This window comes from Lactobacillus gigeriorum DSM 23908 = CRBIP 24.85, assembly GCF_000296855.1.
In the GTDB taxonomy this organism is placed as follows: Bacteria; Bacillota; Bacilli; order Lactobacillales; family Lactobacillaceae; genus Lactobacillus; species Lactobacillus gigeriorum.
Map to the genome: position 1 here is coordinate 1 of NZ_CAKC01000086.1, position 106,709 is coordinate 106,709.

General features: G+C 38.4%; 102 protein-coding genes and 2 pseudogenes. 19 read left to right on the forward strand and 85 right to left on the reverse strand.

Translation table 11 applies throughout. From position 1 onward, the window contains the following. The 5 genes from BN52_RS07670 to BN52_RS07690 all read right to left on the reverse strand — a co-directional run. On the reverse strand, positions 1–251 hold a 251-nt coding region (locus BN52_RS07670), incomplete at its 3' end, for a PD-(D/E)XK nuclease family transposase (protein ID WP_040473503.1). A gap of 208 nt (positions 252–459) precedes the next feature. Further along, entirely contained in the window at positions 460–1,356 is an 897-nt protein-coding gene (locus tag BN52_RS07675) for a C40 family peptidase (RefSeq protein ID WP_008473901.1), read from the reverse strand. 213 nt (positions 1,357–1,569) lie between these two features. Beyond that, positions 1,570–2,283, reverse strand: a complete 714-nt coding sequence (locus BN52_RS07680; RefSeq protein WP_040473507.1) for a C40 family peptidase — start codon at positions 2,281–2,283, stop codon at positions 1,570–1,572. A gap of 252 nt (positions 2,284–2,535) precedes the next feature. Next, positions 2,536–3,021, reverse strand: a complete 486-nt coding sequence (locus BN52_RS07685) for a C40 family peptidase (protein ID WP_008473903.1) — start codon at positions 3,019–3,021, stop codon at positions 2,536–2,538. A 169-nt stretch (positions 3,022–3,190) separates the two neighbouring features. Next, positions 3,191–3,730 (reverse strand): guanylate kinase, encoded by a 540-nt coding sequence (locus BN52_RS07690; RefSeq protein WP_008473905.1) that lies wholly within the window; start codon positions 3,728–3,730, stop codon positions 3,191–3,193. Between the two features lie 91 nt (positions 3,731–3,821). On the opposite strand from BN52_RS07690, the gene BN52_RS07695 reads away from it, so the two are divergent. Both BN52_RS07695 and BN52_RS07700 read left to right on the forward strand, forming a co-directional pair. Continuing rightward, positions 3,822–4,115, forward strand: coding sequence for a DUF2187 domain-containing protein (locus BN52_RS07695; RefSeq protein ID WP_008473906.1), 294 nt, complete (start codon positions 3,822–3,824; stop codon positions 4,113–4,115). A gap of 80 nt (positions 4,116–4,195) precedes the next feature. Further along, positions 4,196–5,707 carry an O-antigen ligase family protein gene (locus BN52_RS07700; protein WP_008473907.1) on the forward strand — a complete coding sequence of 504 codons (1,512 nt, stop codon included), beginning with the start codon at positions 4,196–4,198 and terminating at the stop codon, positions 5,705–5,707. 39 nt (positions 5,708–5,746) lie between these two features. Here the strand turns inward: BN52_RS07700 and BN52_RS07705 are convergent, their stop codons facing one another. Continuing rightward, a complete protein-coding gene (locus BN52_RS07705; protein WP_008473908.1) occupies positions 5,747–6,400 on the reverse strand; it encodes an LVIS_2131 family protein in 654 nt (217 codons plus the stop codon). 50 nt (positions 6,401–6,450) lie between these two features. Next, on the reverse strand, positions 6,451–6,942 hold the full coding sequence (locus tag BN52_RS07710; RefSeq protein ID WP_008473909.1) for a hypothetical protein: 492 nt from the start codon (positions 6,940–6,942) through the stop codon (positions 6,451–6,453). Positions 6,943–7,274: 332 nt separating this feature from the next. Between BN52_RS07710 and BN52_RS07715 the strand changes: the two genes are divergently transcribed. Further along, on the forward strand, positions 7,275–8,885 hold the full coding sequence (locus BN52_RS07715) for a multicopper oxidase family protein (protein WP_008473910.1): 1,611 nt from the start codon (positions 7,275–7,277) through the stop codon (positions 8,883–8,885). A gap of 197 nt (positions 8,886–9,082) precedes the next feature. Here the strand turns inward: BN52_RS07715 and BN52_RS07720 are convergent, their stop codons facing one another. The 6 genes from BN52_RS07720 to BN52_RS07745 form a co-directional block, all read right to left on the reverse strand. Further along, a complete protein-coding gene (locus tag BN52_RS07720; RefSeq protein ID WP_040473504.1) occupies positions 9,083–9,559 on the reverse strand; it encodes a threonine/serine exporter family protein in 477 nt (158 codons plus the stop codon). A gap of 2 nt (positions 9,560–9,561) precedes the next feature. Next, a complete protein-coding gene (locus BN52_RS07725; protein WP_008473912.1) occupies positions 9,562–10,335 on the reverse strand; it encodes a threonine/serine exporter family protein in 774 nt (257 codons plus the stop codon). 17 nt (positions 10,336–10,352) lie between these two features. Further along, complete coding sequence (locus BN52_RS07730; RefSeq protein WP_008473913.1) at positions 10,353–11,891, reverse strand: ABC-F family ATP-binding cassette domain-containing protein; 1,539 nt, start codon at positions 11,889–11,891, stop codon at positions 10,353–10,355. 17 nt (positions 11,892–11,908) lie between these two features. Continuing rightward, positions 11,909–12,277, reverse strand: coding sequence for a hypothetical protein (locus BN52_RS07735; protein WP_008473915.1), 369 nt, complete (start codon positions 12,275–12,277; stop codon positions 11,909–11,911). 114 nt (positions 12,278–12,391) lie between these two features. Continuing rightward, positions 12,392–13,612, reverse strand: coding sequence for an NAD(P)/FAD-dependent oxidoreductase (locus BN52_RS07740; RefSeq protein ID WP_008473918.1), 1,221 nt, complete (start codon positions 13,610–13,612; stop codon positions 12,392–12,394). Positions 13,613–13,634: 22 nt separating this feature from the next. Then, a complete protein-coding gene (locus BN52_RS07745) occupies positions 13,635–14,534 on the reverse strand; it encodes a prenyltransferase (protein ID WP_008473919.1) in 900 nt (299 codons plus the stop codon). 50 nt (positions 14,535–14,584) lie between these two features. On the opposite strand from BN52_RS07745, the gene BN52_RS07750 reads away from it, so the two are divergent. Next, positions 14,585–15,574 carry a polyprenyl synthetase family protein gene (locus BN52_RS07750; RefSeq protein WP_008473920.1) on the forward strand — a complete coding sequence of 330 codons (990 nt, stop codon included), beginning with the start codon at positions 14,585–14,587 and terminating at the stop codon, positions 15,572–15,574. A gap of 13 nt (positions 15,575–15,587) precedes the next feature. Here BN52_RS07750 and cydC read toward each other — a convergent pair whose 3' ends face one another. The 6 genes from cydC to BN52_RS07780 form a co-directional block, all read right to left on the reverse strand. Then, positions 15,588–17,333: a thiol reductant ABC exporter subunit CydC gene (gene cydC, locus BN52_RS07755; protein ID WP_008473922.1), complete on the reverse strand. Its 1,746-nt coding sequence runs from the start codon at positions 17,331–17,333 to the stop codon at positions 15,588–15,590. Continuing rightward, positions 17,311–19,044, reverse strand: coding sequence for a thiol reductant ABC exporter subunit CydD (cydD, locus tag BN52_RS07760; protein ID WP_008473924.1), 1,734 nt, complete (start codon positions 19,042–19,044; stop codon positions 17,311–17,313). The genes cydC and cydD overlap by 23 nt, the downstream gene beginning before the upstream one ends. Continuing rightward, complete coding sequence (gene cydB, locus BN52_RS07765) at positions 19,044–20,060, reverse strand: cytochrome d ubiquinol oxidase subunit II (RefSeq protein ID WP_008473925.1); 1,017 nt, start codon at positions 20,058–20,060, stop codon at positions 19,044–19,046. Before cydB ends, cydD begins: the two co-directional genes overlap by 1 nt. A 1-nt stretch (position 20,061) precedes the next feature. After that, positions 20,062–21,495 carry a cytochrome ubiquinol oxidase subunit I gene (locus tag BN52_RS07770; protein WP_008473926.1) on the reverse strand — a complete coding sequence of 478 codons (1,434 nt, stop codon included), beginning with the start codon at positions 21,493–21,495 and terminating at the stop codon, positions 20,062–20,064. 182 nt (positions 21,496–21,677) lie between these two features. Continuing rightward, positions 21,678–22,352 (reverse strand): DUF554 domain-containing protein, encoded by a 675-nt coding sequence (locus BN52_RS07775; protein WP_008473927.1) that lies wholly within the window; start codon positions 22,350–22,352, stop codon positions 21,678–21,680. Between the two features lie 62 nt (positions 22,353–22,414). Continuing rightward, entirely contained in the window at positions 22,415–23,617 is a 1,203-nt protein-coding gene (locus tag BN52_RS07780) for an LCP family protein (RefSeq protein WP_008473928.1), read from the reverse strand. Positions 23,618–23,780: 163 nt separating this feature from the next. Between BN52_RS07780 and pepF the strand changes: the two genes are divergently transcribed. Beyond that, entirely contained in the window at positions 23,781–25,580 is a 1,800-nt protein-coding gene (gene pepF / locus BN52_RS07785; protein ID WP_008473929.1) for an oligoendopeptidase F, read from the forward strand. A gap of 137 nt (positions 25,581–25,717) precedes the next feature. Here the strand turns inward: pepF and BN52_RS07790 are convergent, their stop codons facing one another. From BN52_RS07790 to BN52_RS07825, 8 genes are all read right to left on the reverse strand, one after another. Further along, the gene (locus tag BN52_RS07790; RefSeq protein WP_008473930.1) at positions 25,718–26,950 is read right to left on the reverse strand and encodes a lactate oxidase; all 1,233 of its coding nucleotides are present in this window, start codon (positions 26,948–26,950) and stop codon (positions 25,718–25,720) included. A gap of 235 nt (positions 26,951–27,185) precedes the next feature. Further along, positions 27,186–27,983, reverse strand: coding sequence for a metal ABC transporter permease (locus BN52_RS07795; protein ID WP_008473931.1), 798 nt, complete (start codon positions 27,981–27,983; stop codon positions 27,186–27,188). Beyond that, positions 27,984–28,631: a metal ABC transporter ATP-binding protein gene (locus tag BN52_RS07800; RefSeq protein ID WP_008473933.1), complete on the reverse strand. Its 648-nt coding sequence runs from the start codon at positions 28,629–28,631 to the stop codon at positions 27,984–27,986. A gap of 22 nt (positions 28,632–28,653) precedes the next feature. Then, on the reverse strand, positions 28,654–29,529 hold the full coding sequence (locus BN52_RS07805) for a metal ABC transporter solute-binding protein, Zn/Mn family (protein ID WP_008473934.1): 876 nt from the start codon (positions 29,527–29,529) through the stop codon (positions 28,654–28,656). A 162-nt stretch (positions 29,530–29,691) separates the two neighbouring features. Further along, positions 29,692–31,650 carry a PTS fructose transporter subunit IIABC gene (locus BN52_RS07810; RefSeq protein WP_008473935.1) on the reverse strand — a complete coding sequence of 653 codons (1,959 nt, stop codon included), beginning with the start codon at positions 31,648–31,650 and terminating at the stop codon, positions 29,692–29,694. A gap of 18 nt (positions 31,651–31,668) precedes the next feature. Then, a complete protein-coding gene (gene pfkB, locus BN52_RS07815; protein ID WP_008473936.1) occupies positions 31,669–32,583 on the reverse strand; it encodes a 1-phosphofructokinase in 915 nt (304 codons plus the stop codon). Beyond that, positions 32,580–33,338: a DeoR/GlpR family DNA-binding transcription regulator gene (locus BN52_RS07820; protein ID WP_008473937.1), complete on the reverse strand. Its 759-nt coding sequence runs from the start codon at positions 33,336–33,338 to the stop codon at positions 32,580–32,582. The genes pfkB and BN52_RS07820 overlap by 4 nt, the downstream gene beginning before the upstream one ends. 137 nt (positions 33,339–33,475) lie before the next feature. Continuing rightward, positions 33,476–35,461, reverse strand: coding sequence for a sucrose-specific PTS transporter subunit IIBC (locus BN52_RS07825; RefSeq protein WP_008473938.1), 1,986 nt, complete (start codon positions 35,459–35,461; stop codon positions 33,476–33,478). A 232-nt stretch (positions 35,462–35,693) separates the two neighbouring features. Here BN52_RS07825 and BN52_RS07830 point away from each other — a divergent pair, with 232 nt between their 5' ends. Next, positions 35,694–37,124, forward strand: coding sequence for a sucrose-6-phosphate hydrolase (locus tag BN52_RS07830; protein WP_008473939.1), 1,431 nt, complete (start codon positions 35,694–35,696; stop codon positions 37,122–37,124). Positions 37,125–37,134: 10 nt separating this feature from the next. After that, on the forward strand, positions 37,135–38,118 hold the full coding sequence (locus BN52_RS07835; RefSeq protein ID WP_008473940.1) for a LacI family DNA-binding transcriptional regulator: 984 nt from the start codon (positions 37,135–37,137) through the stop codon (positions 38,116–38,118). Between the two features lie 52 nt (positions 38,119–38,170). Here the strand turns inward: BN52_RS07835 and BN52_RS07840 are convergent, their stop codons facing one another. The 17 genes from BN52_RS07840 to rsmG form a co-directional block, all read right to left on the reverse strand. Continuing rightward, entirely contained in the window at positions 38,171–38,467 is a 297-nt protein-coding gene (locus tag BN52_RS07840) for a hypothetical protein (RefSeq protein ID WP_008473941.1), read from the reverse strand. Positions 38,468–38,503: 36 nt separating this feature from the next. After that, complete coding sequence (locus BN52_RS07845; RefSeq protein WP_008473942.1) at positions 38,504–38,698, reverse strand: hypothetical protein; 195 nt, start codon at positions 38,696–38,698, stop codon at positions 38,504–38,506. A gap of 191 nt (positions 38,699–38,889) precedes the next feature. Further along, positions 38,890–39,411: a DUF3278 domain-containing protein gene (locus BN52_RS07850; RefSeq protein ID WP_008473943.1), complete on the reverse strand. Its 522-nt coding sequence runs from the start codon at positions 39,409–39,411 to the stop codon at positions 38,890–38,892. Then, positions 39,398–39,610 carry a helix-turn-helix transcriptional regulator gene (locus BN52_RS07855; protein WP_008473945.1) on the reverse strand — a complete coding sequence of 71 codons (213 nt, stop codon included), beginning with the start codon at positions 39,608–39,610 and terminating at the stop codon, positions 39,398–39,400. Before BN52_RS07855 ends, BN52_RS07850 begins: the two co-directional genes overlap by 14 nt. Positions 39,611–39,977: 367 nt before the next feature. Then, positions 39,978–40,727: an aspartate/glutamate racemase family protein gene (locus BN52_RS07860; protein WP_008473946.1), complete on the reverse strand. Its 750-nt coding sequence runs from the start codon at positions 40,725–40,727 to the stop codon at positions 39,978–39,980. A gap of 13 nt (positions 40,728–40,740) precedes the next feature. Beyond that, positions 40,741–42,312, reverse strand: a complete 1,572-nt coding sequence (locus BN52_RS07865; RefSeq protein ID WP_008473947.1) for a UDP-N-acetylmuramoyl-L-alanyl-D-glutamate--2,6-diaminopimelate ligase — start codon at positions 42,310–42,312, stop codon at positions 40,741–40,743. A 52-nt stretch (positions 42,313–42,364) separates the two neighbouring features. Further along, a complete protein-coding gene (locus BN52_RS07870) occupies positions 42,365–43,516 on the reverse strand; it encodes a sensor histidine kinase (RefSeq protein ID WP_008473948.1) in 1,152 nt (383 codons plus the stop codon). Position 43,517: 1 nt separating this feature from the next. Further along, complete coding sequence (gene croR, locus BN52_RS07875; RefSeq protein WP_008473949.1) at positions 43,518–44,204, reverse strand: response regulator transcription factor CroR; 687 nt, start codon at positions 44,202–44,204, stop codon at positions 43,518–43,520. 183 nt (positions 44,205–44,387) lie between these two features. Further along, entirely contained in the window at positions 44,388–46,250 is a 1,863-nt protein-coding gene (locus BN52_RS07880; RefSeq protein ID WP_008473950.1) for an ABC transporter ATP-binding protein, read from the reverse strand. A gap of 1 nt (position 46,251) precedes the next feature. After that, positions 46,252–47,985, reverse strand: coding sequence for an ABC transporter ATP-binding protein (locus BN52_RS07885; RefSeq protein ID WP_008473951.1), 1,734 nt, complete (start codon positions 47,983–47,985; stop codon positions 46,252–46,254). A 107-nt stretch (positions 47,986–48,092) separates the two neighbouring features. After that, positions 48,093–48,875 (reverse strand): DUF1129 family protein, encoded by a 783-nt coding sequence (locus tag BN52_RS07890; protein ID WP_008473952.1) that lies wholly within the window; start codon positions 48,873–48,875, stop codon positions 48,093–48,095. Between the two features lie 8 nt (positions 48,876–48,883). Continuing rightward, on the reverse strand, positions 48,884–49,984 hold the full coding sequence (ychF, locus tag BN52_RS07895; RefSeq protein ID WP_008473953.1) for a redox-regulated ATPase YchF: 1,101 nt from the start codon (positions 49,982–49,984) through the stop codon (positions 48,884–48,886). A 1-nt stretch (position 49,985) separates the two neighbouring features. Then, complete coding sequence (locus tag BN52_RS07900) at positions 49,986–50,273, reverse strand: DUF951 domain-containing protein (protein ID WP_008473954.1); 288 nt, start codon at positions 50,271–50,273, stop codon at positions 49,986–49,988. Then, the gene (locus tag BN52_RS07905) at positions 50,266–51,150 is read right to left on the reverse strand and encodes a ParB/RepB/Spo0J family partition protein (protein ID WP_008473955.1); all 885 of its coding nucleotides are present in this window, start codon (positions 51,148–51,150) and stop codon (positions 50,266–50,268) included. Before BN52_RS07905 ends, BN52_RS07900 begins: the two co-directional genes overlap by 8 nt. Next, positions 51,128–51,907, reverse strand: a complete 780-nt coding sequence (locus BN52_RS07910; protein WP_008473956.1) for a ParA family protein — start codon at positions 51,905–51,907, stop codon at positions 51,128–51,130. Before BN52_RS07910 ends, BN52_RS07905 begins: the two co-directional genes overlap by 23 nt. A 12-nt stretch (positions 51,908–51,919) precedes the next feature. Further along, positions 51,920–52,759: a nucleoid occlusion protein gene (noc, locus tag BN52_RS07915; RefSeq protein WP_008473957.1), complete on the reverse strand. Its 840-nt coding sequence runs from the start codon at positions 52,757–52,759 to the stop codon at positions 51,920–51,922. A gap of 15 nt (positions 52,760–52,774) precedes the next feature. Next, positions 52,775–53,497, reverse strand: coding sequence for a 16S rRNA (guanine(527)-N(7))-methyltransferase RsmG (gene rsmG, locus BN52_RS07920; protein WP_008473958.1), 723 nt, complete (start codon positions 53,495–53,497; stop codon positions 52,775–52,777). Between the two features lie 158 nt (positions 53,498–53,655). Between rsmG and BN52_RS07925 the strand changes: the two genes are divergently transcribed. Next, positions 53,656–54,192 (forward strand): CvpA family protein, encoded by a 537-nt coding sequence (locus BN52_RS07925; RefSeq protein WP_008473959.1) that lies wholly within the window; start codon positions 53,656–53,658, stop codon positions 54,190–54,192. Between the two features lie 66 nt (positions 54,193–54,258). On the opposite strand, the gene BN52_RS07930 is transcribed toward BN52_RS07925, so the two are convergent. The 6 genes and pseudogenes from BN52_RS07930 to BN52_RS07955 form a co-directional block, all read right to left on the reverse strand. Continuing rightward, the gene (locus BN52_RS07930) at positions 54,259–55,191 is read right to left on the reverse strand and encodes an FAD:protein FMN transferase (RefSeq protein ID WP_040473510.1); all 933 of its coding nucleotides are present in this window, start codon (positions 55,189–55,191) and stop codon (positions 54,259–54,261) included. Positions 55,192–55,208: 17 nt separating this feature from the next. Then, the gene (locus BN52_RS07935; RefSeq protein WP_008473961.1) at positions 55,209–56,003 is read right to left on the reverse strand and encodes a tyrosine-protein phosphatase; all 795 of its coding nucleotides are present in this window, start codon (positions 56,001–56,003) and stop codon (positions 55,209–55,211) included. Between the two features lie 91 nt (positions 56,004–56,094). Further along, a pseudogene (locus BN52_RS07940) lies at positions 56,095–56,644 on the reverse strand (NADPH-dependent FMN reductase). Positions 56,645–56,654: 10 nt separating this feature from the next. Next, the gene (locus BN52_RS07945; protein WP_008473966.1) at positions 56,655–57,194 is read right to left on the reverse strand and encodes an NADPH-dependent FMN reductase; all 540 of its coding nucleotides are present in this window, start codon (positions 57,192–57,194) and stop codon (positions 56,655–56,657) included. 78 nt (positions 57,195–57,272) lie between these two features. Beyond that, a complete protein-coding gene (locus BN52_RS07950) occupies positions 57,273–57,869 on the reverse strand; it encodes a TetR/AcrR family transcriptional regulator (protein ID WP_008473968.1) in 597 nt (198 codons plus the stop codon). Positions 57,870–58,002: 133 nt separating this feature from the next. Beyond that, positions 58,003–58,203, reverse strand: a complete 201-nt coding sequence (locus tag BN52_RS07955; protein ID WP_008473969.1) for a hypothetical protein — start codon at positions 58,201–58,203, stop codon at positions 58,003–58,005. 138 nt (positions 58,204–58,341) lie between these two features. On the opposite strand from BN52_RS07955, the gene BN52_RS07960 reads away from it, so the two are divergent. Further along, on the forward strand, positions 58,342–59,748 hold the full coding sequence (locus BN52_RS07960; protein ID WP_008473970.1) for a C69 family dipeptidase: 1,407 nt from the start codon (positions 58,342–58,344) through the stop codon (positions 59,746–59,748). 68 nt (positions 59,749–59,816) lie between these two features. On the opposite strand, the gene BN52_RS07965 is transcribed toward BN52_RS07960, so the two are convergent. Continuing rightward, complete coding sequence (locus BN52_RS07965; RefSeq protein ID WP_008473971.1) at positions 59,817–60,506, reverse strand: hypothetical protein; 690 nt, start codon at positions 60,504–60,506, stop codon at positions 59,817–59,819. 243 nt (positions 60,507–60,749) lie between these two features. On the opposite strand from BN52_RS07965, the gene BN52_RS07970 reads away from it, so the two are divergent. Beyond that, the gene (locus BN52_RS07970; RefSeq protein WP_008473972.1) at positions 60,750–61,061 is read left to right on the forward strand and encodes a hypothetical protein; all 312 of its coding nucleotides are present in this window, start codon (positions 60,750–60,752) and stop codon (positions 61,059–61,061) included. Between the two features lie 62 nt (positions 61,062–61,123). On the opposite strand, the gene BN52_RS07975 is transcribed toward BN52_RS07970, so the two are convergent. The 4 genes from BN52_RS07975 to BN52_RS07990 form a co-directional block, all read right to left on the reverse strand. After that, a complete protein-coding gene (locus BN52_RS07975; protein WP_008473973.1) occupies positions 61,124–61,798 on the reverse strand; it encodes an ABC transporter ATP-binding protein in 675 nt (224 codons plus the stop codon). 1 nt (position 61,799) lies between these two features. Then, positions 61,800–62,861: an ABC transporter permease gene (locus BN52_RS07980; protein WP_008473974.1), complete on the reverse strand. Its 1,062-nt coding sequence runs from the start codon at positions 62,859–62,861 to the stop codon at positions 61,800–61,802. Between the two features lie 2 nt (positions 62,862–62,863). Further along, on the reverse strand, positions 62,864–63,388 hold the full coding sequence (locus BN52_RS07985; RefSeq protein WP_008473975.1) for a TetR/AcrR family transcriptional regulator: 525 nt from the start codon (positions 63,386–63,388) through the stop codon (positions 62,864–62,866). Between the two features lie 91 nt (positions 63,389–63,479). Further along, positions 63,480–64,082 carry a histidine phosphatase family protein gene (locus BN52_RS07990; protein ID WP_008473976.1) on the reverse strand — a complete coding sequence of 201 codons (603 nt, stop codon included), beginning with the start codon at positions 64,080–64,082 and terminating at the stop codon, positions 63,480–63,482. Positions 64,083–64,244: 162 nt separating this feature from the next. Here BN52_RS07990 and BN52_RS07995 point away from each other — a divergent pair, with 162 nt between their 5' ends. Then, positions 64,245–64,988 (forward strand): alpha/beta hydrolase, encoded by a 744-nt coding sequence (locus tag BN52_RS07995; protein ID WP_008473977.1) that lies wholly within the window; start codon positions 64,245–64,247, stop codon positions 64,986–64,988. A 33-nt stretch (positions 64,989–65,021) separates the two neighbouring features. Here the strand turns inward: BN52_RS07995 and yaaA are convergent, their stop codons facing one another. Further along, complete coding sequence (gene yaaA, locus BN52_RS08000; protein ID WP_008473978.1) at positions 65,022–65,783, reverse strand: peroxide stress protein YaaA; 762 nt, start codon at positions 65,781–65,783, stop codon at positions 65,022–65,024. Between the two features lie 59 nt (positions 65,784–65,842). Between yaaA and BN52_RS08005 the strand changes: the two genes are divergently transcribed. After that, the gene (locus tag BN52_RS08005; protein WP_008473979.1) at positions 65,843–66,490 is read left to right on the forward strand and encodes a hypothetical protein; all 648 of its coding nucleotides are present in this window, start codon (positions 65,843–65,845) and stop codon (positions 66,488–66,490) included. A 19-nt stretch (positions 66,491–66,509) separates the two neighbouring features. Here BN52_RS08005 and BN52_RS08010 read toward each other — a convergent pair whose 3' ends face one another. Further along, the gene (locus BN52_RS08010; protein ID WP_008473980.1) at positions 66,510–67,301 is read right to left on the reverse strand and encodes a DUF4931 domain-containing protein; all 792 of its coding nucleotides are present in this window, start codon (positions 67,299–67,301) and stop codon (positions 66,510–66,512) included. Positions 67,302–67,475: 174 nt separating this feature from the next. Here BN52_RS08010 and BN52_RS08015 point away from each other — a divergent pair, with 174 nt between their 5' ends. After that, positions 67,476–68,687, forward strand: coding sequence for a L,D-transpeptidase family protein (locus BN52_RS08015; RefSeq protein WP_008473981.1), 1,212 nt, complete (start codon positions 67,476–67,478; stop codon positions 68,685–68,687). A gap of 38 nt (positions 68,688–68,725) precedes the next feature. On the opposite strand, the gene BN52_RS08020 is transcribed toward BN52_RS08015, so the two are convergent. Beyond that, entirely contained in the window at positions 68,726–70,219 is a 1,494-nt protein-coding gene (locus BN52_RS08020) for a peptide MFS transporter (protein WP_008473982.1), read from the reverse strand. A gap of 163 nt (positions 70,220–70,382) precedes the next feature. Beyond that, a complete protein-coding gene (locus tag BN52_RS08025) occupies positions 70,383–73,253 on the reverse strand; it encodes a non-ribosomal peptide synthetase (RefSeq protein ID WP_008473983.1) in 2,871 nt (956 codons plus the stop codon). A 191-nt stretch (positions 73,254–73,444) separates the two neighbouring features. On the opposite strand from BN52_RS08025, the pseudogene BN52_RS10605 reads away from it, so the two are divergent. Then, positions 73,445–74,676: pseudogene (locus BN52_RS10605) on the forward strand (MFS transporter). A gap of 162 nt (positions 74,677–74,838) precedes the next feature. On the opposite strand, the gene BN52_RS10505 reads toward BN52_RS10605, so the two are convergent. Together BN52_RS10505 and BN52_RS08040 are read right to left on the reverse strand one after the other, a co-directional pair. Then, a complete protein-coding gene (locus tag BN52_RS10505) occupies positions 74,839–75,456 on the reverse strand; it encodes a hypothetical protein (RefSeq protein WP_008473986.1) in 618 nt (205 codons plus the stop codon). Between the two features lie 405 nt (positions 75,457–75,861). Further along, positions 75,862–78,387 carry a M1 family metallopeptidase gene (locus BN52_RS08040; RefSeq protein WP_008473987.1) on the reverse strand — a complete coding sequence of 842 codons (2,526 nt, stop codon included), beginning with the start codon at positions 78,385–78,387 and terminating at the stop codon, positions 75,862–75,864. A 179-nt stretch (positions 78,388–78,566) separates the two neighbouring features. Between BN52_RS08040 and BN52_RS08045 the strand changes: the two genes are divergently transcribed. Continuing rightward, on the forward strand, positions 78,567–78,938 hold the full coding sequence (locus BN52_RS08045) for an aggregation-promoting factor C-terminal-like domain-containing protein (RefSeq protein ID WP_040473512.1): 372 nt from the start codon (positions 78,567–78,569) through the stop codon (positions 78,936–78,938). A gap of 64 nt (positions 78,939–79,002) precedes the next feature. Here BN52_RS08045 and BN52_RS08050 read toward each other — a convergent pair whose 3' ends face one another. Continuing rightward, on the reverse strand, positions 79,003–79,959 hold the full coding sequence (locus tag BN52_RS08050; protein WP_008473989.1) for a hypothetical protein: 957 nt from the start codon (positions 79,957–79,959) through the stop codon (positions 79,003–79,005). Positions 79,960–80,102: 143 nt separating this feature from the next. Between BN52_RS08050 and BN52_RS08055 the strand changes: the two genes are divergently transcribed. After that, positions 80,103–81,335, forward strand: a complete 1,233-nt coding sequence (locus BN52_RS08055) for an MFS transporter (protein WP_008473990.1) — start codon at positions 80,103–80,105, stop codon at positions 81,333–81,335. Between the two features lie 277 nt (positions 81,336–81,612). Here the strand turns inward: BN52_RS08055 and BN52_RS08060 are convergent, their stop codons facing one another. From BN52_RS08060 to BN52_RS08145, 19 genes are all read right to left on the reverse strand, one after another. Continuing rightward, a complete protein-coding gene (locus BN52_RS08060; protein ID WP_008473991.1) occupies positions 81,613–81,903 on the reverse strand; it encodes a type II toxin-antitoxin system RelB/DinJ family antitoxin in 291 nt (96 codons plus the stop codon). Between the two features lie 46 nt (positions 81,904–81,949). Continuing rightward, positions 81,950–82,081, reverse strand: coding sequence for a hypothetical protein (locus tag BN52_RS10545; protein ID WP_008473992.1), 132 nt, complete (start codon positions 82,079–82,081; stop codon positions 81,950–81,952). Then, positions 82,081–82,335, reverse strand: a complete 255-nt coding sequence (locus BN52_RS08065; protein ID WP_008473993.1) for a hypothetical protein — start codon at positions 82,333–82,335, stop codon at positions 82,081–82,083. Before BN52_RS08065 ends, BN52_RS10545 begins: the two co-directional genes overlap by 1 nt. A 127-nt stretch (positions 82,336–82,462) precedes the next feature. After that, positions 82,463–83,011 (reverse strand): hypothetical protein, encoded by a 549-nt coding sequence (locus BN52_RS08070; RefSeq protein WP_008473994.1) that lies wholly within the window; start codon positions 83,009–83,011, stop codon positions 82,463–82,465. A 5-nt stretch (positions 83,012–83,016) separates the two neighbouring features. Continuing rightward, positions 83,017–83,142 (reverse strand): hypothetical protein, encoded by a 126-nt coding sequence (locus BN52_RS10550; protein WP_008473995.1) that lies wholly within the window; start codon positions 83,140–83,142, stop codon positions 83,017–83,019. 51 nt (positions 83,143–83,193) lie between these two features. Continuing rightward, positions 83,194–83,964, reverse strand: coding sequence for an ABC-2 family transporter protein (locus tag BN52_RS08075; RefSeq protein WP_008473996.1), 771 nt, complete (start codon positions 83,962–83,964; stop codon positions 83,194–83,196). Next, positions 83,961–84,716 (reverse strand): ABC transporter permease, encoded by a 756-nt coding sequence (locus BN52_RS08080; RefSeq protein WP_008473997.1) that lies wholly within the window; start codon positions 84,714–84,716, stop codon positions 83,961–83,963. Before BN52_RS08080 ends, BN52_RS08075 begins: the two co-directional genes overlap by 4 nt. Further along, positions 84,703–85,626 (reverse strand): ABC transporter ATP-binding protein, encoded by a 924-nt coding sequence (locus BN52_RS08085; protein ID WP_008473998.1) that lies wholly within the window; start codon positions 85,624–85,626, stop codon positions 84,703–84,705. The genes BN52_RS08080 and BN52_RS08085 overlap by 14 nt, the downstream gene beginning before the upstream one ends. Before the next feature lie 308 nt (positions 85,627–85,934). Next, positions 85,935–86,282, reverse strand: coding sequence for a hypothetical protein (locus BN52_RS08090; RefSeq protein WP_156640958.1), 348 nt, complete (start codon positions 86,280–86,282; stop codon positions 85,935–85,937). Positions 86,283–86,950: 668 nt separating this feature from the next. Beyond that, positions 86,951–87,676, reverse strand: coding sequence for a DUF4097 family beta strand repeat-containing protein (locus tag BN52_RS08100; RefSeq protein ID WP_008474002.1), 726 nt, complete (start codon positions 87,674–87,676; stop codon positions 86,951–86,953). A gap of 48 nt (positions 87,677–87,724) precedes the next feature. Continuing rightward, the gene (locus BN52_RS08105) at positions 87,725–88,372 is read right to left on the reverse strand and encodes an endonuclease III domain-containing protein (RefSeq protein ID WP_008474003.1); all 648 of its coding nucleotides are present in this window, start codon (positions 88,370–88,372) and stop codon (positions 87,725–87,727) included. A 121-nt stretch (positions 88,373–88,493) separates the two neighbouring features. After that, positions 88,494–89,351, reverse strand: coding sequence for a sugar ABC transporter permease (locus tag BN52_RS08110; protein WP_008474004.1), 858 nt, complete (start codon positions 89,349–89,351; stop codon positions 88,494–88,496). A gap of 3 nt (positions 89,352–89,354) precedes the next feature. After that, positions 89,355–90,713 (reverse strand): carbohydrate ABC transporter permease, encoded by a 1,359-nt coding sequence (locus BN52_RS08115; RefSeq protein WP_008474005.1) that lies wholly within the window; start codon positions 90,711–90,713, stop codon positions 89,355–89,357. A 70-nt stretch (positions 90,714–90,783) separates the two neighbouring features. Then, positions 90,784–92,004 (reverse strand): extracellular solute-binding protein, encoded by a 1,221-nt coding sequence (locus BN52_RS08120; RefSeq protein ID WP_008474006.1) that lies wholly within the window; start codon positions 92,002–92,004, stop codon positions 90,784–90,786. A gap of 89 nt (positions 92,005–92,093) precedes the next feature. Next, the gene (locus BN52_RS08125) at positions 92,094–93,200 is read right to left on the reverse strand and encodes an ABC transporter ATP-binding protein (protein ID WP_008474007.1); all 1,107 of its coding nucleotides are present in this window, start codon (positions 93,198–93,200) and stop codon (positions 92,094–92,096) included. Between the two features lie 17 nt (positions 93,201–93,217). Continuing rightward, positions 93,218–93,880: a beta-phosphoglucomutase gene (gene pgmB / locus BN52_RS08130; RefSeq protein WP_008474009.1), complete on the reverse strand. Its 663-nt coding sequence runs from the start codon at positions 93,878–93,880 to the stop codon at positions 93,218–93,220. Then, on the reverse strand, positions 93,873–96,140 hold the full coding sequence (locus BN52_RS08135; RefSeq protein WP_008474011.1) for a glycoside hydrolase family 65 protein: 2,268 nt from the start codon (positions 96,138–96,140) through the stop codon (positions 93,873–93,875). Before BN52_RS08135 ends, pgmB begins: the two co-directional genes overlap by 8 nt. A 137-nt stretch (positions 96,141–96,277) precedes the next feature. Beyond that, positions 96,278–97,993 carry a glycoside hydrolase family 13 protein gene (locus tag BN52_RS08140; protein ID WP_008474012.1) on the reverse strand — a complete coding sequence of 572 codons (1,716 nt, stop codon included), beginning with the start codon at positions 97,991–97,993 and terminating at the stop codon, positions 96,278–96,280. 19 nt (positions 97,994–98,012) lie between these two features. Then, positions 98,013–99,671 carry an alpha-glucosidase gene (locus tag BN52_RS08145; RefSeq protein ID WP_008474013.1) on the reverse strand — a complete coding sequence of 553 codons (1,659 nt, stop codon included), beginning with the start codon at positions 99,669–99,671 and terminating at the stop codon, positions 98,013–98,015. A 200-nt stretch (positions 99,672–99,871) separates the two neighbouring features. Between BN52_RS08145 and BN52_RS08150 the strand changes: the two genes are divergently transcribed. Beyond that, positions 99,872–100,714, forward strand: a complete 843-nt coding sequence (locus tag BN52_RS08150) for a helix-turn-helix domain-containing protein (protein ID WP_008474014.1) — start codon at positions 99,872–99,874, stop codon at positions 100,712–100,714. A 141-nt stretch (positions 100,715–100,855) separates the two neighbouring features. Further along, positions 100,856–101,344 (forward strand): hypothetical protein, encoded by a 489-nt coding sequence (locus BN52_RS08155; RefSeq protein ID WP_008474015.1) that lies wholly within the window; start codon positions 100,856–100,858, stop codon positions 101,342–101,344. Positions 101,345–101,403: 59 nt separating this feature from the next. Here the strand turns inward: BN52_RS08155 and BN52_RS08160 are convergent, their stop codons facing one another. The 3 genes from BN52_RS08160 to glpK form a co-directional block, all read right to left on the reverse strand. Next, complete coding sequence (locus BN52_RS08160; RefSeq protein ID WP_008474017.1) at positions 101,404–102,354, reverse strand: LacI family DNA-binding transcriptional regulator; 951 nt, start codon at positions 102,352–102,354, stop codon at positions 101,404–101,406. Positions 102,355–102,362: 8 nt separating this feature from the next. After that, positions 102,363–103,136, reverse strand: a complete 774-nt coding sequence (locus BN52_RS08165; protein ID WP_008474019.1) for a tyrosine-protein phosphatase — start codon at positions 103,134–103,136, stop codon at positions 102,363–102,365. A 78-nt stretch (positions 103,137–103,214) separates the two neighbouring features. Beyond that, positions 103,215–104,717 carry a glycerol kinase GlpK gene (gene glpK, locus BN52_RS08170; RefSeq protein ID WP_008474020.1) on the reverse strand — a complete coding sequence of 501 codons (1,503 nt, stop codon included), beginning with the start codon at positions 104,715–104,717 and terminating at the stop codon, positions 103,215–103,217. Between the two features lie 181 nt (positions 104,718–104,898). Here glpK and thiD point away from each other — a divergent pair, with 181 nt between their 5' ends. Then, positions 104,899–105,702 (forward strand): bifunctional hydroxymethylpyrimidine kinase/phosphomethylpyrimidine kinase, encoded by an 804-nt coding sequence (gene thiD, locus BN52_RS08175; protein ID WP_008474021.1) that lies wholly within the window; start codon positions 104,899–104,901, stop codon positions 105,700–105,702. 45 nt (positions 105,703–105,747) lie between these two features. On the opposite strand, the gene BN52_RS08180 is transcribed toward thiD, so the two are convergent. Beyond that, positions 105,748–106,709, reverse strand: a 962-nt coding sequence (locus BN52_RS08180; protein ID WP_040473506.1) for a C1 family peptidase, incomplete at its 5' end; no start/stop codon positions are given.

Genomic DNA, 106,709 nt, shown 5'->3' on the forward strand with positions numbered 1-106,709 from the left:
TAGTCCTCTGGTACCACCTGAACTTCTATGTCATAGCGGCGTCCTTGATTGTCCAAGGCATAGATGTCAAAAACGCCCCCATGCTCATCGCGAAAATCCTTAACTCGTTCCTGCGGCTGGGCCATTTCGATCTTTTCGATTTCCATCTCTGGCAATACGGCCTGCAAGAACAGTTTACAGGTTTCTTTATTGGCCATTACCTTACCAAAGACTGAACCATTCGAGAGCGGAAAATACTTTCCTAAATCCATTATAAGACAACTCCTTAAAATTTGATATTGAGAGCAGAATTGCCCCTATTAGTTAAATACGCAAAAAATGCCAAAATATATTTTTTATTTTTCCGTCTTTACCAAATCTTAAGAATTAGACCAAAAAAATACCTGATCTGTGCAAATAGCCTAGATCAGGTATATCTTTATCTCTATTACAAAAAACTTCTTAGATTGAAGTTTTTAGTTAATTATTAACATTCAAAATTCGCTTAGCAATCGTCGGATAATAGTATGAAGTCAAGGTTTGCAATACTACCCCTTGCTCAGGTGTAGCAGCATTGACATATTGATTATTGCCAATATACAAAGCTACGTGATATGGTGCAGTCGCTGAACCCCAGAAAATCAAATCTCCCGGCTCCAAAGCGTCAAGAGAGACAGTTTCACCAACTTTTACTTGATCATATGTTGTACGTGGCAAATTAATCCCTGCTGCCTTAGCATAAACGTATTGAACCAAGCTTGAGCAATCGAAGATATCTGGACCATTGGCTCCCCAAGCATAAGGCTTACCAACTTGCTCTTTCGCTAAAGCAGTAATCGCATTGACCACATTTGGGGCTTGAGCAACCGAACTAAGTTGCTTCATTGTAGGAGCAGCTTCCTTTTTAGCAGACTTCTTAGCAAGTGCCTGTTCTTTGGCAGCTTGAGCTTTTTCAGCTCTCTTTTGCTTAGCAGTAACTTTAGTTGTCTTAGTAACTGCCTCTTTAGCTTTTGCAAGCAAGGACTTAGCTTTCTTAGTTTTGCTCTTTAAATCTTCGTTATTTTCTTCGACATCAACAGTATAGCGAGCTTCAATCCATTCCTGGTCACCCACCATGTACCAAAGATTGCCATTTTTATCGACTGCCGTCTTCACAACATTCCATTCAGTACCGTCTTTAGCTCGGAACCCCATAAAGCTGCCATTATGGTAGTTTGTCCAAATCCGAACGCCTTTTCCAGGCAAATAATTGATCTTTACGCGCTTTACAGCCGACTTGTATGTGGTCGCGGCTACCGGCTTTAAAGTTGAAATCATATTAGCGCCAGAAACTGTCAAAGCAGCTGCAGCACCTAATTTAAACAATTTAAAATTCATTTATTATTCCCCTTTGGTAGCAAAAAAGTAGTGGTATTATACCACCAAAATGAACCTTCATACTTATTATTTTACCCAGATTTATATTACAATTTAGTTACAAAAATATCAAATACTTGTTATTTCACAAAAAACAGGCTAGGAAACTATCCTAACCTGTTCTTTCTTTTATTTCTGTTGATTATTGATGAAAAGCAAGAGCATAAAGTTATCTTAAAGAACACGCTTTGCTACTGATGGGTAGAAGTATGAACTAATACTTTGAACAATTACGCCTTGTCCAGGAGTAGCAGCATGGATGTACTTACCATTGCCAAGGTAGATACCTACGTGGTAAGGTGCAGCAGCTGAACCCCAGAACAACAAGTCACCAGGTTGTAAATTGTTCATTGATACGCTAACACCATCTTTAACTTGATCATAAGTAGTTCTACCAAGATTAATACCAGCAGCATTCTTAAATACGTATTGTACCAAGCCTGAGCAATCAAAGCCAGAAGGAGTCGTACCTCCCCAAACATAAGCTTTACCTAATTGGGCTTTGGCTAAAGCTAAGATTGAGGAAGCATCCCCAGCAGCTTGAACAGACTTGCTGGACTTTACCTTTTTATCAGCACTAACAGTGTATTGGGCTAAGATCCATTGGTTTTCACCGAGCATGTACCAGGTACGACCTTGGTCATCAATCTTGGTATCAAGCACAGTTTGTACAGAACCGTGTTGAAGACGGTTGCCAGTGAAATGACCATGGTTATAATTGTCCCATACATTGATTCCATAACCAGGTACGTAGTTAATCTTTACTCTAGTGGTCGCAGCTTGAACATGAGCTGAAGAACTAGGGTTAACGGCATTTACAGTAGCAAATCCTGCTACAGTTAAAGCTGCTGCGGCGGTAGCTTTTACTAAATTGCTCTTAATCTTCAAAATCATTTTCTCCTCAAAAAACTTAAGTCTATTATCTGGTAGCGAAAGGATAAATTTAGCTACATATGTTTATAATTTCTTAAATAACTTTACGAAATCTATAATACTCGCTAACGGTTACAATTGTGTTACAAAACTGATACTGAAAAGTAAAAAATGTCTAGACCAACAAAAAAGACCAAAAGCAGCTTGATTATCTACTTTTGGCTCTTGATTGAGCGAATTAAATTTGAAGATTACTAATATCTATAATTATAAAACTCGCTTAGCAGCTGATGGGTAGAAGTATGAACTAATAGTTTGTTCAATTACTCCTTGACCAGGAGTTGCAGCATGAACGTAACGACCGTTACCTACATAAATACCTACGTGGTAAGGAGCACTAGCTGAACCCCAGAATAATAAGTCACCCTTCTTAAGGTTCTTAAGAGAAACGCTCTTGCCTGAGTATACTTGTTGATAAGTTGTTCTACCTAAAGTAATATCAGCAGCCTTGCGGAAAACGTATTGTACTAAACCTGAACAATCAAATGCGTAAGGACCAGTTGCACCATAAACATAATCCTTGCCCACTTGAGCTCTTGCTAACTTAACAATGTCGTCACGAGTATCTGCTTTAGAAGCAGCTTGCACAGTTTGTGAAGCATCTGCTGGCTTAACAGCATTCACAGTAGCAAGGCCAGCAACAAATAATGAAACAGCAGCAGTAAGTTTTAGTAAAGTACGTTTGATTTTCAAAGTTAATTCTCTCTTTCTAGCGGGATCTTTAATTCCCGAAAATGTTCTTAAATCTCTCAACGGTTAATATCATACCTACTGAATGTTACATGTATGTGTCAAAAGAACTACCATCACGTTAAGAAAGATTTCAATCATCCGTACTTTTTGCAAACTATGTTACGAATTGTTAATCTAGACCAGCTATTATTTCTTGTAATTTAGCCACTGTTTCTTGCCAATCGTCGTTAACAAGGACATGCGCGAACGGTTTTAGCTTAGTTGATAATTCGTTTAGCTCTTTTCCCTGTAATCGTTTGTTAATACTTGCAACACTATCGCCACGATTTAGCAACCGCTCGCGCAATTTTTCAAGCGAAGAAGCTGTTACATATAAGAAATAAACTTGCTCTTTTAATTGCTCGATATATGACTCAGCGCCTTGGATATCTACTATTAATGAAGCCAAATCACTCTTTTCCCAAGCTTTGGCGAGCGCTTCACGACTTGAACCATATTGGTAGGCGCCGTAATGTACGTGTTCAAACAAGTGAAGCTGAGCAAAGCTTTCATCGCTTTCGAAATAATAGCTATTGCTTGCTTCCCCTTGGCGCTTGGGTCTGGTTGTATGCGTAATAACACGTGGAATCTGATATTGTTGCCATAGATAATCAGAAATGGTGGTTTTACCTGCGCCACTTGGACCAGCAATTAAAATTAATTTCTTCATTTGAGCTACTTCCCTTGTAAATTTTTTGTATTTATAATAGTATTCTACTATTGTAAAAAAGAAAGTTAAAAGAAGGAAGAAAAAAGTTACCATGAAAAAGTCAGAAGTAAAACTCGGTGCCATTCTTACAGGTAAATCCGAAGAAGAATTAAAGAAGCCTTTCCAAGGTAAAGTTGAAAAAATCTACGAAAATTCAGCACTTTTATCAATCACTTCCTATGATCCAGTCGATGAAACTGCGATTAGCGATTTGAATCATAAGATCGTGGTTAACTTTAAGCGTCTAAAGGTTGGTCGCGTAGCTAAGAACAGTAAGGTAGCTAATACCAACGAAGTTAAAGTAGAAAAAGTGGTACCAAGCAAACCACAAGAAACTGAAAAATAATTTTTTGACCGGGAAAAACTAGCACCCCGGCCTTTTTTTATCTAAAATTATAGGTAACAGTTTTGAGAAAGGATTTGCTTATGCAAAACAAAACTAAATCCGCAATTTTTTATTTTATTTTATTACAGCCATTTTTAGATCTATATTGGTTTTATAATGGTAAATTAGCTGAATTATTGCCTTTTACGCTCCCTACCATTATTCGAATTATGGCTTGTGGTGCTATTTTTCTATTATTTTTCAGTCAAAAAAGCAATTGGCAAAAATTAGGGCAAGACAAGTGGTTAATTACGTATCTTGTATTGCTGGTAGTCTATAGTTTGTTACACCTGTGGCACGTCAGCCACTTTAACAGTTTAAGCGCCAGCAACTACGGCTATTCTACTAGTGGCGAGATTTTCTATTTAATTCGAATGATCCTACCTTTAATGCTGCTTTATTTTACTCAGGCATTAGAGTTTAGCAAAAACACTTTTAAATTGGCCATTCAACTGCTCTCAGCCCTGTTTTCAGCCACCATCGTTCTAAGTAACCTATTGGTAATTTCACTTCGTTCATACGGTGAGGGACGGATTTCTGCTAGTATTCTGCAATGGTTTACAAGCAGCTACGGCTATTCACATTTAGCTTCTAAAGGTTTTTTCAATTTTTCCAATATGGTTTCGGCAGTGCTATTCATGTTGTTGCCACTGCTTGTTTACTACCTGCTGACAAATTTCAATTGGCAAAATTTGCTCTTGGTATGCGTGCAAGCTTTAGCGATGATTGAACTAGGTACTAAGGTAGCTTTAGCAGGGCTAATCGGTGGCATTTTGATCATGCTGGTGGCATTTCTTATCCACCGCTATTTCCTTCATGACTTTAACGGAAAATATCGTAAACCGCTCATTTCACTATTAGCGATTGAAGCTGTTGCGCTTGCTTTAACTCCAGCTAGCCCAGCCGTTCAACGCTACCAATATGAAAAATTCTTAGCTAGTCAATCTGATCACAATTTAGCAGCTGAAAATGATGAATTAGCTCTTGGACTTAAGAAATATCCAAGTGGTCCCAAACGTGAGGCCTTTTTACGCTCATTTATTAAGGAAAATTATCAAGCTTATGCCTTAAACGAAAAATTTGTCCTTAAATCATATCCTTATCAAGAAGATCCTGAATTTTGGCTAACGATTATGCGTCAGCCTGGCGATGTTCGTTTGCAGAATCGCTACCTTGAAATTGCTATGCTCAACCGCGTTCGCGCACATAATAACAATCGTTTAGACTATTTCTTGGGGATTGCTTACACAAGAGAAAGCAATATTTTCAACCTTGAACGCGATTTTCTCTCGCAGATCTACTCGGTCGGTTGGCTAGGAATGTTGTTACTAGTTGGTCCATATTTACTCTGCTTAATATATGGCATTTGGCAATGGTTCTGCTTCAAAGCTAAACGCAATTTCTTGACTAGCAGCTTGATCTTAGCTGAAAGTTTTATGCTAGCGGCCGCCTTTTTCTCAGGTAATGTCATGGACTTCCTAACTGCCAGCTTTATTCTCGCCTTCGTCGAAGGGTTCTTATTTAGTCAATTAAAAAATAAAACTCGCCTATAAAAATAGCGTTGATCCGTAGTTATTGGATCAACGCTATTTTTACTTTTGCTTGATAAAGGAGTCGTCAGGTACGCGAATCAAATAATACTTGGTAGCAATCCTTCCGGCATGCAATCCAATTCCATTTTGCCAAGTTTTCTTATATCTCGCAGTATAGATTGCAACATAGGCCTTTTGATATTGCTTGTCCATCTTGGTTAAGACCTTTTTATCGTAAGGAATCTTCTCAGCATTGACATTAATTGGTTCTTTGCCAAACGCTACTGAGACGTCATTAACCACCTTGTATCGCTTACCACTTACATAAAAAGTGAATGTTTGCGAACCAAATTTAGTTTTTGAAGAATCAATCGTAACATAACTCGAATTCCCTGTTCCCGTATTAAGAATCAAAGGCTTATATTCTACTTGACTAGTGATTCTTGTACTATCTTCCAAATTTGGATTATCTAAAAAGATCTGATTGAACATTGCAATGCTTGCTACTAAAAACACCGCAATTTCAAGCAAGTCAAGGGTAACGTTTTTGACAGTAAATCGTTTGTGTTCACGAATAATCATTTTGATGCGGCGTTGGCGAATATTTTGAATCATAAATACAAAATATAAAATCAAAACGACTATTAGTAAGATTCCTAATGTATTCCAACCGCTACTAAAATTAAACAAAGCAGTTAACATTCCGTCTAACATGGCAAATCCCCCAAAGGTTAAATCTCTAGTACTATTTTAGCCCAGACAGCTTATTTTGTCTTTTTCGTTTCCTTTTCAGGAGCCTCATATTCACGCACCGTCTGCAATTTTTCACTCATCGCAGTCGTCAATTTTTCAACAATTGCTGCTTCATCTGCCAATAATTCAGCTTCTGTAGCTAATTGGTCGATTCTGAAGCCTGAGACATTAAGACATTCAGAACTAGTTTCAAAGTACAAGTTTAGGTCGTTCTCAGTCTCTTCATCAGTAAAGTTATAAATCCGCTTATAGTTACTATATGGCAAGTTGATAATGTTGGTTTCTAAGCTAAACAGAACTGGTCGTTGTCCAGTTACTTCTAGGCTGGTTCTGATCAAAGAATCGTGCTTATATGCTGCAACCACTTCTTTAACCATTTGGCTAGCATATGACTTCAGTTTAGTCTTAGATTTGCTGACTTCACCATATTTTACTGTTTCTTGGTCTTGAATATAATCTTCATTTTCAATTTTATTGACTAATTCGTTTAATTTTATCTTCAAAGCAAACTTTCCTTTATTTTATTATCTTAAACACGTTCTAGATTAATCGAAATTTTGTTAAATGACAATAGTTTTGTTCTTAGCAAAATTTTTTTGAGGTAACATCCCAGAAAGATTTTTGCTATGCCAAGAGCAACGACAACATGTCACAATCGTTGATCTTACAAGCTTTATCGCACTTATGTTAAATAACTGTTTTTGGATGATTTAGCGAAAAATAAGATTTCTTTGTTATTTAATAACTTTCATCTTATAGTCCCTTTACAAGCGTTTTCATTCGCGTTAAGTTGTTACTTGTAAACATAAATTTAAAAAGTGAAAGGCAGAAAAAAATGTCCGAAAAAATATATACAGATTATTTCTACGATGAAGCAGATTTCGATAAAAATCATGGGATGGGCTATAAGCCATTGACCATCCCCGAAGGCGTAACCGCACAACCACTTGCCGTTCCTCCTGTCTTACAAGCAGACAAGGTTGAAGGCAACGATGTTTGGTTTACCATTGAATCTCAAGAGGGTGAAAGTCAAATCTTACCTGGTGCTAAAACCAAAACCTGGGGTTACAATGCTCCACTTCTTGGTCAAACCATGGTAGTTAAAAAAGGTCAACGCGTTCACGTCAAACTTAAGAATAGCTTGCCAGTTTTAACCACTTATCACTGGCACGGTATGGAAGTTCCAGGACCATACGAAGATGGTAGTTGCCATGCTCCTGTATATCCTGGCGAAACTAAAGAAATTAGTTTTACTGTTAACCAACCAGCTGCTTTGACTTGGCTTCATGCTCACCCATGTCCATCAACTGCAATGCAAGTATGGATGGGTTTGGCAATGGGCGTCGTGGTAACTGATGACAACGAAAGTCGCTTGCCAATACCTAAGAACTACGGCGTTGATGAATTCCCGATTATTTTACAAGATCGTACTTTCCATGAAGAAAATCAACTTGATTACAAGAAAGATTACGATCCAATGGGAATTTTTGCTGAAACACCAATGATTAACGGAGTAGTTAAGCCTTACGTTGATGTCACTACGCAAAAAGTTCGCTTGCTCTACTTAGGTGGATCTAACCGTCGTGAATGGCGACTTCACTTTGATGACGACTTAGTTATGACCCAAATTGCCGGTGATGATTCCTTCTTAGAACACCCAGTTAAAATGACTAAAGTCTTAGTTGGACCCGGTGAACGTTTGCAAGTAATCGTTGACTTCTCCGGTTATAAAGAAGGGGACGTCGTCAACTTATACACTGACGACTTCAAGTTGGTGGAATTTAGAATTCATAAGTTTGAACAAGATGACTCGAAGTTGCCATTTAAGCTCTTTACCCCTGACGATCGTCCAGTAAATCCAAATGCCCCTATTCGCAAGATTACCATGGATAATCATGATAAGATCAATGGTATGCGTTACGCAATGGAACGTATCGATATGATCCAAGAACTTAATTCTGTAGAATATTGGGACGTTACTAACACCAATCCAAAATCACACGGAATGCTTCACCCATTCCACATCCACGGAGCACACTTCCTAGTTGTTAGTCGAAATGGCCACACTCCAAATCCTAACGAAGTTGGCGTCTACAAAGACACGATCGAAGTTGCGCCACAAGAAACCGTCCGCTTAAAGGTTTACTTCCCACAAGTTGGGGTCTTCATGTATCACTGCCACATTATCGAACACGAAGATGCAGGTATGATGGCACAAATTCAAATCGTTGATCCTAAAGATCCTGACCGTAAATATCATCTAATGGATATGGAAACCATCACCAATGCCTTTGCTGAAGAAATGGGCATCAAGCCTAGCGAAGTCTTCATGCCAGGAATGGACGTTGAAGATATGGATATGGGCCACGAATTTCATGAAGCTGAAAAGCAAGCTCGTCACAATGTGATCGATCAAACTACTGGTGCAAGTTCTCACCATTGTTAATCATTTGAATCAATTTTCCCTAGCAAAAAAGCGACCTCGTAAAAGGTCGCTTTTTTATTCAAGGCACATTACTGTGTGGGCGCTACCTGTTCACATCAGGGCGATCCCAACGCCGGCACTTCCCGTGCTTGCTATTAAAAGCAGGTGTCCTCTATCTCAAAAATATCCGCATCTCGCGTTCTTTTCTCGACTCGTCACTAGCTATTATACCGATTATGACGAGTTCTGTAAAATTTTTTCGTTCTTGATAGCATTTCTGTAAACATGGTCGATAGCAAAATTCCTAAGGCAATCGCACAAGTTACTACTGCTACTCGTAAAATCGCCGCTTCGCCACCATTTGTATCACCATTAACCAATGAACGAACGGCTTGATATGCTGGAACTCCTGGCACTAATGGAACCAAGGCCGGAATGTTAAACACCGTTACTGGACATTTTTTTATCCGTGCAAAAATCAAGCCTAGAATACCAATCACAAAGGCGCCTAAAAGATTAGACAGCATTCGTCCCATCCCTACTCTTGCCGCAATCCAGTAAACCATCCAGCCCACGATCCCACTAATTCCAGATAGATTCAGAGCTCGATGGGGCACGTTAATCGTCAAAGCAAAACCAACTGACGCAAGGTATGAAAAAATAATGTTGATCAGAATTTCTAACCACAAAGGCATCATTAAGCCCCCAAAAACTTAATCACAATTGCTACTCCACCGCCTAAGGCTAGCGCCGTTAAAGCAGCTTCAAACATTCTAACTACACCTGACAGTAAATCGCCCATGAATAGATCTCTAAGAGCGTTGGTAATCGCTAGCCCCGGAACCAAGGTCATCAGCGCACCGATCAAAATATTATCGACAACAGTTTGCTTAAATAGCGCATGGATGCCAATTGTCACCAGCCCCATTACCATCGCTGCCATTAATTCAGATAAAAAGCGAATATTAGTGTAACGCTTAAAATAAACGTAGAATACATAACCAATCGTTCCCACCACCGCTGCAGCAGGAAAATCAACCCAGTCATAGTCATCCATAAATAGAACCATCAGGGTCGCACTAAAAGTCGCTGCACCTAAAATCTGTAACCATAATGGATAGGTGGGCGTATCAGAAGCAACCTCAATGATTTTTTCACGCAGTTGCGTTAGATTGATTTTACGATTAGCAAACTGACGCGATAGTTCATTGACGCGATCGACTAGCTCCAAATTAATATTCCGATCGCGAACCTGTTTCATTTGCATCAAATCGCCACCATCTAGGCTCATAAAAATTCCCGTCGGCGTTGCAAACACTCGCGGATCTTCAACTCCCGCATTGTGAGCAATCCGCATCATCGTATCTTCAACGCGGTACATTTCGCTACCGCCTTCAATCATTAATCGTCCTGCAGTCAAACAAATATCAAGTACTTCCTGATAAAATTTTTCATTCTCTTGAGTAGTCATCTTTTTGCCTATCAAAATTATAATTTTTCAAGATCAATGGTCTTATCGATCCAATCTCCACGGAAAAAGTCTCGTTCGTGACTAACAATGATGACACCACCTGGGAAATTAACAATAGCTTTACGTAAAGCATCTTTAGTATCATTGTCCAAGTGGTTGGTAGGTTCGTCCAAAAATAACAAGTTAGCTGGTTCAAACTGCATCTTGGCTAACTTCACTTTTTCCTGTTCTCCACCTGACAGTTCTTTCAACGGACTCATCGCCTGCTGAGCAGTTAAGCCCATCCGGGCTAAAGCTTGACGCAATTCCTTCGGCTTCTTGCGTTCAAACTCTTCTTGTAGGTACTGTAGCGGCGTCATATTATTGTTAGGCCACACCAAGTCCTGTTTAAAATATGCTAGTTTAGCCGTAATTGAAAGATCAAAGCCACCATAAATCGGTTTCAATTCGCCCAATAAAGTCTTTAACAAGGTGGTTTTACCAATACCATTAAAACCAGTAATCGCTACTTTTTCATTGCCTCCAACTGAAAAATTGAAGGCAGATTTGACTAAGGCATGATCATAGCCAATTACTAAATCTTGCGTTTGCAGCAGCAAGTTCGAAGCTGTAGCTAAATATGGAAAATCAAACTTAGCTTTTTTATTGCTCTTAGGTGGATTTAAAATTTCCATCCGAGCCAATTGCTTTTCTCGAGATTTGGCCGATTTTGCTCGCGTACCTGCTTTATTTTTGCGAATATATTCTTCAGTCTTGGCGATCTTACGTTGTTGATTGGCATAAGCTTTCAAATAAGTCTCGCGGTTAGCAGCTTTTTGACGAATAGCTTGTTTTAAGGTTCCGGTATAACGGGTAATCGTACCAAAATCAATATCAATAATACAGTTGGCAATTCGTCCTAAGAAATCATAGTCGTGGCTAACGACAATAAAAGCACCCTCAAATGCATTTAAATAGTCCACTAGCCAATCAATATGCGTAACATCAAGATAATTCGTAGGCTCATCTAAAACTAAAACCTGAGGACTCTGCAAAAGCAGCTTAGCTAAAATAATCTTGGACCGTTGTCCCCCTGAAAGTTTAGCTACATCATGATCAAAACCTAATTCAGCTAAACCTAAACCAGCAGCTACGCGTTCAATTTCAGTATCAACGCCATAAAAGTTGTTTTCTTCAAGATAGGTCTGAACCTTACCAGCCTGTTCTAATAAAGCTTCATCCCCACTTTCGCCATATTTACGATAAAGCTCGTTTAACTGCGCTTCTTTTTCATAGAGCTTAGCAAAAGCAGTTCGTAAAAATTCACGAATAGTCAACCCTGGGGTCAATTTGGCATACTGATCAAGATAGCCAACTGTGACCCGATTTTGCCATTTAACTTGTCCTTCGTCAGGAATAATTTCACCAGTTAAAATCTTGATTAAAGTTGATTTACCAACGCCATTTTGCCCAGTAACGCCCATATGATCTTCTTTATTCAAGACAAAATTAGCATCTTCATATAAGGTTTTATCAATAAAACTCTGACTTAGATTTTTTACTTCAAGTAAACTCACTTAATCCACTTTCCTAACTACAGTTTCATTTGTTCGCGTTCTTGCTCGTATTTTTGTAAAGCCGTTAAAACTTGAGGCCAATAACGCTTGGGTAAGATCAATTGCAAACGATCGTGATAAATTGGAAAATCGCTAGGACGCAACCCAGTAATCTTAGCTAATTCTTGATCACTAAGCTGATATTTAGCAGCGATTCGTTTAATTTCACTACTTGCATGTCCTCGAAAATAAGACAGCATAAAAAAGCCAATAGCCAAAATGCCTGCTACTAAAACTGAAATTGGCAGACTTAACTTAAAATTGCGCCAACAAATAAACAGCGCTGCAATAAAGGCTATCAAAGCCGAAATCACGCCATAAATTACGGGAAAAAGCGACCGTTTCATCTCTGATCTTCCTTTCTTAATCGTCATTACCTAATTAAAACAAAAAATAAGCGATAAGTCTCGCTATTTTCGAAACTCATCACTTATTTTACCTTGAAATGTTAATTTTTTAAATTAATGATATAAGTCGAAACGACCTACAGCAAACATTTGCTTAACGCCACCAATTTCAACCAATGACTTGTCGATAATGATCTTCTTCAATGCTGAAGCAAGGTAGCCCTTGTATGGCTTGCCCATTGCCATACCCACAGCTTGATTTTCACCGATTGAACATACTTCACCTAATGACTTGTAAGTGTAAGCAGCTGGACGAGTCTTGCCACCAATTCTTGCAGCTAAGTCTTCAGCAGCATAAGTACCCATAGTCAATGACATTTGTGCAGTTGGTGGGTATGGCCATTTCTTACCCGGAACCATAACCGCAGCATCTTCACCTAAGATGTAAACATCATCGCTTTCTGGAGCAGTTAAGTGTTCTGAAACCATTACCCGATAACGATTTTGCTTGAAACCAGACTTTTCGGTAATTGGGTGACCACTGAAAGCCATCATCCAAATAATAGTACCAGCATTGATTACAGTTGGTTCTGCATCTTCTGGAGCCTTAGCCATCTTGTAAGAAACTGAATCTGCAGTAACTTTTTGTACGTATGCAGGGTTAATCAAGTTGATATCGCGCTTCTTCATTACGTCTAAAGCGTATGCCAACAACTTATCGTTGAACATTGGTAAAACGCGAGGTGACCCATCTAACATGGTAATCTTAATTTGATCTGGAGTTACGCCAGCCATCTTGGCATAACGTGGACGAGATTCGGCAATAGCACCAGCAAGTTCTACTGCTTGGAAACCTGCACCACAAATTACGATTTGCAAGTGCTTGTCATCCTTGTCACGACGATAAGCTTGCATTTGTTCATAAATGCGATCACGAATTGCTTCAGCAGATTTTACATCGTGCATTGGCAAGCTGTATTCGTCAGCACCTTCAATTCCTCTAGTACCGAGAGTAAATCCTAAACCAATTACACAGTAGTCGTATGAAACTGGTTCGTGGTTTGATAAGTAAACCAACTTCTTTTCGTAGTCAACGCGTTCAACGTTCTCAACGATCAATGATGTCATTGAAGGTCTGATGACATCTGACAATTCAAATGACATCTTAGTGTATGGATAGCTACCTGAAGCTACTTCATAAAGACGCATAGTTTCATAGTGATATGAAACGTTGTTGATCAATACGATCTTGGCTTGATCGCGAAACTTCTTTTGTAAATCGATAACAGTCTTTAGACCTGCATATCCAGCACCTAAAACGACAATTTTCTTCATATTTTTTCCTCCAGTCGCTTAATTATATTAGGATTCCAACTAAATAGGTAATAACATAGGCCAATGCCCCAACCAACAGTATTTTTACTGCAGTGATAAAGGTTTCTGTTTTAACTTGTTTAATCGCGAGCAACTTGTTCTGCTGATAAACGAAAGGTACAATGATGATTGAGGCCCAAACCGTCTTTGGTGCAATGCCAAGTACTGGCAACAACATCAAGACTATAAAGACCACCACGTTTTTGAGGCTAAATGCCCAAATTCCCACTTTTTTACCAATAAAGTGAATGATCGTCTTGCGATGATTGTCTTCATCTTCTTGTGCATCGCACAAATTATTGGCCAGCATTAAGTTGGAAATCCACAATTCAAGTGGCAATGCAAGCATAAACACGTTCATGATGCTCGTGAAATTCCAACTAAATACTTGGTAACTATTCAAATATACGCTCAGGAGTACAATCACAAATCCCATCGTAAAACCGGAAACTAATTCACCTAGTGGCAAATTGGAAATTGGCAACGGACCAGATGAATATAGATAACCAATTGCAAAACAGAATATCCCTAACCATAATACCGCGATCCCGCTTTCATTAACAAGCCATAAACCTAGAAGAGCAGAAATAATTGTAAAAATCCACATTAATCGCAAAATCAGTTTGGGATCGATCTGCTCTCGGCCAATTATGTTAGTCTTTTGTTGATAAGATTTACTATCGGCGCGATAATAATCACTATAGTTATCAAGCATGTCTACTACCATATTGTACAAAAACATGGCAATAAAAAAGACAAGCGCTAAGAGCGGATTAGTATGATGATAAACAAAAATACTATAGAATAAACCTAGTAGAAAAGGAGCTACGCTAGCAACCTTTGCTTTAATCTCAACTAATTCAAAAAATACTTTTAAACTCAATAAAATTCACATCCTCTCCACTATCTTACTTTAATTAAAAGGAAAATTACATGAATAAAACTCAACAATGGCAAAAATATCCAATTATTGCGAATGATTTATCCACAGTAAATCAATTTTTATTGGAAAACATCCAGACGCGACATCACGAATTAAAAGATGCACTATTGACAATGGCTAATAATGGTGGCAAATATTTACGTCCTGCCTTGCTATTCTTGAGTGCTAAAGCAGCTGGCAAAAAGCAGTATGACCACGATCAGCTAATAAAATTAGCAGCTTCAATCGAAATCTTGCATATGGCCACTTTAATTCACGACGATATTATCGACGATTCTGATAAACGCCGTGGCAAAATCAGTATTCAAGCTGAATTTGGCAAAGATGTTGCCGTTTATGCAGGAGATCTGTTGTTTACACATTTTTTCGATTTGATCTTGTCAGCTACGAATGAACACCATTATCTTGAAAAAAATGCTTTTGCCATGCATCATGTGCTAGATGGCGAACTTGGCCAGATGGGCAAACGCTTCGACTTAAGTCAAAGTCTTGATGACTACCTTGATAATGTTAAAGGTAAGACAGCTGCCCTGTTACGATTAGCTACAGAAGAAGGAGCCCATTTTGCTGGTGCCGACCATCAAACAACCAGATTGATGGCTGAATTTGGTGAAAATCTAGGCGTAGCCTTTCAAATCGTTGACGACATTTTAGATTATACTGGGGGTAAAAATTTGAATAAGCCAACGCTGGAAGATTTAGCAACCGGCGTTTACTCTCTCCCATTGCTTCTGGCTTTACGTCACCAAAAACTAAAGCAGCAGCTTCAACCTTTACTAAGCAAAAAGTGGAACATGACGGTTGAAGATATTAATCGCGTGCAAGAAATTTTACTCAGCAATGACATCATTTCTGAAAGCCGTAATTTTGCTAAACATTATAGTGATTTAGCGTTAGCCAACTTAAAGGCCTTACCGCTTTCGCCTGCTCGTGAATTGCTTAAACAAATCACCAAACAAATGTTAAATCGTACAAAATAAAAGTCGATCAGACTTAGAGTCCTTGATCGGCTTTTTTTAATTGGCGATAGCGCTCTTCATTTTTCCATAACTCTGCAGGACTACCTTGCATATTGAGTTCACCATCTTCAATGAAAATAACTTGATCCATTAAGTCAATTCCTTGTAAGTGGTGGGTTATCCAAATTAAAGTCTTATCCTTTAGTTGCGTCATAATCGTATTGATTACCGCTTGCTCAGTTATTGGATCAAGACCAACAGTTGGTTCATCTAATAAAATAATTGGTGCGTCTTTTAACAAAATCCGCGCTAGCGCCAAACGGTGACGCTCACCACCAGAAAAACGTAATCCTGCTTCTTGCACCATAGTTTCCAGCTGATTTGGCAATTTTTTAACCATATTAGCTAAGCCAACTCGCTCTAAAACATCCCACAATTGTTCATCAGTCGCCTCTTCGTTACCAAGGCGCAAGTTATTAGCGATGCTGGTATTGAACAAATATGGCGTTTGATTGATAACACCAATGTAATTGGTGATCTGATCGCCAAATTCACTGGTTGCAACGCCGTTCAATTCGATTGAACCGCTATTTGGTTTACGATCGCCTCGGATTAAGGTAGCTAAAGTACTCTTACCTGAACCACTCTTACCAAGAATTGCTAATTTTTCACCAGCATGGATCTGAAGATTTAAGCCACGCAAAATCTCACGGCTGGTATTAGGATACGTATAGTGAACATTGGTCAAAGTTAAATCATAAGGAGCTTCAATCGCCACTTTTTTAGCTTCTTCCTTAGTTGGTACTGGCAAGTCATTTAATCTTACCAAAGAATCTTGGTAAACGTTGGTTTCTTGAGCTGCACCAGGCAATTGGGCTAAAGCATCAACTACTGGAAAGGCTGCTAAAGTAAAGGCCGCAATCCAGTTAGTCATTTGACTTGGGTGACCACCAAAGGTAGCTGCTCCCCAAACAATTAAAGAAACAATACCAAGCAAGTACAAAATTTGTAAGCAGAAATCACGCATTCGCTCAAATTTAGCCATTTGCAAATGGACATCTAATAATTTATTTTGACTAGCTACATGAAGCTTCAAGTACTCATTGCTTCGACCAGAAAGTACCCAGTCGGCAACTCCCATAACATTATCGGTCAAATCTACATAAAGTTGATCTTGCAATTGTTTGCGATAAACTTGTCTAGCACCGTTTACTAAAACGGACCAGATTGGAATCGCAAAAATGATTAGACCAAATACCAAAAGCATCCATAGACCCATGATTGGCGATAAGACGCCCAATCCAACTACAATAATTGTGTACAGGCCCCATGACACTAGCATTGGAAAAATCGACCGTAAGTATAAGTTTTGAATATGGCTGACATCATCTGACAGCAGACCTAAGATATCACCTAATTGATACTTACTATTGAAAAAGACGGCATCTTGTTCCAAGGAATCATACAGGCGTTGTCTTAACTTGGAAGTCATTTTTAAAACCCAGTTGTGACTAACCAAGCGTTCCAAATACCGAAAAGTTGGTCGAGCAATACCGAAGGCTCTTGTTAATACAATGGGCACATAAATCAACAAGATATTTTCTGGCTTAGTCGCTGCTTTACTGATCAAATACCCAGAAGTGAACATTAATCCCGCTCCAGCAACATAAGTCATAATTCCTAAGAAAATAGCGATGATCAAGCTCTTTTTATATTGACGCAAAAAGGGCTTTACCCAGCGATCATGCTCTAAAGCTTTAAAGATCGGTAGTTTCTTCATCCTTAATTTCCCCTCTCATTTCTTGCATCAATTGGCTAAAGTAGCCCTTTTTAGCGGCAAGTTCATCATAAGTACCTTGCTCAACTAGCTTTCCATGATTCATTACCAAGATGTAATCCATCTCTTTAACCCAGTGCATCCGGTGGGTTGCAAAGAGCACCAGCTTATTCTGCATCAGTGGTAACATACGCTCTTTCAAGTCAATCTCGGTTTCAATATCCAAGTGAGCGGTTGGTTCATCAAAAATCATAACTTGCCGGCTATGATCTAGTAGCGCTCTAGCCAAAGCAATTCTCTGTGCTTGACCACCTGATAATACTCGTTGACCTTGCCCAATAATCGTATCAAGTCCTTCTGGCAGCTCAGCTACTAAATCGTCTAACCCCATAATATGAATGGCTGATTTAATTTCTTCATCAGTAGCTTCTGGAGTGTAAAAAGCAATATTTTCGCGTAAGCTAGCAGTAAACACATAAGGGTTCTGTGGGATATAAACCATCTGTTTATGCCAGTCAGGAATATTCATCGTCTTAGCAGCTTGGCCTTCAATCGTTATTTCACCTTCAGACGGTGTCAAAAAACCACTAAGAAGGTTAATTAAACTACTCTTACCAGAACCACTCATTCCGATAATTCCCACCTTGAGATTGCCTTTTAAGTCCAAATTAATAGGTCCAATTTGGGCACCTTCTGGATATTGATAATTAAGATCCTTGATCTTAAGTTCAGCATCATTATTCCAGTCGGTTAAAGCTAGTTCTTCAGAAATTTCCTTTGGAGCATCAATCAATTGATTGATCCGCTTAAAAGCATTCTTACCATCCAAAGTTGCATGATAGTCACCAGCAAAGTTTCTAATCGGTAAGAAATATTCTGGTGCTAAAATCAAGATTCCTAACGCTGGGAATAGCTGCATTTCACCTCTTAATAAGGCAAAGCCAAGGTAAACTGCTACCACCGCAATTGACAAAGTAGTGAAGAAGTCCAAAGCAAAAGTTGACAGCATTGCTATCTTTAACACATTCATTGTCTTCTTACGGAAGTTTTCACTAAGTGTAAAAATACTACGTGAGTAACGCTTACTCAAACCGAAATATTTTAAAGTGTCAATTCCACGAAGCGAATCGATAAAGTTGTTCGACAGGTGTTGGAAATTACCAAATTGTTTATCGGCTTTGCTTTGGGCAGCATAACCTAGAACAATCATGAATAAAACAATTAATGGATACATTGCCAGAAGAATTACTGCAGATTGCCAGTTAAGAAAAAGCATTGCTACAAAAATAATTACTGGTACAGCCATCATTGTCAATACTTTGCTGTAAATCAGCTTAATGTAATTACGAACCTCATCGATTCCATCAAGTGCCATAGTAATCAAGCTACCTGTTCCCTGTCTTTGGACCATTGCTTGTCCTTCATTGAACACTTTCATCAACAAGGTCGTCCGCAATTCTTCAGAAACTTGGCTAGAATAATTTTCTAACCAACCTCCTCTTATCCAGTCAGCTAATTGGCGCAAGCTAAAGCATGCTACAAATGCTAACAATATCAGCCAATCCATCGTGTGCCCTTGCCATAACTTAGTTAACAGCCAGCTAAGCGACAAGGCTTGTCCAATAATCAAAAAAGCTTGCAGAACTTCTAGTACCGCAAGCTTTCTTACGATCGAATTGGCACCTGTTAATTGAAATAGATGTCGATCAATCATTAATAACCTTCTCCTACTCTAGGCATTTCAATTCGTTTACGTAACATCCAGTAACTCCAGATAGTGTAAGCAAGAACGATTGGGACAAAGATGCAAGTTGCAATCGTCATTACCACCAAAGTGTAATTGCTTGATGATGAACTTTGAATTACCAAGTTGAATTTGCTGCTGATTGAAGAAATCATCAATCTTGGGAATAACCCACTGAAGAGCAATGCAACTAAGGAAACTAAAGTTAAACCGCTACTGATAAATGCCATACCTTGCTTGTTCTTGAAAGTTCCCACATGTGCACTGACAGAGAAACCAACAATCAATACTAAGCAAAGTAAGGTTGCAAATGGATGAACGCGTAAGAAATCAGTTTGGAATATTAATAATAAAGCAAAGATTACTTCACCAACGTACAATACCCAGTAAAGAGCTTGTGCATATGTTTGAGCTCTTTCAGAAATTGCACCTTTAGTCTTCAAAGTAATGTAGTTCAAACCATGTAAGTAGCAAAGCAAAGTTAACGCAACGCCACCTACAATTGAGAACCAGTTAAAGTAATCAAAGAAATGAGCATACATATTGCCTTTAGCATCAATTGGCATCCCCTTAATCATCGAAATAAACATTACTCCGAAAAGGAATGGTGCCAAGAAGCTACCTAAAGCCATCATATTTTCCCAGAAATCTTTGTTCTTTTCTGCACTCTTTGCACGGAATTCAAATGAAACACCACGCAAAATCAATGCTACCAAAATGAACAACAAGATCATGTAATAGCCTGAGAATAATGAGGCATACCAGTATGGGAATGAAGCAAACATGGCTCCACCAGCGGTGATCAACCAAACTTCATTACCATCCCAAACTGGTCCAATAGTTGAAATAATTTGGCTTCTTTCTTTGCGATTATGAGCAAGCGTCTTAACAGCCATACCCACACCCAAGTCAAATCCATCAAGGAAGAAGAAACCTGAGAACAAAACGCCAATCAAAATGAACCATAAGATCTGTAAAAATGACATTTTAGAAGGCCCCCTTTGCAAATGGATCAGTTGCCTTGCTTTCAGATTCAGCTGCAGCATATTCTTCTGGATCATTCTTCATGAAACGTACGATCAAGCTGATTAAGACAATTGCCAAACCAGTGAACAAGCAGAAGTAAATAATGTTAGAAGCTAGTAATGAACCAGCTGAAACGTTTGGTGACACACTTTGTTCAATCGTGAATAAACCGTAAACAGTCCATGGCGCACGACCTAATTCAGTAATCAACCAACCACAAGTGTTAGCAATAAATGGGGTAAAGGTCATCAAAGCTACTACCCAAAGCATCCACTTGTGCTCGTAAAGCGATTGCTTCTTCTTACGAGTCGTAACCAAACCAACGATTGAAACTAAAGCCATCAAAGCACCGAAACCAGCCATGAATCTAAATGACCAGAACAAAGTATTAACTGGTACGTAGTAGTTCATCTTGTGACCTGCAATTTCAGTACCATACTTCTTCTTCATTTCAGCGTTGATTTCTTCCATACCCTTAACTGAACCAGTAGTCTTACCGTATGACAAAATACTCAACATGTAAGGAACTTCAATCTTACCCTTAACTTCATGAGTCTTAGTATCAGCAATACCAACTACTGTCCATGGAGCATGCTCGCCAGTAGTCTTGTATAAAGCTTCAGTGGCAGCAAATTTCATAGGTTGTTCATTGATCAAGTACTTCATTTGCAAGTCACCCATCAACATAGTTGCGAGTGAGAAAATAAGCATCATCCCCATGCCCAAGCGCATTGTCTTGTGGTAGATTTGCTTACTTGCGTCTGAAATAGTGCGTTTCTTCAAGAATTGGAAAGCAGTTAAACCAGTAATAATAGTTGCACCAGTTAAAAGGGCACCAATTACTACGTGGCTGTATTCAAATAACAATTGCTTATTAGTAAGCAAGGCAGCAAAGTCTACCATTTCGGCACGACCGTGACGAATAGTAAAGCCAACTGGGTGTTGCATGAATGAGTTGGCTGCCAAAATCCACAAAGCTGAGGTCATGGTACCAAACACAACCATCCAGATGAAGAAGACGTGTAGTCCCTTACCCACTTTATTCCAGGTAAACATCCACAATCCGATAAAGGTTGATTCAATGAAGAATGATAGTAAAGCTTCGAATGCAAGAGGAGCACCGAAAATATCACCCATGAATCTTGAATAATCGGACCAGTTCATACCGAATTGGAATTCCTGAATCAAACCAGTTACCACTCCGACAGCAAAGCTTAGCAAGAAGACATTGCTCCAGAATTTCGCCATTTTTTTGTATTCAGAATTGCCAGTACGAACATAAATTGATTCCATCACAGCAACCACAAATGCCGTACCGATTGAAAACGGTACAAAGAAGAAGTGGAATACTGTGGTCATAGCAAATTGGAATCGTGCTAGACTAACAATACCCATTGATTACACCTCCATAAAGTAATCAGAGCTATTATTTTAATAACATCTATTATTTAATAATCGACATCTATAAGTTTATAGCTATTAGTCAAACCTTACAAGTAAATAATTAAATTTTTTAATTATCGCTTTGTCGGTCATCTACTATAATTATAAACTTTTTTTACAAAATAGACAGTATGTCACTTGAAAAATATCGTAAAAATAATTGGTATAAGTAACGCTGGCAAGAAGTCTAAAGTCTTAATTTCTCTGATTTTTAGTAAGCTCATACCTGTACATGCAATCAAAAAACCACCAATAATAGAAATTTCGGTCAACAATGGTCCACTAAAGAACCCAGCTGATAAGTATTTTGCAATAACAAAAATCAAACCCTGCCAGCAAAATAGCACTGGCGCTACTAAAATCATCCCCCAGCCAAAACTAGCACCAAATACCATCGATGTTACAAAATCAAGCGTTGCATTAGTATAAAGCATCGTATTATCGCCTTTAACTGCTGCCATTACCGGTCCAACAATTGACAAAGTGCCAATGCAACATAGCAAAATTTCAGTTGCTAGTCCTTTGCCTAATTTCGATTTGCCTAAACGCGCAATTAAACGGTTGAAGCGGCCATCAATATCGATAAATGTTCCTAGTAGCGCCCCCAGCGATAAACTAACAATAAACAAAACTGGATACTTGCTCTTAGGCAAATTGTTAACTACGTTTTGCATTCCAATTCCAAATGCAGCTAATCCCATTGCGGTGTACAAAACCTGTTCATACTTGGCTTTGATACCTTTTTTCATAACTGCACCAATACTAGTCCCAACTAAAAGTGCTAGCGTATTGGTAATTGTTCCAATCATTTTTCCACTTCCTTTTCAAGCAAAAACGCGTATCGCACGATACACGTTTTAGTAATCAATTGTCATTTAAAGATATCAAAAATCCCTTTTTTACTTGTAGAATTTGCATTATTTGCTGGCGTCGTATCAACTTTAGTGTCATTTTCACCTGTTCCCTGATCATATACCCGGTAAGTAGTAAATGCTTCAGGATTTGACCAATCAACGTTATTAGCATTCAACTCGTTTTGACGCGTTTCTTCATTATTGACAGTTACCTTAGCCAAATTAAGATTTTTTCTAACCATATTCGAAATTTTTTGAATTGCTGGCGTTGAGGCCACTTGAATTGAGGCACCATCAATCCATGCATCATGACCTTGCAAGTAGTTGCTCTTAAGATTTTTGATCGTACCACGATAATTGAGCGCTAAGAAAAACATGTCGTTAAAACTCAAATTCGTCTTAACATACTTAGCAAAAATTTGTACCAACTTACGGTAATTGCTGATTGTATTAACCGACATTGCCTTATGGGCAACTGTTTCAATTACTTGGCGTTGCCGCAATTGGCGTCCGTAGTCGCCACGGGGATCTTCTTTACGCATCCGAACGTAAGCCACGGCATGGCGACCATTCAAATGTTGTTTTCCTTTATGGAAGTCACACCAATCATATGAAAAATCAAATGGTACCTGGACATCAACGCCACCTACGGCATTAACAAGGCTCTTAAGAGCTTTCATATTAACTTCGACATAATAATAGATTGGGACATTAAACAGGCTCTCAACGGTTTTTACAGCTCCCTGATTGCCACCAACTTGATATGCGGAATTTACCCGAAACATAAAGTATTTATTTCCTGGGTCGCCTTTAATATCAGCAAGCGTATCACGTGGGATTGAAGTCATCGTAGCCGTATTTTTGCTAGGATTAGCGGTTGCCAAAATCATTGTGTCAGAATTCCCTTGGTCGTGACGACCTTCAATTCCTTGATCGACTCCCAAAATTAAAACCGAAATCGGCTGCTTGCTAGCAATGCGAGCAGAAGTTGCTCCAGGGCTACCACTAGCACGATCGATGCCATTATGAAGCGCAAAATAAAAATGCGCTCCCCACGAAAGCGTAATCCCTACTAGCAAAATCAAAACCAAACCCAAACCACGAGCTAGGACATTCCCTGTTTTTAAGCCAGTTAAATCAAGTGCTAAAGTACGGTTACGTTTTAAATTTAGTGAAGAATGGGTTCTACGATATTCTTCTCTATTAGGATGTTGGTCCATACTTAATTAATTTTCCTTCCAAATGTGTCATTCTAACATCTATTAATACCACTTTATAGGTCATGTTAACAGATTTCAAGCAAAAATTTAGAATAACTTATTCTTTGTCTTTTTTCTTCTTTTCATCTAAAATTAAAAAAAATACTTTTAAAGGAGAAAAAAGATGGCAATTCCAAATCGTAACGAAGTCCCTAAAGAACTAACCTGGGATTTGACTCGTATTTTTAAAACTGATCAAGAATGGGAACAAGCTTTACAAGAAGTTAAAGCTGAAGTAGCTGCACTTCCAGACTTAGAAGCAAACTTTACCAACTCTGGTACCGCTCTTTATGAAGGCTTAACTCAAATTTTAGCCGTTCAACGCAAATTGGAAAAAGTTTACGTTTATGCCAGCATGTCGAGCGACGTCGATACTTCAGACAGCCATTATTTAGGTTACACTGCGAAGGCACAAGGTTTAGCCGCTCAATTTGAAGCTGCTAGCTCCTTCATGAATCCTAAGATCCTCAGCTTATCTGAAGCAGAAATAGCTGCTTTTAAAGAAGCTGAGCCTCGTCTCAAAGAATATGCACATTTACTTGATGTAATTACCAGCAAGCGTCCGCACACTCTTAGTGCCGAAGCAGAAAAGCTGGTAGCTGATGCCGGTGATGCTTTGAGCGTTTCTGCCAATACTTTCGGAGTATTAACTAATTCCGACATGGAATACGGCTATGTACAAGACGAAGATGGTGAAATGGTTCAACTTTCTGACGGTTTATATTCTATTTTGATTCAATCACAAAACCGCGCTGTTCGTAAAAATGCCTTCGACGTAATGTATGCTGCTTATGGTCAATTCGGCAACTCACTTGCATCTACGCTTTCTGGAACAGTTAAAGCTCATAATTATCAAGCACGCGTTCATAAATACGCTTCTGCTCGTGAAGCTGCCTTAGCTGCTAATGGTATCCCTACTGTGGTTTACGATACTTTAATTAAAGAAGTTAATAGCCACTTAGACTTGCTTCATCGCTACGTTGCATTACGTAAAAAGATTCTAGGTCTTAAAGACTTACAAATGTGGGATATGTACGTGCCTTTAACTGGCGAGCCAGCCTTAAGCTACAACTTTGAAGAAGCCAAAGCTGAAGCCAAAAAAGCCTTAGCACCACTTGGTGAAGATTACTTAAAGCATGTCGATCACATTTTTAACGACCGCGTTATCGATGTTGTTGAAAATAAAAATAAACGTACCGGCGCATATTCAGGTGGTTCATACGATACTGATCCATATGAATTGTTAAACTGGGAAGATACGTTAGACTCACTTTACACTTTAGTTCATGAAACTGGCCACTCCATGCACTCATGGTACACTCGTCATAACCAACCATACGTATATGGCGACTACCCAATTTTTGTAGCTGAAATTGCTTCAACTACTAACGAAAACATTTTGACCGAATACTTCTTAAATAAAGTAACCGATCCTAAGACAAGAGCCTTCCTATTGAATCACTTCCTTGATTCCTTCAAGGGCACCTTGTTCCGTCAAACTCAATTTGCAGAATTCGAACAATTCATCCATGAAGCTGATGCTAACGGCGAAGCATTAACTGCCCAAGCGCTTGACGAATTTTATGGCGATCTAAACCAACGTTATTACGGCGATAGTGTTGAACCAGGTGGCGATATTGCCAAGGAATGGTCACGAATTCCTCACTTCTACTACGACTTCTACGTTTACCAATACGCAACTGGCTTTGCTGCCGCAACTGCCTTAGCTAACAAAGTTGTCAACGGTACCCCTGAAGATGTTGAAGCTTACCTCACTTATTTGAAGTCCGGTTCAAGTGATAATGCTGTTGAAATCATGAAACGTGCTGGCGTAGACATGACTAAACCTGACTACCTAGAAGATGCTTTTGCAATTTTCGAAAAGCGCTTGAATGAATTCGAAAGTCTTTTAGGCAAATTCTAGAAATCTGATAAAATTTAATTTGACTAACTGATCAAGGAAATATATAACAGTAGAGGAAAGAAAATATTTCTCACATCAAAAAAGAGTCCAGGAACAATTCCTGGGCTCTTTTGATATATTGATTATTCAGTCATAAATTAGTGATGTGAAGCACCTGAAGTAGCATCTGTATCAGCTTCAACCTTGATTTGGTTTTCAGCAGTCTTTGGATATGCAGCTCTTCTAGTTGGGTCAGTGTTTGAAGGTAAGTTATCAGCAGTGTATCTGATGTGATCGATTCTTGCATGCTTAACGTCTTCAATAGTCTTGCAACCAGTCAATTGCATGTTAATAATCAATTCTTCGTTCAATTCTTCAATAACGCTTTGTACACCCTTGGCACCACCAAGTGCTAATCCGTAAAGGTAAGGACGACCAATACCTACTAAGTCAGCACCCATAGCTAAAGCCTTGAAGATATGTGAACCGCGACGTACACCTGAATCAAAGATAACAGGTACACGGTGATTTACTGCCTTAACAACTTCTGGCAAAACGTCAATAGTAGCTGGAGCAGTGTCAACTTCACGACCACCGTGGTTAGTTACGTAAACACCATCAGCACCAGCACCGATAGCTAAGTAAGCATCTTCGGCACACATAACACCCTTAACGATAACTGGCAAGCCAGATTCTTCCTTAATTCTTCTTACGTCGTCAGGACCAATCTTTTGTGCTGAAGAAGCGTACATTTGCGCAACGCTTTGGCCTTCACCCTTACCGCCAAGGTAACGAGTAAAGAAGTCCAATGGAACAGGATAAGTAAAGTTAGTTCTCAAGTTAGCTTCACGGTAACCAGAGATCAAAGCATCAACAGTTAAGAAGATACCCTTGTAACCTGCCTTCTTAATTGCATCAAAGACCATCCGGTTGAATTCCCAGTCCTTGCTCAAGTAAAGTTGGAAGAAACGAGGAGCATCTGGAGCAGCGGCAGCAATGTCTTCAACACTCTTGTTAGCATATGTACTTGAAGCAAACAATGCTCCAGCTGCTGCAGCACCCTTTTGAGTGGCAACTTCGGCATCCATGTGAGCAATACCATGGCAAGCAATTGGAGAAATCATGATAGGAGTCTTAAGCTTCATACCCATAAACTCAGTTTCAGTTGATGGGTTGTCCATGTTAGTTAAAGCTCTTGGAATAATTTGGTAGTGATTGAAAGCAGCAGTGTTGTTACGCCAAGTCCATTCATTTTCTGAACCAGAAGCAATGTAGTAATATGCCCCTTCAGGCATAACTTGCTTTACACGTTCTTCAAGTTCGTCAACGTTGACCATGTCAAGTTTTTCATCACGGTCGCTTTGGGGAAAACCATTGTAATAATGTGTCATATCATTAACCTCTTCTATCAATTAAAAATCTTTCATAACCATTATACATGAAAGCGCTTAAAAAAGTTAGTGAAAAGTTTTGAAAATATTGATAAATTCACGCTTACAATTGTTTTATTTTTCACAAAATCAACCGATAAAACGAATGTACCACTTTAATAACAAAAAAGCAGACCGCGCTATTAAGCTTAAGTCTGTTTTACCTGTAAAACTATAAATTATTACTTAGTTACTTTTATAACTTGTGTCGAACTAAGTGCGTAAAATAAGTCGTCAAATAAATTGCCACTTCAATCATCGCAATAAAGAAAGTAACTGGCCAATTGGTAATAAATCCTAAATAAAGTCCTAGCCAAACGCCAATTAGAGCAATTCCAACTGACCATAATATCATGGCAAGAATCGATTTACCGAGGTAACGCGCTGACGATGCTGGCAAAGTCAATAAAATGAAAACCAACAATGAGCCAACAATCTGTGAACCGATTGAAACTGCCATCGCAAGTGCGATTAAGAAAACAAAACTGACCCAGCCCGTTTTGACTCCACGAGCAATGGCACCAATATGATCGAAGGAATCAAAGTTCAATTGTCGCTGCACTAATCCAAGGAGCAATAATACAATTACTGATAAGACGACTAAACGCAAAACGCCTTCACGATCAACCCCAATAATACTACCAAATAAGATGCTTGTAGCATAACGACTATTGGAATTAGAGATAGCTAAAAAGAGCACCCCTAAGCCAATAAACAAAGCCGATATCGCACTAATCGATGATTCTTTTTGATCGCTATGAAGCGATAGTTCGCCCACACTAACCGAACCTAATAGCGTAAAAAGCAGCATTCCCCATAATGGCTCTACTCCCAAAAAGACTGCAAACGCAGCACCAGCAAAACCAATTTCTGATAAGGTATGAGCTAAAAAGCTATAACTACGCGCAACTACATATACGCCAACTACGCCACAAGTAATAGCAATAAAAGTACTAGCGAAGAAGGCGTAACGCATAAAACTAAAAGCAAACATTTATTCGTAATCCCCCTCAAACTCGCTCATCTTACCTTGTTCAATTCTGCCATGGTTAAGATACAAATATTCCTTCATATACTTTTTAGCCAATGGCAAATCATGGGTTACAAAAAGTACCGTCATTTGATGTTTTTGATTTAAATGCTGAATCAATTGCATCAATTCTTCCTTAGCAACTGGATCAAGACTTGCCGTTGCTTCGTCAAGAATAATCATATTAGGCTTATCCAATAAAGCTTGGGCTAGATAAGCACGTTGTTTTTGACCACCTGAAGCTTCACCCATACGGGTATTTTGAATTGCTGAAAGGTTTACTTCCTCTAATTCTTGTTGAATATCAGCTCTTACTTGCTTGTTCTTAAAGGTAGGGGCATTCAAGCCAACAAACGATTTAATTGACAAAGGATATTCGACATCGATATTGCGAAACTGTGGCACATACCCTAATTTGACATTATCTGCAAATTTAAAACTGCCACTCGTCGGCGACAACAGGTTCATTAAGATATTAATCAAGGTGGTTTTTCCTGTTCCATTTGGACCCAATAATGTGGTCATTGAACCTGCTTCAAGCTTAAAGTTTAAGTCCTTGAAAATCTCCTTATTATCAAACTTCATCGTTAAGTTTGTTACTTCTAGGATCATCCAATCCCTCCTTTAAATGATATTATTGAGTCACTTTAGCTAAATTCTGATAGTTTTCCCTCATCCATGCCAAATATGTCGTATTGTTAGGAATAGTTTCTCTTACTTTGAGAACTGGAATATTATGCGCCTTGGCTAATTTGACAAAAGTTTTAACGGTTGAGCTACTTGCTTGCACATTATTAACGAAAAAGGCAATTTTCCGTTGTTTGATTGCAGCAGTCATTTGGTCAATTACTTGTGCTGACGGATCAGTTTCTTTTTCGATCGCTTCTTCAAAATCACGATCGCCGATCTTGATCCCAGCTTCTTCTAAAGCGTAATCAAATACGGGTTCACTTACAAAAACTGGCTTATTATCCTTGGTCTTTATGCCATGAGCCAATTGCTTGATTTCATTGATTGCTTTTAAATACTGTTTAGCCTGGGCTTCAAAATATGCTCGATGTTTCGGCTGTAGTTTTCCTAATCGCTCAACTAAATAATTAACATATTTTTCAGGCATGCTTAAATTGTACCAGATGTGAGGGTTATCGCCGACTTTTAGCTTCATTAGGTCTTCACCAACTAGAACTGGTTTCTTATCGACTCCCTTAGATAATTTATTCACCCACGAATCATAGCCTAAGCCGTTAGCAACAACAATATCGGCTTCAGATAAAGTTTTAGCATCGTTAGTTGTCGGTTCAAAATCATGCGGATCAATTGCACTGTTAGCAATTATTGCCTTAGCAGTACCGTATTTACCAACGACATTCTTAGCAATATCAGCATAAATATTGGTCGTTGTAACAATAGAAATTTTACCATCCTGCTTGTTTGTCTTTGGACTGCATCCGGTCATGATTAAAGTTATCGTCAAAGTTAACAAAAGATATAAAATGTTTCTTTTTTTCATATTACACACCTCTTCTAATTTTGAATGAGTATAATTTAGAAAAATGCGGTTATTTTCTAAATTAGAATATATTAACCCTAATACTTACTTCTGTCAACTACTTACAAAAAATAATCTAGCTAACAAAAAAGCCCCTCGTGGGGCTTTTTTCAGCATTAATAATTATTTTTCAACTGGCTTTTTCCAGAAGCTCAATACCAAAGCAGCTACGATTGAACCAATAATAGTTGCAAGGAAGTAGAGCAAGATGTGGTTAGCCAATGGTGATACCCATAGACCACCGTGAGGTGCTGGAACTTGAATGTGCCAAAGTCCTACTAAAGCACCTGAAACAGCTGAACCAAGAACACATGAAGGAATAACGTGACCTGGGTCGGCAGCAGCAAATGGGATAGCACCTTCAGTAATGAATGAGAAACCAAGGATCCAGTTTGAAATCCCAGCACGACGTTCATCAGCAGTGTACTTGTTCTTGAAGAAAGTAGTACCGATAGCAGTGGCAAATGGTGGAATCATACCACCTACCATAACTGAAGCCATCAAAACAGCAGCAGTAGCAGAATGAGGATCGTTGGCGAAAGCACCTGAGGCAAAGACATAAGCAGCCTTGTTGAAAGGTCCACCCATATCGATTGACATCATACCTGCCAAGATTGCAGTCAAGACAGCCAAGTTAGCAGTTCCCATACCGTTTAAGAAGTGGCTGATAGCCAAGTTCAAAGAACTAAAGATTGGGTTAACGATGTAGAACATAATTGCCGCAATCAAGAGCAAACCCAAGATTGGGTAAATTAACATTGGTTTCATCCCTTCAACAGACTTAGGCATCTTGCTGAAGGCTTTCTTCAAGCCAAGCATTAAGTAACCAGCGATGAATCCGGCAGCAATACCACCTAAGAAGCCAGCAGGAGAAGTAGCATTGGCTTGGACGTTAACTTGAACGCCACCTTGAACGTTTACGATTGAGGCCATGTAACCACCAACCAAACCTGGCATCAAGGCTGGCAAATCGCCGATTGATTCAGCAATGTAGGCTGCCAAAATTGGTACCATGAAGGCAAATGAAAGGTTACCAGCCGAGTTCAAGAAGATGAAGGCTGGGCTCTTTGGGCCACCAGCGTAGTTTTCTACGATGAAGGAAATTGCCATCAAGATACCACCACCGATAACGAATGGCAACATGTGGCTAATACCGCTCATCAAGTTCTTGTAAATCGAACCCCAAACGCCTTGCTTGGTTTCAGTAGCACTTTCGCTTTCTGAAGCATCAGAATGGTAAACGCCAGTGGTTTGATTCATAATCGCATCAATCAATTCATCTGGTTTATTGATACCATCAACAACTGGATGGTTGGTTAAACGCTTGCCATCGAATCTTGGCATATCAACCTTTTTATCGGAAGCAATTACTACCCCAACAGCACGTTTGATTTCTTCTGGAGTCAACTTGTCCTTAACCCCTTCAGAACCGTTAGTTTCAATTCTAACCTCAATACCGCGCTTTTCACCGGCCTTAATTAGGGCTTCTTGAGCCATATAAGTGTGCGCAATACCATTGATACATGCAGTAACACCAACAATAAGTGGCTTTTCTTCAGTCTTAGCTACTACATCAGCCTTTTCAGCTTCACGCTTAGCCTTAGCTGCTGCATCGGCTTCATCCTTAGCAGTTTCAGCTTTTTCAAACAAGTCGATAACTTCTTCAGGCTTGGTTGCAGCCTTTAAAGCTTCAACCAACTTAGGATCGATTAATAACCCTGACAACTTAGCTAAAGCTTGCAAGTGAGTATTATCAGCACCTGCTGGTGCAGTAATCATAAAGAAGAGGTTTACTGGGGCACCATCTAGTGAATTGTAGTCAATTCCAGCTGTGCTCTTAGCAAACAATACTCTCGCTTTGTTGATGTATTCATTACGAGCATGAGGCATCGCAATACCACCACCGATACCAGTGGTCGATTCATTTTCACGAGCCCAAATTGACTTAATGAATTCATCTTCATTGTTAACAATACCTGTTGCAACTTCCAACTCAGCCATTTCTTTAATGGCATCTTCTTTGTTGGTTGCCTTCAAATCCATAATCATGGATTCAGTACTTAAGATATCCTTGATTCTCATGTTCATTCTTCCCCTCTACTAGGAAATTTGTTCAACCTTAATTTGTGGTAAAACAGCATCGATTTGACTCTTAACTGCAATATCCTTGGTAAATGCCGTTGCTGCTCCACAAGCCATTCCGATTCTAAAGCTTTCAGCTGGATCTTGGGTCTTGAAGTAAGTACCAACAAAACCAGCAATCATTGAATCTCCTGCACCAACGGAGTTAACGGCAGTACCTACCGCACCCTTCGCATGGTAAACGTGGTCTTTAGTTAACAAGTAACCACCGTCGCCAGCCATTGAAACCATCACGTTTTGTGCACCGAGCTTCAACAACTTTTCAGCGTATTCCAACATTACATCGCTAGAATCAAAACTAGTGTGGAATAAATCAGCCAATTCGTGGTGGTTAGGCTTAATTACCAAAGGCTTATATTCAAGCGTATCGAGCAAAGCTTGACCAGTAGTATCAACCACAAATTCAGCACCTGCTTCTTTAATGGTTGGCAACAATTTTTGATAGAAATCAGTTGGCAAGCTTGGCGTTAATGAGCCACTCATTACCACAATGTCGCCCTTCTTCAAGTCAGCAAGCCGATTCTTGAAAGCAGCAATTTCTTGTTCAGTAATATTAGGACCAGCTGCATTGATTTCAGTTTCTTGTTGCGCATGAAGCTTAACATTAACTCTAGTCAAATCAGAAATCGTTACAAAATCATTAACAATGCGCTTTTGGTTCAATTGACGAACTAGTTCTTTACCAGTAAAGCCACCAACAAAACCCCAAGCGGTGTTATCAATTTGTAATTGATTCAAAATTTGGGAAACATTGATTCCCTTTCCACCTGCCAAGAAAACGTAATTGTCGGTCCGGTTAACTTCACCCGAATTAACCTTTTCCAAACTCATGACGTAATCCAAAGCTGGATTGACTGTAACTGTATAAATCATTCAGTTACCTCCTCTAGTAAAATTTTTTCAGGTAATATCCGTTTTTGCCTTAACGTTAACTGATTACAAATCACAACTGTGTCGCTTGCATTGCCAAAAATTGCAAATGAACGTTCCCCAATCTTGCTGGCATCTGTTAAAACATAAGCTTGATTAGCTTGTACTAATTCAGCACGCTTGATCGCCGCTTCTTCAATATCTGGCGTGGTTAAAAAACCTTGAACATCAATGCCATTAGCACCAATAAAACTAGCGCTAAAATTCATCGCTTTAATCTGCTGCATTGCTGTTTGACCAACAACTGCATGCGTATCAGTCTTAACTGTACCACCAAGCAAAATCGTCTTAATCCCATGGTTCAAACTGGCTAGTGCAGTTTCCATTCCATTGGTAACTACCGTTAGTCCAGGAATATTAGCCAAAAACTGTACCATTTCATAGGTGGTTGTCCCAGCATCAATAAAAATGTTGTCATTGGCATGAACGTGATTTTCAACCGCATACTTGGCAATTGCGACTTTCGCTTCATGATTTAAGCTAAAGCGAACATGTTGCGAAACATCATGCGAAAAATTTTTGATTGATTGCGCACCACCGTGAACTCGGCGAATAATGCCGTCTTCTTCCATCTGGATCAAATCTCGTCTAATCGTTGATTCCGAAGAATTAGTCAATTCACAGAGTTCGGCGACGCGACAGAGTCCTCGTTGATCGACATATTCTTGTATCATCGAATGGCGTGCTTGCGTCAACATATTTTTCACCTCACCAAGTATTGTATCCGGTTTCTCATTCAAAATCAATCATTTTTATTCATAAAAATTCATTTCTCTTCAAAAATAACAAAAAAAGATCAATTCCTTTCAGAACCGATCCTTTTCAAGCTATCGCTTTAATTATGTGCCGTTAAAGCAATCAAGGCTGCACCATGTTGGCCATTAGTTTCAGTTACACGATCAACGCTTGCATAATCAGCAGTATTAGTTATTACCACCATAACCGTTGGATCATAGCCAGCTTGCTTAATCGCCTCAAGATCAACGCTTCCAAGTTCTTGACCTTGTTCAACGTGTTGACCTTGCTTCACTAAGCTAGTAAAGTGTTTTCCTTCCAAATTAACGGTATCTAAACCAATATGTATCAAAACTTCAGCGCCATGATCGCTCTTAAGACCATACGCATGCTTAGTCGCATAAGCAACTGTAATTTCACCACTAACTGGTGCATAAATCTTACCATCACTAGGAATAATAGCTGCACCGTTGCCCATCATCTTAGCACTAAACACTTGATCGTTAACTTTGGTCAAGCTTTCAGTTTCACCATCAACTGGAGCAACTACAGTTTCATCTTGAAGCGCTAATTGTTTTTGTGCTACTTCTTCAGCCTTTTGGCTTTCTTCAACAGCACTATGTGCATCAACTACTTCAGTTGCAACAGCCTCTTCAGGCATATGCTTTTTACCCCAGATGTAAGTTAAGGCAAAAGCTACACCGAATGAAATCAATTCACTCATCACGTAGAATGGAATTGTTCTTGGATAGATTGATAAAAAGCCAATAAAACCAGCTGCCCCCATCGAAGCTGCGATTACGTGGGTTAATCCTGCTACAACACTAGCTACACCAGATCCAATCAATGCACAGAAGAATGGAAAGCGGTATTTAAGGTTAACACCGAACAAAGCTGGTTCGGTAATTCCAAGCATTGCAGATACACCAGCTGAACTAGCTAGGCCTTTCATCTTTTGGTCTTTGGTTAAGAACCAAACACCAAACGTTGCAGCTGCTTGCGCTACATTAGCCATTGAAGCAACTACGAAAATAAAGTCTCCGGCTCCTTTACCATTAGCAAATGCTGAAACCAATTGGGTTTCAATAGCTGGGAAGCTTTGGTGCAACCCAGTAGTAACAATTGCGGAGTAGAATAGACCAAATACACCCATACCCACAAAGCTAGTAGTATCGTAAAGCCAAACAATACCACTAGTAATTGCATCAGATACGAATTTCAAAACTGGCCCGATAATTGTAAATGTTAAAAATCCAGTAATTAAAATTGATAGCAAAGGCGTAAAGGTAAAGTCAACCGCACTTGGCAACCACTTGTGGAATCTCTTTTCCAAAAATGCCAATAGCCAAACAGCTGCCAAAACAGGAATAACTTGGTAAGTATATGAAGTTTGCGTTACATGTAAACCAAAAATATCCCAGAATTTAGTATAGTTGGCAATAGTGGCAACTTTACTCAAATCAGTAGCACCAATGATATTAGCCGTACCTGGAGCAACCATAATCATTCCAATTGCAGCTGATAAGAATTGATTAGCACCAAATCGTTTACCAGCACTGATTGCTACCAAAATTGGCAAGAACCAGAATGGAGCAGCTGACATTAATTGAATCATGTCGCTCAAGCCTTTGATTTGTGGATAAAGTTGGACCAACGCCTTTGGTCCGAATAATCCACCTTGGGTAAGGAAGTTGTTGAGAGCCATCAACAAACCACCTGCAACCAAGGCAGGAATGATTGGCACGAAAATATCACTTAACAATTTGATGAAGGCCATAATTGGATTAGTTTTTTGTTGTCCAGCAGCCACTTTTTTCAAATCATCAGTTGATAATTCCTTTAAGCCAGTGATTTTGATAAATTCGTCATAAACGTCATTAACATCCCCTGGCCCAATAATAATTTGATACTGACCCTGAGTTTTAAAAGTTCCCTTTACATCTGGGTCATTGTCTAAGCCTTTTTGGTCGATGTTTTCATCGTCTTTGAGCACTAAGCGCAATCTCGTAGCACAGTGTGCACCAGCAACGATGTTGTCACGCCCAACATATTTTATTACGCGTTCAGCAACTGCTTTATGATCCATGTTGCTTTCCCCCTCTTGATTATGAAATCGCTTCAAATGTTTTGTTCAAGAAATATCATAAGCGCTTTCAATAAATATGTCAAACGTTTAACACAAAAATATTTAAAAAAAGCACGAATGTTGTAGTATTCCAATAAAAGTAGCAATATACGTATGCTATTCGTTTGACACAATATCAACTTAATCATAGAATATAAATAAAAGATACCGTTTTCAAAAGGAGTTTTTTATTATGACTTGGACCAAGGAACAACGTTACCTACCTTATGATCATTGGGATGCATTAAAACTTTTAACTTTACAAGCGCAAGCAGATCGTTCAAGTTTTCAATTGCAATATCATATTCGTCCACAATCTGGATTACTTAATGATCCTAATGGCTTTTCTTATTTTGCTGGCCAATATCATCTTTTCTATCAAGCATTTCCCTTTGGACCGGTTCATGGCTTAAAGTCGTGGATGCATGTCGTCTCAAAAGACTTGGTTCATTGGCAAAATCTTGGACTGGCCATTAAACCTGGGGATCCCATCGACAGCCATGGTGCTTACTCTGGAAGTGCTCAAGAAATCGATGGCAAATTATTTTTAATGTACACTGGGAATGTTCGTGATCAAAATTGGCAACGAATTCCCTATCAAAATGGGGCTTGGATGGATAAAACTGGGGAAATCACTAAAGTTTCTCAGCCGCTATTTCGCAATCCAAGTCACATCAGCGAACATTTTCGCGATCCGCAGTTACTAAAACAAAACGGAAAATACTATGCCCTTCTCGGCGCTCAAGAAGCTCAAAGCCAAACTGGAGAAATCATGGTTTACCAAAGCACTGATTTGGTAAATTGGGAAGAAATCGGCCCCTTAAATCTAGGTCCACTTGGCTACATGATTGAATGTCCTAACCTAGTTTACGTCGATGACAGACCAGTTTTGATATTTTGTCCTCAAGGATTAAATAAAGAGCAAGCTAGTTATGATAATATCTATCCCAACATGTACTTAGTTCTTGATGAGGTTGATCTTGCCCATGCTACTGTCAAAGGTGCTGGAGCTTTGCAACAACTAGATTTTGGCTTCGATATCTATGCTAGTCAGGCTTTTAATCGGGGCGAAGACTGCTATTTAATCAGCTGGGCTGGCTTGCCAGAAATTGCTTATCCAACCGATCAAGAAAACTGGTCGGGATGCTTGAGTCAGGTCAAAGAGCTACACTTAAAAAATGGTAGATTGGTTCAACAGCCAGTAGCAGCTATGTGTAAATTGCGTCAAGCTGAAACCAAATTAGCCAATGAACAAATTCTCCAAACTGCCACTGACAATCAGTACGAGCTTCTACTAACTATACCTGCAAATCAGACTGGCACTCTCGAACTTGCAAAAGATAACTCTGGTAGCCTCAAAGTAAAATTTGATACAATAAATGGGTTAGTAAAATTAGAACGTACGCAAGGTGAATTTGCTAAAGAATATGGACTCACCCGCTCGGTCAAAACCCAGGCCAAGCAAGAGCTCAAATTGGATATTTTTATCGATCATTCTCTAGCTGAAATCTTTGTCAACGACGGTGAAGCAGTATTGACAAGTCGTTTCTTCAATCATGGAACAGCTATTGCAATGACATCACCTTGCAAATATACCGCCAGTTATTGGCCAATAGTAAAGTAAGGTTTATTTCATGGTAAAATTGACAGACGTTGCCAAAGAAGCAGGAGTTTCACCAACCACTGTTTCGCGCGTAATCAATAATTATGGCTACTTGAGCAAAGCGACTAAAGCCAAGGTTTTTGCTGCCATGCGCAAGCTGAATTATCAACCAAATTCCCTTGCGCGCTCTTTGCAAGGGAAGAAGACTCACCTAGTCGGGGTGATTTTTCCTACAATTAAAAATCCATTTTTTGCTGAATTAGTTGATGAAATTGAAAAACAACTATTTGATCATGGCTATAAGATCCTTCTTTGCAATGCTAATTATGATAAAGAAAAAGAACGGAATTATCTGCGGATGCTGCTAGCCAATCAGGTTGATGGGATTATTGCCGGTGCGCATAATCTAGGAATTGAAGAATATGACCAGCTAGGATTGCCGATTGTATCCTTTGACCGTAAGCTATCTAACAATATTCCCATCGTTTCCTGTGATAACTATCGTGGAACCACTATTGCAACTGAGGAATTATACCAAGCTGGTTGTCGCCACATCTATTTTTTAGGTAATTCTCGTCGAATTGGTAATCCTACTGATGAGCGCTTGGCTGCATATGAAGATACGGTCGCACGTCTAGGCTTAAGCAAGCATGTTCACTCAATTGCTTTTTCCGATTCCGTTAATCTTAAACAAGTCGCGATTCAAGATATCTTGTCAAAAAGGGGTGCAGACGGCATTGTCACTACCGATGACTTAACGGCTGTATTAGTTTTAGACGAAGCTAAGCGTTTAGGAATTCCTGTTCCTCAAGACTTAAAAGTTATTGGGTTTGATGGTACGCAATTGATGCAGACTTACCACCATGAATTATCAACAATTGCTCAACCGATCAGCGATATTGCCCAACTTCTAGTTGATATCCTGTTACGACGTATTGAAAAAAATGTTGTAACTACTAAACACTATCGTTTGCCTGTCAAATTAATCAAAAGTCAAACTACGGCAATTAAATAAGCTAGCAACTACTAATGCTTCTCAGCATTTGGTAACTTGCTAGCTTTATTTGTTATTTCCTTTTTCTGAATGTATCAAACACTAATCCTGTTAAAGAAATTGTTCCCAAACTAAGTCCGGTAATTAACCAAAAAGTTCGGTGTGGGCCATCAGTCTTTGATAGATTAGCTTGATAACCATCAGCTTGTTTAATTAATAAAAGTTCTTTCTTATTCAATTTTTCACTATTGCGACTAATTCGCGCTTCATTGCTATCAGCCCTAGCTTCCACAGTGACGGTCATTAGTAAGCTTGTCGCTGTCAAAATTGCAAGTAGTCCGAAGACTAGCTCCCTCCAAATTCGTTTCATAACTCCTCCTCTTGTAGCATCTATCCCCTTAGGCTACTAATTAAAAAGATCACTCATTTTGGTAGGAATATTGTTATTCTCAGCAAAATACTTCTTAAATCCTGCGCTAAAACTTATCTTGTCTCGTTTTTGATTAACGATTGTATCATGAATTGCCCAAAAAGCAGTTACTGCAAAATCTACCCCTAAAACAATCAGCAAACCAATCAAGACATATAATAGATACAGCATTTTTCACTCCTCCAAACTTCAATCAACCTACCAAGATAGGGTTAACCAACCTATGCCGACCAGGCATATAACCATGATTAGAAAAATAAATCCTAGAACTTTTCGCATCAAATATCACTCTTTTGTTTACTGTTCTATCTATCTAATACAGTAATATTATTTTAGCGATTTGTCAAATACATTTTTCTAAATTATTCCTCGTCATCGTCAACAACTTTGATTCGTCGCAATTTGACAAAACCGACCAAAATCATGTAAACAACCATAGCTAAGATACTAGGTACAAAAACTTCTAACCAATAATTATCAATCGATCTTCCTCTATCGATGGTTTCATAAGCTAAAAACAAAACTCCAAATAAAATCCCTGAAAAAATGGCTCTACGCCAAGTGGCAATCTTAGCAGTATGAAGCTTTTCTTGCGAAACTTCATTATCATGTAAATGTAGCTTACGCATTTGGATACTAATGTAAATTAGTGGAATGTACAGCTCAATCATAGCTCCGATCATAAAGATGCGCGTTGTGGCAAATAGTGTCCACTGATCCGAAGCTAAGAAACCAGCTAAAAATATCGGCGCCTGTAGCCAAAAAGTTATCATATAAGCATTACTACCAATTCGATTAAGTTCCTGACGTCGATATTCGTCAATTGGACCTTCAGTTCCCCAAAAATGTTTATAGATTTTTTCTATTAACTTAGCTTTCTTCATTCTTTACTTCGTCTCCATCCCAAAATAGTGAGTTAAGATCCGTTCCCAATCGATGCGCCAAACGTAAGCATAAATCTAAGGACGGATTGTACTTATTATTCTCAATTAAGTTGATAGTTTGTCTCGCAACACCGATTGCTTCCGCTAATTCCATCTGTGAAAGCTTTTTTGCCTTGCGATATTCTCTAACTCGGTTCAATGCTTTCTCACCCCAATTGTCAACTATATATGACTTACTTTACTTTTATTGTAGTAATCTATTAAATAATTGTCAATTATATAAGACATTATTCCTGAAAAAAATACATTTTGAACCTTTATGTGGTTAACAAAATGTATTTTTGGACTTCTCATAGGATGAGACATCCCTTGACCCTAAGTAAACACGAAATGAACAGCATATTTCATTATGAGTGAGAAAGATAGAAATATTTCATTGGGCAGTTGTAAATTAGCCTACACTACATATTGTACCTGTATTTTCCTTAAGCAACACATATTTTCACATCTGGTAGCTATTCTTTCCTATTCAGTCAAAAAAGCATGGATAACCATGCTTTTTGCTTTTATTTATAAAGATATTTAGCACAGGCTTCTTGTGGATCCATGCCATTTCTGATTTTTAAAGCTAGTTCAATTGACACATCTGCCAAAATTGATTGTGGATCAATCACATTGTAAGGATGGTCTGGAGCTTTTTCTTGTGCCAAAGATAATTCCGTACAGCCTAATAGGATCACATTACAGCCGTAATCATCATGCATTTTTTGTAAAATCTGATGATATAACTTAGGATCAACAATGCCTTGTTCTTTAATATCGTGATAAATTAACTTGGTTACCATTGGTTGAATTTCTGGACCACCAAATTCGACTTTACGATGAACGCGATGAATTTCATCTTCATATAAATGATCAAAAATCGATCCTTCTGTAGCAATTAATCCAATCTTAGTTTCTTTGGGATATTTTTCAATGAATTGATGCACTGCTATCCGCATCATATTAAGAAACGGAATGGAAGTTAATTCTGCTAGTTCATCATAAAAATAATGTGCCGTATTACATGGCATCACAAAAAAGTCAGGATGCAATTGAGCTTGGCCTAAAATATCTTCTTTTAAATCATAAAAGAAATTTGGCTTAGTATGGTCTTTAATATAAGCCGTACGGTCAGGAATTTGGGCATCATTGACCAAAATATAATTCAAATAATCTTGATCGCGGGTAATTTTTACCCGGTGGTTAATCAAGCGAACGTAGCTTTCAGTTGCAATCGTCCCCATACCACCAATAATACTAAAAAAATGTCTCATTTAATCAGTCTTCTTATCCGTTAAAATGTTCGTTTTCGCCTTCAAGCTCATTAATTACTTGTTGCGCTACGACGATGTCAGATGGGTATGGCGTGTTAATGCCACGAATCTTTTGGAAAGCATCAGCACCCTTACCACAAATCAAAATCACATCGTCTTTACCAGCTTCAGCAATAGCATCATGAATTGCCTTTTTACGGTCAAGCTCAATCGTAACTTCACATCGTGAATGATCAATTCCAGAATCGATTTCTTCTGCAATTGATTGTGGATCTTCAAATCCCGGATCATCAGTAGTCAAGTAAGCTTTATTAGCATATGCCGTCAGACTTTCGCTAAAGCCAGGACGACGCGATACTCCCTTGTCCCCTGGAGCACCAACAACGACAATAATCCGAGGATTGTTAAATTCTCGTTGCATGAAGCGCATCAAAGCCATCATTGAAGCTTTATTATGAGCATAGTCAACTACCACCATACCATGACTCTTAGTCATTTCAGTCTGCATTCTACCAGGAATCGTGACGTGACGAATGCCTTTAGCAGCATGATCGTGATCTTCACCTGCTAAACCTGCACCAATAATTGCGGCTGTACCATTGGATTGGTTAAAATCACCCAACATTTGCAAAGTATAATCGCCAGCAATTGCCAATTGTTGTGCTTTATCACTGGCACAGAAGAGACGGAATTTGGTTTCTCTTAGATCGCTTTCTTGTGAAGCATATCTAAAGTCTACTGGAACTTTCAACTTAGCATTTTCAAACTTTTCACTAGCAAATAAGTAAATGCTATCTGGATTGGTGGTGGTTGTTGCAGCAGCATACACTTCATCAAAGTGATCAGTTTCTGCGTTGATGATACACTTGCGTGAATTTACTAGTAATTGTAATTTGCAGTGTAAGTAATCTGCAAAGTTAGGGTGTTCATTTGGACCAATATGATCAGGCGAAATATTTAAGAAAAAGCCCAAGTCATAAGTTAAGCCAAATACTCGATTTTTCTTATATGCTTGACTAGAAACTTCCATTACCAAGTGAGTCATGCCATTGTCTACAGCTTGACGCATATCACGGAACAAGTCGAGCGATTCTGGCGTAGTCAAGCTTGACTTAAAGCTGTCTTCAGGCTTAGTCCCTAAAATGTTGTTCACACTTGAAATCAAAGCCGTCCTACCACCATTGATTTGGTCAAGCATCCCCTTCAAGAAATAGGAAGAAGTGGTCTTGCCTTTCGTTCCCGTAAAAGCAACCACAAATAGATCATCTTGTGGAAAACGGAAAAAGGCAGCAGAAAGCAAAGCCATCGCCTTAGAAACATCGCGCACAATTAACGCATGCATTCCTTTGCCTTCAGGATAAGGCTGTTCAGCTACATAGCAAATTGCCCCATTATCTTTTGCCATTGACAAATAAGTTGGTCTAAACCCAGCACCTTTGCAGAAAAACAAAGTGTTGGTGGCAATGTCTCTTGAATCATAAGAAACATATTCCATCTTAGTAGCTACCGCATCTTGAACGGCGCTAGACTTAAGCAGATGGTGTTCTTTCAATATTAAAATACAGGTATTTAAAGAAATACTCATGCGGTTTTTCTCCTCGAATAGATATTATTGTTCAGTGAAAATTATATCACAGCTAGGCAAGTTGCGTTTTTTCAGGGTCTAGTGGTAAACGAATGATAAAACTAGTCCAATGATCATCGGATTCACAGCGAATCGTTCCATGGTGCAATTCGACAATCCCTTGAGTAATCGATAATCCTAAGCCTGTCCCGCCAGTCAGCTTATTGCGTGATCCTTCAACGCGGTAGAAACGTTCAAAAATCTTCTTCAAAGAAGCTTCAGGAATCTTCGCACCATTGTTTTCCACTCGTAATTCAACTTCAGTCTTATTAACTAAATTAGCAATCAATCTAATTTTGGTAGCACCCGTGCCATATTTAAAAGCATTATTGATCAAATTATTATAGACTCGCACTAACTTTTCTGGATCTGCTTGAATAGTTAATTTTTTGGGACGGGCCTCAATTTCAAACGTAATGTCCTTTTTTTCTGCTTCTAATTCAAATCCGGCTTCAACTTGTTCCAACATCGAATAGATATGAAGCGAAGTCAGTTGCAATTTAGTATTGTTGGACTTGATCGTCGTATATTCCAATAAATCATTAGCTAACGATTTCATCTGTTCAGCTTTGGTATAAGCAATATCAATGTATTTTTTCGCATCTTCAGCATTAACATTGCCCGATTTTAACAAGCCTAAATAGCCAATGATTGATGTCAAAGGGGTGCGAATATCATGGGAAACGTTAGTAATCAATTCATCTTTTGATTTTTCGATTGCGCGTTCCTCATTAATCGAATTAACCGTACTATCAACTAAAGAATTGATGGAATCAATTACTCGCTGCAAATCAGTTCTTACAGCAAATGAAATTCGATGATCAAAATGGCCATCAGCAATGTAATGCAATTCTGAAATTACATGCCGTAGTTGCATTTGATGATACCGCCGAATCAAGCGCCAATACAGCACAATCAAATCGCCGATTCCCATTAGGATAATAAAAATTCGCTGCCACGACCATAAATGGTAATTGCCAGCAAAAGTCATATTCATCTTGATAAAGTAAATCCCATTGACCAAATTTTGATCTTGCAATATTGCTAAGTGAATCAAGATGATGATCGACATATTCAACAATAACAATAAAACTACAGTTACTACCCCTTCAGCGATTAATTCGCTTTTCTCGGCAGCGGTTAATTTTACTGCTTCTTTTTTCATGTTAGGCCTCAACCTTATAGCCTACGCCCCAAACAGTTTGAATAACCTCTTCGCCATCAGTTGCTTTTTGAATCTTATCTCTTAAGTGAGAAACGTGGACCATAACGGTCTTAGCAGAAACCAATGATTCTTGTTGCCAGACACGTTCAAAAATTTCATCGGCTGAGAAAACTCGATTAGGATGACTTGCAAGCAAGTATAAAATACCAAATTCAAGTGCTGTTAGTTGAATCATCTTGCCATCAAGCGTCTTAACTTCATGTGAATCCCGATTGATTACTAAAGGTCCGACTTCTAGCACATCTGGCTTTTCATCGCGAACTTGTTTTTGGCTTCTACGCAAAAGCGAACGAACTCTTGCCATCACTTCTAATGGATTAAATGGTTTAGCTACATAGTCATCTGCTCCTGTAATTAAACCTTGAATTTTATCCATATCGCCAGTCTTAGCAGAAACAATAATAATTGGTATATCTGAATCTCTTCTGACTTCCTTGACTACGTCAATTCCTGACATATTAGGCATCATTACATCCAAAATCATTAAACTGATATCTGGAGTCGTAGACAATTTAGTAATAGCTTCTTTTCCACTGTAAGCAGCGATTGGCTCATAGCCTTCATTTTTTAGATAAATGCTCAATAATTCTACGATTTCTTTATCGTCATCAACAACTAAGATTTTCACTATGAAAACCCCTCTCTTTGGATAATCTGTTAATAAATTGTTTTCAGCATACTACTTATAGTTTACTACTTGTACTCGATTTTAACTATTGTCATCGCCGAAGAGGTAGTTATTTTGGAAAACTTAACAGAAAAATAACTTTTCCACAAAAAAATCCCAAGACCGAGGTCTCAGGATCCGTGATTATTGAATTTCTTTTTTACCAGTGTAGAGCTCGTAATAGTAACCCTTCTTGGCTAATAATTGTTCATGCGTACCAGCTTCGATAATATGACCGTGATCAAGTACTAAAATCAAATCGGAGTTAACAATTGTGGATAATCTGTGAGCAATTACGAAACTCGTTCTACCTGCCAACAAGTTATCCATCCCTGCTTGCACCATTTTTTCGGTTCTAGTATCAATACTTGAGGTAGCTTCATCCAAAATCATTACTGGTTCATCAGCGATCATAGCTCGAGCAATACTTAATAGCTGCATTTGTCCTTGGGATAAATCCCCACCATTACCATCGATCACCGTATCATAACCATCATCGAGTTCATGGATAAACTCATCGGCATGAGATAATCTTGCAGCTTGGTAAACTTCATCGTCGCTAGCTTCTGGATTACCTAAACGAATGTTTTCCATAATAGTACCGGTAAACATGTGCGTTTCTTGCAAAACGATTGACAATGAACGACGTAGGTCATCCTTCTTGATGTTCTTAATTGGAATTCCATCATAAGTAATCGTTCCCGAATCGATTTCATAGAAGCGATTAAGCATATTGGAAATGGTCGTCTTACCTGCACCAGTTTCACCAACCAAAGCGACCTTCATTCCGGGCTTAGCATCAATTGAGATATGGTGCAAAATTTGATGTCCTGGAATGTATGAAAAGTTAACATGATCAAAGACGATATGTCCACGAACGGGTATCTTCTTGGTTTGACCATTTTCAGGTACATTCCAATCCCATGCACCCTTAACTGTTTGATTGCGTGAAATCGTTACAGTACCATCATCAACTTCAATTTCTTGGTCCTGCAATTCAAAGATTCGCTGTGCACCAGCAATTGCCATCACAATTGAATTCAACTGTTGCGAAATCTGAGCAATTGGCATACTGAATTGCTTTGATAATTGCAAGAAAGAAGCGATTGCACCTAAAGTTAATGGGGCCCAACCATTGATGGCTACCATTCCTCCGACAAAGGCAATTAAAACATAGAGTAAGTTCCCCATGTTACCCATAATTGGGAATAAGATCGTGGCGTAAGTGTTAGCCATACCAGAGGCTTTCCGTAATTCTTCATTGTATTTATTGAAGTCTTGCTTAATTGCTTCTTCATGAGAAAAGACCTTAATAACTTTCAAGCCGTTGAGCATTTCCTCATTGTAACCATTGATCTTACCCAATTCTTTTTGTTGGAGTTTGAAGTAGTGACTCGACTTAGTGGTCAAATAGCGAACAATACCAAATGATAAAGCAAAAACAATCATCGAGAAAATCGTTAATTGCCAACTAAGCGTAACCATGGCAGTTACCACAAACACCAAGGTAAGCACCGAGTTAGCGAACTGTGGAATTGACTGTGAGATCATTTGCATCAAGGTATCAATATCGTTGGTATAACGCGACATGATATCACCGTAATCGTTTTGATCAAAGTACGAAATTGGCAAACTTTCCATATGAGTAAACATGTTGTTACGTACGCGGTATTGTACCTTTTGCGCCAAAATCGCCATAATTACGGTAAATAAATAGTTAGAAATAAAACCAATTGCATAAACGCCTAGCATTACTAAGATTGCATAAGTCAATGGGCCGAAATTAGGATTTTGGCCATGTTGGACCTGCTTTACTAATGGCGTAATGTAATCGTTGATCAATCGTTCAATAAATAAAGTACCAGCAACATTGGCTGCGGCTGCAAGAACAATCGTAATTGCAGAAACGATTAGCATCCATGGGCTAGTAGTAAGGATCAACTTAAATAATCTACCTAATGTTCTTGAACGATGTGGCTTAACTGCTGCTTGTTCAACTTGTCCCAAACTACTCACCTCTATTTCCTTGTTCAGATTGGAATTTGGCAATTGAACTATAAAGTTCGTTTCTTTGCATCAATTCATCATGACTACCAATATCTTCGATCCTGCCATGATTCATTACGATAATACGGTCAGCATCTTTAATAGAAACAATCCGTTGTGAAATGATAATCTTCGTAGTTTCTGGCAAGTCCTTAGCCAAAGATTCGCGAATTTCACGTTCCGTGCTGGTATCAACCGCTGAAGTCGAATCATCCAAGATCAAAATTTTTGGTTTCTTAAGCAAAGCACGAGCAATGGTCAAACGTTGCTTTTGTCCACCAGAAACGTTGTTACCGCCTTGTTCAACCATCGTATCGTAACCATCTGGCATTTCTCTTACGAAGCCATCTGCATGGGCAATTTTAGCAGCAGCGATAATTTCTTTATCAGTTGCATGTTCATTTCCCCACTTCAAGTTTTCCTTGATCGTGCCTGAGAATAATACGTTCTTTTGTAAAACTACCGCTACATTGTCACGAAGCGTCTTAAGATCGTACGATTTAACGTTATGGCCAGCAACTCTCACTGCACCAGAAGTTACATCATAAAGTCTTGGAATCATTGAAATCAAAGTTGACTTTGAAGAACCAGTCTCTCCGATAATTCCGATTGTTTCCCCTGGACTAATGTGTAAATTAATATCATGCAAAGCTTCTGCATGATCTGCTGGATCATATTTGAAACTTACATGGTCAAATAAAATATCCCCATTGTTCAAATGATCAAGTGGCTTACGTGGATTTTCGATCGCTGGCTTTTCATTGATCACATCCGCAATTCTTCGACCACTAGCACCAGAAATAATGATCTGGGTTGAAATCATGGCTAAAATATTCAAACTAAACAAAACTGAATTTGAATATGAGAACATTGAAATCAATTGTCCTGTTTGCAAGTTTCCCCCAACAATTTCATGCGCACCAAACCAACAGATTGCTAAGGTAGCAATGTTCAAAACGGCCGCTACCACAAGGGCGTTGAGTGATATCAACTTTTGAGCAGTTGTGAATAACTTGTAGATAAAACCAGAAGCTTTTTCAAATTTGGCAATTTGTGCTTGTTCTTGAACATAGGTTTTAACTTCTCTAATACCACGAACATTTTCACGAACGACTTGATTCATTCGATCATAGCCTCTAAAGATCTTAGGGAAGTATGGATATGCACTCTTAATGATTAAGACTAACAACAATACGAAAATTGGTGCAATAACCAAGAAGATTAGCGATAATCTTGGGCTAATAATAACGGACATTACTACCGAGACCACCAACATCATTGGTGCTCTAACCGCAATTCTGATTAACATCTGGTAAGATAATTGCACGTTGCTTACATCGGTAGTTAAACGCGTTACCAAACTTGAACTTGAAAACTTGTCGATGTTTTCAAAAGCATAATCTTGCATATGATAGAACATGTCTTGACGCAGGTTAGCAGCAAATCCAGCTGCCGCATGTGCAGAAACGTAACTAGCAGATGCTCCTAAAATTAGAGAAACAATGGTTAAAACCAACAAGATCAAACCCCATTTGTTAATGTAGGTCATGTTTCCCTTCATAATTCCTTCGTCGACCAGCAGACCAACTAAGTAAGGAATCAACATTTCTAAGATTACTTCGCAAATAACGAATAATGGCGATAGAAGTGTCAATTTCTTATATTGGCGGATCGACTTACTAAGCGTTTTTATCACCTAAAAGCCCCCTTCTTACACAACTATAAAAAAGGATAAACGAGCCTATACTCATTTATCCCTTAAACATAAGAACTATTGTAAATAAATTTAACAACAATTGCAAATTATTTATTTTCAGAATCTTGGATTGTAGAAGTTCCAGCAAATGAAGATCCTACAATGTGGTATTGCTTTCTAAACCAGTAACGGCCACCATATGCTATAACTGCTAAAATAATGTATACAATACCAGGTAAAACTGGATTAATTACGCTTAACGCTGGCAAAGTCAAAACCATAATTGCCACCATTAAAATAGCAATGAAAGCGGCACTGATCAAAATCATCTTCCAGAAAGATGGTTTAGTTTGACCTTTGGCAGGCAAAACCCAATCATTATACTTAGTCATTAATGCCCCAACCAAAGCAGAAATAACTACGACAACGGTAATTCCGTTTTGATTAGTTTGATACTTAGTATTAAACACGCCCATTACGCCGTAAAAAGCGGCAAAAATTACAAACATCAATAAAATGTTATCCACAGCTTTTTGCCAAAAAGCAGTAGCCTTTGGAGCTACATGTGGATGCAATATTTCTTGTGCCTTGATCTTTGGCGATGCCATATAAAAACTGTTAGCAGGTTGTCCGCGGCGTTGCGCAGCAACGATTTCTGGTAAAAGATCAGCTACTTTAGCATAAGCCGCATCAGCCGTCATCTTGCCCTGATGCTCTAATTCCTTTTGCAAACGGAAAACGTAATCAGCATTTTTATTAGTTAACATCCCACGCAATTCTTCAGGACTGGTTTGCTTTAATGCTTCTTCTTGACTAGCACGTTCCGCCTGATTTTTCAACTTGCTTTGTTTTTGATTATCAATCTTGGCGTTTTTTTTTTCTTCAGCCATTTTTCCCCCTAAACGTTAAATCTAAATTCGATAATATCGCCGTCTTCAACTTCGTATTCTTTACCTTCAAGACGAAGACGACCAGCCTCCTTAACTTTTTGCATAGTCTCGTACTTGTTCAAATCATCAAAAGATACTACTTCAGCACGAATAAAACCACGTTCAAAGTCTGAGTGAATAACGCCAGCTACTTGAGGAGCTTTCATGCCTTGGTGGAAAGTCCAAGCTCTAGTTTCAGGACCACCAGCAGTGAAGAAGGTACGCAAACCTAAGATGTGGTAAGCAGCACGAATCAAACGATCCAAACCAGATTCTTCAACGCCTTCAGCTTCTAAGAATTCTTGCTTTTCATCATCATCAAGACCTGCAATTTCTTCTTCAGTAGCAGCTGAAATGCCTAAGCATTCAGCGCCTTCTTTTTCTGCATGAGCCTTAACAATTTGGTAATACTTGTCAGCTTCAGGATCAGCCATTGAATCTTCAGCGATGTTGGCTACATAAATAACAGGTTTCGAAGTCAATAAAAACAAGCCTTTAACAATCTTCTTTTCATCATCGTTAAAGTTGATTGAACGAGCAGGATTTCCTTCTTCCAAAACTGGTTGTAATTTTTCAAGAACAGCATATTCAGCCTTAGCTTCTTTATCACCTTGTTGTGCAACCTTTTTAACCTTGTTAATTCTACGGTTAACTGCATCAAGGTCAGCAATCGCTAACTCCAAGTTGATCGTGTTGATATCTTCTTCTGGATCAACTTTACCAGTAACAGAGGTAATATTAGCATCATCAAAGGCTCTTACTACGTGCACAATTGCATCAGTTTGACGAATGTTTTCCAAGAACTTATTACCTAAACCTTCACCCTTAGATGCACCCTTTACTAAACCAGCAATATCAGTAAATTCAAACGTAGTGTGCACAATCTTCTTAGCCGGAATCAATTCTTGAATTCTTGCTAAACGGCTATCAGGAACCTCAACCATCCCCATATTTGGTTCAATCGTAGCAAATGGATAGTTGGCCATTTCGGCTCCAGCTTTTGTGATTGCGTTAAACAAAGTTGACTTACCAACATTAGGTAAGCCGACAATACCAGCAGTTAATGACATATTATTCCTCTTCTTCTATATTTTTTTGTTCTAAAAATGGTCGCATAATTTTATCCTTAGGCACATAAAGTTCCTTCTTTAAGTTCACCGGATCATTGGCCTTGGTTAAAACTTTTTTGACCTTATGGTTGAATTCGGCCCGTTTTAACATAACTATGTGACCGCACCCCATACATTTTAACCGAATATCTGCACCTATGCGCAGAATTTCCCAATCATTTTTTTGACACGCATGCGGTTTTTTCATCTGAACCGTATCTGCCAAATTGTATGCATCATTTTTAATCATCGAGATCAACGCCTAAAATATCTAAAATTCGATTCAATTCATCAATTGAGCTAAAGTCGATGGAAAGATGACCTTTGCCCTTCTTATTTTCAGAAATATTAACGGTTGCACCAAATTTATCAGCTAACTGACTTTCACTAGCACGAATGAAGGCTGATTTTTGCACGGTTTTCTTACGTGGCTTTTTGGCATTAATTGAGGCAACTAAAGCTTCAACCTTACGTACCGGAATTCCTTCTTTGGCTACGCGCTTGGCCACTTCATCAATTCGATCTTTATCTTTGAGCCCAAGCAAAGTTCGAGCTTGGCCCATTGACAATTCTCCACGTTGCAATAAGCGTTTAGTTTTGCTTGGCAAAGTCAATAATCGCAAATAGTTAGCAATATATGGTCGAGATTTGCCCATGCGCTTAGAAACTTCTTCTTGAGTCAAACCAAGATTCTTCTGTAGCATTTCATATGCTTGAGCTTCTTCAAGTGGCGTTAAGTCTTCACGTTGCAAGTTTTCTAAGACCGCAACTTCCATCATTTGACTTTCGTCAAACTTCCTGATAATAGCTGGAATTGTCGTCTTCTTAGCTAATTTTGATGCGCGAAAACGTCTTTCACCTGCAATGATTTCATAACCGTTAATTGCCTTACGTACAATAATTGGCTGAAAAACGCCATTTTCCTTAATTGAATCAGCCAATTCCTTGAGGCTCTTATCGTCAAAAGTTTTTCTTGGTTGATAAGGATTAGGGCGAATGGCGGCTAAATCTAGCTCTTTAATTTCTTCTGCTTCATTAATTTGGGGCTCATCTTCAAATAACGCTTCAATTCCACGTCCTAAGCCACCTTTTTTTCTTGGTTCTTTACTTTTTGAGTCTCTTACCATGAGCTTTTAACACCTCTTTTGCCAAATCATCATAAACCTTAGCTCCACGTGAACGAGGGGCATATTCCGTAATTGGTTGACCATAACTTGGCGCTTCTGCCAATTTGGTAATTCTTGGAATGATGGTCTTGTAGACCTTCTTGTTGAAGTATGATTGCACTTCCTTGACTACTTCTGCACCGAGATTGGTTCTTGCATCTAGCATTGTCAACAAAACGCCTTCAACCCCTAAGTCCTTATTGAAGTGCTTTTGCACTAAGCGGATTGTGTTGAGCAATTGACTCAAACCTTCCATAGCATAATATTCGCTTTGAACTGGAATTAAAATTGAATCAGATGCCGTAAAAGCATTGATCGAAAGTTGTCCTAACGAAGGTGGACAATCAATAAATACAAAGTCGTAATCATCGCTCACAGCATCCAGTGCTGACTTTAATCGTGTTTCTCTAGCAATCATACTGATCAATTCAGTTTCTGCACCAGACAAATTGATGGTTGCTGGTACTGCATCCAAACCTTTGGTTGAAGTATGATGTACGGTTTCTTTCAATGGAACTTCATCAATCAAAACATTGTAAATGTCCTGGTCAATCTCTGATTTTTCAATTCCTAAACCAGAGGTAGCATTTCCTTGAGGATCGATATCCACAATTAAAACACGGTAACCACGGTCGGCAATTGAGGCTGCTAAATTAATGGTGGTGGTAGTTTTACCTACTCCTCCTTTTTGATTAGCAACCGAAATTACATTTACCATATGTTTTACCCCTTACTTTCTCTTTAATTCAATCGTGATCCGATAATCATCAGGATCATTATTTTCTTCCACTCTTACCTTAATTCCAGATTCTTTGGCTAATTTGATGGCCTGCTTGATTGTATTAATCTGAACTTTTAAGTCCTTAGGAATGCGGTTGACTACACGCTTCTTACGTTCTTTAATGGCAAGATCTTTGGCTTTTCTTGCAAAATAGCCTTCGACGTCGACAGCAATCGCCTCAGTTTCTTTGACATTTAAATTATTAGCTAAAATTTCGTCCAAGACGCGTCCCTGATCTTTTTCACTTAAACCGACTAATGCTCGACCATGACGCGCCGTAATTTGCTTGCTAGCCAAATAAGACTGCACTTTGGGCGTTAATTTAAGCAAACGCAGTTTATTAGCGACATAAGATTGTGACTTTCCTACTTCTTTCGCCAATTCAACTTGCGTTAAATTATTGAGCTGCATCAAGTTGCTATATGCTTGGGCTTCATCAATTGGATTAAGATCTTCCCGCTGTAAGTTTTCGATTAATGCCAGCGAAGCAGCTTGATCATCGCTCATATTATTGATAATTGCAGGAATTGTTTCCCAACCTAATGCTTGTGCCGCACGGAAACGTCTTTCACCTGCAATAATTTCATACTTTTCTGCCTTCTGTCTTACCACGATTGGCTGTAACAAGCCCTCTTTATTGAGTGTTTGTGCCAACTCATTAATTGATTCTTCAGAAAACTGTCTACGTGGCTGGTAAGGATTGGCAACTAGTTCACTTAATGGCAGATCATGGATCTGCTTTTCTTTAGGCAATTCATCACGATGTTTATTAAATGAAAAAAAAGCCATCTTTCTGCTCCTTTACTATTGGATAGGTTTACGCCGGGGCATTCCAGCTTGTCTAGGATACTTCTTTGGCGTGGCCTTGACTTTCTTGACCACCACAATACTACGCTCTTCATCACTATCGGGTAAAGTCAACTCTTTTGCACTCTCCAGCTGACCACCTAAAACTTGAATTGCCTTTTGGCTATCATCAAGCTCTTCTTGTGCCTTTGGTCCTTTTAAAGCCACGAAGAAGCCACCTGTTTGTACTAATGGCAGACAATATTCGCTCAAAACCGTCATGTTAGCTACAGCTCTAGCAGTAACAATTTCAAATTTTTCGCGATAAAGTTGATTTTGGCCAACATCTTCTGCTCTTCCATGTACTAACTCAACATCGCTTAACCCTAGTTCTTGACTAAGATTTTTCAAAAAAGTTAATCTCTTAGCTAACGAATCGACAATCGTAATTTTCAAATCAGGGCAAAGGATTTTTAGCGGAATTGAGGGAAAACCTGCTCCCGCACCAACATCACAAATTCTTGCTCCCTCGGTAAATAAAGAAGCAACCGTTATTAAGGGCGTTATGCTATCAAAAAAGTGCTTCAAATAAACTTCATTTTGATCCGTAATCCGAGTCAAATTGACGTTTTTATTAGTCTCCACCAAAAGGGTGAAGTATTGGGCAAATTGCTTTGTTTGCTCTTCAGATATAGCAATATTATGCTTATTTAATTCGTTTACAAATTCTTCTGGATTCATCTCTCACCCGTGAAACCGTGTTTCACACTTTCTAATTCTACGCCAAATACAGCATTAGTAAAGTACATCATCCCTTCAATTATGAAGTATTTTAGCCCAATCGTCAAAGACTAGATTAGGAAAAAATACGGTATAATATTGGAAAGGAGAAAAAACTTATGATCGTAACTTTGATTGTTTTATGTTACTTAGCTTTACAAGCTTATAAAGGATATCAAACAGGTTTCACCCGTTATATCGTCAACTTGATTTTCGGTGCCATTGTCTTTATTACCGCAATTTTTCTACAAAATCCGTTAGGTAATTGGTTATATTTAGAATTTACTGGTCACCAAGTTCAAACTAATTTAACAGTAGAAACCAATCTGATGCTGTATCGCTTTTTAGCCTTCTTTATTGTTCTCTTTATTGGACGCATGATCGTTAAGATTTTCAAAAGCTGGATGCCAAGCAAAAATCCTCATGCGACTAATCTTGGTTCTATCTTAGATAGTGTTCTAGGGGCAGCAGCATCGTTAATTGCCGGCTACTTTTTTGTTTACGTAGTCTTATCAATGCTAAATGCATTGCAAAACCAGTGGTTTATCCAACAAACAATTGATTCTAGTTTGTTGCGCTTTATTATTTACGATACACCAGGTCTATCAAATGGAATTTTCAACAGCATTTTCAATATTTCTCGAACTGCTGCTTAACACAAAGAAAGATCAAGCCAATCTTTAATAATCGGTTTGATCTTTTTATATGCCTCATTGATGATCCTAACGATCGCCAAAGTTGTCATACTCTACATGTTCATCTGCATAGACAAAAACTGCGCCAATTCGGTTGACATTATCATGCCAACCAGGAATCGGATGTCCTGCAAAAAATAGTCGCTTACATTCAATTTCAGCATCAACTGACTTTTTAGTAAAAGTCGTTACCCCTGCTAGATCAGTTTGAACTGGATACCCAGTTCTTGGATCGATCAAGTGGTGATACTTTTTGCCATCAACTACTAAGTAGCGCTCATAAGTACCACTAGTTACCGCAGAACATTCTTGAACCATTACGGAAGTAATATTGCCCCCACGGCTTGCCTTAGGGTCTTGCACCCCAATTGCCCAGTTACCACTGGGTCTTTTTGGCGAATCGCCTACGAGCAAAATATTACCCCCTAAGTTGATAATTCCTGACTTAACGCCACAAGCCAACCAATAATCCTTGATGCGATCGGCAATCCAACCCTTAGCAATCCCACCAAGATCAAGCTCCATTCCCTTCTTGGTAAGGAAAACCGTTTGATCTTGATCATTAAGAGTTGCATTGGCTGGATCAATTAAAGCCATCTTCTCCTTAATTTGGTCATCAGTGGGAACATGAGCGCCTTTGAAACCAATATGCCACAATTTAACGACTGGTCCAATTAAAGCATTGAAGCCAAAGTTTTCACGACTCTTTTCAACAGCCAACTTAATTAAGCCGTAAGTACCAGGAGTTACCTGGACTGCTTCTTTACCAGCTGCATGATTTACATCCATCACTTCTGAAACATCTCGGTTAACTGTCAAAAGGTCCTCATAATGATCGATTAATTCAAATGACTTGTTAATTACATAATCGTCCTTCATGCCATAGATCTGCAAGGTTATTGCTGTTCCTAAGGCATGATGATGACCAATTCGTTGTGTTAATGCTAGGTCTTTTATGATTGCTTTTTTATCCATAACTAGTTCTTTTCTAAATATAATTCTCTTAAAGTTGCCTTCAGTTCAGGAGTTACATCTAATTGTTCACTGATAAATTGATCAAGACCGCCAAATTCTTGATCGATTGTAATTAAAGTCGTATCCAAAAATGCATCCATAACTGAGCCCAAAGTTCGCATATTTGCTCTAAAATTCAAGTTTTCGCCACGCTTAGCAAACATTTGATCGCGAGTTGCTCGATAATCTGTCAGAAGATAATTCGACCAGAGATAATCTTGACGAATCGTTTCCAAATCAACACCTAAAATATAAAGCAAAATCAAAGTCACGTAACCCGTGCGATCTTTTCCTTCAGAACAGTGATATAAGGTAGCACCTTCACGGGCATTGACCAAAAGTTCTAGAATCTTATGCATAGAGTGTTGCGCATGCTCTTTTAGAACGTAATCTCGGTAACGATTGCACATCATTTTAAAGCCAGCATATTGATCCTTGCGGTACAAGGCAAAAGCAGCTTCGATATCATTAGTTCCTCCTGAAGTGTTGTCTTCAGTGGAAACAGAATAATCATAATGTTTCGTATGCGCAATTGGATCATCTGGGTAAGTCTTACGTTCTAATGGTGAACGCAAATCGATAATCGTATGCAAGCCATATTGTTGCAGTGCATTTTTATCTTCGCTTGAAAGATCATGAATCTTGCCTGATCGAATTAAGCGGTGGCGTTTGATTTTTCGTCCATCTGCGCCAATATAGCCACCTAAATCGCGTGGATTGCGAACTGTACTAAGTGGTAAAACAATTGGTTGATTCATTAACTGGATCCCCTTTAAACATAATAAAAAAAGTCCAAGACAAAAGGTCTTAGACTCCATTTTACAACTGAATTAGAACAACACGCAAAAATTATTTCTTAGTTTGTTCCACAAATGCGAGGAAATTATCCATCATCGCATCCAATTGCTTGACATAAGCTTCATTAGTCAATTCGTGACTTTCTTTGTCAAAGTTGCCAGCAGCTCCACTGATTAAAACTTCGTTTCCTGGCAAAACATTGGCAGTCATATCAGGTGACAACAAAATTTCTCTTGCTTCTTCTTGAGCTCTTGATGCACCTTGAATTCCGTAAGAAGTACCAACGACTGCAACTGGCTTCATCTTCATTACGTCAGGACCAGCATGTGATCCCAACCATTCCAAAGCGCTCTTAAGCGCAGCAGGAATACCGTGGTCATATTCTGGCGTGGTTAAAATCACACCATCAGCAGCTTTAACATCTTCGATCCACTTCTTGGTTACTTCATCTGCTTCTTCAGATCTTGAAAATGGCTTTAATTCGTTAATTTCTTTTGACTTCAATTTCAGCCTTTTCGCCGTAGCGCTTAGCGATAAACTGTGCTAAAAAACGATTGTATGAAAATGGTGCATTAGTACCAACAACTGCTAATAATTTCATCATGACACCCCTATTTCGTAACCTGTGCGTACCATTCATCAACTTCATCGAAGAAGTGACCTAAGAATTTAACTGTACCTTCATCTACGAGATCACCATTTTCGTCGAATTGCTTTGGTGCAAATCCCATCATGAATTCATCGCCTTCAAACAACTTAGCACTGAAACCTGGTGCAGTCATAATACTCTTTAAACGAGTTTGTGAACGAGCAGCACCTTGAGGCATAGGTGAGGTTGAAACGATAACTACTGGCTTACCCTTAAATGGGTGAGTAGCGCTTGACAACCATTCAAGGGCACTCTTAAGCGAGCTAGCTACTGAGTGTTGTTGTTCAGGGCTAGCGATCAAAACCATATCGGCAGCTTCAATCTTTTGACTTAAAGCTAAGACGCTTTCCGGTGCTTCTACCCCTTCACAAAACATTGGCAATCCTTTAACGGTTGCAATTTCAAAATCATATTTATCGGCAAAATGCTTGGCAATGTATCTCAATAAGCCCATGTTAAATGATCTGTCAGCATTTGAACCGGAGATTGCTAAAACTTTCATAATAACCACCTTTCATTTTTACACAGTACTATTATATACTTTTAGCTTCGCTAATGTTACCGCTTAATTAATCAAACACTAGTCTTCTACAGCCAATGGATTATTCTTGTTATCTAACGCATAATCATCATTCACCATTGCTTCGTGAACTTGAGCATTCAAAACATTAACAATCTGTTCCTGACTAAAACTAGCAATTTGATTAACAATCAAGGCAGCCATTCCAATTGTAGTAATCCAGTTAACAGTAACGATCTGTTCAATCTTTTTCTGATCGAAATCAGCATCTGGAAATTGGAGCTGCAATTTTTCAATTCCTAACTCTTTAAGAGCTTTGGCAATAACTTTGCTTCCGAACTTACCATCGACAAACATTGCCTTAAACAACTTGGTGTGTTTTTCAGCATAAGTAATATATGAAAGATCTAAGTCAATTAATGGTTGTCCTGTAAACTCCTTTTGTAGAATGTCTTCTTGAAGATCTTTAGAGATTCGATTCAAGACTTCATTCTTGATTTCTTCCATATTTTCAAATTCAAGATACAATGGTTGCGTTGAAAAATGTCCCATCTTCGCAATACTACGCGCAGTCATCCCATCCATACCGCTTGTAATGGCCATCTTATAAGCAACCTCTAAGATTTTCTCTCTACTAATTTCTTTTTTTCTAGCCATTGCACATCTTCTCCACAAATAAAATATTATTCGCTAAACTGTTATTTATCTATCATCCAATATATTAGCCTGGTTAAATAACAATTACAAGTTTTTAAACTATAATTTTTATTGCGTATATGTACATTTAATCTTACTTGTCGAGTCCTTCATAATAATTATTTACCATTTCAATAACTTGATCTTTAGTTACCCCTTGGTTTACGGCATATGAGAAAAAGGCTGCTGACAGGATATAACCACGTTCTTTTTCATCATTTAAGTTATCTGAAAATTGAATGTTTAATTGACCTTGATTTAGGTCGGCATCGATTCTAATTCGCTTTTTTTCCATCTTTTTTCTCCCACTATATTAAAATCACAGTTAAACAAATTGTTTTAGAATACAGTACACGTTAAAATTATTAGTGATATCTTTATTCTAACAAATTTTTTCAATTAAAAACGTTTTTTTACTAAGAAAGGTTAATCAATGACAAAAATTTCTCGATCATCATGTACTTCAATTTTAATTGGTAAAGCTGCTTCACTTACCGGAAGCGTAATTATCGGCCGTAACGAAGACGCCAAGACTGCTTGGCCTAAGCATCTTGCCTTCAATCAACACGAAGGAGTTGCAGACAATCACTTTAAATCAAAAGCTAATAAATTTGAACTTGATTTGCCCACTACTAAATTTGCTTATTCATCAACTCCTGAATGGACAGACAAGTATGGTCTTTTTGAAGAAGATGGCATTAATGAATATCATGTGGCAATGAGTGCTACCGAAAGCGCCTATAGTAACGAACGCGTATTAGCGGTTGATCCTTTTGACGAAGACAAGGGAATTCTTGAAGAGGCCATGATCACGGTTGTACTTCCTTACATTAAAACCGCTCGTGAAGGCGTTAAACGTTTAGGAAAAATCGTTGAAGAACATGGAGCAGCTGAAGCTGACGGAATGCTATTTGCGGATCGTGATGAAGCTTGGTACATGGAAATCGGTTCTGGACACCACTGGGTAGCTATGCGCATCCCTGATGACTCTTATGCCGTTGTTGCCAACCAACTTTCCATTCAAGAAATTGACTTTGACAGCGATAGCTTTCTTTTTTCAACTGGAATTCAAGAATTTGTAAAGCAAAATCAACTTTGGCCTGAAGACAAAGCTTTTAACTTTAGAGAAATCTTTGGTACTCAATCAGATAGCGATTTACACTACAACACTCCTCGAGTTTGGATGGGACAAAAATTATTGACGCCATCTGTAGCACAAGAAGCTCAAAGTTTTGAACTACCATTTATTCGTAAACCTGATCGTCCAATTTCAATTCAAGCTGCCCAAGGTGTTTTAACCAACCACTATCAAAATACGCCATATGATTTAACTAATCCAAAGAACCGTGCTAATGCAACGTTCAGACCAATTGGAGTCGCTACTACGCAAGAATCTCACTTGTTAGAATTAAATGGCGACAGAATGTATCACTGGCTAGCAATGGGCATCGGTGGTCAAAGCGTTTATATTCCTTTCTTTCCACAAGGAACGATCGTTCCCACTATGTATAAATATGGTAAGGAAACCTACTCCCCAAATTCAGCTTACTGGGTATTTAAACTTGCCAGCACTTTGGTTGATCGTGATTGGGGTAAATACGGTAGGCTTTTGGCTAACGTACAGACCCAAGCTAGACAAAAAGTTACCAAAATCCGTCATGAAGCCGATCTAGCTTTAGAAAAAGCTGAGTCTGAAGAAAAGCAATTGGAAATCGTTAATGAAGCTAACAAGGCCATGGCCAACAGCGCAATTAAACTTTTCCAAGATTTAAATGCACAGTTAATCACGATGCAGACTGCCGACTCACCATTGAAATTCCAAATGGATCCTAATTTATAATCAAAATACCCGATTCAATGTCACAAACATAATTGAATCGGGTATTTGTTTATTTTTTCACTCAAAAACTATAAATCAGGTTCTGGCGGATCTGTAATTAATCGGGCAGACAAGCCCTCATTATCAAGCAATTCAGCAACATATTTTTGTTGCTGTTCCGTCATGTTATAAAAAGTTACCAACAGTGAGTCAGTTGCTTCCAATAAAAATTGGCAATAATATTCATCCGTGAATAAAATCTCGATAGTTCCTGATCCATCTACCATTGCCTTTTTAAATAATTCTTCCACTTCTTCCATGCTTATATCTTCGCTCAGCTTAGTATAAGGCACCATTGGATCATCTATTGGTCCAATAGGGGCATCATCTGAGTGATAATAAATTTCGTAGTTAAATTTTCCCATTAACAAAAATGCAATGAAGGTAATCTTTTCGGCAAGTTTTGGTGCATATCTTCTTTCAATGTATTCTTGAATTTTGTTATCATCAGGATAACCATCAACACCTAAAATCACTCTATATTGTTGGGTATGTGACCAAAGATAGGCAAGTAACCCATTCTTTTTAGTCCATTCCACTGTATTCAGATGCAATTCTTTTTTATCATCAGGATACCCTGTGGTTCGCTCGATAATATGGCCAGTATTTGGCTCTTGGCGCGTTTGACCATTTACTCTTTTGGTAAATTTACTAAGATCAAGATGATCCTCATCCTTCAAAAGGCTATCGGGGATTTGATGCTCTTCATTTTCTACCATACTCTTACCTCTCGTACTATGTAAATTAAATCTTCCTACCTAATCGGCCTTGTTGATAATTGTTACAAATCATAATCATCCCTCCATGCAATAAATATTTTGACAAAAATAATACTCGCTTTAGTCACTAAGTCAATAAAAAAGCTATCGCAGCAGAAAATTCTTCCTGCTTTTCTTCCCCCTATATAGGGTAAAATGTAACTGTAAAGTACATAGTTATAGGCTTGAAATCAGGTGGTACATATGGCCTTAAGTCCAATCATGTCAGGATTGCTAGTATTTGTTCACATAATCGTCGTAACTTATAGCAAGCAAATATTTAAGTTACTAAAAAAAGCACATTATGGAAAGGTTCCCTTAAAAGATAAACTTTTACTCTTTATCGGAGACCTATTTTCAACCATTGTCGTACTAATAGCAGTAATCAATCCTGCTTCAAATGCAGAAAGTAACTTCTCGCTTTCTATAAACCTTTTACCAATACCAATTGGTTTCATCATTATTTTAATGGTAATTATCACTCTAGAACTGTTCGTTAAGCGAGCAAACAAGTAAGTATTATTGCTACTCACGCAAGGAGCCAAGCAACTCATTTTCAGAGCTACTTGGCTTTTACTTTATCTCTTCTTAGTTAGCATCCCATCCATCATTTCATAGATGTGATCGGCATATTTTTCCAAACGCGGGTCGTGTGTTACCAAAATTACTGCTTTGTCACGCTTTTTTGCCATCTCCGCAAATAACTGTCCTACCTCATTAACATTGCTACTATCTAGTGATGCAGTAGGTTCGTCAGCCAAAATAATTGCGGGATCAGCATATAGCGCACGGGCAATCGCAACTCTTTGTTGCTGTCCCCCAGATAATTCATTAGGATACTTTTTCACTAAATTGCTAATGCCCAATTGTTCTAGCAACTGATGCAAGTCTGAGCGACTCAAATTTCCTTGCTTTTTCACTTTATCAACCAAGGTAAATTGATCTTCAACCGTTAAATAAGGTACCAAATTGTAGGCTTGCAAAATAAAACCCAACTTATTGAGACGTAAATTGCTCGTAGCTTTAGCCGATAGCTTTGTAATTTCCTCGCCATCAACCTTAACGCTACCTGAACTTGGTTTTTGCAAAGAACCAGCAATCGTCAAAAACGTACTTTTACCAGCACCAGAAGGTCCCATAATTAAAACAACTTCGCCTTTATTGGCTTGAAAATCAATCCCTTTCAAAGCTGTAACTTGAGCAGTGCCTTTACCATAAATTTTCTTTACATCAGATAATTCAATTGTTGCCATCTTATTCACCTATTGCCTTTGCTGGATCTACTTTCAAAATTGAACGTACAGGAATTAAGCTTCCGATAATTCCCATTACCAACATTCCCACTACACCAACGATCATAATCAATGGCGTAAATTTCATTGGAACTACTGGTGGCATAGCAATAGTAGTTAATTCCATCAATATCAACCCAATCAGCACGCCACTTAATACCAAAATTACGGCTTGGCTAATCGTAGCATTGACCAAAGTCTTAGTAGGAATTCCCTGAGCCCGCATTACTGCATAGTTATGCATCTTTTGCATGGTCAAAATATAAAGGAAGACGGCAATAATGATCAATGAAATGATCATCAAGAACCCAATCATCATTTCAAAAGTCATATTCTGGGCAGTATAACCTGGCAACTTATTAATGAATGTTTTTAATTCATAAGTCTTGGCGTTCTTATGATTGAACTTATAATTAGCATTCTTAGAAATAATCGTTGAAGCTACGACGTTAGGCATCGCTACCCGTAACTTTTTCCAAGTAGCAAGACTGCCATACACGATTGGTGCAATATTGATTTTGGCATTTTTAACAAAACCAACAATCTTATACTCTTGCTTAGAATCATTCAACTTCAACTTATCACCAAGATGATAACCTTTTTGTTTAAAAGCTTCATCTACAGTTACTTCATGTTGATTCTTAGCTTTGCGTCCGGCAACCAATTCTTGACTCTTATAAATAAACTGATTGCTCTTAACGCCTAAAAATTGTGCTGAAATTGAAGTCCGCTTTTTTGACTTAGCAACTACTGACATTTCACCAACAAATGCTTCATTCTCAGTCAAATCAGCTGCAGCAACATCATCTTTGGTCAAAATCGATTGACTCATGCTGATATTGGCATTTTTATTCAAAACAACTTTTTGTGCCTGCCATGATTCAATGGCCTCAGTATTCTCATCAGCTAAGCCAATTGCTAGCGAGGACAACATGAAAATTAAGTAGCTGATCAACAAGATCATCAAAACGATCAAGCCGTAACGCAACTTCTCGTGTTTAATTTCTTTAAATGCTAAAAACAAAGCTATTTCATCCCTTTATCGATTAAATCTAAACTCTTCTTTAACCGATCAAGGAATTCATCTGACAATTCAGGATCATTGAAACAAGCATTAATCGTATCATGACTTAACACCATTGCAACCCAAAATTCCGGATTCAACTTCAATGAGTTTTTAGGACTCATTTGCATTACTCCTAGTACGCTTTCATTGCGCAACATATGTAATTTCATCAATGGCTGAAAACGACTATTCTGTGTCTTTTCCACAAAATCTTTAACGCTTTGATAGAAAAATTCAGGATTAAACTTACCATTAGGTCTGAACCCAGCGTGAATTTCCTTGATGGCTATTCTAAAAATATATAGATAAGCATCTGTTAAATCATCAAAGTACTTGTAAAAGGCTCCTCGAGCAATCTCTGCATCTTTTACGATGCGACTAACTTTAGCATCCGTTAAAGGGTACGTACTAAATTCCTCTAATAATACTTCTGTAATTCGTGCTTTTTTTGCCTCTGGCAAATTTAAAAATGTTGATTTAACCATTTTTTATCCTTTCGTAAGTGACGACATGTCACTTAACGCTAATTATCTTAACAGCACGGTGACATATTGTCAATGTTTTTGATTATCTTTTTTACTTAGCTAAAATGCGATTATAAAACAACATGCGAGCACTGTTAGGATGACATTCAAACTTAGCCAGCGCACAGTTGTCCATCGTCTGGAAATTTTCCATCTGCCCTTGAGCGACTAAACAAGCTGCTAACATTCTGATCAGACTGCCATGACAGATGGCTAATACCTTGCCGTCTGGATACTTAGCAATCACTTCATTTAAAAAGTCTTGGCAGCGTTCAGCCAAATGCTCAAAACTTTCACCGCTAGGAGCATATTGTAAGTAGCGCTCGTTAACCTTATTCCATTCATCGAAAGCATCAGGATGAGCTTGCTTTAATTCGCTAATCAATGCTCCATCCCATTCACCAAAATCAAATTCAGTAATACGTGGCTCAACGTGCAGTTCTTGCTTGCCTTTAGTAAAAATTTCCGCCGTTTGCTTTGCTCTAGTCAGCGGACTGACAAAAACAATATCATAGGCTTCAGGATCAAATGCTGCTGCAGCTTTGCGCGCATAAGCTTCTCCCGCTTCATTAAGTGGATAGTTAGTAGCTGAACCTTGAATCCGATTTTCCTTGTTTAAGTTAGTTTCGCCGTGACGAACAAAAGTTATTTCCATTTTTTGCCTCTTTCCCCATTTTAGCTAATATATATTCTTATACAAATTTTACTATAAATAGTTATTTTTATAAATTTCTTACGATTTATCTATTATTATTGTTCGATAATTTTTCTTGAATTACAATAATAGTAACTAGACCAATAGAAAGTGGTATTACATATGGCTCGAATTACTATTCAACGCGATGGCCTTACTCTTGTCGGTGATAGAGTAGAACCATTTGGCGAAATTTATGATATGGCAATCTTAATGCATGGGTTTACGGCTAACCGCAATACGCCTCTGTTGCAACAATTGGCCGATGAATTACGCGATTTAAATGTTGCCAGCGTTCGGTTTGACTTTAACGGTCACGGCGAATCGGATGGTGAATTTAAAAATATGACCGTGGTTAATGAAATCGAAGACGCAAAAGCAATTTTAGATTACGTTCATACCGATCCTCATGTACGTAATATTTTTCTAGTGGGACATTCTCAAGGTGGCGTGGTTGCTTCTATGCTTGCTGGTCTATACCCCGATTTAATCAAACGCGTTGTTTTGTTGGCACCAGCAGCCAGCTTAAAAGACGATGCGCTCAATGGCAACACTCAAGGTTCAATCTATGATCCGCACCACATCCCTGAAACTGTCCGCTTGCGCGATAAAAAATTAGGTGGTTTCTACTTACGAACCGCACAAGTGCTCCCTATCTATGAAATCGCAGGTCGTTTTGCCGGCCCAGTATCTGTTATTGTCGGCGATCATGATGAAGTGGTCGATCCTAAATATGGTAAAAAATATCTCGACTATTATCAACAAGCATCACTACACCAAATTGCCAATGGCGACCATAGCTTCACCGGAGAATTTCAAGCTGAGGCCTGCAAGTTAGCTACTGATTTTCTCAAAACCGACTTCTAAACGCAAAAAGCAGACTAATCGTTAGCCTGCTTTTTATCTGCGCTTAAAATCATGTTCAGTCCGAAAAACATAATTTGTCTCCGTACTGGCTTCTGGGATGTACTTAAAACCAAAATCGTTAAATGTACGTAGCGTATCTAAGTCATGTACTTGGGTTTCAGCTAAGAATTGGGTCATGGCTCCTCGTGCCATCTTGGCATGTACGCCAACCGTTTTCCATTGTCCTGCTTTTCGTTCCTCAAAATCGATCGTAATCATTTTACGCGAACCATGCACATATGGGAAGACCATTTTCGAATATTCTTTTGACGCAAGATTGATTACCAAGTCGTCATCCTTAAACACTAAATCAGCAGCTCTGTCTCCCCAAAAATGATACAAATTGCTGTCCTTGTAGCCAAGCAGCTTATTTTTTACTTCCAAGCGATATGGACTAACACCATCAAAAGGACGCAAAACTCCATATAAACCTGATAAAATACATACATGGTCTTGTAGATACTGCAATGCCGGCTTGGTCATGACATCAGCTGCCATATATTGATATTGAATTCCTTGATAGGCAATGACTGCTGGCGTTAAATTGTCGGTAAAACTAAAGGCTTCCAGCTGTCGTTGGCCTTCAGCTACGATCTTATCGCTTGCTACCCAAATTTTTTGCAGTTGGTCATGCGTGCAACTTTTTAAATGCTTTAACAAAATTTCAGCTTCAGGTATTAATTGTGGCGTTGATAGCACCGGAAAAGCTTCGCGCTCAACTATCATTTTTTTCGCCGGTGAGATAATTATTTTCACAAAAGTGCTCCTTTAAGTTAGAATTATTTCTAGTTCACAATAGAGAGGACCCTATTATCATGAATCCAGATTTTGCAATCATTTTAAATTTCGACTTACAGCAAACTAATAAGTTCGATGCTGATCTGTTAGTTAAAACTGCTCGTAACATTGGTGTTCGCGCTGTTAGTGGCAGCGAAGCTTTAGCAGCAGCTTGCCAAAAATATACTATTGCTTTAATTGCTGATCCTGAGGGCGTACACTTGAATTCATTTGCCTCAGTTATCGATGAATTAGTTGCCAACCGTTTCGAAGGAAAAACTACTATTATTGATATTCCTGTCAACGAAGATGGCACTTTTTCTGAAGCTAGCCAAGAACTTTTTGCCGAACTTAACGATTGGATGCATATGTTCGGTCATGCCCTCAACGAAGGCGAAATTAGCAATCTTGTAAGTGATCATGGTCACATTTTAAAGAATCGCCATGCTAATTACCAAGAATATGTTTTCTTAAAAACACCATTACCAGAAACAATTACTGTTACGGGCCTTGAGCAAGCACCAGCTCGGGTCGATTGGATAGAAAATCGAGTAGAGCAAGCCTTCACTTTTGAAGATGGCAAGTTAATGATTACTTTAATTGCACCTGATCGCGAATTTTCTTGGAACGTTTTACGTATCCAAGCCCACCGTCCAGAAGATGATTTGGGCGAAACTAAGTTTTAAGCAGAATTAGCTAAAAAAGCTAGTTCTGCTTTTTTGCTTGATAATAAGCTAAAAAGCCAGCTGCTTCATGTTGCAGACTGCTTTCATCATTTACTTGTGAAAGCTTATAACCAACAAAATATGGCGAAGCATTAAAACGAGTAATATATTTAGCGCAAATGCCACCATCAGGACGAGGATAGAAAAATAAGTTGTAGGAATCGAACCGTCCATGATAGAGTTTTTCTAAGACATAGCCAGCACCAGCTTGAATCCAATCTGACCAAAGATCAAGATCCGTTAATTCTAGGGCATTGATATTCAATTCAATATATCCTTGAACCGGATGCTCAGCAATATTAACTTCAACTTGCGGTGAACTAAATAAAGTCAAGCCTTCAAAATTGTTAGCATGAAGATATTTGTAGCCATCTTCATGTTCTAATCCGACCAGTTGCATGTGGGGATGAACTAAAGAGCCTCCAGAATGGGGACCATAATTTTTATACCATAGAACTGTCTGGTATTTTTGACTGGCTACCATATCTAAATAGCAATCAGTCGCAAACCGCATTAAGTGATGTAACTGCTCTTGATCATAGATCCGCAAATCACCCAAATGGTCACTTGATTCGATCAATACTGTCTGCACCGTGTCACGCAAAGTTGGAAACTTATTATGAAGCCAAATACATTCCCCTTCTTGACGATAAATATCAGTCAAGTCCTCTGGATAACAAAAAGGACACCTAGTTTTAGGTTTATCTTTGCGATAAGAATGGGGTTTATTTTTAGCAACCTGCAATTCAAATACTAATGGATCATTATTCATATTTTTCCTTCTTTAAATCAAATTACTTTTACCTTAGCCAATTTTACCGATAAAATCCAGTATCTTGTTTGTTAACTAAATCGCCCTTCTTTACTATTCCCTTTACAGATGATAAGCTAAAAGTTACTAGAAAAATATCCACAAGTAACATTCACAGCACCAAGGACTGAGTTTATGGAATCAAGAAGAAGCATTCGTAAGCGGAAAAACAACCGCAATAGTATAATTTTAGTCTTAATCGGTTTAGTTTTAGCATTAGGTTTAATTTTCGGAGTGGTTGCTCACAATCGAAAAGTTAGAAATGAAGCAGCAGCACGCAAATTTGCTGTTACTCACTTCAACCCTAACGTTACAATCTATGGCGTCAAAGTTGGCAATTTAACAGTCGCTAAAGCTACAGCTAAGATCAACCAAAAAGCAAAAAACACTGCTGAATTGGTGAATAATAAGATAGTATTATCACGCAACAATAAACAACCTACCATTAGTAAGGCTGAGGTACAAAAGTACTTTAAATTGCAACACACTACTAGTCCAAATAATAAATCTTACAATTACCAATCAGAAGCTTTATCTACTGCCAAGGCAAGGCTTAATGCCTTAAGTAAGGCTAGTTTAAAATTTACAGTCGCTGGCAATAGCTATGATTTAAAGGCAAGTGAGCTAGTTTCGCATGCTGGCTACCAAAATGGTAAGATCCAATATTACGACGTTAAGAAGTTAACTGCTAAATTGAATCAAATCGACAAAGAAAATACTACCCTTAAAAAGAGCTATAAGTTTACTGTCCCATCAGGAAAATCAGTTAATGGTAAAACAATTACCGTTAAAAATGAAAGCTATGGCTGGGGCGTTTACGTTAAAAAGGCAAGAGAAGCTGTTGAAGCAGCTTTTGCTAATGGCACAAAAGAATTAAAAGGTGAAAATTACCTTTACGGTTTAGGCTACAGCACTTATCCACATGGCTACGGCGAAAAGAATCATGGCATTGGTGAAAACTACATCGTAGTTTCTTTGAAGAAACAAGAGTTGTGGATCGTTCGCAAAGGCGTAGTTGCTGTTCATCTAACTGACGTCGTAACGGGTACGATAACTGGAGACAAAACCGATCGGACTCCAACTGGTGTTTGGTACATTCACTATAAGGAATCTCCAAGCGTTTTGCGTGGTTACAATGATGACGGTTCAAAATATGCTTCCAAAGTGCAATATTGGATGCCATTCACTTTGAGCGGATGTGGCTTACACGATGCAAGCTGGCGGACTGATTGGTCAAAAACAGCTTACCTCAAAGGTGGATCACATGGCTGTGTTAACATTAAGCCAAGTGAAATCAAGAGCGTTTGGAACAATGTAATTAAAAATGAACCTGTAATTGTATATTAAAAGAGACGAGCTACGGCTCGTCTCTTTTTATGCTGTAATTAATCGATTCCTGCCATCAAAGCGTGAATTCTCTTACTTAAAATCATCATGATTACTCCGAAGATCACGCTAACTAAGCCGACAATCAAGAAATACTGAGTTTCCGTATTAGCAGAATAGTATTTTACGATCTGCGAGTTAATTGCTTGCCCTGTCGCATCAGCTAAGAACCACATACTCATCATTTGTGATTGGAAAGCTTTCGGTGCTAACTTCGTCGTAACTGACAAACCAATTGGTGATATCAGCATTTCTGCGATTTCGACAATAAACCAAGAACCAACTAGCCAAAATGGGCTAACCCGGCCATCAGTACCGTGAAGCATCCCCGGCAAAGCCATCCAAGCATAAGACAAACCAGCAAAAACTAAACCGATTGCAAACTTACTTGGCGCAGTTGGCTGTTTTTTCCAGTGACCCCAAAGCCAAACAAAGACTGGTGTCAAAATCATAATGAAAACTGGGTTCAAAGTCTGGAAGTTAGCGGCCGCAAAATGCCATGAACCAATATGTAATACTGTTCTTTGTTCCGCAAATAGCGCTAAAACAACCGAACCTGATTCTTCAATTCCCCAGAAAATTGCTGCAGCAATAAACAGAGGGATGTAAGCTAACACCCGTGAACGTTCAACCTTGGTAACTTTGTCGCTGTGAAGCATGATTACAAAGTAGTAAATTGGGATAGCAATCGCCAAAATCGTAATCAATGAAATAATGTTGTTAATGTTAAGTTGGCCCAACATAAACATCACAATTAAAATAATTGCTAATAAGACTATTGCAATTAACGTCTTTTTGATAATTGCTTGTAGTTCTTCATGGCTGATTGGATCATTTGCCTTGTTGCTGTCGGTAGCCAAGTACTTTTTACCACCGCGATAATACTGAATTAAGCCAAAAAGCATTCCAATTGCTGCTAAAGAAAAACCAGCATGGAAATTAGTCTCTGTGCCAAAGGCGTGGAAGCCAAAGCCATCCGCAGCCCAAGGAACTAACCAAGGGGCAATCGCAGAACCTAGATTGATACCGAAGACGAACATGCTAAAACCAGCATCACGGCGACGATCCTCCGGACTATAAAGCCCTCCTACCATATCTGATACGTTAGGTTTAAGCAACCCGGTTCCGGCAACAATCAATGCAATTGAGCCATATAAAGCTCCGGTACCCAATGGCAGCGACAAAACAATATGGCCGAACATGATCAAAATACCACCGATAAAGACAGTCTTGCGTGAACCCCAGATTCGGTCTGAAAGCCAGCCACCTACAGTACTTGAAAGATAAACTAACGAACCATAAATGGCCATAATTGAAGCGGCGGTAACTTCATTCATCCCTAATCCGCCTTTATTGACTGCATAATACATGTAGAAGAGTAGGATTGCTCTCATACCGTAATAACTGAAACGTTCCCACATTTCAGTAAAGAATAAAGTTGATAAGCCTTTAGGTTGCCCAAAAAAAGCCGTATCATCACCTTTTTGTTTCATAAAACTTCCTTCCTAATGTTTTTTAGAACACAATTAATTATTTTAAGGTTTTTTATCAACTTTAGTCAAATTGAGGCAAGAAAAAATCCCTAAGTGCGCTATTACTTAAGGATTTATTTTTTAATTTGTTTAAGCTACCGTAATACTTTATGCACAAATGGCACTATTTTTGACGACGATCTGTTGTAATCGTGACTATCTCATCACCAAGCTTAACTTGGTAGTTCTGCTTGCTCAATAATTGACCATAAGAAATGCAGTACAAGATATAATTCTTGCTAACCATCGTAACGTAATTTGCTTTAAATGGTAGCTGTAAAATTTCTGCTACAATGGCATCAACATCTTCAACCTCACCGATGTAATTGAACGAAATATTCATACTTTTCCATTTCTGATCTAATTCAGGTAAGTATTGTAAATTTTTACCGATTGCATTAAAGATGCAATATCGATAATCGATTCCTTGGGTATAGATATTTAGCAATGCTTTATAGCTATTGCTAAAATGAGCCAAACTATCTTGTTCACAGACCTGCCAAGGCAAGGTAGCATGGATATCACCAATCACATTATTAGCATCAAAACCAGTAAAATTTCTAATATTCAATGCGATTTTACCAGTGATTTTATGCATTTCATGATCTTGCATCATAGCTTGTGAAAGTAAGTAAATTCCTCTAGTGTATACCTGATCTGTGGTCTTAGCTGGACAAGCAAATTTAGTAATATACACGCCAGCATCTTCTTTTGCTAGTTGCAAGCCAGACTCGGTTTCAGGAATCAAATTAATTGCGTCTCTTATATCCGTCTTTTTATTAGTTTTTCGGATAAAATCCATGAAACGTGCGTATGAACTTGGTTTAATTTCTTCAAGCGCTGAATTTTGCTGATATAAGTCAACAAACAATTGTCTAAATTTATTAGATGATGAAGCATCAAGTGTATGATGGGAAAATACAATCTCTAGCTGGCATCTATTTAAATTAAAAATCAAACAATATATTGGTCTTCCCTGTTTAGCATACAGTACTTGTTCCAAATCATTCTTAGAAAAGCCATTCAAACAAACAAAAGTAATTGGACAAATATTAGTTGCCTTTTGGAAGTACAATCTACCTTGATCGTCTTGAAACCAAGCAAAAGTTAACAAATCGATTTTTGACGCTAACCCTATAAAAATCTTTCTGATTTTTTCTATTTCTTGGTAATTGATTGCTGGCAAGGCGATGCGTAACCGATCGAATGAGGTTTTTCCTTGCAAAAATAAGCTTTGCTGAGTAGACGAAGCTGTAATTTTTTCTTGCTCATATTGACTTGCAAAATTATCAACTAGGATTTTAAAATTCAGCAATTCTGCTTTGGTTGCCTGTTGGTCTACTTGAAGATCATCTGTCTTTAGCCACTTTTTATGTTTAATAAAATCAGCTAAACGTTCAGCTGTGGTCAATAATGCTAGTTGCTCATCATTGATGTGAACTGAAAAAGTATGCTCTACTTCAATAATAAACCGAACTAAATCAAGAGAATCTAGCTGTGATGTCTCGTTAACATGATATTTAGTCAATAAACTTTGAAGTTTATCTAAAACCCTCTCATCGTCATTAGATGGAGCTTGATAATAATAGCGATCAATCATTGCTTTGACATCAATTTTTCGATTATATGTATATAAAAATTGCTTCACCTTAACAATGATTGGATTTAAATATGTTGGTATCTTTTCCCGAATTTGTTCTTCTTTATTATGATCGCTAAGATAAAAAACATAGATTCTGCCATATTGAAACTTAACAATTACAGATTTGATTCCAGAAATTTTTGCAACTATGGTTTGAATTTCACCTAACTCAATCCGAATGCCATTAACTTGTACCTGGTCATCTTCTCTTTCTAAGAAAATCAATTCACCGTTAGAGTCTGTGGTAACATTATCGCCAGTCTTATAGTATCGCTGACCTTGGATAAATACGAAACTAGCATCATTTTTAATTGGATCCAAAAGATAGCCTTGAGTTAGACCATTACCTCCAATATATAATTCACCAGTTTTTGCCTGGTGACTCTTATTTACTACTAGGACTTTCGCACCATGAAAAGGATTACCAATTGGTACATATTTTGTTTCATTTCCCGTTACTTGATGATAAGTTGCATAGACTGTAGTTTCCGTCGGACCATATAAATTGAACACTTTACATCCCTGAGCAATAGAAGGACGTAATTTCTTAGCTAAACTAATTGGGAATGACTCGCCTGCAACCATAAGAAATTTAAGTTTACTAAATACTGTCGGTCCGGCAATATCAATTAGAGCTTCGGCAAAAGATGGCGATAATGAAAGATGAGTTATTTGTTCTTGCTCAATTAGCTTAGGAATCAATCTGATACTTTCGGATTTAGATGGGCTTGTGGGCAAACAGACTAACTGTGCACCTGCAACAACTGGCGATAAAATTTCAGTTAACGAGACATCGAAGGAATATGGTGTAGAAAATAAGAATTTAGTTTTATCATTAACGTCGATTAATGAATACAGCTTTGTCAGAATCCACTTGATATTACCTTCTGTTAAAAAAACTTTTTTAGGTATTCCTGTACTACCTGATGTAGAAAGAATATATGCAGTTTTATTAAAAGAAGGTTTAAATTCATAGCTAAATTTGGTTTCTTTATTCAACAAATTTATTTGTAAAATTTCTTTATCTTTAAGGTCTACAGAAAAATCTGCGATCAAGGTATTCCACTCAACTTCTTTAACACGAGCTATCGCTTCAGATAATTTTAAAGCTGATACTAATGGCATGGGTATTTTGTTAGATAGCCAAATACCCATAATTGTCGGTAAGACAAATCTAGTATCTTGTAAGTAAAACGGTACTATCTGCTTAGACCCATCATGATCTAATTTGCTAGCAATTTGATTGGCAACATTTTGAACTTCCTGATAAGAATAATTTTGTTTTTTAGACTTAACAGCAATTCTATCGGGATAATCTCTTACACGCTGGATAAATTTATCAATAATAAACATTTTGCACTCACCTTTCTGCTCGATCTGATCCTAATAAGTAGCTAGATAAAATATCGATACCACTATTTTCTAAACTTCTTTCCAAGTATTGCAATAATTAAAAATGAGTTATAATTGTTTTCACCAATTTTGTTGTTTGTTAATAATAGTCTTATTTTCACAAAAGTCAATATTAAATTGAAGGTGATTCAATGCCAAACCCTAAAGAAAAATTAAGTCCTGTTGAACGCATAAACGCTGGTAAAGTTACCATTAGCAATGGGGTTTCCAAATTTGGTGATGTATTATTTGATTACGTAAATTCAGCATTCTTGTCATCAATACCTGGTGGTGGTTTTTGGTTATCTTTATACCAAGGTAGTGAAGTATTCATTAGTGTTTTCTTTAATTTTTGGGGAGGTGCACTTTCCGATAGTAGCAACAGAAAACAAATAATCTTTCGCTGTGACTTGATTAGTGGGATTATTTGTCTTCTCTTAGCAATTTTCATTCCTCAAGCATTATTTATTTATGCAATCATTGTCATTAACATTGCTTTGGCGATCATTACCTCTTTCCGCAGCCCGGCTTATAAAGCAGTTTTTAGAGAAATCGTCTACAAAGAACATATCAATAAAGTTAATTCTATTTTGGAAATTAACAAAGAAGTTATCCAAATTGCTGGTCCAAGTGCTGCCTTAATCATTGCCAATATCTTTGGTAATAGAGTCGCTTTGATCTTAGACGCTATTTCTTTTTTATCTCAGGGCTACTTATTAGAAAACTAGAACTTCTAAAAAATCCACCAGAAAAGAAGAACAGGAAAAATACTTTCTTACAGGTTAAAGAAGGTTTCCAATATATTCTGACTAATCGTCAAATATTAACGATTATTATTTTTGCAAGTATCGTGAATTTTATCATTGCCGGTTACAACTTAATCTTGCCATTTTCTTCTTACGCTTTCACAGGTACTACTTTCAAAGCATATGCAACATTTTTAACAGCCGAAACCATTGGTGGTTTAATCGGTGCCTCAATTTCAACATTCATTAAAAAAGAACCAACAACAAATAAGCTACTCTTCCTAATTATCCTATGTGGCATTTCTTTACTTCCTACCGAGTTGGTATTTCGACTCTCCCATTCCATAATCCTCGTAGCAATTCCAATTGCTCTATTCAATTTATGTTTGTCGATCTTTAATATTCAGTTTATGACTTTTGTCCAAACAAAAACTGACTTAAATTACATCGGTAGAGTCTTTGGCATTATTTTTTCTGTTGCCATCTTATTTATGCCATTTGGTACTTTCTTCTTTCAACGAATTTTCAACTTAAAGAATCCATTAAACTATTTGATTCTTGGTCTCGCACTAATCGTTATATCTTTGATTACGATGCTTCTAAATATTATTCTCTCAACTACCACTAAGGCTGAATAAGTCGACATCGCTTTACCTATAGTTAAGCTTTTATCTTTAGTAAAAAAGCAAAAGTCGCTGGGAAATAATTACCTCTTAGATACTAAAAATCGATCAATCTGATTCTCAATTCGAGTTCGATTGATCGGTTTTTAGTCTATTTTTATAAAATCAGGATGTAACTTAAGCTTCTTGCAGAGAGTCGTTTTTTGCTTCTGAGATGAATTGCTTTAACTCATCATCAGAGAAATACTGCCCATACTTATTCTTTACTTTAAGAAAAATGGTTTTGTCGTCGAGGGATAAATCAATAAGTACTTCAATTAAATTCTTAACCCCTGCGCGAGTTGCAATTTTCTCGCCAATCTCTTTGCCTCGCTTTTCGCCATCTTCGCGACCGCTAATTCTGGCATCCATGATCTTCATCTCATAGTCCATGATATCTGCCCTCCTGTCTTGATTGAGTTCTTTGATCCGCTTTTGAGCCCAAATAAAGTGTTCATTTAGACTGACTTCTTCATTGTTCATCAACTTCGCTAGCTCCTTGAGTTCCTCGCTTTCGCCAGTAAAGTCGCCTTTTGAATTAATGATAACCTTAGTAGCGCCGTCAATCAACTCTAATGCATGATCTTTCGTATCAATCGTTTTAAAGAAGTGAACGGCGCGATTATCAACCTTTGAAAAAGCTTCGGACGGATCAAACGAACACAAGAAGATGATGAAAGTATCAGGCAATTCAGAATAATCATGACCTGGCTTAAGAACCTTGTACGCAATGATAATTAGTGGCCAAGCGTACAATTACAACGTAGCCACGCATAATCAAAGACTTTAATTGTAAAAGCACTTGGTTATGTTCAGTATAGCAGTCAGGTCTAAAAATATAAAGGCTCGACTGCTGTTTGTCATGCAATAATATTGAAAAACAAAGGTCTATATCCTCCAACCGTTTCAAATATTAATAAGACTGATCAAAAATAATTGCTTAAAATGCCTAATAATACTTGATTTTGGGTAGAAAATAACCCCCTAATATATAAATACGCAAAAAATCCAAAAATTTACTTTTTTTCTTGAAAAAGATAGCAGAAATTCGCTGAAAATTATTCACCTTTTAGATACTGAAAAACGATCAATCTGATTCTCAATACGAATTGGATTGACCGTTTTTTATCTATTTATTCTATTTGATCATCTGGAAAAATGCTATAAGCTAGCTGCTACAGCCTTGTTAACCGCATCTTTTTCACTTTCAATCAAGTCAACGCGAGCAGCGATAAACTTGATATCCATCTTAATTTCACGAGTAAGCATTGCATCAGACAATTTTGGTTCGAAGAAAGTCTTAAATTCTTCTAAACGCTTAGCGGTTCTGAATTGACGAGCTACAACTGTAATGTAAGTAGCAAATTCCATGTCGCCACCGATCTTTTCATCAAGCCAGCCCCATTCTTCACGAAGCCAAGTCCAAGCTGCTTCTTCACTAGCATGGTTAGCAAGCATTCCTGAGAACCAAGCACGAAGGTCTTGTGGCTTAACTACATCTGCGTCCTTGAAGTAACCAATGATCTTAGCAATTTCAGCTTCATCCTTAGTCTTAGTAATAGCAGCGCGCAAGTCTTGTTTGTATGAAGCATCTGAAGTCTTCTTGTACTCAGCAACTAATTGATCAATCAAACCAGCAGCTGCAAAGTTCTTAACTTCATTCATTAATACAAAGGCACGAACATCAGCATTTAAGCTGTACAAGTCATCTTTGTGAGCTTCAAACAATTCATGAGCTTCCTTAACTGAGCTTGCATTATCAGCATAAATGCTTGCAGCTAAAACATCTTGACGAACTTGTTGATCATCATCGCTGTCGCTAGCCTTAACTTCCCAACCCAAGCGTGCAACTTGGTTAGCTGAAAGTTTATCGTACAACTTCTTCAAGTTCTTTTCTTCATCGCTGTCAACTTCAACAAATTGACGCAACTTAGCTGCAGTAGTGTACAAAGCATCGATTACTAAACCTGACCTGTCATCAGCCAACTTAGTCAACAAAGGCACGATTTCTGCATATGAAGCTTGTCTACCATCAGCAAGTAATCGCAAGTCTTGCAATAATTGCAACTTAGCAATTGGATCAAGTTCAGTGATATTAGCTAAAATATCCTTCATTAAAGTATCGTCATATTTAACAATAAAGTGTGAGCTGTTGCCAACATTCAACCGTAAAGCTTCACCTGCTTGCTTACGCAAGGTTTCATAGTCGCCAAGATCAAGTTCAGTTTCTGACATAATTTGTGGTGCTTCAAAGTTAGCATTCAATGGAATTTCCCACTTACGACCAACTTCTTGACCTTCACCAACAAAGAATTGCTTTTGGGTCAACTTCAAATGACCATCTTCAACAAAGGCATTTACTACTGGGTAGCCTGGTTGGTTAAGCCAAGTATGCATAATTTCACCAATGTTAAGATCAGTTGCAGTTGATAATGCATCCCACAAATCATCACCAGTAGTATTACCGAACTTGTGGTGATCGAAGTAATACTTAAGACCCTTGCGCAATGCGTCATCGCCAAGCAATGCACGTACCATAACTAACATTCTTGAACCTTTAGCATAGACGATAGCAGCATCAAAAAGCGCATCGATTTCTGCTGGGTCGTTAACTTCAACGTAGACTGATTGTACGCCATCAGTTGCATCTCTAGTCAAAGCTTGAGCAGCTTCACTAGATTGGAACATTTCCCAAATATGCCAATCTGGTTCAATGGCATCAATAGCAACATATTCCATCATGTTAGCAAAACTTTCGTTAAGCCATAAGTTGTCCCACCACTTCATAGTTACTAAGTCACCGAACCATTGGTGAGCTAATTCGTGAGCAATTACAGTGGCGACCAATTTCTTCATTTGTAATGAAGTATTGTCCGGATCAAGAGTCAAGTAAGCTTCACGGTAAGTTACTAACCCCCAGTTTTCCATCGCACCAGCTGAGAAATCAGGCAAGGCTAATTGCCATGAATGTGGCAATGGATATGGCGTTTGGTAGAAGTCTTCATAGAATTCAATCGAACGCTTAGCAATATCGAGTGCAAAATCTAATTCTTTAGGTTGGTGAGCCTTAGTTGCAAAGACACCAATTTTTACGCCACTCTTAGTTTCAGTCATCTTGGATTGCAAATCACCAAAGGCAAAGGCTACCAAGTAACTGGACATGCGAACCGTTTCTTCAAAATAGTGAACGCCATCTTCAACCTTAACTTCAGGCATGTTAGCAAGCGCAATTTCACCCTCTTCTTCATCCCACTTAAGAGCTAAAGTAAAGGTTGCTTTGGCTTCAGGTTCATCAATGCTTGGGAAGGCTTGGCGCGCAAAAGTAGTTTCAAATTGCGTACCGATAATTTGCTTCTTTACACCATCAAGTTCGTAATATGATGGATAAATTCCCATCATAGTATCAGTCAATGGCGCAGAGTAAGCAATCTCTAAAGTAGTTTTACCAGCTTGAGGCAATTCGATCTTGATCACTTCGTCAGCATCGATTACTTCAAATGGTACGTCTTGACCATCAGCTTTAACTGTGCTAATAGTCATATACTTTTCATTAACAAACACAGTCGTTGCTTGAGCTTCACCAGTAATCTTAGAAGTACCAGTAATTAACTTTTCGCCACGGTTAACATCAATAAACAAATCATAGTGTTCTGGATGAAAAGTTTCATAAATACGTTTAACAGCCATAAAAATCCTCCTATTAGCTATCTAATTTATCTAATTTTAACAAAAAAATCCTAATATTACATTAAAAAAGCCCTTTCGCAACAGTTTGTAAGAGCTACGTTCTTGTTTTGTAACATGGATGAAACATTATGCATGTACTATTATCCTTGTCAAATGAAGAAATAAATTTTTTACAGGGAATGAGAATTTTGAATAATTTTAAATCTACCATAGTTAAATTTGTACTTGCTTTCGTACTTGTCTTTACTGCTGCTGTTGCAGTCGAAAGCTTTTCAACTAACACGAATACTAATAATACTGTTCAAGCAGCTAAACGTAAGATGTCAAAAGCTGAAAGAGCTGCTAAATATTGGATCGCTATGCGCGAATCAGGCGGTAGCTACTACGCAAGAAACGGCGTTTGTTACGGTCGTTACCAATTGAACATTGCTTATTTACACGGCAATTTATCACCAGCCAACCAAGAAAGAACTGCCGACAGATATGTTTACGGTCGTTATGGTTCATGGGTTAACGCAAAGAGATTTTGGTTAGCTCATCATTGGTACTAAAAATCATCAAATTCCCCGCATAAAAATACCGGTTAGGATAATCGTTCCTAGCCGGTATTTATTTTTATTCGAAATTATCTTTCTTTACAAAGCGATAAAAAGCAATTGCTGTTACAACGAGGGCACAAAGAATTGCAACATAAGCCATCGGTCCAATCGTAATAGCCTGACTAGCGGCATCTTGTGACAATTGGTTTTGAACGGCATACTCTAGCAGCCATTTTTTCATTAATCTTGGAGTCATACCAAAGCTGATCAACGAAACGATTGAAGCCAATAAGCTCACATTGCGTGAATATGGTTCTCTAAAAAATTGCGCTAAGACACATAATGCCGGTGCAATCATCAACAGTAACACCCACATGACAATATTGCGTCCTGCCCCTGAACTCATCATCTGGGCACTATTAGTCGCATAGCGATACGAGCCCCATAATTGTCCACCAGTGAGCGTATTTAACAAACTCAAGAAATAGCTACCTTGTTGACCATAGAATCCGTGACTGGAAAGCATATTTTCGATAACCTGTAAACTATCAGTCGAACCTGCTGAAGAAAAATTTACTGTTACTACTTGTTTCATATAAGTCGACAAGAACATTAAGATTGAGCCCCCAAATTGAAGTGAACGCAACATGCTTAGCTTTCTTGATGCCTTCAATTTGAATTCGATGCTCAGCACTTGATCAGGATGGTGACTGCGAGCGATCACATAAATTCCTACTGCAACTACCACAGCAAGAACAACCAAGCCCCACCACAATTTACTCATTGCTAAAAAAATCGCTAAAACAATAATCGCCACTGAAACATATGGACGATCTGAAAAAATCTTCCAAAAATTCAAATTGGCATGTACATAATCGAATCTCGATCCAGTTAAACGATTAAGTTGATAGCTTGCATTGGTTCCTGACCGGCTACCATTGCCTTTTTGATAGCGCTGATTTCCCGAGCGCATCATACTTTCTTTAGCTTTTTGACTTCTCATCCGATATTCACGCCGTGACATGTGTGTCATATTAATCCCCTTTCTCGTGGGTTTATCCTATCACACTTTTAAAAAGCCGAAGCATTTTTTCACAAAAACTAATAAAGATTTTACATATCCCGTAATCGCTAAATTATTGTGCTACAATAAACTATACATAATCGGAGGTTAATATGGCAAAAACAAACCAACTATCGGCAGCCTGGTATAAAGCGTTCTATGTTTTATGGTTAGGCTGCTTTATTACGGGAATGGGCTACTCAATGACCATGCCCTTCATTTCATTATTTATCGCTGATTTAGGTAATTATAGTAAATTGCAAATCAACCTATATTCAGGCTTAGCATTCGCAATGACTTTCGTTGCCCAAGCAATCGTTTCACCTTATTGGGGAAATCTGGCTGATCGAAAGGGACGAAAGTTAATGTGTATGCGGGCTTCTGGCGTTATGGCTCTAACCATTACTCTTACTGGATTAGCGCCTAACGCTTTATATATCGTTATTATGCGTTTCATTCAAGGAGCATTTTCTGGATATATCAACAATGCAACAGCACTGATGGCAAGCGAAACTCCTCATCAAAAAAGTGGCTGGGTTATGAGTCAAATGATGACTGCCGGTACTGCTGGAAACCTTGTTGGTCCACTACTTGGTGGGGCACTCTCTAGCTTTTTTGGCAATCTTCTTGGAGGCGCATGGGGCTATCGTATCCCTTTCTTTATCACGGGAGCCTTGATGTTCATCGTCTTCTTAAGTACGACCTTTTTGGTTTATGAAGACTTCAAACCAATCTCTCGTGAAAAGATGAAACCGATGAAAGACATTATGGCAGGCTTGCCCAGCTTGAAATTAATTGTAGCAATGTTTATTACCACAATGATCGTTCAAGCTTCAACGCTTTCAATTGATCCAATTGTTTCGCTATATGTAAAATCGCTCATGCCTCATAGCAACAATATTGCTTTTGTAGCTGGAATTGTGGCTGCGACTCCGGGACTAGGGACCTTGCTTGCGGCCTCAAAGATTGGACACAAGATGGATGAAGTTGGTCCCTTAAAGGTGTTAAAAATCGGCTTGATCACAGGCTTCATACTATTCATCCCGATGGCACTAACTAACTCGCCTTGGACCTTAGCTAGCTTACGATTTTTGTTGGGAATGGCAAGTGCAGGGATGATGCCTGCTGCTCAAGCAGTTTTAACTTTGAATACTCCTGCAGAAAGTTTTGGACGCATCTTTAGCTATAATCAATCTTTCCAAGCTTCTGGCGCTATGCTGGGATCAATGCTTGGTTCCACTATTTCTGGTATTTTCGACTACGCAACCATCTTTTGGATTACCGGATTGACGCTTTTAATCAATTTTGTAATTGTAGTAGCGCTTGGTAAAAATAGTCAAAAATAGTCTTAGCTATATAAAAACGCTTGTTAATTACGTCTTAAGAACGTTGATTAACAAGCGTTTTTTATTGCCTTGAATTGTCAAATCAAGTGCGAAAAAGATCGAATCAAAACGATTCAATTTAAAAATATCCGACCTTCAAAATGTCAATGACTTAACTTAATGACATCTATTGTTGGATTGATCATAAATGTTTTACTTTTCCGAGCCTTGAAAAAGCTTGGGGTGCGATTGCTTGAATCGCTTATAGTCTTTTTGAAATTGCGGTTCATAGCTTATTTCATACATTATCGCCATACAGAGATTGCATAAAATCGTCTACGTTATCAAAACTTGGCGAATCGTCAGGAATCAATCCAGCTTCTTTTGCATCGGCTAAAAGCATAGCTTTTCTAGTGGTCTCATTAGGGATTTCAGTAAAAATGTCGAATGGAATCTTCTTCTGCATAACCAGTTGCTTAGCAGCCATTACAAAATAAGTATTCATAGTAATTCCAATCGAATCAAGATTTTTTTGAAGATCCTTTTTTAGGTTTTCGTCTAAACGAATTGTAGTAATAGATGTCGACATAAAAATCACCTTTCCTTTTAAGCGATATCATATAGTGGGATAGAGCTCATGACTGTTTTAGTTGATTTACAACTCTATTCAATCCTTCTAAAAATTGAACTCCAATCGAGCCTTTGCCTGCACGTTCTATTACGCGTTTATCGATCTCAATAAGCGTTAGTTTATTAAGGTAATACATTATTTTTCCTCTAGCTCTTTCATAAGATCTCCGCGTTCTTGATAAAAATCATCCATAAATTTATCTAATGAGGGATCGACAGCTTCAAGCTTTTTAAATATAATTTTACCGGCATTAGGTTCGATTATCTTTTTAAATACAGTATTTTGATCAGCGTTTAATACTTTTTTATCTTTACTAGTGACTCTAAAAACCCAAGAATTGCCAGATTTAAACATTCTAGTTTCGTCTTTTAGTACTTCATCGGTATTCATATTGTCTTCCTTTATGTAATTACATAAAAGAACAAATATAATTAAAGTATCTATGATATTTTGTACATAAAAATAGCTCAGCAGTACAACCTATTTGTGTCCTCTGAGCTATTTGTCATTTCATAGATTAATTACCGGCTTTCTCTTGGTCGCTAAAGAATGTTTGGTAAATATCATCGTTTAATTCTTTAGTATTTGCCAGCAGAAAAACATACGTGGCATCTTCAATTGTTTCATCGAAAAAGTAACATTTAAATAAATACCCCTTGTTTGCGATCTCTTCATCAAAAAAATCTTTATATCTTTGGGGCATTTCTTTATACGACGTAGGCTCTAAAATTGACCAGTCACTAAAAGTCGGCGTCATAAGCTTTAGCCATTCTTTGAAATCTTCACGATTTTTGACAGTATGTATTTCAGATTCAAAAATATTATTGATTTGTAAAAATAAATAATTTAATTCACCAGGAAATTTTTGGGTTCGCAATCGCTGAGATTTCAGTAAGAAATTAACAAGCCAGCGCTTATATTTACCAGATAGTTTACGCTTGCCAAATTCAAGTCCTTGAACAAAGAAAAAATCTGTTTCTTCTAGATTGTTTAATAAATTTTCAAAATAAACAATATCATTACGCCATTTACGTTTTAATCCTCGAATTTTTGTTAAACCTGCCATAAATATTACTTTCTTAAAATCTTACCTTCTTTGGTTAAGCTTGCTAATCTTTTATTAGTTTTTGAATCCTTTAATTTCCAATAGCTTCCGCCATGCCCATTAGTGTGAGAGCTATCTCTTTCTATTTGCATGTTATTAACCTGCTAAAAAGCTTTGTTGATTATATTTCACAACAAAGCTTTTTAATTAGCTGAACTGTAGCGCTTAGTTCCCTTTTTCCAAACCCACTTGGAAAATAGATACAGTCCTGCTAGAAACAGCACGTAATATCCCAGCATCCAATAGTTCTTCTGTCTGATAACCACCTCTTCCGGCAGGTTGCTTGCCATCAAAACCGGAACTACAAAAAGAAACAGCTGTTGGATGACCTTAGGGAAAATCTGTCGCGGTCGACTGGCCCAGCCGACTACGTCTTCAACGATTCCAGCTAAGACGCTTAAGCCGTCAAACCAGAAGTTCAATGAAATCACGATTTGATTGAGCAGAAAGATCAAGGCTGCCGTCAAAAATACCATCACGACGATTAAGAAACAATTCCAGCCGGCTATTTGCCCCTCCATCAAATAGTGCGCCATCAAGCCTCCTGACAGAAGCAAATTGAAGACGCTAGGCAGATCCAGCTCGCCCATTACTGCATACCAGTAGGAAGAAACCGGCCGCACAAAGATGTAGTCCAGCTCGCCTTCCAGAATGTCCTCTGCCAGATTTTCATGCCCGATGATGAAAAAGAGATTGTAGAGATTAGTAGCGCTGTTCATGAAGGTTATCAGAATGTAGTAGTCGTTGCTGGTCCAGCCATTGACCGAGCCATAGGAAAAATAGATTTTACCTACCAACAGCTCGATAACTAGAAAGACGGTGGCCAAAACGATCGTAATTATGCTCGTTGATCGATAAATCAAGAAAGAGAATACGCTCTGCTTCCAGATGCTTTTAAGTACTTCTTTGCTCATACGCCCACCCCTTCATACTTCTTCTGACCTTTGGCATAGATAAGGCGATAGCCAAGGTAAAATACGATCGTCCACACGACCGCTGACAAATAGTAGCTCTGTAGCTGATCTACTTTGGCAATAGCAATATTGGCAGGGATATCGGTCACCAAGGAAAAAGGATTGTACTTAAGCCAAGCATAGATCTGGCTTCCCAGCATTTTCAATGGGAAATACAGCCCGCCCAGCAAGAGATAGATCGCATATAGGCCAGATCGCAGCGGCCATAAATTAATCAGCCAAAAGGCCAAGCTGCCAGTAATCATCATCAAATTGAAAAACATGATTGAGGCAACTAAGACGTATAAAAATAACGAAAGGATTATACCGGCTGACAAATGCATTGCCAATACGGCGACAAGATAAACTGCCAATAAGGGCAGCTGCCCTCCTAAAAATTGCAGGTACAGGTGGCCATACAAAGATACCGGTCTAGTCAGATAAAACGACAGCTTGCCCGATTTAATCAAATTTGCCAAGCTAAAAGCCGGCGAGATCGAAAACAGCAAGCTCAAGAGGTTGGTAATAATCAGATATTGACTGATGCTTGAGAGATCGCTTTTTTGACCGTCGCCAATCCATTGCCACATCCAAAGCGTAACCAGCAGACTCAGAGCTTGAGTGGCAAGCTTGATTAGATAGTTGGCGCGGAACACCAAGCCGGATTTTATTCCCAGATGCATGATCGAAAGATATTTTTTAAGAGTTTTCATTTTTATAAATCTCCAAAATCAATTCTTCTAATGATATTCCTTCCCGGGAAACTTCTATTAGTTCGTCGGCTTTGACCTTGTTCAAAACTGCGGTCAATTTTGCTTCTGGAATCCTTGCTTGAACCGTTTTTTCAGCGCTTAGATACTTCACGTTGAAAAACTTTTGCTTCGATACGTCGATCGGCAATTTATCAAGCGAATCGTTAAAGATCAGGCTGCCTTTGGAGACAATCATCAATCTCTGGGCCAACGCTTCGATATCTCTTACATTATGCGAGGTAATGATGATCGTAGTTTGATGAAGCCAATTTTCCTGACGCAGGAATTTATAGATGTTCTCCTGCGCCACTAAGTCCAAGCCGATGGTCGGCTCGTCAAGGAAAAGATACTTAGGACTATGGATGAGCGCACACATTAAATCGCATTTCACTCTTTGACCCAGCGAAAGCTTTCTTACCGGTCGATAAATGATTTCCTTGGCATCCAGCATCGTTGCTAGATCCGTTAAGCGACGCTGGAATCGATCCTTGGGCAGCTCGTAAATGCTGGCCAGCATGTTTAGCGTATCGATGGCCGGCAAGTCCCACGACAATTGCGACTTTTGCCCGAACAAGACCCCGATGTCTTTTAAGAACGCTTTTTCTTTCTTATCCGGCTGAAAGCCTCCTACCCGCACTTGACCGCTGCTAGGCGAAATTATTCCGGTCAGTAGCTTGATCAAAGTGGTTTTCCCAGCACCGTTTGGTCCAATTAAGCCAACGATTTCTCCTGAATCGATCGTCAGATTGAACTGCTTTAACGCAGGAATCTCAATTTTTTTGCGGTGAAACAAATCATTGATGCTTCCTTTCAATCCTGGCCTTTTTTCAAAAGAAACGTAGTTGAAATTAACCCCTTTTAGTTCAATCATTCTCCTGCCTCCTTTTTGAAAAATGATTGAGTTAATTTTATATCTTTTTAATTTTTTGTCAAAGGGGTTCATGTAAAATAAATGACTTTTTCGATATTTCTTTAATAGATAGTCTTTTATTAGCAATGATTTATCAATAAATAGGTATAACGGTTCATTTTGTTATCGGGATAATTATTAAAATTGTTATTCAATATTTCCTGCTAGCTTTATAAAATTAATTAATCTAATTAATATTAAGTAAATATAGCAATTATCATGTTATGAAAGAAATCAAAATTCTCATGCTTACTGAAAATTTTGTATCTTTATTCAATAACTCGGTTAGTACTACTATTTTCAACTACTATTCGTGCAATAATGTAAATTAGTGTATAGATTATAGCTAGAATGATTACTGATATCGCCAAGTAAACGACGTTTTCAAAGTACAAATATCCCACACCAAGAAATCCAGTAATTGCAATAACTAGTGCAGAATACCAATGCAAATTCTTTTTTAAAATAATCTGGAACAGCAAAACATAGCTCTTATACAAGAAAAAAGTCGCTGAAAAAATGCCTGTTAACAAGATGAGCAGAAAAATATCTGTAATAGCTAGATAGACTTCACTGACAAAGATCACACTACCCAATCCATAAAAGCATATTTCCATATGGGAGGGAACAGTCTGCCTGTGATTAAAAATTTGAATGCTTTCAATCCAATATAAGCAAAGGAACAGAAACATAATAAGGCTAAAAATACTTTCAGATTGACAAATAAAAACAACAAAATAAGTAAGACTAAAGGTAGTCTTAGAAAGTTGATCCAATAGTTGAGTTTTCGATTACGAATCCATTTTTCAGTTGTATCATTCAAATTAATCACTTCCTTAATTTGTTAACATTATCAATTAAATATATTTATTTTTATCACCTTGTCAATAAAAAATCCCCATTAGCGGGGATTCGTATAAGCAATTAATTTTTTGTACGGTCAAAATGCTTTCTTAACTTAGAGTCTATGAAACTACCTAAGCCAATAGCAACATAGTATAACGTTACCAAATATAGTTTTAGCAAGAAGAAAAACCAATAGTTATTCCACTCCCAAGATGTTGGATAGAATAGAAGTAATAATGGTAAAAAATACATGATTGCTAAAGCTATTTTCCCAGCTAAGGTATTAGCCTTAAAATTTAAATGCTTGTAGTTTACCAACTTAAAAATTATGTAAAGTAGGATAATTACTCCTACAACAAAAAAAATAGTTTTAACATCTCACTCACACTTTCTGATGAGCAAACCAACATTGGTAAAACAGATGGTATCCAAATTTCAGCTAATTAACCTTGATATCACCATCGGAAGTTGATGCGCGTAAAACATTGCGACTATTAATCTTTCGTTTAACTAGCCCTGAATCAGTATTAGTCATGTAAGTCCCCTTAAACCTGATATCACCATTATTAGTTGCTAAGTAATATCCTGTAGCATTAGTGCCATTGACGCTAATATCACCATCTGACGTCGAAATATCAAATCCTGACTTGGATTTCAAATTTAACAATTTAACATCCCCGTCAGCACTATCAATCTTGCCTTTATTGACATCCAAGTGTCTAATCGTTACATCACCATCAGCAGTATTAATCATCACTTGTTCTGTGCTAAGTTCATCAATATCCACATCCCCATCTGCGCTTCTAATGGTTAAAGCTGACAATCGTTTATTGGGAACGTAAATAATAACCGTCGGTTCTTCTTCAACATGAATTCCCACCTTATTTGAGCTATAAACCTTTAACTCCGATCCCCTTACTTTAGCAACGATTCTTCCCTTCTTAGCACCATGGTAGACCACTTCTGGTTTACTTGCACTACGAATCTCTACATCAGCATCATCGAGATTAACATCGATTTTGTCAAAAGTTTTAGTTGTCAATGTCTTATTAACTACCGGCTCACTCGCTGGCGTCTTCACAACTACGCTACCACAAGCTGTTAATGCAATACTCGCTCCTGCAATCATTGTTATCGACGTTATTAGTTTCCAAATGCTTTTCATAAAAATCTCCATCCTAAAATCTCACTTACTATAACCATTATACAATGTTTAAATCTCAAGAATGTAACCGTTTAAGTAAGATTTACCAAAATCTTGTGGTAGCTTATATTCCTGGTTAAACATATCAATCAAAGCATGGAAATTCTGATAATTGCGTAACGTGAAATCTGATAATTTTCCTTCAATTAATGTTTTTGCTTGGTCATAAGACAACTTATCTAAACTGTAACCCAAACAAGTAAATAACCGCCGTGCATAGACGTCTACTACAAATTCACCTTTATTCAAGGCATACATCAAAATCACATCTGCGGTTTCCGGTCCGATTCCTTTAAGACTAAGGATTTCTTTTCGAAGCTGGTCTTTGGGCATCATTGTCATTTGTTCCAGATCAAAATTATAGCTAGCAAAGTAGGTCGCTAAGCTTTTAAGGGTTTGTGCTTTTCGCGTGTAAAAACCAGCTGATTTAATCGCTTGCTCTGGTTCCTTGTTGGTAAGTGCTAAAATCTTTGTTGGTAAAAAACCAGTTGCATGATCCAAATCTACCATCGCTTTAGCCACATTTTTCCAATTAGTATTCTGTATCAAAACCGTCGACCAAATTATTTCCCAATCGCTTCGTCCCGGCCACCAACCATTAGGATTTTGCGCTTGATACATTATTTCATAGAGTTCATTGAGCGTAATCTTGGTCATTATACTTCTGCCTTTCTTTAGATCCGTTTACTTTAAACTTTATTTTGCCGATAAAACTTCCTTGCGCAAAAAATACCCCATGCACTTGCATGAGGTATCAATAGCATAAGCAAATATTAGACTAACCCTTGTCCGCACCAGCAGTAATACCGTTAACGTAGAACTTTTGCATGAAGACGAACAAGATCGTAATAGGAATCGCAATAATTACACACCCTGCAACAAATTGTGCGAAGTAAGCCGTAGCGTTACCTTTAGCAGTGTGCACCATGTTGTACAAACCATAGGCAATCGTGTAATCTTTAGCATTTCCAGAAGTTGAAAGGATAATTCCTGAGAAAATGAAGTCAGTCCATGGACCGATAAATGCAGTCAAAGCGGTGTAAACAATCATTGGCTTGGATAGGGGTAAACCAATATGCCAGAATACTTGCCACTTAGTCGCACCATCAATTTCGGCAGCTTCGTCAATTGCTCTTGGCATCGTATCAAAGAATCCTTTGGCAACATAGAATCCTAAGCCGGCTCCACCTACATAGACAAGAAGCAAACCACCTAAGTTAAGCATGTTCAAGCCTTTTAAGATGTAGTATAGAGCAATCATTGACATGAAGCCTGGGAACATCCCCAAAACCAAAGCAATTTGTAAGAATGGCTTTCTCATCTTAAAGCGCAATCTTGAAAGCACATATGCCACTGTGATCGTTAAGAAAGTCGAAATCACCATTGAAGCAAGAGAAATAATTAAAGTATTAATAATCCAGTTGGCAAATGGGTATTGGGGATTGGTAAAGATCCCAATATAGTTTTGCAATGTGAATTGTTCCGGCCAGAAAGTCGAAACGAATCCCGTATCGTTATATGAAAAACTAGCTAAGACGATCCAGACAATTGGTAAAATCCAGATAATCGCTAAAAGGATTAACAAGATATACCGAAAGATTAGTGAGAGCCGTCTCTGATTGGTGTAAGACTTCATGTTTTAGCCCTCCTTGAAAGCATTAGTACGTCTATATGCAATCAATGATACAGTCGCACTGATAATAAAGATTAAGATACCTAGAACAGCTGATGCGTTGTAACGTTGTTCCTGACCGAAAGTCAAGTTATATAACCACGTTACCAATAAGTCCGTTGATCCCGCACCGTTGTAGTTATTGTTCATCGGCGCACCACCCGTTAACAAGAAGATAACGTTAAAGTTATTGATGTTACCAATAAATTGTTGAATCAATGATGGTGCCATTACGAATAAGATTTGTGGGAACGTAATTGAACGGAAGATTTGTACGGCATTAGCACCATCGATTCTTGCAGCTTCAATTTGATCTTGAGGCAAGTTTTGAATAATCGCAGTTGAAACTAACATTGAAACCGGGATACCGATCCACATATTAACAATAATAACCGTAATTCTTGCCACTAAAGGCGAAGCTTGGTTATCAATGAAATGGATTGGATGTGAGATTAAGCCAATGCTCTGTAAAATACCATTCAAAGCACCTTGGTAGTCAAGGAATTGGGCCATCATCAATAAGGAAACGAATTGTGGGACAGCCCAAACAATTACGAAGACCGTTCTCCAGAATCCCTTGTGCTTGATTCCCTTTGATTCAATCAATAGAGCAAGCAAGACCCCAAAGAAGAAGGTCGTTACGGTAGCTGCTACCGCCCAAATCAATGTCCAACCTAAGACTGGGAAGAAAGTTCCTGCCAAGTCACCACTAAGCACGTTACCAAAGGCTTGGAAGCCAGTCCATGAAAAGGCGATTGGATGTTGCCGGTCATAGTTGGTAAAGGCCATGGAAATCATGAAGACTGTTGGCAAAATCGTAAAGAACAAAATTCCGATCAATGGCAAAGCCATCAAGGTAGCGTGTAATTTACTATCAAACAAGCTTGCCAATTCTTCCATATTTGTTGGAATGTGTTCGCCATCACGTTTTAAGACATAATTATGTCTTGTTGAACGTAAGTTAACGATGTAAAGGTAAATCATTCCAATACATAAAATGATTGCTAACACGCCAAATAATAGGATTAAAACGGAATTTGACGGTTGTTTAGTTACATAAACTCCTTGTGCAGCATCATAAACAACTTTTTTGGTCTTAATAGTACCTAAAGTAGATAAGATACTCAAAGCTGAGATTCCACTAAAGATAAACCAACAAATGAAAATAATTTCTGAAAGTAGAAAGGCTAGTCCTTTAACCCATTGCTTGTTGGCTAAGGCATTGCTACCCATAATAATAAACGATAATTTAGTAGCGATATCCCCTTTAGTCCAGACCTCTCGATAAGTTGCTTTAGGAGCCACATGCTTTTTCTTATTAAACATAACTTCTCCCCTTCTTAAGCGAAAAGGTTGGACTAGCAACGACCAACCTTTGCTTATGCTTTAAAAGTTACTATTTCTTTTCGATATTCTTAGCAAATTTTTCAAGTTGAGCCTTGTATTGTACAGGCTTAATCTTGCCATCGTAAGCACCACTGATCAATGGAGCAGCACCATTCCAGAAGGCTGCCATTTGTGGAAGCTTAGGCATCAATACTGAGTGGTTACCCATTTCGATAACAGCTTCAGCAACTGCATCGTTCTTAACTTCGCTTGATTCTACAGCTGACTTAAGTACAGGAATTTGACCAGCTTCTTTGTGAGCGATCAATTGTGACTTCTTGTTAGTAATGAAGGCAGCTAAGTCTGAAGCAGCTTTAGCGCTCTTAGTGTGTGAGTTAATTGCGAAGCCTTCGATACCAAGGAATGCTTGCATTTGAACTTTCTTACCACCAACGTTAATCATTGGGTACTTAGCAACTGCAAAGTTCTTGCCTAAGATCTTCTTGATGTTAGCAGCGTTCCAAGGTCCGTCCAAGATAGCTTGAGCGTTACCCTTCTTCAATTGGTTCAAAGCGTTTGAAGTTTGCATAACGCCCTTGTTGTTCTTTTGAGCAGCGAACCACTTCAAACCGTTGATACCACCTTCAGAGTTGATAGTTGAACCCTTAAGGTCTTCACCGTTGTCACCATATAACTTAGTACCTGCTGAGAAGAATACTGGGTACATTACGTAAGCGTTAGTGAAGTCAGTAGCAACTACACCCTTCTTAGTTAAAGTATCCCAATCCTTAACGTCTTCTGCAGAAAGCTTAGACTTGTTGTAGTAAATAGTTTGTGCTTGTTGTGCGTATGGGAATGCGTAAACCTTACCCTTCCAAGTTACACCTTGAGCAGCAACATCAACATAGTTAGCTTGGATATCTTTAGTAGCTGCTGGTGAAAGTGGGTTAATGTAACCTGCTTCAGCCATTTGTCCTAATTGGTCGTTAGGAACTTCGAAAACATCGGCAGCCTTTGATGGGTCCTTACCAACATCAGTCTTAGCGTTAGCAGATCCGTTTGGACTTTGAGTTACGCGAACCTTAATGTTCTTGTTCTTCTTCATAAATTCTTGAGCAATGTTCTTGTAGTAAGGAACTTGTTCAGTATCTACCCAAAGAGTTAAGTTAGCTTTTTCATTGCTAGTGCTCTTAGATGATGATGAATCTGATGAACCGTTTGAGCAAGCTGCAAGTGAAAGTGCTGCTAATGCTGCGGTACTACCTAATGCTAATTTTTTCCAAATTTTCATAAATATTTCCTCCTAAAAATTAACACATAAATTCTTACTCTTACCTTTGCAGTTTCATTCTGCGACTTGTAAGCCTTAATTAATTGCAATTAGTTAACAATTGCCATCGTAGTATCTTTGTCAAAGAAGTGCGCCTTGTTAACATCAAAGCCCATCTTCACTTTGTCGCCAGGCGTGTGATAATCACGTGCGTTCACAATAGCCACAAATTCTGTTCCACCAACTCTTTGGTAAAGCTGGATCGTTGAACCAAGAAGTTCAGATACCACAACTTCTGATTCAATTACAGCATCAGGCCAAGTTTCAAGGAAAGCTTCTTCTGAGTGAATGTCTTCTGGACGAATACCGAAGACTAAATCCTTGTCAGCGTAGCCTTTTTCTTCTAATAGCTTGGCTTTACCAGCTGGGATAGCAATGTTTAATCCCTTGCCGTCAGAAATGCGACCATCTTTATAGTGAACGTTAAAGAAGTTCATTTGTGGCGATCCAATAAAGCCGGCGACGAACATGTTAACCGGTTTGTTGTAAACCTCAAGTGGACTACCAATTTGTTGGACTTTACCAACTGACATAACAACTACTCGGTCAGCCAAAGTCATGGCTTCAGTCTGGTCGTGAGTTACGTAGATGGTAGTAGTTCCCAATCTTTGATGTAATTTAGCAATTTCGGCACGCATGGAAACCCGCAACTTGGCATCCAAGTTTGACAAAGGTTCGTCCATCAAGAAGATTGGTGCATCACGAACAATCGCTCTACCCAAAGCAACACGCTGTCTTTGACCACCAGACAATTCACCTGGCTTTTTATCAAGATAATCTTCCAAGCCCAAAATCTTGGCTGCATGCTTAACACGTTCATCAATATCGCTCTTGCTGTAGTGACGAAGTTTCAAGCCGAAAGCCATGTTATCATAAATCGTCATGTGTGGATACAAGGCATAGTTCTGGAAAACCATCGCAATATTACGGTCCTTTGGTGCCACATCGTTCATTACTTTGTGGTCGATTTCCAAAGTTCCTTCACTAATATCCTCCAAGCCAGCGATCATTCTAAGTGTGGTTGACTTACCACATCCTGAAGGTCCTACGAAAACGATAAATTCTTTTTCTTTGATATGTAAGTCAAAGTCGTTAACTGAGTTTTTGTCGTTTCCTGGATACTTTTTGTAGATATGATTTAAATCTACTTCTACCATCTTTTCCCCTACTTTCTCTACTTTTTGTTAAAAGCTGCTTCGATCTCAGCTAGCTTCAAGTCAGCCGTTGTTGCTACCAAGTAATCCGCATCTTTTAATAAAGTTGCGCTACCAATTCCTACGGCAAACTGCTTAGCTGCCTTGATAGCAGCCACGCCAGCAGCAGCATCTTCAAAACTGATTACTTCATCAGCTTCAAATCCCAGCAATTCTTGAGCCTTTACATAAATTTCAGGATCTGGTTTACCTTTGCTCAAGCTAGCAGGATCAACAATTGCATCGAACTCACCCATAATTCCCAACTTATTTAGAATTTTTGGAGCATTTTTAGAAGCAGAAGCAATCGCCATCTTTAAGCCTTGTGCTTTAGCATCTGCCAATAATTCTGGAATTCCTGGCAAAATATCGTCAGGAGTCATCGTTTCAACTTGTTCAAGAAACTTTTCGTTCTTTTCAGCTGCAAACTTTTCTTTTTCAGCTTCAGAATATTTAGTTTCTTGCCCGCCATCTTTCAAGATTAATTCCAATGAATCCATTCTTGAAAGACCACGCAAGCCATCTAATTGGTCAGCTGTTAAATCGATCCCCAACTCTTTAGCTAAGTTATTCCAAGCACCTAAGTGAAACTTGGCTGAGTTAGTTAAAACTCCATCAAGATCAAAAATTAAACCTTTAAGCATTTACTGTCTTACCTTCCTCAAGTTCAAACTCTTGACCATTTACTTTAACTGTCAAATTTTCACCAGCAATTAAAGTTAAATGACTGCCAGTTTGATCAACTTTTACTTCAATTAAGCGATCGCGATAGTTGATCTTAAAGCTGTATTCGGTCCAGTTGTCAGGAATGAATGGTTTGAAGCTCAACTCATCGTTGTTGTACCGCATTCCTGCAAAGCCTTGAACAATTGCCAGCCATGAACCACTCATTGAAGTGATATGTAAACCGTCGACCGTATCGTTGTTGTAGTTATCAAGGTCTAGACGTGCAGTTCTTTGATACAATTCAACGGCCTTTTCCTTCTTGCCCAATTCAGCAGCTAAGATTGAATGGATACATGGACTTAGTGAACTTTCGTGAACTGTCAAAGGTTCATAGAAATCAAAGTTCTTTTCCTTTTGTTCCATCGTATATTGGTCGTTCAAGAAGTAAATTCCTTGCAAAACATCAGCCTGTTTAATAAATGGCGAGCGAAGAATCTTATCCCATGACCAATGCTGGTTGATTGGACGTTCTTCAGCTGGAATTGAACTTACTGGGCGAATATCTTTGTCTAAGAAATCATCTTGTTGTAAGAAAATTCCTAAGTCTTTGTCTTCGCCTAAGTAAATGTTGTCGACAATGTCTTGCCACTTTGCCTTTTCTTCTTCAGTAACATTGACCCGTTTTTGGGCTGCTTCAGTTGCTTTAGGCAAACGTTCCAAGGTGTATTTCAACAGCCATCTTGCCATCGTGCTTGTAAACCAGTTGTTATTTACGTTGTTTTCGTATTCATTTGGTCCCGTTACACCGTGCATGACATATTTGTTGCGCCATTTAGAGAAGTGAACTCGATCAGCCCAGAAACGAGCCGTTCCTACTAGGACGTCCATCCCTTCATCTTTAACGTATGATTCATCACCGGTGTAGTTGGTGTATTGGTAGATAGCAAATGGGATATCGGCATTACGGTGAATTTCTTCAAAAGTAATTTCCCATTCGTTGTGACATTCAACTCCAGTAAAGGTAACCATTGGGAACAAAGCACCAGCTAAACCTTGTTGTTTAGCATTGTGGTAAGCTCCGTCAAGTTGATCATGACGATATTGCAACAAAGCTTTAGTAACTTCTGGTCTAGTAACACAGAGATACATTGGTACAATGTAAGCTTCTGTATCCCAGTAAGTAGCACCACCATACTTTTCACCAGTAAAGCCCTTAGGACCAACATTCAAACGCTTATCTTCACCATAGTAGGTCATGAACAATTGCAAAATATTGAAGCGAATACCTTGTTGAGCTGCTTCATCGCCACTAATTACAACATCACTCTTGTCCCAACGCTTCTTCCAAGCAGCCGTATGATCAGCTAAGTTTTCTTCAAAAGTCTTACTTTGTAATTGCGTCATCAAGTCGGTTGCCTTGGCTTTTTGGTCGGCATCAGCAACGTCGCGACTAGTTACAACAATGACATCCTTTTCAAGTTCATAGCTTTCGCCTTCTGCTAAAGCAACTGTTAACTTTTCGGCTAATTCTGCACTTGCACTAGTTACTTCGCCTTCAACTACTTGTCCGTCATGACGTAAGCTTTCTTTTAAAAGTACCGTAAATTGTGGTGTGCCAAAGTCATTCTCCTTAGTTTTAACTTGAATACTTCTAGCTACCTTGTCTTCTTCGATTGGCAACCAGAAGCGTTCATCGTAGTTACTATCTTCGTTGACAACCGTTCCATCTAAAGTGGAGGTAAATTCGATTTTTGCCTTACCTGACAAAACTGTTGCCTTAACTTTGATCAAGGCTGCTTCTTTCAAAGTAATATGAAGGAAACGGGCAAATTCAAATCTTACTTTGACGTCTGGACCTTCATAAACAAAGCTTCTTGTTAATAAGCCTTGATGCATATCAAGAGCTAGGGCAAAATCGCTAAATTTAACTTTGGCTAAGTCTAATTGTTCACCGTTGATTTTAATTCCTAAGCCGATAAAGCTTGGGGCATTAATACTCTTACCAAAGTAATCTGGATAGCCATTTTTCCACCAGCCAACACGAGTTTTGTCTGGGAACCAGACACCTGCCAAATAGGTTCCTTGGAGACTATCGCCTGAATAGCCTTCTTCGAAGTTCCCTCTAAGACCCATGTAGTCGTTTCCAATTGCAGTCATACTTTCCTGCAAACGTTTATCTTCTTGTTTAAATTGATGAGTTACGACCTGCCAAGGGTCGATTTCAAAAATTCTTTTCATTCGTCATTCTCCATCGGATCTCTTGTTTACGGTTTCATTATGCGATAGCTGAAAACGCTTTACAATACTAAAAACCATGTTACCGGTATCAAAAATATTACAAGCAAGAAAAAAGACGCTATCAGCGTCTTTTATTTTTATTCAATTACGAAAGCAAAGCCGTTAGATTCAAGTTTTTCGGCAGTTAAGTTTTGACTTAAAACCGCTTCTCCAGAAAATTCGATGGCGTGATCTGTCGTATTAAAGTATGCACAGATAGATTCTTTACCGACTCTTTTGACTTTAATCAAGTCATTTTCTGTTACGCTCATAACAATTTCGCCATGACCTAAAGTAGCATGCTCATTTCTAAAAGCAATCAACGAATGCACCATTTCCCAAACTGGGCTGCCTTGTTTTGACCAATCCATTGGTTTACGACAGTCTGGATCATTGTCGCCACTCATTCCCATTTCAGTTCCATAATAGATACATGGGCTACCTGGTTGAACCAACATGAAGGCTAAAGCTTGCAAGGCAAGAGCTTGATTCTCACCAGCAACTGTTAAAATTCGCGCTGTATCATGTGAATCTAGCATATTCATCATTGCATGGTTAGTGTTATCACGATAAAGCATTAATTGATCAGTCAAATGTTCTACCAGATCCTTAGCAGACAAGCGCTTATGGAAGAAATGATCTTCGATTTGCAAAGTATATGGATAATTCATTACGCCACTAAACTGATCCCCATTAAGCCATGGTCGAGCTGAGTGCCAGATTTCACCTACAATGTAAAAATCAGGCTTAATAGCCACCAAAGCATCATGGAATTTTTGCCAGAAATGATGATCAACCTCGTTAGCCACGTCCAAACGCCAAGCGTCAATATCAAAGTATTTTACCCAATAAGTTGCGATGTTCAAAAGGTAGTCTTGAACTTCTGGATTGGCAGTATTCAACTTAGGCATGCTCTTTTCAAACGCAAAAGTTTCGTACGGTGCCTTACGTTTGTCAGTTGGCGCTTGATATGGTTCAACTGGGAAGGAGTTGATATGGAACCAGTCTGCAAAACGGGATTTTTCACCATTTTCAACTACATCTTGCCATTGCATTGACTCGGCACCAATATGGTTGAAAACTGCATCAAGCATGATCTTCAAACCACGCTTATGGGCTTCATTAACCAGCTTGGCAAATAAATCTTTGTCGCCAAAATGAGGATCAATTTCTAAATAGTCGATCGTGTCATATTTATGGTTGGATGGTGCTTTAAATACGGGACAGAAGTAAATGCCACTTACGCCCAATTCCTTAAGATAATCCAAATGATCAATTACCCCTTGTAAGTCACCACCATAAAAATCTTCACGTCCTGGATGGTCAGTAGCATTCCATGGCTTAACATTTTCAGGATCATTGCTCTTATCCCCGTTAGCAAAACGTTCTGGGAAGATTTGATACCAAACCGTATCCTGCACCCAACTTGGCGTTTTGGTCATATCAATTTCATGTAAATAAGGAACTTTAAAGTAAGAGCTATCTGCCAATAAATTGCTTTCGTTAAAATCAGAAAAGCCACGATCGCCATAGATCACCTTAGCTCCAGTCTGATCGGTAATTTCTAAAGTATATTTCAAGCGGTGGTATGGGGCCTGTAAAGTTGCTGCCCAGTGATCGCTAACTTGACCTTCGCCGATTTTGGTCAATTCAACCGTCCGATCGCTTTCTGTTGGCATATAGTTATCCGTATAGTGAGCAACAATTTGCTTAATATCATTCTTGGCAGTATGAACGCGAATTCTAACGTGCTCATTGTCAATTACAAAACAATCTTCACTTTCAGTGCGATGGTGAATAGCTGCTAATTGCATAAGTTTTTATACCTCTAAATTATTCTTTCGTTAAAACTACTCCTGAATACGGCATTAACGTCAGTTTGCCTTGATCTAGATAATAATTTCCAGCTACTAAAGCTTCTTGACAATAGTCTTCAGGAATGCTTATTTCTGTTTTTTCTGGGCTTAAAGAAATCGCCACAATTGCGGATTGTCCTTCTAAATCACGTTGATAGACATATGAATTATGATCCGTTGCTAACAAGTAATAGCTTCCTGCTTGGAACAATTCGGTTTGTTTCAAAGCTAAGAGTTTACGGTAGAAATTGAGCATCGATTGTGGATCTTGCTCTTCATCTTCCACATTAACGTGACCAACTGCTTGTCCCGTAAGCCATGGCGTTACTTGACTAAAGCCATTGTTGACTTCATGATTCCATGGCATTGGTCCACGAGCGGGAAGTTTATGGGTTTGACTAACCATTTGCAATGCTTCTGCTCGACTTTTGCCTGCTTTGATTGCACTAGCAACGAAATCATTGACGCTTTGTTCGTGGAATTGTGCTTCATCATCGAAGTTAAGGTTTTGCATCCCTAGTTCTTCGCCATAATAAATGACTGGAATTCCCCGCTCTAAATACATCAACATCGCCAAACTCTTAGCTTGCAGATCGCTATGAGCCACTCTAGTTCTAAGTCTTGCCATATCATGGTTATTCCAATACAAACTAGGCTGCGAAATTCCTGCTAAAGTTTGTTGCCAAACTGCTTGAGTTTGTTTAAAGGCTAACATATCTAATGGCTTTGGCTGATATTGGCTATTAAAGCTCGAATCAACCTTACTTTGATCTTCGTTGAAGTAGCGGAAAGTAATTACCGAATCCATCAACTCGTTGCGTTTAGCAGTATAATCGACTGCTAGATTTACGCTTGCACTAGCTGCTTCTCCCAGTAAAAGCGCATCTGGATAGTCTTGTTTAATCCGTTGGCAAAATGGCCGCATCCATTCTTGTACCTGTGGCAAATTTGCAAAAAATGGCTCCGCAATAACTGGAGCTGAAGAATTATCGGCAGTTGGGAAGTTCTGTCGTAAGTCAGCTTTAGCAATATGAATAAAGGCATCTAATCTTAAGCCATCAATTCCCTTTTGTAGCCAATATTCTGCAATTTCTAACATCGCATGGCGAACCTCTGAATTTTTCCAGTTAAGGTCAGGCATTCGCTTATCAAATAGATGGAAATAAAATTCGCCTGTTCCTGCCGGATCTGGTTCCCAAACACTACCGCCAAAAAAGCTTCCCCAGTTGTTAGGACGCTCATTATTTTTACCAGCAAAAATGTAATAATCACGATAGATGCTATTAGGATTATGAATGGCATCTTGAAACCATGGATGTTGATCAGACGTGTGATTGAGCACAAAATCCATAATTACCTTGATGCCTGCTTCGTGCATCTTTGCAATTAAGTTTTCCATATCTTCCATTGTTCCCATGTGTGGATCAATGGCAAAATAATTCGAAACGTCATAGCCATTGTCAACTTGTGGCGAAACAAAAACTGGATTTAGCCAAACTGCGTTAATACCTAATTTCTTTAAGTAGGGGATTCGCTCTGTAATCCCATTAAGATCACCAATACCATCATTATTTGAGTCTTGGAAGGACTTGGGATAAATCTGATAGATGATCGCATTATCATACCAATGTGCCATAATCTTTTCCTCCTGAAAATAAGTCTGAATGATAATGAAACTGGTTTCAAGATTTATCTGTTTGTTAGCGGTATCAAAAAAACGGATCTATTCACCACGTTTAATTAAAATGTTATGTTTTTTTAATTAAGTGTGGTATATTTATCTTGACTTAGTCACTTTAGCTACATCCCTAACTTGAAAGAATGAGGTGAAGTTTGATGTGGGGGCAAATTTATCAAAAACTTAGAAAAAAGCAAAATATCTCACAAACTGAAGCAGCCCGAGATATTTGCTCGCCAGCAGCTCTATCACGATGGGAAAATGATCAAATTGATTTAGCATTTTATAAGGTAGTATTGCTTTTGCAAAGAATCAATATTTCATTACCAGAATTTATCAACGAATGTGAATTGCCAACTGCAACTAAGACTATCGATGCGATTCAACACGCTTATCTTAAGCAAGATCTAGTTAAATTACAGCACCTTTTTAGCTTGGCAGAAAAAGTGTATCTAGAAACCCATTCGAATTATTACCTTGGTACAGCAGCAATTGCAGCTAACTACTATTTTTTCCTTACCGATAAAAATCTTTTATCTGAAAAGATGACGGTTGCCTATCGGCAACTATTTAGCAAGGTTAGTTATTTGAGCAAAAACTACATTGACTTATTTGCTCAAACTACTTTTATTCTTAATCCTGAAAAAGTATATCGGACAGCACAACGTTTATTGACTGAACTAACAACTGTTGAGGAAACCTCAATCAAATATCGTGCAATTATCATTGCCGTAATTAACAGCCTAGCACGTTTAGTCACTAGTAATTTGCCTCTAGCCCAGCGCCTACTCTCAAGCTTCCTAAAAATAGATCTTCCCCAATCATTGACCTTTATGAAAATGGAGCGGAAATTTTTGGTATTTTTACTTGAATACTGCGAAAGTAAAAGCAATACTCATGCGCTTCAGTTAATTTCGCAATATGCCGAGTTAGAACTAACTAAAGAAGCCAAAACCTTGATTACGCTGTATAAAAAGGTCGAAGCCAGAATCAAACACTGATGCGCTACAAAAAAATTATTAAAAATTTTCAGATCTGCAAGATTTTAATATTTGTTCTGGATAACCAGCTAAAATAAGAACTATAAAGCACATTTGCTTTATGATCGTTGTTTTATTGTTACATAGAAAGAAGGTCTCAGTATGACACCAAAACTTAAATACCTTCTTGCTGTACTGGTTGCTTTATTACTAATCGCCGGTGTTTGGCTGGTTTACGATAACTATCCAACAGTTCCCTTTTCCATGCAAAACCATGCTTTAGAAACTTACAGTCCTGAACACAGTGATGGTTTTAGCGAAAATCACTTAGGTGCACATGTAATCATCGCCTTTACCAAAAATCGGGTCACTATTATCAACGATGCATCAATTATCGATAACCCCGATCTAGTTAAAAAAACTAAATTTAAGAAAACTGCTACTGCTCGAGCAATTTATTCGGCGATAACAGGAAGAACAGACTTTAAAAAGGCCAACACCAATCTAGGCAAAGACCTCGGTCATGCTTTTGTAAGTCGCTCTAAAAACAAAATAGTACTTAAAAATCGAAAGCTTACTTTAACTTTTACCCGAGCTAAAGATGGTAACTGGGTTACCCCAGATGGTACTATCTGGTTTCTACATAAGTAAGACAAAAAAAGCTTGATAACCCTATTAATACAGGTTATCAAGCTTTTTTGATGCTTAGCTTATCTAGTTGATCCCCTTCTAATTAAAGTTGGTTCAAGCAACACCTCTCCTTGAGGTGAACCAGATTGAGCAATTTTCTGAAGCAACATCGTTGCTAGTAATTCTCCCATCTTAAAAATTGGTTGTCTAATCGTTGTCAATTTAGGATTAGCTACCTGATCTAAAAAGACGCCATCGAAGCCAATAACGCCAAAATCTTCTGGAACTCGCGCCCCTTCAGCTTGCAATTGCCGTTCTACCCCGATTGCAATTCGATCACTGGCACAAATAAAGCACGTATCTTTTTTAAATTCTGCAAAATGTTCTTCAATTAACTTCTGGGCTGCATGGCTATGATTGCTGATGCGATAAATTTGCGGAATCAATTGATGCTTTTGCGACGTATTAATGTAGCCAGCTTCTCGTGAATACTCAAATGGCTCTTTTAAATCGATCCCAATAAAAATGATGCGTTTATATAACCGCGATAAAGCATATTCTGTCGCTAGCTTTACCCCTTTTTGATTATCAGTATCAACAAAATCAAACCCACGATGATTTTCGCCAAATAAAATGAATGGCTTCTTTAAATCATCAAACATTTCATAATCGCTACTTCTTGCTCCAGTAATCAAGTAGCCATCTGTTCGTCCTTCTTCGATCTGCGTCCGATCTGTTACTAATTGCAAGGCATATTGCTTTTTAGTCAATTCACGTGCAACGCCAAAAATCAGGTTCATATAATAAGGTTCAGTAGTATCAATATCTTCAAAAGTAATAAACTTAACCACATTAGTTCGATTATTAACTAAAGCCTGCGCAATTGAATTTGGATGATAATCTAACTGCGCCATAGCATTTTCCACTAGGCTCCGTAGTTCTGGCGTTACCTGCTCTGGGTGATTGATTACCCGTGAAACCGTCATTTTGGATACGTTAGCTGCTTTTGCTACATCTGAAAGTGTTACCATATTTTTTCCTATTCTAAGTATAGTGTTCTAAGACGAGCTAAGTCTTCGTGACTAAAGCCCAGCTCCTTTTTGAAAAAGTTTGCAAAATCACCCCAACCAGCTCTTATCGTTTCAGTGATTCCGAGAATAGCCGTCCCTTCGCCACGCGTTACGTTCATCTTAGCAACCATTGAAGCAATTTCGTCATTGCTTGGCAATTGCCGCTCACGAGCGAAATCATATAATTGATTCGTTAGTAAATAATCGCGAGCGATCGTATCATCTGGTACGCCTAAGGCCATCAAGATTAAGGCCGTCATCATTCCGGTTCGATCTTTGCCAGCACTACAGTGATATACTAAGCCTTCTTCTTCGGGCAAGGTTAATAACTCTTCGAAAACCTTGGCAAACTCTTTTTGGCTATGAGTATTAAGCAAGGTGTTTTGGTAAATGCGACCTATAAAATTATCTTGTAGTTCTGGTAAATGATGGAAAAATCGATATAATTTGTTGCTTGCCTTATCTTCATGCAAATTATTGGAATATAGTGGCACATCGACAAATTTAACTCCCGCCCATAAGCTGTCTGGAGCAGCATTTTTCTCGTATTCTGAGCGCAAATCACAGTCGACGCTAATCTTTCGCTTGAATAATATGACCTTATCTCTTACGCTCAAGCGACTCAATGAATCGGAACGATAAATCTTATTCCATTTAACCTGCTGACCTGATTCGGTTTGATAACCACCAATATCACGAAAGTTCAATGGCCCATCTAATGCAATAATTCTATCTTGTGTCATCTTTCTCACCTTAATAAATAACGCTTACAAAAAATTATACCTAAGATGCAACGTTTTTCAACAAAAAAAGGTGAGTCACTACTCACCATGGGCAAAGACTTCAGTTGCCTTAACTGCCCGTTTCCAACCACTATATAACTTTTCGCGTTCTTCTTCGCCCATTTTTGGTTCAAAGGCCTGTCCAATCACAAAAATGTCCTTTAATTCATCGACATTCTTCCAATAGTTAACTGCTAATCCAGCTAGGAAACATACGCCCATGCCAGTTGTTTCTAAAACTTTAGCTCGTTCGATCTTGGTCCCTAAAATATCAGCTTGGAATTGCATCAAGTAATTATTGTTTGATGCCCCGCCATCGACACGCAAAATTGGAATTTTAATCCCTGAATCGATCTGCATCGTATCAACAACATCCCTGGTCTGGTAAGCTAATGATTGTAAGGTGGCTTTGATCAAATCGTAATTGCTTGTTCCACGTGTAACACCAAAAACAGAACCACGCGCTTCTGCATCCCAATATGGTGCACCTAGTCCCGTAAAGGCAGGAACTACATAAACTTCATTTTCTGACTTAGACTTCAAAGCTGCCATTTCTGATTCAGGAGCTGACTTAATCATCTTCATTGAGTCTCGAAGCCATTGAATTGCCGAACCAGCTACAAAGACCGAACCTTCCAAGGCATAGTTAACCTTGCCGTCAATTCCATAAGCGATGGTCGTCAATAAATTATGATTTGAATCAGTTGGCTCTTCTCCAGTATTCATTACAATAAATGAACCAGTACCATAGGTATTCTTAACCATTCCTGGCTTCAAAGCTAACTGACCAAATAATGCAGATTGTTGGTCACCAGCCATAGCTGCAATTGGCACTTCTCCACCAAAAAAAGTGTATGAGGTAGTGTAGCCATAAACTTCAGAGTTAGATTTGACCTCTGGCAACAAGGCTCTAGGAATATTCAACAATTTTAAGATATCTTCATCCCATTCAAGGCTATGAATGTTGAACAACATCGTTCTTGAGGCGTTAGTATAATCAGTTACATGAACCTTGCCTGCCGTTAATTTCCATAATAGCCACGTATCAATCGTACCAAACAGTAATTCGCCTTTTTCTGCTCGTTCTTGAGCACCAGGTACTTGGTCCAAGATCCATCTAATCTTAGTAGCACTGAAGTAAGGATCAATGATCAATCCAGTCTTTTGCCGAATCATTTCACTATAACCTTCGTTTTTTAATTTTTCAGCTAGATTAGTTGTTTGCCGTGATTGCCAAACAATTGCATTATAAATTGGCTTACCTGTTTCTTTATCCCAAATTACTGTCGTTTCACGTTGATTAGTAATTCCGATCGCTGCTATCTGGTCTGGTTGAATTCCTGAAGAAATAAAAGCTGTAGCAATTGTCGTTTGAACTGCTTGCCAAATTTCTTCAGCCTTGTGCTCTACCCAGCCAGGTTGTGGGAAGTATTGTGGAAACTCCCGTTGCGAAGATGCTAATTCCTTTCCGTTGTGGTCAATGATCATTGCGCGAGTTGAAGTAGTGCCTTCATCGATCGCCATAATATATTTTTCAGCCACAATCATTTCCTCCTTGTGTAAAAACGCTTTCTATCTAATTTTAATGTTTTTGGTCTATTTGTGAAAGTCTTTTACTCAAGAAAATTAACTTAGAAAATAGTTTCTATAAGTTTATTTGCTAGATTTCTGTTATCTATCCTAGTAGCATTAATTATATAATATTTACAAAGGAGGTTTTTTGATGATTCAAGAACCAATTGCAGTCACTATCGCAGGCAATGATAGCGATGGCAGTGCAGGAATGCCAGCCGACCTTCACGCTTTTTATGCTCGAAAAGTTTACGGAATGGGCTTATTAACCGCGGCTGTTGCGGGCAATACCACGGGAATTTATGCTGCCCAAATCATGCCTGTCGACTTTATTCAAAAGCAGTTCGAGGTCCTCGCTGCCGACTTTACGATTAAAGCTACTAAAACAGGAATGGTAGCCGATTCACAGGTTATGAATGTTATTGCTGATAATCTTGAAAAGTATGATTTTGGTAAAATCGTCATTGATCCTGTGATCTCAACTAAGCATGGGAATACGCTAATGGATGATGATTCTTATCAAACCTTTATCAAACGCTTAGTACCATTAGCAGAAATAATTACCCCTAATTATTATGAACAAAAGAAGCTTACCGGCTTGGAACTTAATTCACTAGCAGAAATCAAAGATGGTGCGAAAATGTTGCAAGCTATAGGCGCAAAAAACGTTCTAATGAAAGGGCGCCATGATGGTAGTGCGAATGAAGTAACCGACTGGCTGTTAACCGAAGATGGTGAATTTCATGCTTTCACTAAACCGTATTTTGCGACCGATCGGGTCAATGGGACTGGAGACACGCTTTCAGCAGTAATTGCAGCTGAACTAGCAAAAGGCACTGCTTTAATTGACAGCGTTGAAATCGCCAAGAACTTTACTTATGACGCTTTAAGTCACCCAATTGAAGTTGGTTCTAAATATGGTCCAATTAACCATTGGGCTGCCGAAAATTTATAGGGTTACAAAAAAGCTGCGATTAGCACGATCGCAGCTTTTTATGAACTATAAACCAATATGTTGCCATGGCTTCAAGTCAATTGCTGGAGTGTCCAACAAAGCTTGTTGCTCTTTAGTAAGGTATTTCTTGTTTACCACAACATCATAAACGTATTCTTTGAACCAGTCGTGGCTAGCGGTGTAGAACCCATTATGTCCCATCTTATCGCCCCATGAATTTTCGATCTTCCATTTGCGGATCTCACCATGGTCTTCATCGATCCCTACCAAGGTCATATCATGAGTAGCTGCTCCTTCGCCAGTAGCTAAGCGATCAGCCTTGCTCATTTGCGTATCAACTGCGAATAAATCATCAGTTTGATACAATTTTGGATCCATAAAACCGCTCTTGCGTTCCATTTGCTTCAAAACGTCGTTACCAAACATTACTGCTTGACCATCTTTAAGCTGAGCCATAGCCGCATGAGCCAAATCTTCAATTGGCAAATTCAAACCTACGATTGGTTGACCATCAGCAACGTTATCATAGATATCTTGGTGATAGCGTTTGTTATATTCGAAGTTAGGTGCATTCAATAACAACACATAATCATCAAACGGAAAATCGCCTAAGTATTTTTGAACGAATTGTTGTGGCGTCAAATTTTTATCTAAGTGATATACTTTCTTGTCGTCACGGAATTCTAAGTCAAACTGCTTTGGTGGCTCACCAAAAGCAACAGCAACCATCCGATAAATTTCGTTTAAGAATTGTTTCCTGACCTTTTCGGCTTCTTCAAGCTTGCCAGCTTGAACCAACTTACGTAAAACCAACGCATCTTTACGCTCTTTGCGAGCCAATGAATCATCAATGGCATTTGAGTGGTTACTGTTGAAGCTTTCTGGCATCGCATATGATGGGACTACTCCATATTTCTTAACGAGATTTACCGCCATTGGCCATAAACCACCATCTTGACCAACGAAACCCAACCATGATTGCACTTCGCGATCATCTAGCGGCTTTT

Excerpts from the sequence above, each read along its gene's own strand:
- BN52_RS08115 (WP_008474005.1), bottom strand. The coding sequence starts at position 90,713 with ATGTTTAATAAGAAAAAGCATGTGGCTCCTAAAGCAACTTATCGAGAG.
- noc (WP_008473957.1), bottom strand. The coding sequence starts at position 52,759 with ATGGCTTTTTTTTCATTTAATAAACATCGTGATGAATTGCCTAAAGAA.
- BN52_RS07735 (WP_008473915.1), bottom strand. The coding sequence starts at position 12,277 with ATGAAACGGTCGCTTTTTCCCGTAATTTATGGCGTGATTTCGGCTTTG.
- BN52_RS07770 (WP_008473926.1), bottom strand. The coding sequence starts at position 21,495 with ATGGGTATTGTTAGTCTAGCACGATTCCAATTTGCTATGACCACAGTA.
- BN52_RS07870 (WP_008473948.1), bottom strand. The coding sequence starts at position 43,516 with ATGAAAAAAGAAGCAGTAAAATTAACCGCTGCCGAGAAAAGCGAATTA.
- BN52_RS07945 (WP_008473966.1), bottom strand. The coding sequence starts at position 57,194 with ATGAAAGTTTTAGCAATCTCCGGTTCAAATGCTGACAGATCATTTAAC.
- ychF (WP_008473953.1), bottom strand. The coding sequence starts at position 49,984 with ATGTCATTAACTGCTGGTATTGTCGGCTTACCTAATGTTGGTAAGTCA.
- BN52_RS08050 (WP_008473989.1), bottom strand. The coding sequence starts at position 79,959 with ATGACACACATGTCACGGCGTGAATATCGGATGAGAAGTCAAAAAGCT.
- BN52_RS07970 (WP_008473972.1), top strand. The coding sequence starts at position 60,750 with ATGGCCTTAAGTCCAATCATGTCAGGATTGCTAGTATTTGTTCACATA.
- BN52_RS07995 (WP_008473977.1), top strand. The coding sequence starts at position 64,245 with ATGGCTCGAATTACTATTCAACGCGATGGCCTTACTCTTGTCGGTGAT.
- BN52_RS08025 (WP_008473983.1), bottom strand. The coding sequence starts at position 73,253 with ATGTTTATTATTGATAAATTTATCCAGCGTGTAAGAGATTATCCCGAT.
- rsmG (WP_008473958.1), bottom strand. The coding sequence starts at position 53,497 with ATGAATCCAGAAGAATTTGTAAACGAATTAAATAAGCATAATATTGCT.
- BN52_RS07935 (WP_008473961.1), bottom strand. The coding sequence starts at position 56,003 with ATGAATCAACCAATTGTTTTACCACTTAGTACAGTTCGCAATCCACGC.
- BN52_RS07740 (WP_008473918.1), bottom strand. The coding sequence starts at position 13,612 with ATGAAGAAAATTGTCGTTTTAGGTGCTGGATATGCAGGTCTAAAGACT.
- BN52_RS07715 (WP_008473910.1), top strand. The coding sequence starts at position 7,275 with ATGTCCGAAAAAATATATACAGATTATTTCTACGATGAAGCAGATTTC.
- BN52_RS07795 (WP_008473931.1), bottom strand. The coding sequence starts at position 27,983 with ATGTTTGCTTTTAGTTTTATGCGTTACGCCTTCTTCGCTAGTACTTTT.
- BN52_RS10545 (WP_008473992.1), bottom strand. The coding sequence starts at position 82,081 with ATGTATTACCTTAATAAACTAACGCTTATTGAGATCGATAAACGCGTA.
- BN52_RS07820 (WP_008473937.1), bottom strand. The coding sequence starts at position 33,338 with ATGTTGACGCAAGCACGCCATTCGATGATACAAGAATATGTCGATCAA.
- BN52_RS07790 (WP_008473930.1), bottom strand. The coding sequence starts at position 26,950 with ATGACACATTATTACAATGGTTTTCCCCAAAGCGACCGTGATGAAAAA.
- BN52_RS07690 (WP_008473905.1), bottom strand. The coding sequence starts at position 3,730 with ATGAAGAAATTAATTTTAATTGCTGGTCCAAGTGGCGCAGGTAAAACC.
- BN52_RS07780 (WP_008473928.1), bottom strand. The coding sequence starts at position 23,617 with ATGGACCAACATCCTAATAGAGAAGAATATCGTAGAACCCATTCTTCA.
- BN52_RS07830 (WP_008473939.1), top strand. The coding sequence starts at position 35,694 with ATGACTTGGACCAAGGAACAACGTTACCTACCTTATGATCATTGGGAT.
- BN52_RS08060 (WP_008473991.1), bottom strand. The coding sequence starts at position 81,903 with ATGTCGACATCTATTACTACAATTCGTTTAGACGAAAACCTAAAAAAG.
- BN52_RS07825 (WP_008473938.1), bottom strand. The coding sequence starts at position 35,461 with ATGGATCATAAAGCAGTTGCTGAACGCGTAATAAAATATGTTGGGCGT.
- BN52_RS08165 (WP_008474019.1), bottom strand. The coding sequence starts at position 103,136 with ATGACACAAGATAGAATTATTGCATTAGATGGGCCATTGAACTTTCGT.
- BN52_RS08155 (WP_008474015.1), top strand. The coding sequence starts at position 100,856 with ATGACACCAAAACTTAAATACCTTCTTGCTGTACTGGTTGCTTTATTA.
- BN52_RS08085 (WP_008473998.1), bottom strand. The coding sequence starts at position 85,626 with ATGATTGAACTAAAAGGGGTTAATTTCAACTACGTTTCTTTTGAAAAA.
- BN52_RS08120 (WP_008474006.1), bottom strand. The coding sequence starts at position 92,004 with ATGAAAATTTGGAAAAAATTAGCATTAGGTAGTACCGCAGCATTAGCA.
- BN52_RS08020 (WP_008473982.1), bottom strand. The coding sequence starts at position 70,219 with ATGAAACAAAAAGGTGATGATACGGCTTTTTTTGGGCAACCTAAAGGC.
- BN52_RS08090 (WP_156640958.1), bottom strand. The coding sequence starts at position 86,282 with ATGGAAATATGCTTTTATGGATTGGGTAGTGTGATCTTTGTCAGTGAA.
- cydD (WP_008473924.1), bottom strand. The coding sequence starts at position 19,044 with ATGATTGATCGACATCTATTTCAATTAACAGGTGCCAATTCGATCGTA.
- pepF (WP_008473929.1), top strand. The coding sequence starts at position 23,781 with ATGGCAATTCCAAATCGTAACGAAGTCCCTAAAGAACTAACCTGGGAT.
- BN52_RS08040 (WP_008473987.1), bottom strand. The coding sequence starts at position 78,387 with ATGGCTGTTAAACGTATTTATGAAACTTTTCATCCAGAACACTATGAT.
- BN52_RS07900 (WP_008473954.1), bottom strand. The coding sequence starts at position 50,273 with ATGATTAAAAATGATGCATACAATTTGGCAGATACGGTTCAGATGAAA.
- BN52_RS07865 (WP_008473947.1), bottom strand. The coding sequence starts at position 42,312 with ATGAGTATTTCTTTAAATACCTGTATTTTAATATTGAAAGAACACCAT.
- BN52_RS07985 (WP_008473975.1), bottom strand. The coding sequence starts at position 63,388 with ATGGTTAAATCAACATTTTTAAATTTGCCAGAGGCAAAAAAAGCACGA.
- cydB (WP_008473925.1), bottom strand. The coding sequence starts at position 20,060 with ATGTCATTTTTACAGATCTTATGGTTCATTTTGATTGGCGTTTTGTTC.
- BN52_RS07925 (WP_008473959.1), top strand. The coding sequence starts at position 53,656 with ATGATCGTAACTTTGATTGTTTTATGTTACTTAGCTTTACAAGCTTAT.
- BN52_RS07845 (WP_008473942.1), bottom strand. The coding sequence starts at position 38,698 with ATGCTGTATCTATTATATGTCTTGATTGGTTTGCTGATTGTTTTAGGG.
- BN52_RS07750 (WP_008473920.1), top strand. The coding sequence starts at position 14,585 with ATGAATAAAACTCAACAATGGCAAAAATATCCAATTATTGCGAATGAT.
- BN52_RS07675 (WP_008473901.1), bottom strand. The coding sequence starts at position 1,356 with ATGAATTTTAAATTGTTTAAATTAGGTGCTGCAGCTGCTTTGACAGTT.
- pgmB (WP_008474009.1), bottom strand. The coding sequence starts at position 93,880 with ATGCTTAAAGGTTTAATTTTTGATCTTGATGGAGTTTTAACTAACTCA.
- BN52_RS07955 (WP_008473969.1), bottom strand. The coding sequence starts at position 58,203 with ATGGAAAAAAAGCGAATTAGAATCGATGCCGACCTAAATCAAGGTCAA.
- BN52_RS07800 (WP_008473933.1), bottom strand. The coding sequence starts at position 28,631 with ATGATCCTAGAAGTAACAAACTTAACGATGAAGTTTGATAATAAGGAG.
- BN52_RS07700 (WP_008473907.1), top strand. The coding sequence starts at position 4,196 with ATGCAAAACAAAACTAAATCCGCAATTTTTTATTTTATTTTATTACAG.
- BN52_RS07960 (WP_008473970.1), top strand. The coding sequence starts at position 58,342 with ATGACAAAAATTTCTCGATCATCATGTACTTCAATTTTAATTGGTAAA.
- BN52_RS07725 (WP_008473912.1), bottom strand. The coding sequence starts at position 10,335 with ATGACTACTCAAGAGAATGAAAAATTTTATCAGGAAGTACTTGATATT.
- BN52_RS08010 (WP_008473980.1), bottom strand. The coding sequence starts at position 67,301 with ATGAATAATGATCCATTAGTATTTGAATTGCAGGTTGCTAAAAATAAA.
- BN52_RS07910 (WP_008473956.1), bottom strand. The coding sequence starts at position 51,907 with ATGGTAAATGTAATTTCGGTTGCTAATCAAAAAGGAGGAGTAGGTAAA.
- BN52_RS08075 (WP_008473996.1), bottom strand. The coding sequence starts at position 83,964 with ATGAGCAAAGAAGTACTTAAAAGCATCTGGAAGCAGAGCGTATTCTCT.
- BN52_RS07720 (WP_040473504.1), bottom strand. The coding sequence starts at position 9,559 with ATGCCTTTGTGGTTAGAAATTCTGATCAACATTATTTTTTCATACCTT.
- BN52_RS08065 (WP_008473993.1), bottom strand. The coding sequence starts at position 82,335 with ATGAATACCGATGAAGTACTAAAAGACGAAACTAGAATGTTTAAATCT.
- pfkB (WP_008473936.1), bottom strand. The coding sequence starts at position 32,583 with ATGATTTATACAGTTACAGTCAATCCAGCTTTGGATTACGTCATGAGT.
- BN52_RS07705 (WP_008473908.1), bottom strand. The coding sequence starts at position 6,400 with ATGTTAGACGGAATGTTAACTGCTTTGTTTAATTTTAGTAGCGGTTGG.
- BN52_RS08135 (WP_008474011.1), bottom strand. The coding sequence starts at position 96,140 with ATGAAAAGAATTTTTGAAATCGACCCTTGGCAGGTCGTAACTCATCAA.
- BN52_RS07775 (WP_008473927.1), bottom strand. The coding sequence starts at position 22,352 with ATGATTGGAACAATTACCAATACGCTAGCACTTTTAGTTGGGACTAGT.
- BN52_RS10550 (WP_008473995.1), bottom strand. The coding sequence starts at position 83,142 with ATGCAAATAGAAAGAGATAGCTCTCACACTAATGGGCATGGCGGAAGC.
- BN52_RS07805 (WP_008473934.1), bottom strand. The coding sequence starts at position 29,529 with ATGAAAAAAAGAAACATTTTATATCTTTTGTTAACTTTGACGATAACT.
- BN52_RS08055 (WP_008473990.1), top strand. The coding sequence starts at position 80,103 with ATGGCAAAAACAAACCAACTATCGGCAGCCTGGTATAAAGCGTTCTAT.
- BN52_RS07975 (WP_008473973.1), bottom strand. The coding sequence starts at position 61,798 with ATGGCAACAATTGAATTATCTGATGTAAAGAAAATTTATGGTAAAGGC.
- BN52_RS07850 (WP_008473943.1), bottom strand. The coding sequence starts at position 39,411 with ATGAAGAAAGCTAAGTTAATAGAAAAAATCTATAAACATTTTTGGGGA.
- BN52_RS07965 (WP_008473971.1), bottom strand. The coding sequence starts at position 60,506 with ATGGTAGAAAATGAAGAGCATCAAATCCCCGATAGCCTTTTGAAGGAT.
- thiD (WP_008474021.1), top strand. The coding sequence starts at position 104,899 with ATGATTCAAGAACCAATTGCAGTCACTATCGCAGGCAATGATAGCGAT.
- BN52_RS08150 (WP_008474014.1), top strand. The coding sequence starts at position 99,872 with ATGTGGGGGCAAATTTATCAAAAACTTAGAAAAAAGCAAAATATCTCA.
- BN52_RS08145 (WP_008474013.1), bottom strand. The coding sequence starts at position 99,671 with ATGGCACATTGGTATGATAATGCGATCATCTATCAGATTTATCCCAAG.
- BN52_RS08110 (WP_008474004.1), bottom strand. The coding sequence starts at position 89,351 with ATGAAGTCTTACACCAATCAGAGACGGCTCTCACTAATCTTTCGGTAT.
- BN52_RS08160 (WP_008474017.1), bottom strand. The coding sequence starts at position 102,354 with ATGGTAACACTTTCAGATGTAGCAAAAGCAGCTAACGTATCCAAAATG.
- BN52_RS07810 (WP_008473935.1), bottom strand. The coding sequence starts at position 31,650 with ATGAGAATCAAGGATATCTTAAGTACTGAATCCATGATTATGGATTTG.
- BN52_RS07890 (WP_008473952.1), bottom strand. The coding sequence starts at position 48,875 with ATGGCTGAAGAAAAAAAAAACGCCAAGATTGATAATCAAAAACAAAGC.
- BN52_RS07860 (WP_008473946.1), bottom strand. The coding sequence starts at position 40,727 with ATGAGACATTTTTTTAGTATTATTGGTGGTATGGGGACGATTGCAACT.
- BN52_RS07905 (WP_008473955.1), bottom strand. The coding sequence starts at position 51,150 with ATGGTAAGAGACTCAAAAAGTAAAGAACCAAGAAAAAAAGGTGGCTTA.
- BN52_RS08070 (WP_008473994.1), bottom strand. The coding sequence starts at position 83,011 with ATGGCAGGTTTAACAAAAATTCGAGGATTAAAACGTAAATGGCGTAAT.
- BN52_RS08125 (WP_008474007.1), bottom strand. The coding sequence starts at position 93,200 with ATGGTAGAAGTAGATTTAAATCATATCTACAAAAAGTATCCAGGAAAC.
- BN52_RS07950 (WP_008473968.1), bottom strand. The coding sequence starts at position 57,869 with ATGGCTAGAAAAAAAGAAATTAGTAGAGAGAAAATCTTAGAGGTTGCT.
- BN52_RS08100 (WP_008474002.1), bottom strand. The coding sequence starts at position 87,676 with ATGAAAAGCATTTGGAAACTAATAACGTCGATAACAATGATTGCAGGA.
- BN52_RS08105 (WP_008474003.1), bottom strand. The coding sequence starts at position 88,372 with ATGACCAAGATTACGCTCAATGAACTCTATGAAATAATGTATCAAGCG.
- BN52_RS08005 (WP_008473979.1), top strand. The coding sequence starts at position 65,843 with ATGAATCCAGATTTTGCAATCATTTTAAATTTCGACTTACAGCAAACT.
- BN52_RS08045 (WP_040473512.1), top strand. The coding sequence starts at position 78,567 with ATGAGAATTTTGAATAATTTTAAATCTACCATAGTTAAATTTGTACTT.
- BN52_RS07840 (WP_008473941.1), bottom strand. The coding sequence starts at position 38,467 with ATGAAACGAATTTGGAGGGAGCTAGTCTTCGGACTACTTGCAATTTTG.
- BN52_RS07695 (WP_008473906.1), top strand. The coding sequence starts at position 3,822 with ATGAAAAAGTCAGAAGTAAAACTCGGTGCCATTCTTACAGGTAAATCC.
- BN52_RS08015 (WP_008473981.1), top strand. The coding sequence starts at position 67,476 with ATGGAATCAAGAAGAAGCATTCGTAAGCGGAAAAACAACCGCAATAGT.
- BN52_RS08140 (WP_008474012.1), bottom strand. The coding sequence starts at position 97,993 with ATGCAATTAGCAGCTATTCACCATCGCACTGAAAGTGAAGATTGTTTT.
- BN52_RS07990 (WP_008473976.1), bottom strand. The coding sequence starts at position 64,082 with ATGGAAATAACTTTTGTTCGTCACGGCGAAACTAACTTAAACAAGGAA.
- BN52_RS07835 (WP_008473940.1), top strand. The coding sequence starts at position 37,135 with ATGGTAAAATTGACAGACGTTGCCAAAGAAGCAGGAGTTTCACCAACC.
- cydC (WP_008473922.1), bottom strand. The coding sequence starts at position 17,333 with ATGAAGAAACTACCGATCTTTAAAGCTTTAGAGCATGATCGCTGGGTA.
- BN52_RS08080 (WP_008473997.1), bottom strand. The coding sequence starts at position 84,716 with ATGAAAACTCTTAAAAAATATCTTTCGATCATGCATCTGGGAATAAAA.